General features: G+C 69.9%; 111 protein-coding genes (1 of these 111 only partly in view). 60 read left to right on the plus strand and 51 right to left on the minus strand.

All coding sequences use genetic code 11. The annotated features are described in order from the left end of the window. The 8 genes from ABVN73_RS12640 to ABVN73_RS12675 all read right to left on the minus strand — a co-directional run. Positions 1-178, minus strand: partial view of an esterase-like activity of phytase family protein gene (locus ABVN73_RS12640; RefSeq protein ID WP_353858288.1) — the start only. It extends 1,202 nt beyond the left edge of the window; 178 of the gene's 1,380 nt are visible here — the first part of the coding sequence; it begins with the start codon at positions 176-178; the stop codon falls past the left edge of the window. Between the two features lie 127 nt (positions 179-305). Next, positions 306-1,217, minus strand: a complete 912-nt coding sequence (locus tag ABVN73_RS12645; RefSeq protein WP_353858289.1) for a ParB/RepB/Spo0J family partition protein — start codon at positions 1,215-1,217, stop codon at positions 306-308. Further along, on the minus strand, positions 1,217-2,023 hold the full coding sequence (locus ABVN73_RS12650) for a ParA family protein (protein WP_353858290.1): 807 nt from the start codon (positions 2,021-2,023) through the stop codon (positions 1,217-1,219). Before ABVN73_RS12650 ends, ABVN73_RS12645 begins: the two co-directional genes overlap by 1 nt. Positions 2,024-2,072: 49 nt before the next feature. After that, a complete protein-coding gene (gene rsmG, locus ABVN73_RS12655; protein WP_353858291.1) occupies positions 2,073-2,687 on the minus strand; it encodes a 16S rRNA (guanine(527)-N(7))-methyltransferase RsmG in 615 nt (204 codons plus the stop codon). Continuing rightward, a complete protein-coding gene (gene mnmG, locus ABVN73_RS12660; protein WP_353858292.1) occupies positions 2,687-4,555 on the minus strand; it encodes a tRNA uridine-5-carboxymethylaminomethyl(34) synthesis enzyme MnmG in 1,869 nt (622 codons plus the stop codon). Before mnmG ends, rsmG begins: the two co-directional genes overlap by 1 nt. A 109-nt stretch (positions 4,556-4,664) precedes the next feature. Next, a complete protein-coding gene (mnmE, locus tag ABVN73_RS12665; RefSeq protein WP_353859482.1) occupies positions 4,665-5,996 on the minus strand; it encodes a tRNA uridine-5-carboxymethylaminomethyl(34) synthesis GTPase MnmE in 1,332 nt (443 codons plus the stop codon). Between the two features lie 34 nt (positions 5,997-6,030). Then, a complete protein-coding gene (locus ABVN73_RS12670; protein WP_353858293.1) occupies positions 6,031-6,390 on the minus strand; it encodes a (2Fe-2S) ferredoxin domain-containing protein in 360 nt (119 codons plus the stop codon). Continuing rightward, positions 6,387-6,638 carry a DUF6489 family protein gene (locus ABVN73_RS12675; RefSeq protein ID WP_014238933.1) on the minus strand — a complete coding sequence of 84 codons (252 nt, stop codon included), beginning with the start codon at positions 6,636-6,638 and terminating at the stop codon, positions 6,387-6,389. The genes ABVN73_RS12670 and ABVN73_RS12675 overlap by 4 nt, the downstream gene beginning before the upstream one ends. Positions 6,639-6,792: 154 nt before the next feature. Here ABVN73_RS12675 and ABVN73_RS12680 point away from each other — a divergent pair, with 154 nt between their 5' ends. From ABVN73_RS12680 to ABVN73_RS12690, 3 genes are read left to right on the plus strand one after another with little or no spacing between them, the layout of a single operon-like run. Further along, complete coding sequence (locus tag ABVN73_RS12680; protein WP_353858294.1) at positions 6,793-8,811, plus strand: thioredoxin domain-containing protein; 2,019 nt, start codon at positions 6,793-6,795, stop codon at positions 8,809-8,811. Positions 8,812-8,815: 4 nt separating this feature from the next. Beyond that, on the plus strand, positions 8,816-9,334 hold the full coding sequence (locus ABVN73_RS12685; protein WP_353858295.1) for a methylated-DNA--[protein]-cysteine S-methyltransferase: 519 nt from the start codon (positions 8,816-8,818) through the stop codon (positions 9,332-9,334). Positions 9,335-9,355: 21 nt separating this feature from the next. Continuing rightward, the gene (locus ABVN73_RS12690; RefSeq protein ID WP_353858296.1) at positions 9,356-10,330 is read left to right on the plus strand and encodes a quinone oxidoreductase; all 975 of its coding nucleotides are present in this window, start codon (positions 9,356-9,358) and stop codon (positions 10,328-10,330) included. Between the two features lie 39 nt (positions 10,331-10,369). On the opposite strand, the gene dnaQ is transcribed toward ABVN73_RS12690, so the two are convergent. The 5 genes from dnaQ to ABVN73_RS12715 are packed head-to-tail and all read right to left on the minus strand — an operon-like array spanning position 10,370 to position 13,983. Beyond that, positions 10,370-11,047 (minus strand): DNA polymerase III subunit epsilon, encoded by a 678-nt coding sequence (gene dnaQ, locus ABVN73_RS12695; protein ID WP_353858297.1) that lies wholly within the window; start codon positions 11,045-11,047, stop codon positions 10,370-10,372. Then, positions 11,040-11,684: a dephospho-CoA kinase gene (gene coaE, locus ABVN73_RS12700; protein WP_353858298.1), complete on the minus strand. Its 645-nt coding sequence runs from the start codon at positions 11,682-11,684 to the stop codon at positions 11,040-11,042. Before coaE ends, dnaQ begins: the two co-directional genes overlap by 8 nt. A gap of 9 nt (positions 11,685-11,693) precedes the next feature. Continuing rightward, complete coding sequence (locus ABVN73_RS12705) at positions 11,694-12,533, minus strand: shikimate dehydrogenase (RefSeq protein WP_353858299.1); 840 nt, start codon at positions 12,531-12,533, stop codon at positions 11,694-11,696. Further along, the gene (locus tag ABVN73_RS12710) at positions 12,530-13,138 is read right to left on the minus strand and encodes a nucleoside triphosphate pyrophosphatase (RefSeq protein WP_353858300.1); all 609 of its coding nucleotides are present in this window, start codon (positions 13,136-13,138) and stop codon (positions 12,530-12,532) included. The genes ABVN73_RS12705 and ABVN73_RS12710 overlap by 4 nt, the downstream gene beginning before the upstream one ends. Further along, complete coding sequence (locus ABVN73_RS12715; RefSeq protein WP_353858301.1) at positions 13,135-13,983, minus strand: pyruvate, water dikinase regulatory protein; 849 nt, start codon at positions 13,981-13,983, stop codon at positions 13,135-13,137. Before ABVN73_RS12715 ends, ABVN73_RS12710 begins: the two co-directional genes overlap by 4 nt. A 448-nt stretch (positions 13,984-14,431) precedes the next feature. Between ABVN73_RS12715 and hemE the strand changes: the two genes are divergently transcribed. Then, positions 14,432-15,457 (plus strand): uroporphyrinogen decarboxylase, encoded by a 1,026-nt coding sequence (gene hemE, locus ABVN73_RS12720; RefSeq protein WP_353859483.1) that lies wholly within the window; start codon positions 14,432-14,434, stop codon positions 15,455-15,457. A 52-nt stretch (positions 15,458-15,509) separates the two neighbouring features. Beyond that, positions 15,510-15,938: a protoporphyrinogen oxidase HemJ gene (hemJ, locus tag ABVN73_RS12725; protein ID WP_038530217.1), complete on the plus strand. Its 429-nt coding sequence runs from the start codon at positions 15,510-15,512 to the stop codon at positions 15,936-15,938. A gap of 16 nt (positions 15,939-15,954) precedes the next feature. Here hemJ and ABVN73_RS12730 read toward each other — a convergent pair whose 3' ends face one another. After that, complete coding sequence (locus ABVN73_RS12730) at positions 15,955-18,696, minus strand: cation-transporting P-type ATPase (RefSeq protein WP_353858302.1); 2,742 nt, start codon at positions 18,694-18,696, stop codon at positions 15,955-15,957. A 360-nt stretch (positions 18,697-19,056) separates the two neighbouring features. On the opposite strand from ABVN73_RS12730, the gene rho reads away from it, so the two are divergent. Next, complete coding sequence (gene rho / locus ABVN73_RS12735; RefSeq protein ID WP_094301393.1) at positions 19,057-20,313, plus strand: transcription termination factor Rho; 1,257 nt, start codon at positions 19,057-19,059, stop codon at positions 20,311-20,313. 152 nt (positions 20,314-20,465) lie between these two features. Here the strand turns inward: rho and secB are convergent, their stop codons facing one another. Both secB and ABVN73_RS12745 read right to left on the minus strand, forming a co-directional pair. Continuing rightward, complete coding sequence (secB, locus tag ABVN73_RS12740; RefSeq protein ID WP_035670309.1) at positions 20,466-20,963, minus strand: protein-export chaperone SecB; 498 nt, start codon at positions 20,961-20,963, stop codon at positions 20,466-20,468. A gap of 100 nt (positions 20,964-21,063) precedes the next feature. Next, positions 21,064-21,669, minus strand: a complete 606-nt coding sequence (locus ABVN73_RS12745; RefSeq protein WP_353858303.1) for an FxsA family protein — start codon at positions 21,667-21,669, stop codon at positions 21,064-21,066. Positions 21,670-21,911: 242 nt separating this feature from the next. Between ABVN73_RS12745 and ABVN73_RS12750 the strand changes: the two genes are divergently transcribed. From ABVN73_RS12750 to ABVN73_RS12760, 3 genes are all read left to right on the plus strand, one after another. After that, a complete protein-coding gene (locus tag ABVN73_RS12750) occupies positions 21,912-22,586 on the plus strand; it encodes a Tim44/TimA family putative adaptor protein (RefSeq protein WP_353859484.1) in 675 nt (224 codons plus the stop codon). A 13-nt stretch (positions 22,587-22,599) separates the two neighbouring features. Beyond that, positions 22,600-23,805: a murein transglycosylase A gene (locus ABVN73_RS12755; RefSeq protein WP_353858304.1), complete on the plus strand. Its 1,206-nt coding sequence runs from the start codon at positions 22,600-22,602 to the stop codon at positions 23,803-23,805. 104 nt (positions 23,806-23,909) lie between these two features. Then, complete coding sequence (locus ABVN73_RS12760; protein WP_353858305.1) at positions 23,910-24,752, plus strand: DUF1206 domain-containing protein; 843 nt, start codon at positions 23,910-23,912, stop codon at positions 24,750-24,752. Positions 24,753-24,857: 105 nt separating this feature from the next. Here ABVN73_RS12760 and ABVN73_RS12765 read toward each other — a convergent pair whose 3' ends face one another. Genes ABVN73_RS12765 through hisB form a run of 7 tightly spaced genes read right to left on the minus strand, consistent with a single transcriptional unit; the run spans position 24,858 to position 29,005 of the window. Then, positions 24,858-25,226 carry a histidine triad nucleotide-binding protein gene (locus ABVN73_RS12765; RefSeq protein ID WP_014238910.1) on the minus strand — a complete coding sequence of 123 codons (369 nt, stop codon included), beginning with the start codon at positions 25,224-25,226 and terminating at the stop codon, positions 24,858-24,860. A gap of 30 nt (positions 25,227-25,256) precedes the next feature. Next, positions 25,257-25,598, minus strand: coding sequence for a phosphoribosyl-ATP diphosphatase (locus ABVN73_RS12770; protein WP_353858306.1), 342 nt, complete (start codon positions 25,596-25,598; stop codon positions 25,257-25,259). Continuing rightward, positions 25,591-26,376: an imidazole glycerol phosphate synthase subunit HisF gene (gene hisF / locus ABVN73_RS12775; protein WP_353858307.1), complete on the minus strand. Its 786-nt coding sequence runs from the start codon at positions 26,374-26,376 to the stop codon at positions 25,591-25,593. Before hisF ends, ABVN73_RS12770 begins: the two co-directional genes overlap by 8 nt. After that, complete coding sequence (gene hisA, locus ABVN73_RS12780; RefSeq protein WP_353858308.1) at positions 26,376-27,125, minus strand: 1-(5-phosphoribosyl)-5-[(5-phosphoribosylamino)methylideneamino]imidazole-4-carboxamide isomerase; 750 nt, start codon at positions 27,123-27,125, stop codon at positions 26,376-26,378. Before hisA ends, hisF begins: the two co-directional genes overlap by 1 nt. A 14-nt stretch (positions 27,126-27,139) precedes the next feature. Continuing rightward, on the minus strand, positions 27,140-27,682 hold the full coding sequence (locus ABVN73_RS12785) for a GNAT family N-acetyltransferase (protein ID WP_353858309.1): 543 nt from the start codon (positions 27,680-27,682) through the stop codon (positions 27,140-27,142). A gap of 2 nt (positions 27,683-27,684) precedes the next feature. Continuing rightward, a complete protein-coding gene (gene hisH, locus ABVN73_RS12790) occupies positions 27,685-28,329 on the minus strand; it encodes an imidazole glycerol phosphate synthase subunit HisH (protein ID WP_353858310.1) in 645 nt (214 codons plus the stop codon). Between the two features lie 52 nt (positions 28,330-28,381). Next, positions 28,382-29,005, minus strand: a complete 624-nt coding sequence (gene hisB, locus ABVN73_RS12795) for an imidazoleglycerol-phosphate dehydratase HisB (RefSeq protein WP_035670281.1) — start codon at positions 29,003-29,005, stop codon at positions 28,382-28,384. Positions 29,006-29,153: 148 nt separating this feature from the next. Here hisB and ABVN73_RS12800 point away from each other — a divergent pair, with 148 nt between their 5' ends. The 4 genes from ABVN73_RS12800 (at position 29,154) to ABVN73_RS12815 (ending at position 34,539) form a co-directional block, all read left to right on the plus strand. Continuing rightward, positions 29,154-30,740, plus strand: coding sequence for a serine protease (locus ABVN73_RS12800; protein WP_353858311.1), 1,587 nt, complete (start codon positions 29,154-29,156; stop codon positions 30,738-30,740). Positions 30,741-30,824: 84 nt separating this feature from the next. Beyond that, positions 30,825-31,373: an ATP-dependent protease subunit HslV gene (gene hslV / locus ABVN73_RS12805; protein WP_014238902.1), complete on the plus strand. Its 549-nt coding sequence runs from the start codon at positions 30,825-30,827 to the stop codon at positions 31,371-31,373. Positions 31,374-31,395: 22 nt separating this feature from the next. After that, entirely contained in the window at positions 31,396-32,733 is a 1,338-nt protein-coding gene (gene hslU, locus ABVN73_RS12810; RefSeq protein WP_353858312.1) for an ATP-dependent protease ATPase subunit HslU, read from the plus strand. A 177-nt stretch (positions 32,734-32,910) separates the two neighbouring features. Next, positions 32,911-34,539, plus strand: coding sequence for an ABC-F family ATP-binding cassette domain-containing protein (locus ABVN73_RS12815; RefSeq protein ID WP_353858313.1), 1,629 nt, complete (start codon positions 32,911-32,913; stop codon positions 34,537-34,539). Here ABVN73_RS12815 and ABVN73_RS12820 read toward each other — a convergent pair. The 6 genes from ABVN73_RS12820 to ABVN73_RS12845 all read right to left on the minus strand — a co-directional run bounded on the left by ABVN73_RS12820 (position 34,499) and on the right by ABVN73_RS12845 (position 40,319). Next, on the minus strand, positions 34,499-36,016 hold the full coding sequence (locus tag ABVN73_RS12820; protein WP_353859485.1) for a PAS domain S-box protein: 1,518 nt from the start codon (positions 36,014-36,016) through the stop codon (positions 34,499-34,501). The two genes, ABVN73_RS12815 and ABVN73_RS12820, sit on opposite strands and share 41 nt — an antisense overlap. Positions 36,017-36,282: 266 nt before the next feature. Continuing rightward, positions 36,283-36,687, minus strand: a complete 405-nt coding sequence (locus tag ABVN73_RS12825; protein ID WP_137103761.1) for a helix-turn-helix transcriptional regulator — start codon at positions 36,685-36,687, stop codon at positions 36,283-36,285. Positions 36,688-36,699: 12 nt separating this feature from the next. Next, positions 36,700-37,281, minus strand: coding sequence for a Smr/MutS family protein (locus tag ABVN73_RS12830; protein WP_353858314.1), 582 nt, complete (start codon positions 37,279-37,281; stop codon positions 36,700-36,702). A gap of 122 nt (positions 37,282-37,403) precedes the next feature. Continuing rightward, positions 37,404-38,090 carry a lactate utilization protein C gene (locus ABVN73_RS12835; protein ID WP_353858315.1) on the minus strand — a complete coding sequence of 229 codons (687 nt, stop codon included), beginning with the start codon at positions 38,088-38,090 and terminating at the stop codon, positions 37,404-37,406. Positions 38,091-38,092: 2 nt separating this feature from the next. Further along, positions 38,093-39,529: a LutB/LldF family L-lactate oxidation iron-sulfur protein gene (locus tag ABVN73_RS12840; protein ID WP_353858316.1), complete on the minus strand. Its 1,437-nt coding sequence runs from the start codon at positions 39,527-39,529 to the stop codon at positions 38,093-38,095. A 4-nt stretch (positions 39,530-39,533) separates the two neighbouring features. Continuing rightward, positions 39,534-40,319: a (Fe-S)-binding protein gene (locus ABVN73_RS12845; RefSeq protein WP_353858317.1), complete on the minus strand. Its 786-nt coding sequence runs from the start codon at positions 40,317-40,319 to the stop codon at positions 39,534-39,536. A gap of 339 nt (positions 40,320-40,658) precedes the next feature. Between ABVN73_RS12845 and ABVN73_RS12850 the strand changes: the two genes are divergently transcribed. Then, entirely contained in the window at positions 40,659-41,972 is a 1,314-nt protein-coding gene (locus tag ABVN73_RS12850; protein WP_353858318.1) for a methyl-accepting chemotaxis protein, read from the plus strand. A 61-nt stretch (positions 41,973-42,033) separates the two neighbouring features. Here the strand turns inward: ABVN73_RS12850 and ABVN73_RS12855 are convergent, their stop codons facing one another. Then, a complete protein-coding gene (locus tag ABVN73_RS12855; RefSeq protein WP_353858319.1) occupies positions 42,034-42,633 on the minus strand; it encodes a LysE/ArgO family amino acid transporter in 600 nt (199 codons plus the stop codon). A gap of 96 nt (positions 42,634-42,729) precedes the next feature. On the opposite strand from ABVN73_RS12855, the gene ABVN73_RS12860 reads away from it, so the two are divergent. Then, complete coding sequence (locus ABVN73_RS12860; RefSeq protein ID WP_353858320.1) at positions 42,730-43,614, plus strand: LysR family transcriptional regulator ArgP; 885 nt, start codon at positions 42,730-42,732, stop codon at positions 43,612-43,614. A 3-nt stretch (positions 43,615-43,617) separates the two neighbouring features. Here the strand turns inward: ABVN73_RS12860 and znuB are convergent, their stop codons facing one another. Further along, on the minus strand, positions 43,618-44,406 hold the full coding sequence (gene znuB / locus ABVN73_RS12865) for a zinc ABC transporter permease subunit ZnuB (RefSeq protein WP_353858321.1): 789 nt from the start codon (positions 44,404-44,406) through the stop codon (positions 43,618-43,620). Then, on the minus strand, positions 44,399-45,196 hold the full coding sequence (znuC, locus tag ABVN73_RS12870; protein WP_353858322.1) for a zinc ABC transporter ATP-binding protein ZnuC: 798 nt from the start codon (positions 45,194-45,196) through the stop codon (positions 44,399-44,401). The genes znuB and znuC overlap by 8 nt, the downstream gene beginning before the upstream one ends. Positions 45,197-45,312: 116 nt before the next feature. Between znuC and znuA the strand changes: the two genes are divergently transcribed. Together znuA and dapB are read left to right on the plus strand one after the other, a co-directional pair. Beyond that, positions 45,313-46,290 carry a zinc ABC transporter substrate-binding protein ZnuA gene (gene znuA, locus ABVN73_RS12875; protein ID WP_353858323.1) on the plus strand — a complete coding sequence of 326 codons (978 nt, stop codon included), beginning with the start codon at positions 45,313-45,315 and terminating at the stop codon, positions 46,288-46,290. Positions 46,291-46,361: 71 nt separating this feature from the next. Continuing rightward, positions 46,362-47,159, plus strand: coding sequence for a 4-hydroxy-tetrahydrodipicolinate reductase (gene dapB, locus ABVN73_RS12880; RefSeq protein ID WP_353858324.1), 798 nt, complete (start codon positions 46,362-46,364; stop codon positions 47,157-47,159). Positions 47,160-47,179: 20 nt separating this feature from the next. On the opposite strand, the gene ABVN73_RS12885 is transcribed toward dapB, so the two are convergent. Further along, positions 47,180-48,082, minus strand: coding sequence for a methylated-DNA--[protein]-cysteine S-methyltransferase (locus ABVN73_RS12885; protein WP_353858325.1), 903 nt, complete (start codon positions 48,080-48,082; stop codon positions 47,180-47,182). 89 nt (positions 48,083-48,171) lie between these two features. Then, positions 48,172-48,696: a DUF2244 domain-containing protein gene (locus ABVN73_RS12890; RefSeq protein ID WP_353858326.1), complete on the minus strand. Its 525-nt coding sequence runs from the start codon at positions 48,694-48,696 to the stop codon at positions 48,172-48,174. Positions 48,697-48,801: 105 nt separating this feature from the next. Here ABVN73_RS12890 and nth point away from each other — a divergent pair, with 105 nt between their 5' ends. Continuing rightward, complete coding sequence (gene nth, locus ABVN73_RS12895) at positions 48,802-49,461, plus strand: endonuclease III (protein WP_353858327.1); 660 nt, start codon at positions 48,802-48,804, stop codon at positions 49,459-49,461. A gap of 111 nt (positions 49,462-49,572) precedes the next feature. Here nth and ABVN73_RS12900 read toward each other — a convergent pair whose 3' ends face one another. Continuing rightward, positions 49,573-50,175, minus strand: a complete 603-nt coding sequence (locus ABVN73_RS12900; protein ID WP_353858328.1) for a polymer-forming cytoskeletal protein — start codon at positions 50,173-50,175, stop codon at positions 49,573-49,575. Here ABVN73_RS12900 and ABVN73_RS12905 point away from each other — a divergent pair. Then, on the plus strand, positions 50,162-50,467 hold the full coding sequence (locus ABVN73_RS12905; protein WP_353858329.1) for a hypothetical protein: 306 nt from the start codon (positions 50,162-50,164) through the stop codon (positions 50,465-50,467). The two genes, ABVN73_RS12900 and ABVN73_RS12905, sit on opposite strands and share 14 nt — an antisense overlap. 119 nt (positions 50,468-50,586) lie before the next feature. Here ABVN73_RS12905 and ABVN73_RS12910 read toward each other — a convergent pair whose 3' ends face one another. Further along, the gene (locus ABVN73_RS12910) at positions 50,587-51,267 is read right to left on the minus strand and encodes an EI24 domain-containing protein (RefSeq protein ID WP_353858330.1); all 681 of its coding nucleotides are present in this window, start codon (positions 51,265-51,267) and stop codon (positions 50,587-50,589) included. Positions 51,268-51,460: 193 nt separating this feature from the next. On the opposite strand from ABVN73_RS12910, the gene ABVN73_RS12915 reads away from it, so the two are divergent. From ABVN73_RS12915 to ABVN73_RS12930, 4 genes are all read left to right on the plus strand, one after another. Beyond that, entirely contained in the window at positions 51,461-52,471 is a 1,011-nt protein-coding gene (locus ABVN73_RS12915; protein ID WP_353858331.1) for an adenosine kinase, read from the plus strand. A gap of 63 nt (positions 52,472-52,534) precedes the next feature. Next, entirely contained in the window at positions 52,535-53,452 is a 918-nt protein-coding gene (locus ABVN73_RS12920) for a sulfite exporter TauE/SafE family protein (protein ID WP_353858332.1), read from the plus strand. Next, positions 53,449-54,228: a TIGR02186 family protein gene (locus ABVN73_RS12925; protein ID WP_353858333.1), complete on the plus strand. Its 780-nt coding sequence runs from the start codon at positions 53,449-53,451 to the stop codon at positions 54,226-54,228. Before ABVN73_RS12920 ends, ABVN73_RS12925 begins: the two co-directional genes overlap by 4 nt. Before the next feature lie 3 nt (positions 54,229-54,231). After that, positions 54,232-54,783, plus strand: coding sequence for a universal stress protein (locus ABVN73_RS12930; RefSeq protein WP_353858334.1), 552 nt, complete (start codon positions 54,232-54,234; stop codon positions 54,781-54,783). A gap of 15 nt (positions 54,784-54,798) precedes the next feature. Here the strand turns inward: ABVN73_RS12930 and ABVN73_RS12935 are convergent, their stop codons facing one another. Beyond that, positions 54,799-56,265 (minus strand): fused MFS/spermidine synthase, encoded by a 1,467-nt coding sequence (locus ABVN73_RS12935; RefSeq protein ID WP_353858335.1) that lies wholly within the window; start codon positions 56,263-56,265, stop codon positions 54,799-54,801. A gap of 30 nt (positions 56,266-56,295) precedes the next feature. After that, a complete protein-coding gene (locus tag ABVN73_RS12940) occupies positions 56,296-57,576 on the minus strand; it encodes an adenylate/guanylate cyclase domain-containing protein (protein ID WP_353858336.1) in 1,281 nt (426 codons plus the stop codon). Between the two features lie 108 nt (positions 57,577-57,684). Between ABVN73_RS12940 and ABVN73_RS12945 the strand changes: the two genes are divergently transcribed. Then, on the plus strand, positions 57,685-58,236 hold the full coding sequence (locus ABVN73_RS12945) for a NifU family protein (protein ID WP_353858337.1): 552 nt from the start codon (positions 57,685-57,687) through the stop codon (positions 58,234-58,236). A gap of 70 nt (positions 58,237-58,306) precedes the next feature. On the opposite strand, the gene ABVN73_RS12950 is transcribed toward ABVN73_RS12945, so the two are convergent. Together ABVN73_RS12950 and ddpX are read right to left on the minus strand one after the other, a co-directional pair. Continuing rightward, positions 58,307-59,362 carry a polysaccharide deacetylase family protein gene (locus tag ABVN73_RS12950; protein ID WP_353858338.1) on the minus strand — a complete coding sequence of 352 codons (1,056 nt, stop codon included), beginning with the start codon at positions 59,360-59,362 and terminating at the stop codon, positions 58,307-58,309. 212 nt (positions 59,363-59,574) lie between these two features. Then, the gene (ddpX, locus tag ABVN73_RS12955; protein ID WP_353858339.1) at positions 59,575-60,141 is read right to left on the minus strand and encodes a D-alanyl-D-alanine dipeptidase; all 567 of its coding nucleotides are present in this window, start codon (positions 60,139-60,141) and stop codon (positions 59,575-59,577) included. Between the two features lie 101 nt (positions 60,142-60,242). On the opposite strand from ddpX, the gene tsaB reads away from it, so the two are divergent. Continuing rightward, on the plus strand, positions 60,243-60,929 hold the full coding sequence (gene tsaB / locus ABVN73_RS12960) for a tRNA (adenosine(37)-N6)-threonylcarbamoyltransferase complex dimerization subunit type 1 TsaB (protein WP_353858340.1): 687 nt from the start codon (positions 60,243-60,245) through the stop codon (positions 60,927-60,929). After that, positions 60,926-61,438 (plus strand): GNAT family N-acetyltransferase, encoded by a 513-nt coding sequence (locus ABVN73_RS12965; RefSeq protein WP_353858341.1) that lies wholly within the window; start codon positions 60,926-60,928, stop codon positions 61,436-61,438. Before tsaB ends, ABVN73_RS12965 begins: the two co-directional genes overlap by 4 nt. Before the next feature lie 3 nt (positions 61,439-61,441). Here ABVN73_RS12965 and ABVN73_RS12970 read toward each other — a convergent pair whose 3' ends face one another. Further along, positions 61,442-61,696 (minus strand): sulfurtransferase TusA family protein, encoded by a 255-nt coding sequence (locus tag ABVN73_RS12970; RefSeq protein WP_353858342.1) that lies wholly within the window; start codon positions 61,694-61,696, stop codon positions 61,442-61,444. A 91-nt stretch (positions 61,697-61,787) separates the two neighbouring features. Here ABVN73_RS12970 and ABVN73_RS12975 point away from each other — a divergent pair, with 91 nt between their 5' ends. The 11 genes from ABVN73_RS12975 (at position 61,788) to ABVN73_RS13025 (ending at position 73,033) form a co-directional block, all read left to right on the plus strand. Beyond that, positions 61,788-62,204, plus strand: coding sequence for a MucR family transcriptional regulator (locus tag ABVN73_RS12975; protein ID WP_014238866.1), 417 nt, complete (start codon positions 61,788-61,790; stop codon positions 62,202-62,204). Between the two features lie 312 nt (positions 62,205-62,516). Continuing rightward, positions 62,517-63,341 (plus strand): GNAT family N-acyltransferase, encoded by an 825-nt coding sequence (locus tag ABVN73_RS12980; RefSeq protein ID WP_353858343.1) that lies wholly within the window; start codon positions 62,517-62,519, stop codon positions 63,339-63,341. A gap of 28 nt (positions 63,342-63,369) precedes the next feature. After that, entirely contained in the window at positions 63,370-64,203 is an 834-nt protein-coding gene (locus ABVN73_RS12985; protein ID WP_353858344.1) for a lysophospholipid acyltransferase family protein, read from the plus strand. Between the two features lie 261 nt (positions 64,204-64,464). Next, the gene (gene miaB / locus ABVN73_RS12990; protein ID WP_353858345.1) at positions 64,465-65,853 is read left to right on the plus strand and encodes a tRNA (N6-isopentenyl adenosine(37)-C2)-methylthiotransferase MiaB; all 1,389 of its coding nucleotides are present in this window, start codon (positions 64,465-64,467) and stop codon (positions 65,851-65,853) included. Positions 65,854-65,945: 92 nt separating this feature from the next. Next, entirely contained in the window at positions 65,946-66,962 is a 1,017-nt protein-coding gene (locus tag ABVN73_RS12995) for a PhoH family protein (RefSeq protein WP_247888286.1), read from the plus strand. Further along, positions 66,962-67,492, plus strand: a complete 531-nt coding sequence (ybeY, locus tag ABVN73_RS13000) for an rRNA maturation RNase YbeY (RefSeq protein WP_145676368.1) — start codon at positions 66,962-66,964, stop codon at positions 67,490-67,492. The genes ABVN73_RS12995 and ybeY overlap by 1 nt, the downstream gene beginning before the upstream one ends. Further along, positions 67,489-68,406: a hemolysin family protein gene (locus tag ABVN73_RS13005; RefSeq protein WP_353858346.1), complete on the plus strand. Its 918-nt coding sequence runs from the start codon at positions 67,489-67,491 to the stop codon at positions 68,404-68,406. Before ybeY ends, ABVN73_RS13005 begins: the two co-directional genes overlap by 4 nt. A 197-nt stretch (positions 68,407-68,603) precedes the next feature. Further along, complete coding sequence (lnt, locus tag ABVN73_RS13010; protein ID WP_353858347.1) at positions 68,604-70,208, plus strand: apolipoprotein N-acyltransferase; 1,605 nt, start codon at positions 68,604-68,606, stop codon at positions 70,206-70,208. 113 nt (positions 70,209-70,321) lie between these two features. Beyond that, positions 70,322-70,810, plus strand: coding sequence for a helix-turn-helix transcriptional regulator (locus tag ABVN73_RS13015; RefSeq protein WP_353858348.1), 489 nt, complete (start codon positions 70,322-70,324; stop codon positions 70,808-70,810). A gap of 255 nt (positions 70,811-71,065) precedes the next feature. Next, entirely contained in the window at positions 71,066-72,235 is a 1,170-nt protein-coding gene (gene metK, locus ABVN73_RS13020) for a methionine adenosyltransferase (protein ID WP_353858349.1), read from the plus strand. Positions 72,236-72,322: 87 nt separating this feature from the next. Then, on the plus strand, positions 72,323-73,033 hold the full coding sequence (locus ABVN73_RS13025; protein ID WP_353858350.1) for a tRNA (guanine(46)-N(7))-methyltransferase TrmB: 711 nt from the start codon (positions 72,323-72,325) through the stop codon (positions 73,031-73,033). Here ABVN73_RS13025 and ABVN73_RS13030 read toward each other — a convergent pair. Then, positions 73,011-73,325: an antibiotic biosynthesis monooxygenase gene (locus tag ABVN73_RS13030; protein WP_353858351.1), complete on the minus strand. Its 315-nt coding sequence runs from the start codon at positions 73,323-73,325 to the stop codon at positions 73,011-73,013. The genes ABVN73_RS13025 and ABVN73_RS13030 overlap by 23 nt on opposite strands. Positions 73,326-73,629: 304 nt before the next feature. On the opposite strand from ABVN73_RS13030, the gene rimP reads away from it, so the two are divergent. The 8 genes from rimP (at position 73,630) to pnp (ending at position 83,532) form a co-directional block, all read left to right on the plus strand. Further along, complete coding sequence (rimP, locus tag ABVN73_RS13035) at positions 73,630-74,115, plus strand: ribosome maturation factor RimP (RefSeq protein ID WP_014238849.1); 486 nt, start codon at positions 73,630-73,632, stop codon at positions 74,113-74,115. Between the two features lie 54 nt (positions 74,116-74,169). After that, on the plus strand, positions 74,170-75,705 hold the full coding sequence (gene nusA / locus ABVN73_RS13040; RefSeq protein ID WP_353858352.1) for a transcription termination factor NusA: 1,536 nt from the start codon (positions 74,170-74,172) through the stop codon (positions 75,703-75,705). A gap of 30 nt (positions 75,706-75,735) precedes the next feature. Continuing rightward, a complete protein-coding gene (locus ABVN73_RS13045) occupies positions 75,736-76,455 on the plus strand; it encodes an RNA-binding protein (RefSeq protein ID WP_353858353.1) in 720 nt (239 codons plus the stop codon). Between the two features lie 14 nt (positions 76,456-76,469). Further along, positions 76,470-79,199 carry a translation initiation factor IF-2 gene (gene infB, locus ABVN73_RS13050; RefSeq protein ID WP_353858354.1) on the plus strand — a complete coding sequence of 910 codons (2,730 nt, stop codon included), beginning with the start codon at positions 76,470-76,472 and terminating at the stop codon, positions 79,197-79,199. Between the two features lie 129 nt (positions 79,200-79,328). Beyond that, positions 79,329-79,901, plus strand: coding sequence for a 30S ribosome-binding factor RbfA (rbfA, locus tag ABVN73_RS13055; RefSeq protein WP_353858355.1), 573 nt, complete (start codon positions 79,329-79,331; stop codon positions 79,899-79,901). Beyond that, positions 79,891-80,829 (plus strand): tRNA pseudouridine(55) synthase TruB, encoded by a 939-nt coding sequence (truB, locus tag ABVN73_RS13060; protein ID WP_353858356.1) that lies wholly within the window; start codon positions 79,891-79,893, stop codon positions 80,827-80,829. The genes rbfA and truB overlap by 11 nt, the downstream gene beginning before the upstream one ends. Positions 80,830-80,844: 15 nt before the next feature. Beyond that, entirely contained in the window at positions 80,845-81,114 is a 270-nt protein-coding gene (gene rpsO, locus ABVN73_RS13065) for a 30S ribosomal protein S15 (RefSeq protein WP_183177518.1), read from the plus strand. A 297-nt stretch (positions 81,115-81,411) separates the two neighbouring features. Beyond that, complete coding sequence (gene pnp / locus ABVN73_RS13070; RefSeq protein WP_353858357.1) at positions 81,412-83,532, plus strand: polyribonucleotide nucleotidyltransferase; 2,121 nt, start codon at positions 81,412-81,414, stop codon at positions 83,530-83,532. Between the two features lie 111 nt (positions 83,533-83,643). Here the strand turns inward: pnp and ABVN73_RS13075 are convergent, their stop codons facing one another. After that, complete coding sequence (locus ABVN73_RS13075) at positions 83,644-84,537, minus strand: neutral zinc metallopeptidase (RefSeq protein ID WP_353858358.1); 894 nt, start codon at positions 84,535-84,537, stop codon at positions 83,644-83,646. A gap of 124 nt (positions 84,538-84,661) precedes the next feature. Between ABVN73_RS13075 and ABVN73_RS13080 the strand changes: the two genes are divergently transcribed. Next, positions 84,662-85,216, plus strand: a complete 555-nt coding sequence (locus ABVN73_RS13080) for a tryptophan-rich sensory protein (protein WP_353858359.1) — start codon at positions 84,662-84,664, stop codon at positions 85,214-85,216. Here the strand turns inward: ABVN73_RS13080 and ABVN73_RS13085 are convergent, their stop codons facing one another. Then, positions 85,217-86,251 carry a lysine-2,3-aminomutase-like protein gene (locus ABVN73_RS13085; protein ID WP_353858360.1) on the minus strand — a complete coding sequence of 345 codons (1,035 nt, stop codon included), beginning with the start codon at positions 86,249-86,251 and terminating at the stop codon, positions 85,217-85,219. A 65-nt stretch (positions 86,252-86,316) separates the two neighbouring features. Between ABVN73_RS13085 and ABVN73_RS13090 the strand changes: the two genes are divergently transcribed. From ABVN73_RS13090 to ABVN73_RS13110, 5 genes are all read left to right on the plus strand, one after another. Continuing rightward, positions 86,317-87,066 (plus strand): glycerophosphoryl diester phosphodiesterase, encoded by a 750-nt coding sequence (locus ABVN73_RS13090; RefSeq protein WP_353858361.1) that lies wholly within the window; start codon positions 86,317-86,319, stop codon positions 87,064-87,066. A gap of 228 nt (positions 87,067-87,294) precedes the next feature. Continuing rightward, complete coding sequence (locus ABVN73_RS13095; RefSeq protein ID WP_247874294.1) at positions 87,295-88,692, plus strand: nitronate monooxygenase; 1,398 nt, start codon at positions 87,295-87,297, stop codon at positions 88,690-88,692. A 136-nt stretch (positions 88,693-88,828) separates the two neighbouring features. Further along, positions 88,829-89,260 (plus strand): iron response transcriptional regulator IrrA, encoded by a 432-nt coding sequence (irrA, locus tag ABVN73_RS13100; protein ID WP_114860375.1) that lies wholly within the window; start codon positions 88,829-88,831, stop codon positions 89,258-89,260. Positions 89,261-89,443: 183 nt separating this feature from the next. Beyond that, the gene (locus ABVN73_RS13105; protein ID WP_014238831.1) at positions 89,444-89,863 is read left to right on the plus strand and encodes a rubrerythrin family protein; all 420 of its coding nucleotides are present in this window, start codon (positions 89,444-89,446) and stop codon (positions 89,861-89,863) included. Beyond that, entirely contained in the window at positions 89,860-90,453 is a 594-nt protein-coding gene (locus ABVN73_RS13110; RefSeq protein WP_353858362.1) for a DUF3501 family protein, read from the plus strand. Before ABVN73_RS13105 ends, ABVN73_RS13110 begins: the two co-directional genes overlap by 4 nt. 38 nt (positions 90,454-90,491) lie before the next feature. Here ABVN73_RS13110 and ABVN73_RS13115 read toward each other — a convergent pair whose 3' ends face one another. Beyond that, on the minus strand, positions 90,492-91,046 hold the full coding sequence (locus ABVN73_RS13115; protein WP_353858363.1) for an SH3 domain-containing protein: 555 nt from the start codon (positions 91,044-91,046) through the stop codon (positions 90,492-90,494). Between the two features lie 229 nt (positions 91,047-91,275). Between ABVN73_RS13115 and ABVN73_RS13120 the strand changes: the two genes are divergently transcribed. Beyond that, positions 91,276-92,265: a D-glycerate dehydrogenase gene (locus ABVN73_RS13120; RefSeq protein ID WP_353858364.1), complete on the plus strand. Its 990-nt coding sequence runs from the start codon at positions 91,276-91,278 to the stop codon at positions 92,263-92,265. Positions 92,266-92,283: 18 nt separating this feature from the next. Here the strand turns inward: ABVN73_RS13120 and ABVN73_RS13125 are convergent, their stop codons facing one another. Next, positions 92,284-92,835 (minus strand): Uma2 family endonuclease, encoded by a 552-nt coding sequence (locus tag ABVN73_RS13125; protein ID WP_353858365.1) that lies wholly within the window; start codon positions 92,833-92,835, stop codon positions 92,284-92,286. Between the two features lie 64 nt (positions 92,836-92,899). Next, positions 92,900-95,584: a bifunctional acetate--CoA ligase family protein/GNAT family N-acetyltransferase gene (locus ABVN73_RS13130; protein WP_353858366.1), complete on the minus strand. Its 2,685-nt coding sequence runs from the start codon at positions 95,582-95,584 to the stop codon at positions 92,900-92,902. A gap of 298 nt (positions 95,585-95,882) precedes the next feature. Between ABVN73_RS13130 and ABVN73_RS13135 the strand changes: the two genes are divergently transcribed. After that, a complete protein-coding gene (locus ABVN73_RS13135; RefSeq protein WP_353858367.1) occupies positions 95,883-96,824 on the plus strand; it encodes an L-lactate dehydrogenase in 942 nt (313 codons plus the stop codon). A gap of 91 nt (positions 96,825-96,915) precedes the next feature. Here ABVN73_RS13135 and ppa read toward each other — a convergent pair whose 3' ends face one another. Beyond that, positions 96,916-97,473 carry an inorganic diphosphatase gene (gene ppa, locus ABVN73_RS13140; RefSeq protein WP_183177504.1) on the minus strand — a complete coding sequence of 186 codons (558 nt, stop codon included), beginning with the start codon at positions 97,471-97,473 and terminating at the stop codon, positions 96,916-96,918. 150 nt (positions 97,474-97,623) lie between these two features. On the opposite strand from ppa, the gene ABVN73_RS13145 reads away from it, so the two are divergent. Beyond that, positions 97,624-99,432, plus strand: a complete 1,809-nt coding sequence (locus ABVN73_RS13145) for an extracellular solute-binding protein (protein ID WP_353858368.1) — start codon at positions 97,624-97,626, stop codon at positions 99,430-99,432. Here ABVN73_RS13145 and ABVN73_RS13150 read toward each other — a convergent pair. From ABVN73_RS13150 to ABVN73_RS13160, 3 genes are all read right to left on the minus strand, one after another. Continuing rightward, positions 99,387-100,115, minus strand: a complete 729-nt coding sequence (locus ABVN73_RS13150) for a cytidylate kinase-like family protein (RefSeq protein ID WP_353858369.1) — start codon at positions 100,113-100,115, stop codon at positions 99,387-99,389. The two genes, ABVN73_RS13145 and ABVN73_RS13150, sit on opposite strands and share 46 nt — an antisense overlap. Before the next feature lie 121 nt (positions 100,116-100,236). Then, positions 100,237-101,778 (minus strand): 2-polyprenylphenol 6-hydroxylase, encoded by a 1,542-nt coding sequence (gene ubiB, locus ABVN73_RS13155; RefSeq protein WP_353858370.1) that lies wholly within the window; start codon positions 101,776-101,778, stop codon positions 100,237-100,239. Between the two features lie 4 nt (positions 101,779-101,782). Beyond that, positions 101,783-102,592: a class I SAM-dependent methyltransferase gene (locus tag ABVN73_RS13160; RefSeq protein WP_353858371.1), complete on the minus strand. Its 810-nt coding sequence runs from the start codon at positions 102,590-102,592 to the stop codon at positions 101,783-101,785. A 149-nt stretch (positions 102,593-102,741) separates the two neighbouring features. On the opposite strand from ABVN73_RS13160, the gene ABVN73_RS13165 reads away from it, so the two are divergent. From ABVN73_RS13165 to rpsT, 6 genes are all read left to right on the plus strand, one after another. Beyond that, entirely contained in the window at positions 102,742-104,634 is a 1,893-nt protein-coding gene (locus ABVN73_RS13165) for a tetratricopeptide repeat protein (RefSeq protein WP_353858372.1), read from the plus strand. A gap of 51 nt (positions 104,635-104,685) precedes the next feature. Beyond that, entirely contained in the window at positions 104,686-106,707 is a 2,022-nt protein-coding gene (locus ABVN73_RS13170; protein WP_353858373.1) for a tetratricopeptide repeat protein, read from the plus strand. Positions 106,708-106,806: 99 nt separating this feature from the next. Next, positions 106,807-107,649 carry a bifunctional DNA-formamidopyrimidine glycosylase/DNA-(apurinic or apyrimidinic site) lyase gene (mutM, locus tag ABVN73_RS13175; protein WP_353858374.1) on the plus strand — a complete coding sequence of 281 codons (843 nt, stop codon included), beginning with the start codon at positions 106,807-106,809 and terminating at the stop codon, positions 107,647-107,649. 14 nt (positions 107,650-107,663) lie between these two features. Continuing rightward, a complete protein-coding gene (locus ABVN73_RS13180) occupies positions 107,664-108,125 on the plus strand; it encodes a hypothetical protein (RefSeq protein ID WP_353858375.1) in 462 nt (153 codons plus the stop codon). Between the two features lie 77 nt (positions 108,126-108,202). Further along, entirely contained in the window at positions 108,203-108,979 is a 777-nt protein-coding gene (locus ABVN73_RS13185; RefSeq protein ID WP_114860347.1) for an enoyl-CoA hydratase, read from the plus strand. A 173-nt stretch (positions 108,980-109,152) separates the two neighbouring features. Next, a complete protein-coding gene (gene rpsT, locus ABVN73_RS13190) occupies positions 109,153-109,413 on the plus strand; it encodes a 30S ribosomal protein S20 (protein WP_014238814.1) in 261 nt (86 codons plus the stop codon). Positions 109,414-110,032: the final 619 nt, after the last annotated feature.

The raw sequence follows: 110,032 nt of genomic DNA on the forward strand, positions 1-110,032 counted from the left end.
TGAACTTGCCGGAGGTGCGGAACAGGTCCGGCGCGTCGGTGGGCGGGGCGACGAAGGTGGCGGCGTCGATGACGCCGTGACCGGCCAGTTCCGCCGGGAATTTCTGGTCCGCGAGCGCCGGACCGGCGAGCAGGGCCGCGGTGAGGCCGGCAAGGCACAGGCCGTGGATGGGCTTCATGAATCTCCCCCTCTGTGTCGGCTCCGGCCGCGTCGATGCGGCCGGACGACCCTGTTTAGGGGGAGTTCATGTTAGTGCCGTTTCACTAAAGTGACAGTTTGGTTCCGCGACATCACACTCGTCGCGCTCACTCTCCGCCAAGGCGCCGCAGCACGTCGTCGAGCTGGTCCAGCGTCTGGTAATGGATGGTGATCGAACCGCCCTTGCCCTGCGGCGTGATAGCGACCTTCAGCCCGATGCGGGCCGAGATCTCCTCCTCCAGGTTCACCAGATCGACGTCCTTGAGCGTCGGGTCGGTGGCGGCACCGCCACGGCCGCCGGCCTTCTTGGTTTTGACCGGCGCGCTGCCGCGCATCAGGTCTTCAGTCTGGCGGACGTTCAGGCCGCGCTTGACCACCTCGCGCGCCACCGACACCGGATCGGAGGAGGTGAGCAGGGCGCGGGCGTGACCGGCGCTGAGCGCCCCGTCCTGCACCATGCCCTTGACCGGGTCGGGCAGGGCGAGCAGGCGCATCATGTTGGCGACGTGGCTGCGGCTCTTGCCGACCGAGCGCGCCAGATCCTCCTGCGTGTGCTCGAACTCCTCCATCAGGCGCTTGTAGCCCTCCGCCTCTTCGAGCGGCGTCAGGTCCTGGCGCTGGATGTTCTCGATCAGCGCGATTTCCAGCGCTTCACGATCGGACAGCTCGCGGATGACGACCGGCACCTCGTGCAGGCCGGCGATCTGGGCGGCGCGCCAGCGGCGCTCGCCGGCGATCAGCTCATAGGAGTTGGTCGTCTCCGAATCCCGACGGACGAGCAGGGGCTGGAGGATGCCCTTGTCGCGGATCGACTCGACCAGCCCCTGCAGCGCCTCGTCGTCGAAGGTGCGGCGCGGCTGGTACTTGCCGGGATGAATGAACTCGATGGGCACCTGCTTGGACTGGCGCACCTTGTCGAGCGCGGAGTAGTCCTCCGCCGCCTCGCCGAATAGGGCGGACAGACCGCGGCCCAGGCTGGCGCGGCGGGCACCGCCGTCCGAACGTTTGGTATCCTCCATCACGCGCTCAGCCTCTTCTCACGGCGCAGCACCTCGCCCGCCAGATGGATGTATGCCTGCGACCCGGGGCAGCGCATGTCGTAGATCAGCACCGGCTTGCCGTGGGACGGCGCCTCCGAGACCTTCACGTTCCGCGGGATGACGGTGTCGTAGACCTTCTCCCCGAAGAAGCCGCGGACATCGGCGGCCACCATGTCGGACAGGTTGTTGCGCTTGTCGAACATGGTCAGCACGACGCCGTGAATGTCGAGGTCGGGGTTGAAGGCGCGCTTCACCCGCTCGATGGTGCGGACGAGGTGGCTGAGGCCCTCCAGCGCGTAGAACTCGCACTGCAGCGGCACCATCACCGCGTGGGAAGCGACCAGCGCGTTCAGCGTCAGCAGGCCGAGCGCCGGCGGGCAATCGATCAGCACGTAATCGTATTCCAACGCGCTCTTGTCCACCGCCTCGCGCAGCCGGAACTCGCGCCGGTCGGAGGTGACCAGTTCCACCTCGGCGCCAGACAGATCGACGGAGGAGGTGATGATCGACAGGTTCGGCACCGTCGACACCGTCGCGGCGTCCTCCAGCGGCATGCCGTCGAACAGCACGTCGTAGATGCCGACGCGACGCTCGGCGCGCGGGATGCCGAGGCCGGTGGAGGCGTTCCCCTGGGGATCGAGATCGATCACCAGGACGCGCTTGCCGATGGCGGCCAGAGCGGTTGCCAGATTGATGGTGGTCGTGGTCTTGCCCACGCCGCCTTTCTGGTTGGCAATCGAAATGACCCTGGCGGCCGGGGTGGCGGAGGGAAGGGCGGAGGGCATGTCAGCCTCTCGGGAAGCCTCGGAGCGGGAATGCATCAGGGGCGCGGTCTTAGACACGGGCGATACCACTCACACGCAGGATGGTTCCGGTGGGGTCGGTGCGGCTGTCGAAGCGCTCGGTCCGCATCTTCCAATATTTGGTGGTATCGGTCAATTCGTCCGCCACATTTTGCCCCTTGGGAAACAGTGCCGCACCCCGGTCCTGCAGGAAGGGATGGGCCCAGGTCAGAAGGTCGTTCAGCGGCGCCAGGGCGCGGGCCGTCACCACGTCGGCGGCGATCGGCGGCACCGCCTCGATCCGCTTGTTGTGCACCGTGACCGTGGCTCCGGCGACGCGGGCCGCCTCGCGCAGGAAGGCGCATTTGCGGGAGTCGCTCTCCACCAGATGGACCTCCGGCACGCCCAGGATAGCCAGGACAAGGCCGGGAAAGCCGGCGCCGCTGCCAAGATCGACCAGCACGCGGGCGCCCTCCGGCAGCAACGGATGGAGCTGCGCGGAGTCTAGGAAATGCCGGCGCCAGGCGTCGGGCAGGGTGGAGGGGCCGATAAGGTTGATCTTCGGCTGCCACTTGCGCAGCGTCGCCTCGTAAGCGGCGAGACGGTCCAGCGTTTCACGTGAAACACCGGTCTCCGCCTGGAAGGCCGCGGCATCGAACAGGCTCATCAGACCGCCACCTTCACGTCGCGCCGTTTCACGTGGCGGAGCAGGGCGACCAGCGCCGCCGGGGTCATGCCGGGGATGCGGGCCGCAGCGCCCAAGGTCGCCGGACGGGCCTGCCGCAATTTTTGACGGATTTCCGCCGACAGGCTGCCGATGCTGTCGGGGTCGAGGTCGTCGGGAAGCTCCAGCGCCTCGTCCTTGCGGAAGGCCCGGATGTCGGCTTCCTGCCGGTCGAGATAACCGGCGTATTTGCCGTCGATCTCCAACTGCTCGGCGACATCGGCGGGGATCGCCGCAAGCTCCGGCCACAGCCGGGAGAGGGTGGCAAGGTCGAGGTCGGGATAGCGCAGGAGATCGGCGGCGGTCCGCCGCACGCCGTCCTGGTTGACCGCGATGCCCTGCCGCTGCAACTCCGCCGGGGTGGCCTGAAGGGCGCGCACCAGCTTGCGGCCGGCCATGAGCGCCTCGGCCTTCCCGGTGAAGGCGTCGCGTCGCACCGACCCGACGCAGCCGATGGCCAGACCCTTCGGGGTCAGCCGCTGGTCGGCGTTGTCGGCGCGCAGGATCAACCGGTACTCGGCGCGCGACGTGAACATCCGGTAGGGCTCGTTGGTGCCCCGGGTGATCAGGTCGTCAACCAGCACCCCGATGTAGGCGTCGGCCCGGTCGAGCACGAAGCCCTCGGCCGAACCTCCCGCCAGCAGAGCGGCGTTGATGCCGGCCATCAGGCCCTGCGCCGCCGCTTCCTCGTAGCCGGTGGTGCCGTTGATCTGCCCGGCGAAGAACAGGCCGGGAGTCCGGCGGGTTTCCAGCGTCGGCTTCAGCTCCCGCGGGTCGACGAAATCGTATTCGATGGCGTAGCCGGGGCGGATCATCACCGCGCGCTCCAGCCCCGGCATCGTCTTCAGGAAGCCGAGCTGGACGTCACGGGGCAGGGAGGTGGAGATGCCGTTCGGGTAGACCGTGTCGTCGTCCAGCCCCTCCGGCTCCAGAAAGATCTGGTGACGCTCCTTGTCGGCAAAGCGGACCACCTTGTCCTCGATGGACGGGCAATAGCGGGGGCCGGTGCTCTGGATCTGGCCGGAATACATCGGCGCGCGATGGAGGTTGCCGCGGATCAGCGCGTGCATCTCCGGCGTCGTCCAGGTGATCGCGCAATCGATCTGGGGCGTGTCGATGCGGTCGGTCAGATAGGAGAAGGGCGGGGGCGGCGTGTCGCCCGGCTGCTTCTCCAGAGCGGCCCAGTCGATGGTCTTGCCGTCGAGCCGCGGCGGTGTGCCGGTCTTCAGGCGCCCCAGCGGAAAGCCCAGACGCGCCAATGTATCGGATAGGCCGATGGATGGCGCCTCGCCGACGCGACCCGCCGGGGTGGTTTCCTCGCCGATGTGGATCAGGCCGCGCAGGAAGGTGCCGGTGGTCAGCACCACGCATCCCGCAGCAAGCGTCTCGCCGACACCGGTGACCACGCCCGTCACCCGACCGTCGTCGCCAATCGTCAGATCCTCGGCGCCGCCGGCCTCGATGAACAGGTTCGGTTGTTCGGCGAGGATCGCCTGCACCGCCCGTCGGTAGAGCTTGCGGTCAGCCTGGGCGCGCGGGCCGCGGACGGCGGGTCCCTTGCTGCGGTTCAGGATGCGGAACTGGATACCGCCGCGGTCGATGGCGCGGGCCATGACACCGTCGAGGGCGTCGATCTCGCGCACCAGATGGCCTTTCGCCAACCCGCCGATGGCCGGGTTGCAGGACATCTCACCGATGGTGTCCAGCTTGTGGGTGAGCAGCAGGGTGCGCGCACCCATGCGCGCCGCGGCGGCGGCAGCCTCGCAACCGGCGTGGCCTCCGCCGACAACAATGACGTCGAACGTTCGCATGGCCGGACCATAGCCGAGTCAGCGCCGGAGGCCAAGGGCCGCGACGCCGCGCAACCCCTGTTTCACGTGAAACAGGGCGGCGCGGCGCCTTTGTCACGACAACGAAGCTTCACTTGCCGATGCAGAAATCCCGGAAGATCACGTCCAGCAGATCCTCCACATCGACCCGCCCGGTGATGCGGCCAAGGGCGCGGCTCGCCAAACGCACGTCCTCGGCCATCAGCTCCGGCAAAGGGGCGGTCAGGGCGCGGCGCAGGGCGTCCCGGCACTCCTCCAGGGCTGTGCGGTGCCGCGCGCGGGTCAGGGCGGGGGCGCCGCTGCCGGCCAAGCGGTCGGCGGTAAACGCCGTCAAACGCCGCTCCAGCTCCGGCAGGCCGGCACCGGTGCGGGCCGAGACCGCCACCGCCTCCCAGCCGCCGACCGTCGGCACCGCGGCGTCGACGACGTCCGTCTTATTGAGAACCACCACCGTGTCCTTGTCGAGCAGGGCGACGGTCGCCGGGTCGAGCGCGGGCAGGGCGGTGGCGTCGAACACGGCGACCTTCACGTCGGCACGCGCGGCCCGGTCGAGCGCGCGGCGGATGCCCTCCTCTTCCACCTCGTCGGCCGCCGCCTCGCGCAGGCCCGCCGTGTCGGCCAGAACCACCGGGTAACCGCCGAGGTCGAGATGGACCTCGATCACGTCGCGGGTGGTGCCGGCGCGGGCCGAGACGATGGCGGCCTCGCGGCGGGCGAGGGCGTTCAGCAAGCTCGACTTGCCGGCGTTGGGCGCGCCGACGATGGCGATGTGCAGTCCCTCGCGCAGCCGCTCCCCACGACCGCGGTCGTCGAGATGGGCGTCGATCTCGGCGGCCAGGGCGGCCAGCACCGGACGCGCGGCGTCGGACACGCCGGAGGGCAGATCCTCGTCGGGGAAGTCGATGTCGGCTTCGATGTGGGCCAGCGACCGCGTCAGACGCTCCCGCCAGCCGTCGTAGAGCGCGCCGAGCGCCCCCTCCATCTGGCGCAGGGCCTGGCGGCGCTGGGCCGAGGTTTCGGCGTCCACGAGGTCGGCGACCGCCTCGGCCTCGGTCAGGTCGAGCTTGCCGTTCTCGAAGGCGCGGCGGGTGAACTCGCCGGGCTCGGCGACGCGCAGACCGGGCCGGGCGGACAGCGCCTCGACGACGCCGGCCACCACGGCGCGCCCGCCATGCAGGTGCAGTTCGACCACGTCCTCGCCGGTGAAACTGCGGGGGGCGGTGAAGCGCAGGACCAGGGCGTCGTCGAGTGCCTCCCCGGTCCTGGGATCGCGCAGCCGGACGAGCGTGGCCATGCGGGGGTCGGGCAGGGGCTTGCCGGTCAGGGCGGCGAGGGCGTCGCCGGAGGCCGGGCCCGAAACGCGAACCACCGCCACACCGGCGCGGCCGGGGGCGGTGGCGAGGGCGAAGATCGTCGGGATCATCGTGCCGGATGTCATCGTGCCGGGTCCGGAACGATCAGCCAACCTGTTCCGGCAACAATTCCTTTTGTTCCGGCTTCAGTATGAGCCGCTCCACACGGCCGCCATTGATTAGATGCGTCTCCAGGATCGCGTCCACGTCGGCGAAGGAATGGTAGGTGTACCAGACGCCCTCGGGGTAGACGACCAGCACCGGCCCCAACTCGCAGCGGTCCAGGCAGCCGGCGGCGTTGATGCGCACCCGGCCGTCCAGACCCAGCTCGCGGGCGCGCGCCTTCATGTAGTCGCGGAGCTTCTCGGAGCCCCGGGCGGCGCAGGAGCCGCGCTTGTGTCCGTCGGGGCGGCGGTTGGTGCAGGAGAAAACATGGGCTTCGAAGTACGGCTTCGGATCGGTCACTTGCGTCCATCCTGTCCCATGGCGGCGGCCATCTGGGACCAAAACATTTTCTGAAGCTGCTCCATGCCCTGAATTCCCGCCGGCAGCCACGTCTTCATCATCGTCTCCGGGTCCATGGCGAGCAGGGAGGCCTGCATGCGATCCTGGATCTCCTGCATCATGGCGTCCTGCATGGGCTTCACGTCGGGAAGGCCCAGGAAATGGCGCGCCTCCTCGGGTGTGCAGTCGATGTCGATGGTGATCTTCATGGCCCCATTCCCTTGGAAGGCGCGCGGTGCGCAGGAAATTTAGGGTTGAGCGCCGCTTCGGCTCATGCCCCACTATACAGATAGGAAGCCCTGGCGCAACGGCACCGCCGCGCCAGTTTATTCCCAACCACGCCACAGACCGGAAACGCCTGCGATGCCCGCGAACCTGCTTGGCCGGGAGACCAGCCCCTACCTGCTTCAGCACAAGGACAACCCCGTCCATTGGATGGCCTGGGGTCGCGACGCCTTCGAACGGGCCAAGCGCGAGAACAAGCCGGTGCTGCTGTCGGTCGGCTACGCCGCCTGCCACTGGTGCCACGTGATGGCGCACGAGAGCTTCGAGAACCCGGAGATCGCCGCGCTGATGAACGAGTTGTACGTCAACATCAAGGTGGACCGGGAGGAGCGGCCGGACGTCGACCAGATCTACCAGTCGGCCCTGGCCATGCTGGGGCAACAGGGCGGCTGGCCGCTGACCATGTTCCTGACGCCGGAGGCCGAGCCCTTCTGGGGCGGCACCTATTTCCCGCCGGCCTCGCGCTACGGACGGCCCGGCTTCCCCGACGTGCTGCGCGGCGTGGCGGAGACCTACCGCAACAAGCCGGAGAACGTGACCCGCAACGTCAGCGCCCTGAAGGACGCGCTGGGCAAGCTGGCCGAGAACCGGGCGGCGGGGGAGGTCGACCTCGCCATGCTCGACCAGATCGCCGACCGGCTGGTCCGCGAGGTCGATCCCTTCCACGGCGGCATCGGCCACGCCCCGAAATTTCCCCAAGTGCCGATCTTCACGCTGCTGTGGCGCGCCTGGCTGCGCACCGGCAAGGAGCCGTACCGCGAGGCGGTCACCAACACGCTGGCCCATATGAGCCAGGGCGGCATCTACGACCATCTGGGCGGCGGCTTCGCCCGCTATTCGGTGGACGAGATGTGGCTGGTGCCGCATTTCGAGAAGATGCTCTACGACAACGCCCAGCTTCTCGACCTGATGACCCTGGTCTGGCAGGCGGAGCGGGAGCCTCTGTTCGAAGCGCGCATCCGTGAAACGGTGGGCTGGGTGCTGCGCGAGATGATCGCCGAGGGCGGCGGCTTCGCGGCGACCCAGGACGCCGACAGCGAAGGCGAGGAGGGCCTCTTCTACATCTGGAACGAGGAGGAGATCGACCGCCTGCTCGGCCCCGGCGCGGAGGTCTTCAAGCGCGCCTACGGCGTCACCCCGCAGGGCAACTGGGAGGGGGCGACGATCCTCAACCGGCTGCACCGCATCGAGGCGCTCGACGCCGAGACCGAGGCCACGCTGGCCGAACAGCGGGCGATCCTCTGGCGGGAGCGGGAGAAGCGGATCAAGCCGGGCTGGGACGACAAGGTCCTGGCCGACTGGAACGGCCTGATGATCGCGGCGCTCGCCCAGGCCGGCATGGTCTTCGACGAGCCGGAGTGGATCGCGGCGGCGCAACGGGCCTTCACCTTCGTCCGCGACCGCATGACCGAGGACGGGCGCCTTCTGCACAGCTGGCGCGCCGGGCAGCTCAAACACCGGGCGACGCTGGACGATTACGCCCACATGGCGCGCGCCGCGCTCGCCCTGCACGAGGCGACCGGCGACGCCGGCGCCCTGGAGCAGGCGCGGGCCTGGGTGCGGGTGCTCGACGCGCATTTCTGGGACGCCACGGCCGGCGGCTATTTCTACACGGCGGACGACGCCGACGATCTGATCGTCCGAACCAAGTCGGCCGGCGACGCCGCGACGCCCAGCGGCAACGGCACCATGCTGGCCGTGCTGGCGACGCTGCACCACCGTACCGGCGAGGACACCTATCGGGAGCGGGCGGACGCCTTGGCCGCCGCGTTCTCCGGCGAGCTGAGCCGCAATTTCTTCCCGCTGCCGACCTATCTGAACGCGGCGGAACTTCTCCAGAAGGCCCTTCAGATCGTCATCGTCGGCGACCCGCAGGCGCCGGACACGGCGGCGCTGCGTCGCGCGGTGCTCGACCGGCCGCTTCCCGACCGCATCCTCACCGTCCTGCCGCCGGGGACCGATCTGCCCGCCGAGCATCCGGCCCACGGCAAGGGCATGCAGGGCGGGGCGGCGACCGCCTATGTCTGCACCGGCATGACCTGCTCCCCGCCGGTGACCGCGCCCGACGCGCTGGCCGCTGCCCTGACCCGGAGATGACCCCATGGCGACGTCCAGCAATTCGGCCAGCGGCAGCCTGACCGTCGACAGCCCGCTGGGCCTGCTGACCCTGACCAGCGCCGCCGGCGCCGTCGTGGCGCTCGACTGGGGACGGCTGGGCGACGACCGGCCGGACCCCGTGCTGGAGGCGGCGGCGCGCCAGCTCCGCGACTATTTCGCCGGGACGCGGTTGGATTTCGACCTGCCGCTGTCCCCCCGTGGGACGGCCTTCCGGCAGAAGGTCTGGGCGGCGATGCAGGCCATTCCCTACGGCGGCGTCCTGACCTACGGCGACGTCGCGCGGATGCTGGAAACGGCGCCGCGCGCCGTCGGCGGGGCCTGCGGCGCCAACCCGATCCCGGTGATTATCCCGTGCCACCGCATCGTCGGGGGCGGCGGGGCGCCCGGCGGCTATTCCGGGCTGGGCGGCCTGCGGACCAAGGACTGGCTGCTCCGCCACGAGCGGCGGTACCGGGTGACAGCGGACCAGGCCGGCGATACGCTGGAGCTTCAGCTTCTATAAAAAGGGAAGGGACCAACCACCATGGTTCACGCAATCCGCATCCACGAGTACGGCGGACCCGAAGCGCTGCGCTGGGACGAGATCGAGGTGGGCGAGCCCGGCCCCGGCCATGTGCGCCTGCGCCAGACCGCCGTCGGGCTGAACTACATCGACACCTATCACCGCTCCGGCGCCTACAAGCTGCCGCAGCTTCCCGCGATCATCGGGACCGAGGGCGCCGGCGTGGTCGAGGCCGTGGGGCCGGACGTGACGACGCTGAAGCCCGGCGACCGGGTGGGCTACGCGCCGCTGATCGGCGCCTACGCCGAATCCCGCCTCGCCCCCGCCGACCGGCTGATCCCGCTGCCGAGTTGGATCGAGGACCGGCAGGCCGCCGCCATGCTGCTCCAGGGCATGACCGCGCAGTTCCTCCTGCGCTCCACCTACGCGGTGCAGCCGGGCGACACCATCCTCGTCCAGGCCGCCGCGGGCGGCGTCGGCCAGATCCTCTGCCAATGGGCGAAGCATCTGGGCGCCACCGTCATCGGCACGGTCAGCAGCGACGAGAAGGCGGAACTGGCCCGCGCCGCCGGCTGCGACCATCCCATCGTCTACACGCGCGAGAATTTCGTGAACCGCGTGAAGGACCTGACGGACGGGCAGGGCGTGCCGGTGGTCTATGACGGCGTCGGCAAGACGACCTTCATGGACAGCCTGGACTGCCTGCGGCCGCGCGGCTTCATGGTGCTGTTCGGCGCGGCGTCCGGCCCGGTCCCGCCGCTGGACCTCCAGGTCCTGGCGGCCAAGGGCTCGCTCTACGTCACGCGCCCAACCTTGTTCAGCTATGTCGCCAAGCGCGACGATCTGATGGCCAGCGCCGCCGACCTGTTCGAGGTGGTGCATTCCGGCGGGGTGACCATCAACGTCGGACAGACCTTCGCGCTGCGCGACGCGGCGGAGGCCCACCGGGCGCTGGAGTCCCGCGCCACGACCGGGTCGACGGTGCTGTTGCCGTAAGGTTCGAAACCCTCTCCCGACGGGAGAGGGAGTAACAATTTACTCGGCGGCCCAGAGCGGGTTCTTCAGCTTCTTGAGAAGCTCCGCATGGGCCGCCAGCTCCTCCTCGCTCGGCGCGTGGGCGCGCGGGGCGCGGTAGGGGCGGTCGATGCGGATCGCCGCGGGGCCACCCGTTGCCGGGCCGGAGGCCAGCGCCAGACCGGCCTGCCGCCCGCCGCGCAGCTCCAGATACACCTCGGCCAGAAGCTGGGCGTCGAGAAGCGCGCCGTGGTAGGTGCGGCTGGAATTGTCGACGCCGAAGCGCTTGCAGAGCGCGTCCAAGGTGGCCGGCGCGCCGGGAAACTTCTGCCGCGCCATCAGCAACGTGTCGATGGCCCGGTCCTTCGGCATCACCGGATAGCCGGCGATCCGCAGCTCCCAGTTCAGGAAGTGCATGTCGAAGGCGGCGTTGTGGATCACCAGCGGCGCGTCGCCGATGAAAGCCACGAAGTCCGCCACCACGTCGTTGAACAGCGGCTTGTCCGACAGGAACTCCGTCGTCAGCCCGTGCACCGCCACCGCGTCCGGCGGCACGTCGCGTTCCGGGTTGACGTAGCAGTGGAAGGTCTTGCCGGTGGCGACGTGGTTGTGCAGTTCGACGCAGCCGATTTCGATCAGCCGGTGCCCCTCCTCGGGCTTGAAGCCGGTCGTTTCCGTATCAAGGACGATCTCACGCATGAACCACCTGTCCGGGCTGGTATCCCCGCGGCGGCCATTGCCGTCCGCGGCGCCGCTTCACGTCGGCGAGGATGTTGCGCAGCGCCCGTCGGGTGGCCCGCCGTCCGTCGCCGGTGTTGACGATGTGGTCGGCGCGCCGCCGCTTCTCGGCGTCGGGCATCTGCCGGGCCAGAATAGCGGCGAACTTGTCCGGCGTCATGCCCGGCCGCGCCAGGACCCGTGACTTCTGCACCAGGAAGGGGGCGGTGACCACCACGGTGCGGTCCACCTTGCGTTCCCCGCCGGTCTCGAACAGCAGGGGGATGTCCAGAACCGCCACGCGGACGCGGCGGCGCGCCGCCTGCCTCAGGAAGCGCCGCTGCGCGGCCTGCACCGCCGGGTGGAGGATCGCCTCCAGCCGCTTCAGCGCCGCCGGGTTGCCGAAGACCGCGGCGCCCAGCGCCCGCCGGTCCACGGCGCCCTCCACCACGACGCCGGGGAATGCCGCGTCGATGGCCGGCACGGCGGCGCCGTGACGCGCCAGCAGCCCGTGCACGACCGCGTCGCTGTCGCAGACCGGCGCCCCCATGCGCTTCAGCATGCGTGCCGCCGTGCTCTTGCCCATGCCGATGGAGCCGGTGAGGCCCAAGACGATCATCGCGCGACCTCAGCCCTGGAGAACGGCCGCCTTCAGCCCGTCGGTCACCTCCGGCTCGCGGCCGAACCAGGCGGCGAAGCCGGGACGGGCCTGGTGGAGCAGCATGCCGACGCCATCCACCACGCGGTTGCCGCGGGCCTGCGCCGCGGTCAGCAGCGGGGTCAGCAGGGGCGTGTAGACGATGTCGGTGACGACGGCCGAACCGGGCAGGGCGCGCAGGTCCAGCTCCAGCGGCGGCTGGCCGGCCATGCCCTGGGTCGTCGTGTTCACCACCAGCGCCGCCCCTTCGAGGAGGGTTTCACGTGAAACCCAATCGGCGGTCTCGATGTTGCCTCCGATATCCGCCGCCAGTTCGTCGGCCCGCGCCCGCGTGCGGTTGACCAGCCAGACGCGCGGCGCGCCCTCGTCGAGGAGGGAGGCGACGACGGCGCGCGCCGCACCGCCGGCCCCGATGACCAGCGCCGGCCCGTCCGCGGCCTTCCAGCCCGGTGCGCCGCTCCGCAGGTTCTCGATGAAGCCGAAGCCGTCGGTGTTGCGGCCCTCCAGCGACCCGTCCTCTCCGACCACGATGGTGTTGACGGCGCCCATCCGCTTGGCCGTGGCGTCCAGCCGGTCGACCGCGCGGTAGGCGGCCTCCTTGTGCGGCACCGTCACGTTGCAGCCGCGGAAGCCCAGCGCAGGCAGGGCGCGGATGGCCTGCTCAATGCGGTCGGGAGGAACGGCCAGCGGCACATAGGCGCCGTCGATGCCGTACTGCTCCAGCCAATAGCCGTGCAGCCGGGGCGAGCGCGAATGACCGATCGGCCAGCCCATCACCCCGGCCAGCTTCGCCTTGCCGCTGATCGTCATTCCGCAATCACCCCATGCACGCGCAGGAACCCGAGCAGCGGCAGCAACGGCAGCCCGAGAATGGTGAAGAAATCGCCGTCCACCCGATGGAAGAGCTGGGCACCCAACCCTTCGAGGTGATAGGCGCCGACCGAGCCCAGCACGTCGTCGCCCGCCGCGTTCAGGTAGGACTCCAGAAAGGCGTCGCTGAACGGGCGCATGCTCAGGCGGGCGCGGTCCACATGGTGCCACAGCCGCTCGCCGTCACGGATCACCACGGCGCAACTCACCAGCCGGTGCGTCTTGCCGCGCAGGTCCTGAAGCTGTGCCCGCGCGGCGTCGCGGTCGGCCGGCTTGTCGAACCAGCGGCCCTCGCACTCCAGCATCTGGTCGGCGCCGATCACCAGGGCTCCAGGATGCTTGCGGGTGACGCGCTGCGCCTTCAGCTCGGCCAGAGCCTCGGCCACATCCTCGACCGGGGCGCCCTCGGCGCGGGCGGCCAGCTTGATCTCCTCCTCGTCCACCGCGGCGGGGGCGAGCGTGACGCGCACCCCGGCGCGCTCCAGCATCTCGGCCCGCGTGCGGGAGCCGGACGCGAGGACGACCGTGGGAACCGCTCCGCTCACGTCGCGGGACCTTCGGGAGCGACGCCGGGCAGGCCGCCGGTCTGGCGGCGGGCGAGCAGCATCATGATCTCCGCCGCCGTCTCCTCGATGGAACGGCGCGACACGTCGATCACCGGCCAGCCGCGCCGGGTGAACATGCGCCGGGCGTCGGTGACCTCGGCGCGCACCACCTCCGGGTCGACGTAGGTGGAGGACTCGTTCTGGTTCAGCAGCTTCAGCCGGTTGCGGCGGATCTGCACCAGACGGTCGGGGTCCTTGGTCAGGCCGACGACCAGCGGCCGGGTCAGCTTCTCGATCTCCGGCGGCATCGGGCATCCCGGGACGATCGGGATGTTCGCCGCCTTGATGCCGCGGTTCGCCAGATAGATGCAGGTCGGCGTCTTCGACGTGCGCGACACGCCCATCAGGATCACGTCGGCCTCGTGCAGATCCCAGCTCGACTGGCCGTCGTCGTGGGCCAGCGCGAAGTCCATCGCGTCCATGCGCCCGAAATACTCGGCGTCCAAGGCGTGCTGGCGGCCGGGCTGCCGCTGCGATTCCACGCCGAGGAAGGCGGCCAGCGCGTTGATCAGCGGATCGAGCACCGGGATGCAGGGAACCTGCACCTCGCGGCAGAAGTCCTGGAGACGGCGGCGCAGCTTCTCGTCGACCAGCGTGAACATGACGAGGCCGCGATTCTCCTGGACGCCCTCCAGGACCATGTCGAGCTGGCGCTCGGTCCGCACGAGATTCCAGAAATGCTCGACCGGGCGAACATCGTCGAACTGGATGACGCAGGCGCGGGCGACGCTGTTGATCGTCTCGCCGGTCGCGTCCGACACAAGATGCAGGTGGAACTGTCTCATCCGTCCCCAACGTGTTGTGGAGAACCCGCCCGAATCTGTGGACAACGGGGATCTCCTGGATTCTGTCCCTCCGGGCGGGACTCGTCGCCCCCGCTGGCGCCCCCTTCGGGACAATCCGCGCGCCCTCTCCGGAACATGGGTACAATGACTCCCGCGGACCATGTTATCCACGGGATTCCCATGCTTCCCGATATAGCATTTCCGCCATTTCCGGCGAAAGCGTCCGGAGTCGTCCACAGAATCCGGAATTCGTCCACAGCGCGCCGTCCCGCCTGTGGACGATTCCGCGCAAAGCGGGGATTCCCGTTTTCCACAGGCACCCACCACCCCTTCTTCCTTTCTCTCTTTAAAAAGAATACTGAGTAGAGGGGAGACAACCCGCAGACCCGATTCACTCATAGGGGAACGATCCGCCGTGTCCGAGGCCGTGTCCAAGATTGCCAAGCCGATGCTCGCCGCCCTCGCCGGCGAGGTGCGTCAGCGCCCGCCCTTCTGGCTCATGCGCCAGGCCGGCCGTTACCTGCCGGAATATCGGGAATTGCGCGCCAAGGCCGGCAGCTTTCTGGACATGTGCTACAACCCCGACCACGCGGTGGAGGTGACCCTGCAGCCGCTGCGCCGCTACGACATGGACGCGGCGATTCTGTTCTCCGACATCCTGGTGGTGCCGCACGCGCTGGGCCAGCCCTTGGCCTTCCTGGAAGGCGAGGGGCCGAAGCTGGACCCTGTGAGAAGCGTGGAAGACCTCAAGCGCCTGTCCCGCGACCGCTTCCACGAGCGGCTGGAGCCGGTCTACGAGACCGTACGCCGCCTCTCCAGCGCGATTCCGGCGCACACCACGCTGATCGGCTTTGCCGGGGCGCCCTGGACGATCGCCTGCTACATGGTCGAAGGGGCGGGGTCCAAGGAGTACGCGCACGTCAAGCGCTGGGCCTACGGCGATCCCGCCGGGTTCGGCGCGCTGATGGATCTGCTGGTCGAGGTGACCGCCGACTATCTGTGCACCCAGATCGAGGCGGGCGCCGAGGTCGTGCAGCTGTTCGACAGCTGGGCGGGCGTCCTGCCGGCCGGCGAGTTCCGCCGTTGGGTGATCGAGCCGACGCGGCGGATCGTCGATCTCATCAAGGCGCGCCACCCCGCGATTCCGGTCATCGGTTTCCCGCGCGGTGCGGGCCTCTCCTATGAGGAGTACGTGGTGGGCAGTGGGGTGGATGCGGTCGGGCTCGACACCACCGTCCCGGTGGCTTGGGCGGCCGGGAATCTGCAATCCAGATTGCCGGTGCAGGGCAACCTCGACCCGATCATGCTGGCCGCCGGCGGCGAGGCCCTGCGCAATGCCGCCTCGGAGATTCTGGAAACGCTCGCCGGCAAGCCCTTCGTCTTCAACCTGGGCCATGGCGTGATCCAGACCACGCCGCCGGAACACGTGGCCGAGCTGGCCCGTCTGATCAAGGACTGGCCGAACCGGGGCTGAGGCCCCGGCGAGTTCCGACGAAAGCGCGCAATGGGAAGGGAAGGGGATTCCAGTGCTTTATCTCTGGGTCAAGGCTCTGCACGTCATCAGCATCATCGCCTGGATGGCCGGGCTTCTCTATCTGCCGCGGCTGTTCGTCTACCATTGCGAGACGGCGCCGGGTTCCGAATCCTCGGAGCGGTTCAAGGTGATGGAGCGCCGCCTGCTGCGCGCCATCATGAATCCGGCGATGGGTGCGGCCTATCTGTTCGGAATCGCGATGATCGTGATGGAGCCGGCCTGGATGAAGCAGGGCTGGCTGCACGCCAAGCTGCTGTTCGTGCTGGCCCTGACCGGCACCCACATGATGATGGCGCGCTGGCGCAAGGACTTCGAGGCGGACCGCAACACCCGCCCGCAGCGTTTCTTCCGTATGTGGAACGAGGCGCCGACCCTGCTGATGATCGGCATCGTCATCTTCGTGATCGTGAAGCCGTTCTGACGGCGAGGGGCGGCGGTCAGCCCCGCCGCCCGATCATCCGGCGGGTGACCGCCTTTTCCGCCTCCACCGCCAGGAAGATGGCCAGACCGGCCGCCGTCATGGCCACCCACTGGGTCCAGTCCACCGCCGCCGTGCCGAACAGGCTCTGCAGGGGCGGGGCGTAGGTGAAGGCGAGCTGGAAGACCAGCATCAGCCCGATGGAGATCCACACCGGCCGGCTGCCGAACAGCCCCTGCCGGTTCAGCACCGAGGCGGTGACCGCCCGCGCGTTCAGCAGGAAGAAGATCTCCCCCATCACCAGCGCGTTGACCGCCATGGTGCGGGCGACCGGCGTCGGGTCGCCGTGGCCCTCGTGCAGCAGGAAGAATCCGAAGCTGGTGGCGACCAGGAGCGCCATCACCAGCACCATGCGCCCGATCAGGAAGCCGGGCAGGATCGGCTCGTCCTGCGGGCGGGGCGGGCGCGTCATCACCGCGGCCTCCGGCGGCTCGAAGGCGAGCGCGAGGCCCAGCGTGACCGCCGTCACCATGTTGACCCAGAGAATCTGGACCGGGGTGATCGGCAGCGTGTAGCCGGCCAGCACCGCGACCAGGATGACCAGCGCCTGGGCGCCGTTGGTCGGCAGCATGAACAGGATGGTCTTGCGCAGATTGTCGTAGACGGTCCGCCCTTCCTCCACGGCATGGGCGATGGAGGCGAAATTATCGTCGGCCAGCACCATGCTGGCGGCCTCCTTCGCGGCCTCCGTGCCCTTGCAGCCCATGGCGACGCCGACGTCGGCGCGCTTCAGGGCGGGGGCGTCGTTCACCCCGTCGCCGGTCATGGCGACCGTGTAGCCGGCCGTCTGGAGCGCGCGGACGAGGCGCAGCTTGTGCTCCGGCGTGGTGCGGGCGAAGACGTCGGAGTCACGCGCCACGGCGACCAGCGCCGCGTCGTCGAGGCGGTCCAGCTCGCTCCCCGACACGGCGTCGCCGGACAGGTTGAACTGCCGCCCGATGACCTGGGCGGTGCCGGCATGGTCGCCGGTGATCATCTTCACCCGGATTCCCGCCGCCTGGCACTGGGCCACCGCCGCCACCGCCTCCTCCCGCGCCGGGTCGATGAAGCCGCACAGGCCGAGCAGGGTCAGCCCCTCCCGCACGTCGTCCATGTCCAGCACGGTCTGGCCGGGCGAAGCGGGGCGGCCGGCGAGCGCCAGCACGCGCTGGCCGCGCGACGCCAGATCCTCGACCCGCGCCAGCCAGTGGCCCATGTCCAGCGGCGCGCTGCCGCCGTCCGCGGCCCGTACGTGCGCGCACATGGACAGAACGCGCTCCGGCGCGCCCTTGACGTACAGCAGCCCGTGCCCCTCATGGTCGTGGTGCAGGGTGGCCATGAACTTGTGCTCGGATTCGAAGGGGATGACGTCCGTACGCGGCCGCCTCGCGGCCTCCTCCCGCGCGTCCAGCCCGGCCTTGATGCCCAGCGCCAGAAGGGCGCCGTCGGTCGGGTCCCCGGCCACCGTCCAGCCCTCCTCGCCGCGCTGAAGCTCCGCGTCGTTGCACAGCAGGGCGGCGCGGGCCAGTTCGGTCAGCACGGGATCGGCGCCGGGGTCCAGGGCCTTGCCGTCGCGCCGGAACTCGCCCTCGGGACGGTAGCCGGTGCCGGTCACCGCGCAGTTGCCCGCCGCGGTCACCACGGTCTGCACGACCAGCTCGTTGCGGGTCAGCGTGCCGGTCTTGTCGGAGCAGATGATTCCGACCGAGCCCAGCGTCTCCACCGCCGGCAGGCGGCGGATGATGGCGTTGCGCCGGGCCATGCGGGTGACGCCGATGGCCAGCGTGATCGTCATCACCGCCGGCAGACCCTCCGGAATCGCCGCCACCGCCAGGCCGACGGCGGCCATCACCATGTCCGGCCAGGGCTCCCCCTGCACCAGCGAGCCGTAGAGGAAGGTCAGCGCGGTCAGCGCCAGGATGCCGACGGTCAGCCAGCGGCCGAACACGGCCATCTGGGCGAGCAGCGGCGTGGTTAGCTCCTCCACGCCCGCCAGGAGCGTGCCGATGCGGCCCAGCTCCGTCCGGTCCCCCGTGGCCACCACGACGCCCGTGGCCTGTCCCTGGGCCACCAGCGTGCCGGAATAGGCCATGCCGCCGCGCTCCGCCAGGGGAGCGTCCACGGCCACCGCGTCGGCGCTCTTGGCGACCGGCACGGATTCGCCGGTCAGCGCCGCCTCCTGCACGCGCAGCCCTTTGACGCGGACCAGCCGCAGGTCGGCGGGCACCTTGTCGCCCGAGGCCAGCAGGACGCGGTCGCCGGGCACCAGATCCTCCGCCGGGACGGTCACCTGATGGCCGCCGCGCAGGACCACCGCCTGGGGCGACAGCATGTTGCGGATGGCGTCCAGCGCCTGTTCCGCCTTGCCTTCCTGGACGTAGCCGATGGCGGCGTTGATCAGCACGACGCCGGCGATCACCGCGGCGTCGACGAACTCGCCGAGCAGGACCGTGACGACTCCCGCGCCGATCAGCACATAGATCAGCAGATTGTCGAACTGCGCCAGGAAGCGCATCACCGCCGACCGTCGGGGCGGCGGGGTCAGCCGGTTGGGCCCGTACCGGTGCCGGCGCTCCGCCGCCTCGTCGGGCGCCAGCCCGTCGTCGGGGCTGTCCAGCGCGGCCAAGGCCTGCTCCGGTCGCTGGGCGTGCCAGGGCAGGGGGTCGGTGGAGGCTTCGGGAGCAACGATGATTCCGGGTCCGGAACGGTCATGCGGGCTCATGATTTCAACCAAACCGTTTCTGTCCTAAACGCCCAGGTCGTGCCCCGGTGGCCTGGATAACAGGGGATGCGGCATCATGACCCGGACGAGGATGCGCAAGATTCCACCTCGTTTCCAAGAATTCGCTTTCATTTGACTTGCAGACGGCGTTCCGCTAACCATCTTTCCCACCACGGGGCGGCAAGCCTCGCGGGCACCCATCCCACATCCGCCGTTCCGTCCCTCCCCAACGATCTGGGCGCGACGTCCGACAGGCATTCCCCGCCTTCAGCGCCGTTCGACGCTCAACCGACGCACCCTGCGCCGGCCCGGGACCTCTGGCACTCCCCCTCGCATGACCGATTCCCTTAAGGCACCCCCATGCATCTCCAAGAGCTGAAGTGCAAGAGCCCCGCCGAACTGCTGGCGTTCGCGGAGGAACTGCAGATCGAGAACGCCAGCACGCTGCGCAAGCAGGACATGATGTTCGCCATCCTCAAGCAGCTGGCGGAGAACGATGTTCCGATCTACGGCGACGGCGTGCTCGAGGTTCTGCAGGACGGCTTCGGGTTCCTGCGCTCGCCGGAGGCCAATTACCTTCCCGGCCCCGACGACATCTACGTCAGCCCCAGCCAGGTGCGCCGCTTCGGCCTGCGCACCGGCGACACGGTCGAGGGGCAGATCCGCGCGCCCAAGGACGGCGAGCGCTACTTCGCCCTTCTCAAGGTCAACACGATCAACTTCGATGCGCCGGACAAGGTCCGCCACCGCATCAACTTCGACAACCTGACCCCGCTCTATCCGGAAGAGCGGCTGCGCATGGAAGTCGACGACCCGACCAAGAAGAACTTCACGGGCCGCATCATCGACCTCGTGGCGCCGCTGGGCAAGGGCCAGCGCGGGCTGATCGTCGCCCCGCCGCGCACGGGCAAGACCGTGATGCTGCAGAACATCGCCCATTCCATCGCGACCAACCACCCGGAAGCCTATCTGATCGTCCTTCTGATCGACGAGCGTCCGGAAGAGGTGACCGACATGGCCCGCTCCGTGCGGGGCGAGGTCATCAGCTCCACCTTCGACGAGCCGGCGACGCGCCACGTCCAGGTCGCTGAAATGGTCATCGAGAAGGCCAAGCGCCTGGTCGAACACAAGCGCGACGTGGTCATCCTGCTGGACTCCATCACCCGTCTGGCCCGCGCCTACAACACCGTCGTTCCCTCGTCGGGCAAGGTGCTGACCGGCGGCGTGGACGCCAACGCGCTGCAGCGCCCGAAGCGCTTCTTCGGCGCGGCCCGCAACATTGAGGAAGGCGGCTCGCTGACCATCATCGCGACCGCGCTGATCGACACCGGCAGCCGCATGGACGAGGTGATCTTCGAAGAGTTCAAGGGCACCGGCAACTCCGAGATCGTGCTGGACCGCAAGCTCTCCGACAAGCGCACCTTCCCGGCCATCGACATCTCCAAGTCGGGCACCCGCAAGGAGGAACTGCTGGTCGACAAGGGCACCATCTCCAAAATGTGGATCCTGCGCCGCATCCTGATGCCGATGGGCGTGACCGACGCGGTGGATTTCCTGGTCGACAAGCTGAAGCACACCAAGTCGAACTCGGAATTCTTCGAGTCCATGAACCAGTAGCGAACCAGTTGCCGGTGGTTTTCTCTCCCCCGTCATGTCGAAGGGCGGGGGAGGGCAAGAAAAAAGGCGGGAGGCCCCGGTGGAGCCTCCCGCCTTTTTGTTTGTCCGAAACCGATGGCCCGGATCAGGACGCTGCCGTCAGGACCGCGTCATCAGAACGGCGACTGCGGCGCCTCTTCGGCCTGGGCCTGCTGGCCGGCGGTCTGGCGGCGGTACAGGTCGACGAAGTCGATCGGGTTGATCATCAGCGGCGGGAAGCCGCCGTCCTGGGTGCAGCCGGCGACGATGGCGCGGGCGAAGGGGAACAGCATCCGCGGCGCCTCGATCAGCAGCACCGGGCGGTGATGCTCCTGCGGCAGGCCGGGCAGCTGGAACAGGCCGCCGTAGGCGACCTCGACCAGGAAGGCCGTCGCCTCGGCCTGCTTGGCCTCGCAATGCAGCTTCAGCACGACCTCGTAGACGTCCTCGCCCATCGGCTGGACCTGCACGTCCACGCCGATGTTGACCTGCGGCTGCGGCTGGCCGGGCAGCAGGCTCTGCGGGGCGTTGGGGTTCTCGAAGGACAGGTCCTTCACATACTGCGCCAGCACATGCATCGGCAGCGACGAGGCGGCTTCCTGATCTTGACCGTTGATCTGCTGATCGGACATGGACAACTCCTGGCCGCGGGGCGGCATCACGATGGAAAGGTCTTCAAGACCCGCTGGCTAGCACGGAACCGCCGGCTCCACAAAGTGAAACCGCCGCGTTTCACCCGCGGTCGTTGCGGTGGGGCGAACCGGGTGGCGCCCAGCGGGAGTCACCCAGCCTGGGCATGTCGTCCGACCCGTCGCGGTCCGCCGGACCGACGCCTCCCGGGCGGCCGCCGTCGGGGTCGACCTCCTGGTAGTCGACGTCGATCACACCCGGCGGCGGGCGGTGTGCCGGACCGCCTTGCGGCCCGGCGGGGCCGCCGCTGCTCCAGGTCCGGCCGCCCATCCGTCCGCCCATCTGGTAGGAGGCGACCCCCTTCATACGGTCGAACAGCCAGCGGCCCAAGGCGTTGCGGATCGGGCGCACGAACAGCAGGATTCCGACGATGTCGGTCAGGAAGCCCGGAATGATCAGGAGCAGGCCGGCGACGACGACGCAGAATCCCTCGAACACGGCGCCGACCGGGCTCTCTCCGCGCTCCGCCGCCGCCTGCGCGCGCTTCAGCACGGACAGGCCCTGCCAGCGGATCAGCACGGACCCGAGGATGGCGGACAGGATGACCAGCCCGACCGTCGGACCGGCACCGATCCAGTCGCCGACCTCGATGAAGGTCGCGATTTCCGCGATCGGCAGCAAAAGGAACAACAGCAACAGTGGATTCATGGCCGTCCTTGCTCTTTCAACCCCAAGGGCCTATCTACACCAGGGTACGCACCCGATCTTTGGTTGGAAGAACAGCTCCGGCACGGGTCATCGGGTGAAATCCTCGGCGGAGAGGGCGAGCTGGGAACTGGTCCCGGCACCGTTCCGGTACACTTAATGCTCACCCGCCGGAGGGTCCAGTAGTGGATCAAGCGGGGCCGGTGTTTTCGGGGCCGGCCTTCAGTCACCCGGAAGGATGGATGATGGGAGATGGGTTTGTGTTCGTCGAGATCCTGATCTTCGCGATGATCGCGGCGTTTCTCGTGTACCGGCTGCGCAGCGTGCTCGGCCGCCGCACCGGTGAGGAACGTCAGCGGCCGAACCCCTTCACGGCCCGCCCCAACAACCAGCCCGACAACGTGGTGGCGATGCCCAACCGCGAGCGGCCCCTGCCGAACGCCGCCCCGTCGCCGGACGAGCCCGTGTCGCTGGCCACCGCGCTGGAGCAGATCAAGGCCGCCGACCCCAGCTTCGACGAGAAGTATTTTCTTCAGGGCGCCCGCGGCGCCTTCCAGATGATCGTGGAGGCCTTTGCCAAGGGCGACACGGCCACCCTGCGCCCGCTGCTCTCGGACGAGGTCTACGACAACTTCGCCCGCGCGGTGCGCGAGCGCCAGGCGGCGGGCGAGACGCTGGAGACCCGCATCGAGACGATCACCGACGCCGACGTGGTGGAGGCCCGCATGGACGGCCGCACCGCCCTGGTCACGGTGAAGTTCGTGTCGGAGCAGATGAACGTCGTGCGCAACAGCGCCGGCGCGGTGGTGGACGGCGATCCCAACGCCGTGGTCGAGGCCGTGGACATCTGGACCTTCGCCCGCAACACCCGCGCCAGCGACCCGAACTGGGCGCTCGTCGAAACCCGCACCCCTCAATGACCGATCGGTTCTGATGCTCTCTCTTCCGGTTGTTCGTCTCAGCGCCGCGGCAGTCCTTGCCGCGGCGTTTCTCATTGGCTGCGAGCGGAAGGAGGAGGAGGCCAAGGCGCCGCCGCCTCCGCCGCCCGAGAAGCTGGTCCTCACCCCGGTCGCCTTCACGGCGCTGCCCGGCTGGAGCGCCGACCGCGTGGCGGAGGCCGTTCCGGCCTTCCAGCGGTCCTGCGCGAAGGTCAAGGCGCTGGCCGCCGACCGTTCCATCGGCCCGGACGGGGTCGGCGGCAAGGCGGCGGACTGGCAGGGCCCTTGCGCCGAGCTGGCCAGGCTGCCGCCCGGCGACGACGCGGCGGCGCGGGCTTATTTCGAGACGTGGTTCACCCCCTACGCCGCGGCCAACAACGCCGAGCGGCGGGGCCTCTTCACCGGCTATTACGAGGTCGAGCTGAAGGGCAGCCGGACGCCGGACCCGGCCTTTCCGGTGCCGCTCTACAAGCGCCCCGCCGATCTGGTGATGGTCGATCTCGGCGAGTTCGCCGACCGCTGGAAGGGCGAGCGCATCGCCGGGCGCGTCACCGCCGGCCGGCTGAAGCCCTTCGAGGACCGTGCGGCCATCGAGGCCGGGGCGTTGAGCGGGAAGGGGCTGGAGCTGGTCTGGCTGCAGGACCCCATCGCCACCTTCTTCCTGCACATCCAGGGGTCGGGCCGCGTCAGCTTCCCCGACGGGACCGAGACGCGCGTCGGCTACGCCGCCCAGAACGGCCACAAATACGTCGCCATCGGGCGGGAGCTGATCGACCGCGGCGCCCTGAAGCGCGAGGAGGTGTCGCTCCAGACCATCCGCGCCTGGCTGCAGGCCAACCCCGGCGAGGCGGCGGCGCTGATGAACAAGAACCCGTCCTACGTCTTCTTCCAGGAGCTGAAGGGGGAAGGGCCGAACGGCGCCCAGAACGTCGCCCTGACGCCGGGGCGCAGCCTCGCCATCGATTCCAAGTTCCTTCCCTACGGCGTGCCGGTCTGGCTGGACGCCGAGGACCCGCTGGACGCCCAGACGCGGCTGCGCCGCCTGCTGATCGCCCAGGACACCGGCGGGGCCATCCGCGGCCCGGTCCGCGGCGACGTCTTCTGGGGTCACGGTCCGGAGGCGGAGGCCAAGGCCGGCGTGATGAAGAGCGCCGGGGAGTATTACGTCCTGCTGCCCAAGACGGTCGCTCCGGCGAGCTGACCGCCGCCCGTTTCCCCCGCTGAGGAACCGAAGCGCAGCGGCTTCGGTTGTGTCAACCAGCGCCGCTCTCAGCGGTTCGGGTTGACACACGGGGGGAGGGGGCCATGACCCCGCTGCAACGGCAAATCGACAGGCTCAACGAAATCGAAGGGTTGGCGCGGCTCGGCTACGCCGCGCGCGGCCTCGTCTATCTGATCGTCGGCTGGTTCGCCGTCACGGCGGCCTACGGCAGCAACCGGCCGACCGACACCAAGGGCGCCTTGGTCGAGCTGTTCCAGAATCCCTTCGGCTCGGTCCTGCTGGCGCTCACGGCGCTCGGGCTCGCCGGCTACGCGCTGTGGCGGATCATGCAGGCGGTGCTCGACGTCGATCACGTCGGGACCTCGCCCAAGGGGATCGTGGTCCGCGCCGGCTTCGTCGTCGCCGGGGTGATCCACGCCGGTCTGGCGGTCTTCGCCATCAAGCTGCTGGCCGGGCAAGGCGGCGGACGCGGCGACGGCGAGGCCGCGGCGCATGACTGGACGGCGTGGCTGCTCGCCAAGCCGATGGGCCGCGTCCTGGTCGCCGCGGTTGGGGCCGCCATCATCGGCGCCGCCGTCGCCCACGCCGTCAAGGCCTACAAGGCCAGCTTCCGCCGCGAGCTGGACGCCGACCCGGACACCATGAAGGTGATCTGCCCGATCGGCCGCTTCGGCTTCGCCGCCAAGGGTCTGGTCTTCGCGGTGGTCGGCAGCTTCTTCCTGGTGGCGGCGTGGCAGTCGGACTCGTCGGAGTCCGGCGGGCTGCTGAAGGCTCTGCAGTTCCTTCAGCAGCAGCCCTACGGCCCCTGGCTGCTCGGGATCGTGGCGGCCGGGCTGTTCGCCTTCGGCGCCTTCAGCGTCGTCCAGGCCGTCTACTGCCGCATCGACGGCGAGGCGGCGGAGCGTCAGATCCGCGCCATAGTGTGAGCACGGCACCGGACCAAAGGAAAAGGGCGCCGAGGGTTTCCCCGGCGCCCTTCCGTTTCAGGCCGATGTTTCACGTGGATCGTCGCGTTACACCGGAGAAAGGGGTCACCCCTTGGTGATCATCGGACCCAGGCGGCGGCCGGCGAAGACGTGGATGTGCAGATGCGGGACCTCCTGGTTCGCGTCCTCGCCGCAGTTGGAGAGGATGCGGTAGCCGGGCTCGGCGGCGCCGGCGCCGCGCGCCACCTCGCCGACCGCGCGGAACAGGCCGGCGATCTCCGCCTCCGTCGCGCGCGCGCTGAAGTCGTCCATGTCGACGTAGGCGCCCTTCGGGATCACCAGGATGTGTGTCGGGGCCTGCGGGTTGATGTCGTGAAAGGCCAGCGCGTGCTCGGTCTCCAGGACCTTCTTGCACGGGATTTCGCCGCGCAGGATGCGGGCGAAGACGTTGTTCGGATCGTAGGTCTTGGCCATCGCGTCGTTTCCCCTTCCGCCTTGCTCTCGTTAAGCTTTGCGCGCGTTCTTTTCGGCGATGCCGCTGGTGCCCTCGCGCTGGGCCAGCTTCTCCCACACCGCGGCAGGCTCCAGACCGGCGTCGGCCCACAGCACCATCAGGTGGTAGAGCAGGTCCGCCGATTCCGAGGCCATGGCCGCCTTGTCGCCACGCACCGCCTCGATGACCGTCTCCACCGCCTCCTCGCCGACCTTCTGGGCGATCTTGGCGGTGCCGCGATGGAACAGCTTGGCGGTGTAGGAGGTTTCCGGATCGGCGCCCTTGCGCGCCTGGACGGTGGCGTAGAGCCGGTCCAGAACCGCGGCCGTGGCGGCCGCCTTGTCGTCAGGCATGAGCGGCCTCCACCATACGGGCCGGGCGCACCGGGATGCCGGCGTCGGCGAGCGCCGCCTTGGCCTGCCCAATGGTGTAGGTGCCGAAATGGAAGATGGAGGCCGCCAGCACCGCCGTGGCGTGGCCCTCGCGGATGCCCTCGACCAGATGGTCCAACGTGCCGACGCCGCCCGAGGCGATCACCGGGATGCGCAGCCCGTCGGCCACCTTGCGGGTCAGGGCGAGGTCGAAGCCGCTCTTGGTGCCGTCGCGGTCCATCGAGGTCAGCAGGATCTCGCCGGCGCCGTAGGACTCCATGCGCTTCGCCCACTCGATGGCGTCGATGCCCGTGGCCTTGCGCCCGCCGTGGGTGAAGATCTCCCAGCGGCCCGGCTCGACCTGCTTGGCGTCGATGGCGACGACGATGCACTGGGCACCGAACTTCTCCGCCGCCTCCTGCACGAATTCCGGACGGTGGATGGCCGCGGTGTTGATCGACACCTTGTCGGCGCCGGCCAGCAGCAGCTTGCGGATGTCCTCGACCGTGCGCACGCCGCCGCCGACGGTCAACGGCATGAACACCTGCTCGGCGGTGCGGCGCACCACGTCGTAGATGGTGTCGCGGTTCTCGTGGCTGGCCGTGATGTCGAGGAAGGTCAGCTCGTCCGCCCCCTCCCGGTCGTAGACGCGGGCCTGCTCCACAGGGTCGCCGGCGTCGATCAGATCGACGAAGTTGACCCCCTTGACGACCCGCCCGTCCTTGACGTCCAGGCAGGGGATGACGCGCATCTTGAGCATCAGCCGGCCTTTCCGGTGACGGGGGTGGCGGACAGGAGATCCAGTGCGGTCTTCGGATCGATGCGCCCGTCGTAGAGCGCGCGGCCGCAGATGACGCCCTGGATGCCGGTGCCCTCCTCCTTCTTCAGCGCGATCAGGTCGTCGATGGAGGAGACGCCGCCCGACGCGATCACCGGGGTGGTCAGGTGGAAGGCGAGGTCGGAGGTCGCCTCGACGTTCACGCCGCCCATGGCGCCGTCGCGGTTGATGTCGGTGTAGATGATGGCGGCCACACCGCTGTCCTCGAACTTCAGAGCCAGATCCAGCGCCTTGATGGTTGAGGTCTCGGCCCAGCCGGCGACGGCCACGTAACCCTCGCGCGCGTCGATGCCCACCGCCACCTTGCCGGGGAATTCGCGGCAGGCCTCGCGGACCAGCTCCGGCTCGCGCAGGGCGACGGTGCCGAGGATGACGCGGCTGACGCCCTTCTCCAGCCACAGGGCGATGGTCTTCAGGTCGCGGATGCCGCCGCCCAGCTGCACCGGGATGGTCACGGCGCCCAGGATGCTCTCGACCGCCTTGCCGTTGACCGGCTTGCCCTCGAAGGCGCCGTTCAGATCGACCAGATGCAGCCATTCGAAGCCCTGGCTTTCGAACAGGCGGGCCTGGTCGGCGGGTTCGGTGTTGAAGACGGTCGCCTGGCTCATCTCGCCGCGCAGCAGCCGAACGCAGGCACCGTCTTTGAGGTCGATGGCGGGATAGATGATCATCGCGGTGTCTCGTCCTATGGCGTGTCGTGAAGCGTGTCGGGGGTGAGGTCTTTCACATAAAAATGGCCGGCCAGCCTTTTGCCGTCCACCAGCGCATAGAAGGGATGCGTGCCCCAGCGTTTGAAGCCGAGGTCCTCGTACAGCGCGATGGCCGCGCTCTGGGTCTCGCGCACGTCGAGGTTCAGCACGCGGAAACCGGACGCCCGCGCCTCCTCCTCCACCGCCACGGTCAGGCGGCGGGCCAGCCCGTGGCCGCGCGCCCAGGGGGCGACGAAGCTGGTGGTCAGGGTGGCGGCGTGGGCCTGCGCCTCGTTGTTGCGGGCTGGCTTGACGAGCTGGGCGGAGCCGGCGATGACGCCGTCCAGACGGCCGACGAAGAGGATGCGTTCCGGCACCACCAGAACGCCCTTCCAATAGCGCTCCATGATCTCGCGGGCGGGCGGGGCCACCCAGCCGAAGCCGCCGCCCGCCTTGATGGCGTCGTCGGCGGCGTCGCACAGGTCGTGCAGGTCGCCGGTCTTCAGCGTGTCGATGCGTTCGACCGTGACGTCGGTCATGGTCAGACCCGCCAGGTCAGGAAGTTGGCGACCAGGGCGAGGCCGGTCTCCTGGCTCTTTTCCGGATGGAACTGGGTGCCGACCAGATTGTCGCGCCCGACCACCGCGGCGAAGGGCCCGCCGTAATCGGCGCTGGCGATCACGTCTTCGGGCCGCTCCACGGCGAAGCGGTAGGAGTGGACGAAATAGGCGTGCGCGCGCTCCGGCAGGCCGGCCAGAACCGGGTGCTCCCGGCGCACGTCCAGCTCGTTCCAGCCCATGTGCGGAATCTTCAGGCTGGGGTCGGCGGGCTCCAGCTTCGCCACCTCGCCCTTGATCCAGCCCAGCCCCTCGGTGACGCCGTATTCGCGCCCGCGCTCCGCCATCAGCTGCATGCCGACGCAGATGCCCAGGAAGGGACGGCCCTTGCCGTGCACCACCTCCTCCAGCGCGTCGAGCATGCCGGGGACCTCCGACAGGCCGCGCTTGCAGTCGGCGAAGGCGCCGACGCCCGGCAGGACGACGCGGTCGGCCTTGCGCACGGCGTCGGCGTCGGAGGTCACCAGGACCTGGAAGGAGGCGTGGGACTCCGCCGCCGCGCGCTCCAGAGCCTTGGCGGCGGAGCGCAGGTTGCCGGAGCCGTAATCGATCAGCGCAACGGTTTCCATGAAACGAGGACCTTGTGACAGAGCGCCGGCCTTGTCGGAGCCGCCGGTTTTTTTAGAGGGAGCCGCCCAGCGTCCCCTTGGTGGAGGGCACGGCGTCGCGCTTGCGCGGGTCGATTTCGATCCCGGCCCGCAGCGCGCGGGCAAGCGCCTTGTAGCAGCTTTCCACGATGTGGTGGTTGTTCTCGCCATAGAGGCATTCGACGTGCAGCGTCACGCCCGCGGCCATGGCGAAGGCCTGGAACCACTCGCGGAACAGCTCGGTGTCCATGTCGCCGATCTTGTCGCGGCTGAAGGACACCTTCCAGATCAGGTAGGGCCGGTTGGAGAAGTCGAGCGCGACGCGGGTCAGCGTCTCGTCCATCGGGACGTAGGCGTGGCCGTAGCGTTGGATGCCCTTGCGGTCGCCCAGCGCCTTCGCCACGGCCTGACCGATGGCGATGCCGCTGTCCTCGGTCGTGTGGTGGGCGTCGATGTGCAGATCGCCCTCCGCCGCCACCGACAGGTCCATCAGGCTGTGGCGCGACAGCTGCTCCAGCATGTGGTCGAGGAAGCCGACGCCGGTCTTCACGTCATAGACGCCGGTGCCGTCCAGATTCACGGCGACCCGGATCCGGGTTTCGGTGGTGTTCCGCTCGATCGAGGCGCGGCGGACGCCATTGGCAAGGCTCTGGTCCATGAGTCCGGGTTTTATCAGGAAGCGCGCGGGCGCGCCAGAGGCGCAGCCTCCGAAAACGCCTATGACCGTCGGTCGCGATGCCGCATAATGCGTGTGTGTTCATCGTCGTGTGCACGCGCAACGCGCATAATGGGATATGCCACCGGACATGCCGACGCCCGGACGTCTTTTCCCGACCCTCGCCGCCCTGCTGGCGCTGGCCGCCTGCATGGGCGGGGAGCTGCCGCAGACCCGCAAATCGCCGCCCGTCGCCCGCGGGTCGACGGAGCCGGTGCGCTTCGACGGCCTGTCGCTCGGCTCGATGCGGCGAGGCATGGTGACGGGGCGTTACGTCTGGGCGCTGGAATGCTGGCCGCCCTATGAGGACGTCTATTGGACCAGCGGGCGCAGCCTGCACGAGAACTCCACCTTCCAGGAGCGCTTCGCCGAGGTTCTGGCCGACGCCGGCTACGACGTGGCGGGTGTGCAGGGCAGCGACTACGAGGCGGAGTTCGACCGCAAGCGCGCCCGCTTCATCCTGCGCGGCGACCTGCGGGCGGTGAACAGCGACCTGTGCCGCCGCCGGAGCTGGCTGACCGGCCGCAGCGAGGGGGTATCGGGCGTCGGCAGCCTGCGGGTCGACTGGGCGGTCTACGACGCCGTGACGGGCCGGCTCGTCCACCGCGTCACCACCACGGGGGTGGCCCGCAAGGACAGCGGCGTGCCGCAGGGCGACGTTCTGCTGATCGAGGAGGCCTTCGGCACGGCGGTGGAGGCGCTGGGCGCCGACCCCGGCTTCCGCGCCGCGGTGTCGCGGGGCGGGGCGGTAGTGTCAAGTGGCCCCGCCATAGTGTCAAGTGGCCGGGGAGGAGCGTCAACCGTTCCCCCGAGAGCGTCAAGTGGGGCCCCGCTAGTGTCAAGTGGGGCGGCAGGAGTGTCAAGTGCCGCCCCGGATGTGTCAACCGGGCCGGCTGTGGCGTCAACCGCGGCGGTCGAAACCGCAACGGTCGAAACCGCAACGGTCGATCCCGGCGGCGCCTCCGGCGGGCCGGCGCCTGTCCTGGAGGACACCCGCCCCCCGACCCTGATTCTGCGCATCACCGACCCGCTCCGGGGCTACGCCGACGATCCCGCCGCCCGCGTGTCCGCCGCCACGGTCCGTGTCGGACCCGAAGAGCGCAAGGGCCGGGGGATCGTGCTGGGGGAGCTGGACGGCCAGTCCCTCGTGCTGACGCTGGACGCCGGGATGGACGCGACCGTCACGGTCGCGCCGTCCCGCGCGGTGTCGCTGGACGGCATGGTGATGGCGCGGGACCGCCCCGGCGGGATCGCCCTGGTCCGCGTGCCGGCCCGGCTGCGCGCGGCGCCGCTGCGTCTGGACGCCCCGGCGGTCAGCGAGCCGGTGACGGCGGTCCTGGAGCGGGGCGACGACACGGCATCCGGCCTCCTGGCGGCCCGGCGCGCCGATCCGCAGGCGCCGCCGGGGGTGGAGGCGACTCTGCTCCAGGCCGATCTGACCGGGCCGGAGCCGGCGCCGGGCGACCCGCTGGTGGACGATGCGGGCAACCTGCTGGGCGTCGCCCGTCCGGGTCCGCCGCCCGGTGGCGCGCACGGCCTGTCCGCCTTCGTTCCGGTGACGGAGGCGCTGGCCCGCCTGGGGGTGGAGGTGACGCAGGCCGCTCCCCGGTCAATTCCGTCCCGCGGGACAGCGCCCCGTGACGCCAGACTTGACGGGACCCGCCGTCCCCCCACATAGACCCGTGTTCCGATGTGCCTATGTCGGCCGGCGTCGCGCCGGGTCGTTCGGGCACGGGCGCCTCTTCCTTAGACCACGGTCCCGATGACTTCCCACGATCCCATCCAGTGGCACGGCACCACCATCCTCTCGGTCCGCAAGAACGGGCAGGTGGTCATTGCCGGCGACGGCCAGGTGTCCGTCGGCCAGACGGTCATGAAATCGAACGCCCGCAAGGTGCGCTGGCTCGCCGGCGGCACGGTGATGGGCGGCTTTGCCGGCGCCACCGCCGACGCGCTGACCCTGTTCGAGCGGCTGGAGACCAAGCTGGAGAAGCACCCCGGCCAGCTCCTGCGCGCCTGCGTGGAGATGGCCAAGGACTGGCGCACCGACCGCTACCTGCGCCGGCTGGAGGCCATGATGGCCGTGGCCGACCGCAACGTCAGCCTGATCCTGACCGGCAACGGCGACGTGCTGGAGCCGGAGGACGGGCTGATCGGCATCGGCTCCGGCGGCGCCTACGCCCTGTCGGCGGCGCGCGCGCTGGTCGACGTCGATGGTCTGGACGCGGAGGCCGTGGCCCGCAAGGCGATGAAGATCGCCGCCGGCATCTGCGTCTACACCAACGAGAACGTCACGCTTGAAAAGCTCTAACCCTCAGACCGGGTCCCACGCCATGTCCGCCCCCAGCATCGCCGCCGCCACCGCCGCTTTCAGCCCGCGCGAGATCGTCTCCGAACTCGACCGCTACATCGTCGGCCAGCACGAGGCCAAGCGCGCGGTCGCCATCGCGCTGCGCAACCGCTGGCGCCGCCAGCAGCTCCCCGAGGGGCTGCGCGAGGAGGTTCTGCCCAAGAACATCCTGATGATCGGCCCGACCGGCGTCGGCAAGACGGAGATCGCCCGCCGTCTGGCGAAGCTGGCCCAGGCGCCCTTCCTGAAGGTCGAGGCGACCAAGTTCACCGAGGTCGGCTATGTCGGCCGCGATGTCGAGCAGATCGTCCGCGATCTGGTCGAGGCCGCCATCGGCCTGACCAAGGAGCGGCTGCGCAAGGAGGTCGCCGCCAAGGCCGAGCTGCGCGCCGAGGAGCGCGTGGTCGACGCCCTGTGCGGCGAGAACGCCAGCCCGGAGACGCGGCAGAAGTTCCGCAAGATGCTGCGCGAAGGCACGCTGAACGACCGCGAGATCGAGATCCAGGTGGCCGACACCGCCGGCGGCCTGCCGACCTTCGACATCCCCGGCATGCCGGGCGCCCAGATGGGCATGCTGAACCTGAACGACATCTTCGGCAAGGCGATGGGCGGGCGCACCAAGTCCCGGCGCATGACCGTCGCCGAGAGCTACACCGTTCTGATGGCGGAAGAGTCGGACAAGCTGCTGGACCAGGAAAAGGTCGTTTCGGAAGCGATCCAGGCGGTCGAGCAGAACGGCATCGTCTTCCTCGACGAGATCGACAAGATCTCCGCGCGCTCCGACTACAAGGGCGGCGCCGACGTCAGCCGCGAGGGCGTGCAGCGCGACCTGCTGCCGCTGATCGAGGGCACGACCGTCAGCACCAAGCATGGCGCGGTCAAGACCGACCACATCCTGTTCATCGCGTCGGGCGCCTTCCACCTGTCCAAGCCGTCGGACCTGCTGCCGGAGCTGCAGGGCCGCCTGCCGATCCGCGTCGAGCTGAAGGCGCTGGAGCGGGAGGATTTCCGCCGCATCCTGACCGAGCCGGAAGCCAGCCTGATCAAGCAGTACAAGGCGCTGCTGAAGACCGAGGAGGTCGATCTCGTCTTCACCGACGACGCCATCGACGAGCTGGCCCGCCTCGCCACCGAGATCAACGCGACGGTGGAGAACATCGGGGCGCGGCGCCTGCACACCGTGCTGGAGCGGCTGCTGGAGGACATCAGCTTCACCGCCAGCGACAAGGCCGGCCAGACCGTCACCATCGACGCGGAGACCGTCCGTGCCCAGGTGGGCGGCCTCGCCAAGAACGCCGACCTGTCCAAGTTCATTCTGTAAACCGCCATACGGCGTCGCGGGGTGGTCCGCCCCGCGGCGCCTTTCCTCAGCCGCCTTGATCGGCGGCCCGGCCTGCCTTAGGATGGCCGGCATCCCACCACGGCAGGATGCGCAGACCAATGGATTTCAACCCGACCGCAACGTCCGTTCGTTTCGTCTTCGGGGAAATCCGCGTCCATGCCTGCTTCCACCACGCCGCCCGCCATCGCGCTGGCGAACCTCTCCTGGTCCACGCCTGACGGGCGTACCGTCCTATCCGACATCAGCCTGGGGTTCGGTCTTGAACGGACCGGGCTCGTCGGACGCAACGGCACCGGGAAATCGACCCTTCTCAAGCTGATGACGGGCGCGCTGCGCCCGCAATCCGGGACGGTGTCCGTCCGCGGCAGCCTGGGAATCCTGAATCAAGGCCTGTCGGTGAAGCCGGACGACACGGTCGCCGGGCTGTTCGGCGCGACGGCCATGCTGGAGCTGCTGCGCCGCGCCGAGCGGGGTGACGCCGACGCCGACGCGCTGGCCGAGGTGGATTGGACGCTGGAAGGGCGCATCCGCTCCGCGCTCGGCCGGGTGGGCCTGGAGGCGGAGCCCGAGACGCCGCTGACGCGCCTGTCCGGCGGGCAGCGCACGCGCGCCGCCCTGGCCGCGGCGATCTTTCCGGAGCCCGACGTCCTGCTGCTGGACGAGCCGACCAACGATCTCGACCGCGAGGGGCGGGAGGCGGTCGTCGGGCTGCTGGCCTCCTGGCGGTCCGCGGCGGTGGTGGTCAGCCACGACCGCGACCTGCTCGACCGCATGGACGCCATCGTCGAACTGACCTCCCTCGGCGCCACCCGCTATGGCGGGAACTGGAGCCATTACCGCGCCGTCCGGGCGCTGGCCCTCGACGCTGCCCGCCACGATCTGGCGGACGCCGAGAAACGCGTGGCAGAGGCGGCCCGGACGGCGCAGGCCACCGCCGAACGGAAGGCGCGCAAGGACCGGGCGGGGCAGCGGAAGGCGGCGAAGGGCGATTTGCCGCGCATCCTGCTCGGCGGCCGGAAGGAGCGCAGCGAGGCCACCGGCGGCGACAACGCCCGCCGCGCCGCCCAGCAGAAGGCCGACGCGCTCGACGCCGTGGCCGGTGCCCGTGCGCGCATCGAGGTCCTTCAACCGCTGTCGGTCGTTCTGCCGCCCACCGGCCTCCCGCCCGGCCGGGCCGTGCTGACGCTCGACGGCGTCACCGGCGGCCATGACCCGGGAAGCCCGGTCGTCCGCGACCTGTCCTTCACCATCACCGGGCCGGAGCGCGTCGCCGTCACCGGACCCAACGGGTCGGGCAAGACGACCCTGCTCGGGCTCGTCGCCGGCCATCGCGCCCCCTGGTCCGGGACGGTGCGCGTCGTTGCCGGCGCGGTCATGCTCGACCAGCGGGTGAGCCTTCTCGATCCGTCGGAAACGATCCTGGACAATTTCCGGCGCCTCAACCCGCAGGAAGGGGAGAACGCCTGCCGGGCGTCGCTGGCCCGCTTCATGTTCCGCGCCGACGCGGCGCTGCAGCGCGTGTCGACCCTCAGCGGCGGCCAGACGTTGCGCGCCGGCCTCGCCTGCGTCCTCGGCGGTGCCGTCCCGCCGCCCCTGCTGATCCTGGACGAGCCGACCAACCATCTGGACATCGACTCCATCGAGGCCGTGGAAGCCGGGCTGCGCGCCTATGACGGGGCGCTGCTGGTGGTCAGCCACGACGAGGCCTTCCTCGACGCCATCGGCATCACGCGCCGGCTGGACCTCACCAGTCGGTCAGGAAGCGGTCCTTCGGCAGGTGGATGACGACCGACGTGCCGGTGCCCTCGCGTGAGCGGATCTCCAGCCGGCCGCCATGGCGTTCCACCAGCGACTTGGCGATGGACAGGCCGAGCCCGATGCCGTCGAACCGGCGGGCCAGCGAGGAATCCCCCTGGAAGAAGGGCTGGAAGACCGTTTCCAGACGGTCGTCCGGGATGCCGACGCCGCTGTCGAACACCTCGGCCACCAGGGCGCCCGCGGAGTCCACGCGGGCCGACACGCCGATGCGCCCGCCTTCCGGCGTGAACTTGATGGCGTTGGACAGGAGATGCAGCAGCACCTGCTTCAGCGCCCGCGGGTCGGCCATCAGGGGCGGCAGCTCGCTGGCGATGTCGGCCTCGACCTGCAGCTTGCCGCGCTCCGCCCGCTTGGCGACCAGACGGACGCAGGACACCACCACGTCGCGGAAATCGCAGAGCGCCTCCTCCAGCCCGACCTGACCGGCCTCGATGGTGGCCATCTCCAGCAGGTCGTTGATGTTGGCCAGCAACAGCTCGCCCGACCGTTTGATCTCCGCCGCGAAGTTGACGTACATGGGGTTTTCCAGCGATCCCAGCATCTGCTGGTGGATCACGTCGGCGAAGCCCAGGATGCCGTTCAGCGGCGTGCGCAGCTCGTGGCTCATGTTGGCGAGGAAGGCGGTCTTGGCGCGGTTGGCCAGCTCCGCCGCCTCCTTGGCCTCGATCAGCGCCTGCTCGGCGGCCTTGAAGGCGCTGAGGTCGCGCAGCATCGCGACGAATACGTGGAAGCCCGGCAGGTCGATCTCCGACAGGGACAGCCAGGCGACCATGGTGGTGCCGTCCCGCCGGAGGACGGTCACCTCCCGCCCGACGCCGATGACCTGTCGCACCCCCGTGTCCCTGTAGCGGCGCATGTGGGTGCCGTGCTGCGCGGCCTCCTCCGGCGGCATCAGGACGGAAATGTGCCGGCCGGTCAGCTCGTCCGGGCTGTAGCCGAGGAGCAGCTCCGCCGCCTGGTTGGCGGCCTGGATGACGCCGCGGGCGTCCACGGTCAGGATGGTCTCGACCGCCTGTTCCACGATGGCGCGGTTGCGCGCCTCGCTGCGCTGGAGTTCCTCGTCGGCGGCGCGGGCGGTCGTCACGTCCTCGATCACCGCGGCCAGCGCCCGCACCCGCCCGTCGGGGCCGTGCAGGCAGGACGGGCGCATGGCCGCGCGCATCACCCCGCCGTCGGCGCGCAGGAACCGCTTCTCGAAAGGGGCCGGTGCCGCTTCGCCCCGCATCACCCGGCCGAAGCGCAGGCTTTCCCAGGCCCAGTCCTCCGGGTGGGTGACGTCGGCCAGATGCCGTCCGGCCATGTCCCGCGGGCTGTATCCCAGGCTGCGGGCAAAGGCGGGATTGGCGGCCATGATGCGCCCGTCCGGCGCGGCCACGACCATGCCGACCGACGCGCTGTCGAAGACGGTGCGGAACAGGGCGTCCGTCACGCCATCCAGGGGCATCACGGACCCGACCTCGGCGGTCATACGATAATCCCGTCTGGTCAAGCCTGGCTTCGGGGCAACCCGGACCGGATGGTAAGGGATTCGGCGCGGCGAAAGCGAACGCGAAACGTCCGGTTGCCTCGGCCGAAGGTGCGACCGATTAACCCACAAGGCAAATCAGGACGTTGCGCCGTTCCCGCGGGCCGTTCCAAAGCGAACGGGCATTCGCTTTGGTTTCACATCGCCCCTCGGCCGTCGCGGTCCGAAGCGGATTGCACCCCGCTTCAGCGCCGCCGGGGAGCCGCCCGTCGCCGCACCGCCGCACCGCCGCGGGCCGGTGCCTCGTCCAGCAGCAGCAGCAGCCGGTCCAGCGTGCCGTCGTCCAGGTCGTGGATGCGCTCGGCCAGCCGGTTCGCCAGCTCGGTCGCCTTCGGGTTGAGTCCGGCGGTGTCCACCGTCACGCGCGGGTGCGACAGGTCGGCCAGCCGTTCCAGCTCCTCCGCCTCGTCCCAGATGATGCCGAAATAGGCGCAGATCTGCCGGACGAGCTGGGCGGAGGGCTGGCCGCGCTTGCCGTGCTCCAGCGCCGACAGATAGGCCGAGGAGATGTGCAGGTCGGCGGCCATCTGCTTGAGCGTCACGCTCTTGCCCTCGCGCAGCGCGCGGACCCGTTCGCCGAAGGGTGTCATCGCGGCCCCGTCCTACCGGTGCCCGCCCGGGTGATGATCGCGCCGCCGCTTCACGAGGACGTACAGCGCCCCCTCGCCGCCGTGCCGGGGCTGCGCCGGGCGCACCGCCAGCACCATCGGGCGCAGGGCGGCGTCGGCCAGCCAGCGCGGCACCGACTGGCGCAGCACGCCGGCCCCGCCGGTGTAGGTGCCCTTGCCGGTGATGACCAGCACGCAGCGCCGCCCCTCGTGCCAAGCGCGGTGGACGAAGCCGGACAGGGCGCCGTGGGCCTGGGCCTGGCTCATTCCGTGCAGATCGATGCGGCCGTCGATCTCCATCTCGCCGCGCGCGAAGCGGTCGGCGGTGCGTCGGTCGATGTTGTCGAGGTTGCCGACCTTCAGCGGCGGTTGCGACGGGCGTCCGCCCTTCGGCACGCCGCCGCGCGGCGGCAGGGTGGGGGGCGGGGAGGCGGTGGTGGCGACCGGTTCCGGCTCGCCCGTGGGGGCGGGAGGATCGGGGTCCTCGATGGTCCGGCCCGGCATCGGCTCCGCGTCGCGCATGGCGATCCGCCACAGCCGCCGCTCCTCGGTGGAGACCGAGCGGCGGCGGTTCATGACGGGGACCTCGGCGCGGCCCGTCCGGGCGCGCGGGTCGAAGGGCGGAGACGATCAGACACGGTTGAACACGGGTTCCGGCACGGACAACGCTCCGATAAACCCTTGAACACTCAGCCGTGTCAATCCTCCACCAGAAGAATGTGAAGGCGCCGCGGCCCGTGGGCGCCCAGCTCGATCCGCATCTCGATGTCGCCGGTGCGCGACGGCCCGGTGATGAAGTTGACGGTGCGGGGCAGGGCGCCTTTTCCGCCATCCTCGCCCCCGGCGGCGCGCAGCCGGTCCCAGGCGTCCTCCATGGTGCCGACGATCTGGCCGCGCCGCAGCACGACGATGTGGGTGTCGGGCAGGAAGTTCAGCGTGGTCGGCCGTTCCGCTCCCGAAAGGAGCATCAGCGTCCCGGTCTCCGCCACCCCGGCGAAGGCGCCGGTCAGCGACGCGCCGTCGCTGTCGCGGGCGCGGCCCCTGGTCACGGTCAGGGTCCGGCGCTGGTCCCAGGGGATGGAATCCAGGGCGGCGTCCGGAGCGACGCGCAGCTCGGCGGGCAGGTTCAGCCCGGCCAGATAGTCGGCCACCGCCCCCGGCACCTCGGCCATTCCGCCCAGAAGTTCGACGGTCGCCGAGACCTCCGTCGCCATGGCGGCGAACAGCTCGACCTGCTCGTCGTGGGGGCGCTGGGCGCGGGCCGGGATCAGGTTGCGCGGGTGGGTGGCGAGCCTCCGGCGCGCCTCCTCGGACCCCTCGGCGGAGTTCAGCGCCTTACGGATGCCGCCCAGGATCTGGGCGCGGGCGGAACCGGTGTCGGCCATAGTCAGCGCGTTCCCTTCTTTTCGGCAGCCTTCTTCTCGGCCCACATCTGCTGGAAGGTCCTGCCCTCCGGCGCCGGCATGTCGCGGTGCCGGGTCCAGCCCTGGGCCAGCGGCAGGCGGGCGAAGCGTCCCTTGCCGCGGCCCAGCATCCCCAGCGCCCGCACCGCCATGCGGGTGGCGGCGTGGTACAGCGCCGGGCGCCGGGCGAACCAGCCCCACAGGGCCAGCCCCCGGCGCATCGCGGCGGGCTGGAGATTCTGCTCGAACTCCTTCTCCCGCCAGTGGCGCATCATCTTGGGCAGGGGGATGCGCATCGGGCAGACCGCCTCGCACCGCCCGCAGAAGGTGGAGGCGTTGGGCAGATGCCCGGCCTCCTTCACGCCCAGCAGCGCCGGCTGCATCACCGACCCGATCGGCCCCGGATAGACCCAGCCGTAGGCGTGCCCGCCGACCGAGCCGTAGACCGGGCAATGGTTCATGCAGGCGCCGCAGCGGATGCAGCGCAGCACGTCCTGGAACTCCGTGCCGAGCAGCGCCGACCGCCCGTTGTCGAGCAGCACGACGTGGAACTCCTCCGGCCCGTCGAGGTCGCCGGGGCGGCGCGGCCCGGTGGAGAAGGTGGTGTAGGCCGACGCCTCCTGGCCGGTGGCGGAGCGCGCCAGCAGGCGCAGCACAAGCGCCGCGTCCTCCAGCGTCGGCACCACCTTGTCGATGGTGGCGATCACCACATGGACGCGCGGCAGGATCTGGGTCAGGTCGCCGTTGCCCTCGTTGGTGACGATGACGGTGGAGCCGGTCTCCGCCACCATGATGTTGGCGCCGGTGATGCCGACGTCGGCCTGCTGGAACTTGCGGCGCAGAACCTGCCGCGCCTCGGCGATCAGCACCTTGGGCTCGTCCAGCACGCGGTCCTCGGGCAGGTCGGTGTGGGCCTGGCGGAAGGTGCCCTCCACGTCCGCCTTGGACAGGTGGAAGGCCGGGGCGATGATGTGGCTGGGCGGTTCGCGGCGGAGCTGGATGATGTATTCGCCCAGATCCGTCTCGATGGGGGTCAGGCCGTTGGCTTCGAGGTAGTCGTTGATCCCGATCTCCTCGGAGATCATCGACTTGCCCTTGGTGACGGTCTTCGCCCCGACCTTGCGGCAGATGCCCAGGATGGCGTCGCGCGCCTCCTGGTCGGTGCGGCACCAGTGCACATGGCCGCCCTGCTCGGTGACCTTGCCCTCGAAGGCCTCCAGATAGGTGTCGAGGTTGGCCAGGACGTGGTTCTTCAGGTCGCGGCCCTGGTCGCGCAGAGCCTCGAACTCCGGCAGCCGGTCGGCGGCCTGTTTGCGACGGTTGACGAAGCCGGCGGGCGCGATGGCCAGGACCTTCTGAAGCCGCTCGTCGCTCAGCGCCTTGCGGGCGTTCTCGGGAAAGGCGTGGGTGGTCGGCTGCATAGCGTTATGCCCTCCCGCTTTTCATGGGCTCGCCGATGGGAGGGGTGTCGGTGACGCCGGCCAGCACCTCCGCGACGTGGCGCACGCGGACGGCGGAACCCTCGCGCTTCAGCTTGCCCGCCATGTTCAGCAGGCAACCCATGTCGCCGGCCAGCAGCGTGTCGGCCTTCGTCCCCTCGATGTCCGCGGTCTTGGCCTCGACCATGCGGTTGGAGATGTCCGGGTACTTGACGCAGAAGGTGCCGCCGAAGCCGCAGCAGACCTCCGCCCCCGGAAGCTCGTTCAGGGTCAGCCCCTCGACCTTGGCCAGCAGGCGGCGCGGCTGCTCCTTGACGCCCAGCTCGCGCAGGCCGGAGCAGCTGTCGTGGTAGGTGATCGTGCCGTCGTAGCGCGCGCCGGTGTCCGTCACCCCCAGCACGTCGGTCAGGAAGGACACCAGCTCGTGCGTGCGCGCCGACAGGTGCCGGGCGCGGGCCGCCCAGGCCGGATCGTCGGCCAGAAGCTCCGGGTAATGCTTGCGGATCTGCCCGGCGCAGGAGCCGGAGGGGACGACCACATGGTCGAACCCCTCGAAGGCGGCGATGGTGGCGCGGGCGAGATCCCGCGCGGTGGCGCGGTCGCCGGCGTTGAAGGCGGGCTGGCCGCAGCAGGTCTGGGACGCCGGCACCTCGACCGTGCAGCCGGCGTCCTCCAGCAGCTTCACCGCGGCGAAGCCGACCGTCGGGCGGTAGACATCGACGAGGCAGGTGACGAACAGCCCCACTCGGGGGGCGGGGCGGGTGTCGGCCATGATGTCCTGGTCTTCTCGTGTGCTTGTGCCCTCACGGAGGCGACTGTAGGTCGTCCCGCCGGGGATGGCAACGGGCGGGGCCGGCGGCGCCCCATCGCGGCGCCCCGGCTGGGCAAGGGGTTCTGCACAACCAAAAGTAAAAGGTCAAACATACAAAAAGCGAAACAAACAATGGGTCGGGCGCGCTTTCTGTTTCAAAAATATGGAAAAGGCTTTTACCAAAATGAAATCTAAATTCACATATCGTCCGTATACGAAGACAGGCCGACCGATCAGTTCGGTCATGAGGGTCATCTGGAAGTTGTAGCGATCGTCGCGTGAGGGGAGGGGGGCAAGTCCATGAGTCTGATGGGATTTTTCCGGGGTGGGTCCAAGGCTGGCAACGGGCGCGGCGCTGAACTGGCCGAGCTGACCGAGGCGCTCGACCTCTACGGCAACCACGCCGGCGTCGGCCTGTGGGACGCGGTGTTCCACAACGGCGACCCGGCGCATCCGCAGAGCCGCTGGACCTGGTCCGGCCAGTTCCGCCGTCTGCTTGGCTTCGAGGGCGAGCAGGATTTCCCGAACCTGATGACCTCCTGGTCGGATCGCCTGCACCCCGACGACAGCGGCCCGACCTTCGCCGCCTTCGGCGCCTTCCTGGCCGACGCCAGCGGCCGCACGCCCTTCAACGTGCGCTACCGCGTGAAGATGCGCGACGGTTCCTACCGCTGGTTCCGCGCCATCGGCGGCTGCCGGCGCAACGCGGCCGGCGTGGCGCTGCGCGCCTGCGGCTCGCTGATCGATGTCCAGGAGGAGGAGGAGATGCGCCAGCGCGCCGGCTCCCTCGCCGCCGACTTCGACGCCAAGGTCAAGAGCGTGGTGCAGGCGGTGTCCGGCAGCTCGGCCGACATGCAGGGCGTGTCGCGCCAGCTCGGCGCCCTGTCGGAGCGGTCGACCCGCCAGAGCGCGGAGGCGGCCAGCGCCACGGCCCAGGCGGCGTCCAACGTGCAGGCGGTCGCCGCGGCGGCGGAGCAGCTCTCCGCCTCCATCGGGGAGATCGGCCAGCAGGTCGAGCGGTCGGTCGCCATCGCCCGCGAGGCGGTGTCGCGCACCGAGCAGATCGGCGGCACCGCCGACAGCCTCGCCCAGTCGGCGCAGCTCATCGGCGACGTGGTGAAGCTGATCCAGGGCATCGCCGGCCAGACCAACCTGCTGGCGCTCAACGCCACCATCGAGGCGGCGCGGGCCGGCGAGGCCGGCAAGGGCTTCGCCGTGGTGGCGAGCGAGGTGAAGAGCCTCGCCAACCAGACGGCCAAGGCGACCGAGGACATCTCCGCCCAGATCGCCGGCATCCAGGCGGCGACCAACCAGACGATCGGCGCCATCCAGGGCATCGGCGAGACGATCCGGTCGATCAACGAGATCTCCACCACCATCGCCTCGGCCGTGCAGGAGCAGGCGGCGGCGACCCAGGAGATTTCCAACAACGTCGCCCAGGCCGCCCGCGGCACCGACGAGATCGCCCGCAGCATCGAGGCGGTCAGCGTGGCGGCGAACGAGACGGCGCAGGCCTCCAGCCTCGTCATCCGCTCCTCGTCCGACCTGTCCGGCCAGTCCGACAGCCTGAAGCATCAGGTCGAGACTTTCCTGCAGGCGCTGAAGGCGTCCTGACGGACCGCCGGCGCGGGGAAGGGGGTTCCCCGCGCCGGCCCCGAGGGAAGGGGGTCGCGGTTCAGGCGATCAGGCTGGCCGCGATCACGCACATGACGACGCCGATGCCGGTGTCGAGCGCCCGCCACGCGCCGGGCCGGGCGAAGACGGGCCGCAGCAGGCGCGCACCAAAACCCAGCGCGAAGAAGAACAGGACGGACGCGGTCATCGCCCCCAGCGCGAAGGCGTGCTTGCCCTCGGCGAACTGGGTGGACACCGACCCGACCAGCACCACCGTGTCGAGATAGACGTGCGGGTTCAGCCAGGTCAGCGCTAGGCAGGTCGCCAGCGTCGCGCCGAGCCCCGCCGGGACCGCCGCCGCCGGGTCCAGCGCGCCGCCCGCCCGCCAGGCCGAGCGGAAGCTGCGCAGCCCGTAGACCAGCAGGAAGGCCGCCCCGGCGTAGCGGGTCGCCGTCTCCAGCCAGGGCAGCCATTGGGCGGCCCGGGCGAAGCCGCCGACGCCGGCCAGGATCAGCAGGGCGTCCGACACCGCGCAGGTCGCGCAGACGGCCAGCACATGCTCCCCGCGCAGGCCCTGGCGCAGCACGAAGGCGTTCTGCGCGCCGATGGCGACGATCAGGCTGAGACCCAGCAGAAGGCCGGGAAGAAAGGCGGAGAGCATAGCGGCCTCACGGGATGAAACGAGGGCGTTCCCCTACCATCGCCGGCGGGATTAGAGTAACTAAAGTCCCTTATCCTGATTAAGGAACGCTAATCCATGCTCGACTATGCCCTGCTCGCCGCGCTGGCCGCGGTCGTCCGCACCGGCAGCTTCGAGCGGGCGGCGTCGCAGCTCCACGTCACCCCCTCCGCCGTGTCCCAGCGGGTGAAGCTGCTGGAGGAGCGGATGGGGACGATCTTGGTGGTGCGCGGATCGCCTTGCACCGGCACCCCCGCCGGCCTGCGGCTGAGCCAGCACGCGGAGCGGGTGGCCCTGCTGGAAAGCGAGCTGCGCGACGGGCTTCCCGGCCTGCCGCAGGACGGGCCGGCGGTGACGGTGCGCATGGCGGTCAACGCCGACAGCCTCGCCACCTGGTTCGTCGCCGCCATGGCCGGGACGCCGGACGTGCTGTTCGATCTCGTCCTCGACGACCAGGAGCACAGCGCCGACTGGCTGCGCCGGGGCGAGGTGCTGGCGGCGGTGACGTCCGGCGCCCAGCCGGTGCAGGGCTGCGACAGCACCCCGCTGGGTGCGCTGCGCTATGTGGCGACGGCCAGCCCGGACTTCCTGCGCCGGCATTTTCCCAGCGGGGTGGAGGCGGCGGCTTTGGCCCGCGCGCCGCGCCTGACCTACAACAGCAAGGACCGGCTGCAGACGCAGTGGACCCGGCAGGCCTTCGGGGTGGAGATCGCCTCGCCGACCCACTGGATGCCCTCCACCCACGCCTTCGTGGACGCGGCGCTGGCCGGGCTGGGCTGGGGCATGAATCCGGAGCCGCTGGTCGCCGGGGCCCTGCGCGACGGGCGGCTGGTGGCGCTGGTGCCGGACCAGCCGCTGGACGTGCCGCTGTTCTGGCAGCGCAGCCGCATCGCCAGCCGCACCCTGGCCGACATCACGCGCTCGGTGTTGACGACGGCGCGCGCCCGCTTGACGCAAGTCTGACGCTCACCGGTTCACCGTCGGCACCATCAGGCTCGCCAGGAAGAGGGCGGCGGCGGCGACCACGATGCTCGGCCCGCCCGGCAGGTCCCAGTTCAGCGAGGAGAGCAGGCCGCCGAGAACCGCGGCGATCCCGAAGACCGAGGCCAGGGCGGCCATCGCCTCCGGCGTGCGGGAGAAGCGGCGGGCCGCCGCCGCCGGGATGATGAGCAGCGAGGTGATCAGCAGGATGCCGACGATCTTCATCGCCGCCGCGATCACCAGCGCGATCAGCAGCATGAAGGCGAGCCGCAGCGCCTCGACCGGCATGCCCTCCACCCGCGCCAGATCCTCGTCCACCGTCACCGCCAGCAGCCGGCGCCACAGCAGCAGCAGACCGCCCAGCGCCGCCGCCCCGCCGGTGTAGATCCAGGCGAGATCGCCCGTGGTGACGCTGAGGATGTCGCCGAACAGGTAGGCGACCAGATCGACGCGCAGCGTCTCCAGGAAGGCGATGGCGACGAGGCCCAGCGACAGCGACGAATGCGACAGGATGCCCAGCACGGTGTCCGTGGCCAGCGCGCGCCGGCGCTGCAGCCCGACCAGCGCCAGCGCCAGGGCGACGCAGACGCCGACCACGCCGATCAGCGGGTTGACGCCCAGCAGGAAGCCCAGCGCGACCCCCAGCAGGGCGGAATGGGCCAGCGTGTCGCCGAAATAGGCCATGCGCCGCCACACCACGAAGGAGCCCAGCGGGCCGGCGACCAGCGCGATGCCGCAGCCGGCGGCCAGCGCGCGCAGAACGAAGTCATCCATGGCAGCAGTCCCCGTCATGGCCGGGCACCACGGCGCCGTCGGTGGCGTGCGCGTGGTCGTGGTGGTGGACATAGACGGCCAGCGCGTCGGCGTGGCCGCCGAACAGGGCGCGGTATTCCGGGTGGCGCCGCACGTCCTCCGGCGCGCCCTGGCAGCAGACATGGCCGTTGAGGCAGAGCACGCGGTCGGTGCGGGCCATCACCGTGTGCAGGTCGTGGCTGACCAGCAGCACACCGCAGCCGCGGGTGCGGCGCAGCGTCTCGATGCGCCCGAACAGCTCCGCTTGCCCGTGGACGTCCACCGCCTGGTCGGGCTCGTCGAGGACGAGAAGCTCGGGATCGCCGAGCAGGGCGCGGGCCAGCAGCACCCGCTGCATCTCGCCGCCGGACACCGTCTGGACCGGGCTGGCGGCGAGGTGGGAGACGCCGGCCTCCTCCAGCGCGGCGGTGATGCGCGCCTCGGTCACCGGACGCCACAGCGCCAGGAAGCGGCGGACCGTCAGGGGTAGGGTCGCGTCGACGGTCAGGCGCTGCGGCATGTAGCCGATGCGCAGACCCCGGCGGCGCTCCACCACCCCGGACGAGGCGCGGACGAGGCCCAGGACGGCGCGCACCAGCGTCGTCTTGCCCGCACCGTTGGGGCCGATCAGCGTGACGATCTCGCCGGGCCGCACCTCCAGGTCCACGCGGTCGAGGATCGTCCGCCCGCCCAGCCGCACCGTCAGCCCCTTGGTGTCGATCAGGGGAGGGGCCAGGGACGGAATCGGCGATCGCGCCGCGCGGGGGGCCATGTGATGGTCCCCGTGATGGGTTGACATGTTATGTTATAACGTGACATTGCTGAAAACGAAGACAGCTATGCGCCGGAAAGGCCCGGCTGTCCAGTCAGACGATGAGGAACCCACCCATGCGCGCCGCGATGCGTCCCCTGCCGCTCCTTGCCCTTGTTGCCACCCTGGGCGCTGTGTTCCCGGCGCTGGCCGAGGCGCCGAAGGTCGTCGCCTCGATCAAGCCGGTCCACTCCCTGGTCGCCGCGGTGATGGAGGGGGTGGCGGAGCCGACGCTGATCGTGCGCGGTGCGGCGTCCCCCCACACCTACGCCATGAAGCCGTCGGACGCGAAGGCGCTGGCGACCGCCGACCTCGTCTTCTGGATCGGGCCGGAGCTGGAGGGCTTCCTCGACAAGCCGGTCACGGCGAACGCCAAGAAGGCCACCTCCGTCACACTGCTGGAGGCGCCGGGCGTCACCCTGCTCGACGCCCGCGAGGGCGGCGCCTGGGAGGCCCACGACCACGGGCATGAACACAAGCACGATCACGATCATAAGCACGACGACAAGCACGCCCATGAGGACGATCACGGGCACGACGAGGTGAACACCCACATCTGGCTCTCCCCCGCCAACGCCCGCGCCATGGTGGCGGCGATCGCCGAGGCGCTGTCGGCCAAGGACCCGGCCAACGCCGCCGCCTACACCGCCAACGCCGAGCGCACCGCCCGCTCCATCGACGCGCTGGACGCCGAGCTGAAGACGATGCTGGCCCCGGTGGCCGGCAAGCCCTTCGTCGTCTTCCACGACGCCTACCAGTATTTCGAGGCGCAGTACGGCCTGAACGGCGTCGGCGCCATCACCGTCAACCCGGAACGCCGCCCCTCCGCCAAGCGGCTGTCGGAGATCCGCGCCAAGATCGGCGGCCTCGGCGCCGCCTGCGTCTTCGCCGAGCCGCAGTTCGAGCCGGCGCTGGTGAACACCATCGTCGAGGGCACCCCGGCGAGGAAGGGCGTGCTCGACCCCGAAGGGGCGGACCTGAAGGACGGTCCCGGCCTCTACCCCGCGCTGATGCGCAACATCGCCGCCTCGCTCAAGGATTGCCTGGGGTCCTGACCCTTCTCGGCGCTTAAGCCCCGCCCCCGGCTGTGCTAGACCCGTGTCGGAATTCTCCCAGGGAGGCAGGCATGAAGATCGGGGTCGTCGGGTGCGCGGGGCGCATGGGGCAGATGCTGGTGCGCGAGATCGCCGCCACGCCGGGCTGCACGCTGGCCGGCGGCACGGAGCGGGTGGGCGGCCCGGCGCTCGGCAAGGACATCGGCGTCCTCGCCGGCCTTGAGCCGCTGGGAGTCGTCGCCATCGACGATGCGGCGGCGCTGTTCGCCGAGGCCGACGCGGTGATCGATTTCACCAGCCCGGACGCCAGCGTCCGCCACGCCGCGCTGGCCGCCCAGTCGGAAACGGTGCTGGTCATCGGCACGACCGGCATCGGCCCGGCCCAGCAGGAGGCCATCGCCCAGGCCGCCACCCACACCCCGATTGTCCAGTCGCCGAACATGTCGCTGGGCGTCAACCTGTTGCTGGCTCTGGTCGAGCAGGTCGGCCGCGCGCTGGGCGACGACTACGACATCGACATCCTGGAGATGCACCACCGCAACAAGGTGGACGCCCCCTCGGGCACCGCGCTCGGCCTCGGCCGGGCGGCGGCGGCGGGGCGCGGGGTGGCGTTGGAGGATGTCTGGCAGAAGGTCCGCGACGGCCACACCGGCGTCCGTCCGCGCGGCGAGATCGGCTTCGCCACGCTGCGCGGCGGCGACGTGATCGGCGACCACACGGTGGTCTTCGCCGCCGAAGGCGAGCGGGTCGAGCTGACCCACAAGGCGTCGGGCCGCCAGATCTACGCCAAGGGCGCGGTCCGCGCGGCGCTGTGGGCCAACGACAAGCAGCCGGGCCTCTACAGCATGAAGGACGTGCTGGGCCTCTGACCGCGGTCAGGCCGCGGCCGCTAAGCCGCCGCCTCGTCCTCCAGCATGGCGTGCCCCTGCTCCCAGGCGAGCAGGGCGCGCTTGCGGGGGACGCCGTAGCGGTAGTTGTGGATGATCCCCGACTTCTGGATCACCCGGTGGCAGGGGATCAGAACGCAGACCGGGTTGCGCCCCACCGCCGCCCCCACCGCCCGCATGGCGGTCGGCTGGCCGATGGCGCGGGCCACGTCCTCGTAGGACACGACGGCGCCCGACGGGATGCGCAGCAGCGCCTCCCACACCTTGATCTGGAAATTGGTGCCTTTCATCAGCAGGCGCAGCGGTTCACCGCCTGTGGAACCGTCCTTGGCGGAACCGTCCCAGCGGAAGGCGCGGGCGGCGACCGGGCGGGTGGCGTCGGCGTCCTCCACCAGACGGGCGGCCGGCCAGGCGGCGGCCATCTCGGCCAGCGCGTCGCGCCCGTCCTCCTCCTCGGCGAAGCTCAGCCAGCAGACGCCGCGCTCGGTGGCGGCGACCAGCGACGGGCCGAAGGGGGTCGGGTGCAGGCCCCAGCGGATGGTCAGCCCGCCGCCCAGCGCCTTGTACTCGCCCGGCGTCATCGCCTCGCAGGCGACGAACAGGTCGTGCAGACGCGACGGGCCGGACAGCCCGACGTCCAGCGCCACGTCCAGCACGCTCTGGTTCGCGGCGAGCAGCCGCTTGGCGTTGTCCAGCGTCAGGAACTGCAGGAAGCGCTTCGGGCTGATCCCCGCCCATTGGGTGAACAGCCGCTGGAAATGGAAGGGGCTCATGCCGGCGACGGCGGCCAGCTCGTCCAGTCCCGGCTGGTCCTGCCAGTGGTCCACGAGATGGCGGATGGCGGCGGCGATGGCGCGGTGGCGCCGCGCATCGACTGGATCTTCGGCGGGATTCAGGCACGGCATGGCGGTTCTCTCCCAGGCTCCATGACCGGCGCAGGATGCGCCGCCGGAGCGGGCCGACCAACCCGTTTCTTGCGCAATCCCACCGGCGGTCAGGGCACCGCTTCGGGGTGGCAGGGGGCCCGGCGCCACAGGGCCAGCGCGCCGCGCAGCGCCTTGGCGAAGTCCGCCCGCTCGTCCGGCGTCAGGAAGGCGCCGACGGTCACCGACTGCCCGTGCGAGGTGAGGGTCACCCGGCCGCCGTGCCGGGGCGGGCCGTCCAGGGTGACGCGCAGCCAGTTGGGGTGAAAGCTCCAGCGCCGCTCCGGCTTGTTCCGGGCGACGCGCTGGACGGTCAGGTCGGTGTCGGTCAGGCGCACCCGCTCGTACAGCTGGGCGGCGCGGTTGTTGACGCGGAAGGCCAGCCAGAGGATCAACACGTCCAGCCCGCAGAAGGGCACCACCGGCCACGCCCCGTTGGCGGCGAAAATCCCGGCGATCAGCAGATTGACGAGGATCACCACCCCCATCAGGACGCGGAATCCGTGCCGCCCCAGGCTGCGGTGCGGGTGCAGGATCGCGTCGAAGAAGACGCGGGGAGCCGGGGCCAGGGACGGGGCCGGGGTATGACGGGCCATGGTCATGCACACAAACTAGTGCGGCCCGGGCGCGCGTTCCACCCGGCCTGTTGGCCCCTTCGCCATGTTTGCATGCACGTTTGCATGCACGGCCAGGGTCCCGCTATGCTGCGCGCCATGAAGCCCGCCGCCGTCCAGGAATTCTTCCGCCGCCTCAGCGCCGCCAACCCGGAGCCGAAGAGCGAGCTGGAATACGTCAATCCCTACACCCTGCTGGTCGCCGTCGTGCTGTCGGCCCAGGCCACCGATGTGGGGGTCAACAAGGCCACCGGCCCGCTGTTCCGGATCGTCACCACGCCGCAGCAGATGGTTGAGCTGGGGGAGGAGCGGCTGCGCGGCTACATCAAGACGATCGGCCTGTTCAACACCAAGGCCAAGAACGTCATCCGGCTGTCGGAAATTTTGGTCGCCCAATATGGCGGCGAGGTGCCGCGCGACCGCGAGGCGCTGGAAACCTTGCCCGGCGTCGGGCGCAAGACCGCCAACGTGGTGCTGAACGTCGCCTTCGGCGAGGAAACCATCGCGGTGGATACCCACATCTTCCGCGTCGGCAACCGCACCGGCCTCGCCCCCGGCAAGACACCCGACGCGGTGGAGGCGAAGCTGCTGAAGGTGGTCCCCAAGGCCTACCGCCGGCACGCCCACCACTGGCTGATCCTGCACGGCCGCTACGTCTGCAAGGCCCGCAAGCCGGATTGCCTCGTCTGCCCGGTCAGCGACCTGTGCGGCTTCAAGGACAAGGTCCTGCCGGCCGCCGTGGTGTGAGCGGCAAGCCGTGATGTTTCCCGTGAAACGCCCGCGATAACTGGAAAAGAAAAAGCCCGGCGAGGGGTCGGTCCCCGCCGGGCTTGCTCGCGAAACCGCGTTTGACGGCGTTCAGCCGTCGACCACGATGGGGTCCAGCGCGGCCGGCGCCGGGGCCGATTCCGCCGGGGCGGCGGGGGCCGCGGCCGGCTTGGCCGCCGGGGTGTATTTGCCGATCTCGCCGTTCAGCAGGGCGCCGGCCTCGACCGCCAGCTCGCCGTACTTGATCGAGCCGTTGATCTTGCCGGTGGAGCGCACGGTCAGGCGGCCGCGCACGATGATGTCACCCTCGAAGCGGCCGCCGATGTCGGCCTCGTCGATCTCCACGGCGCCCTTGAACAGGCCGGTCTCGGCGATCTCGATGGACCGGCCGTCGCGCAGCTTGGCCTCAACCGTGCCTTCGACGACCAGCACGTCGCAGGACCCGATCTCGCCGTTCAGCGAGATGTCGCGGCCGACGATCAGGCGGCGCTGGTCGCTGGCCAGCGGAGCGGCGGGCGCCGGGGCAACCGGGGCGGGGGCCGCGACGGGCGCGGCGGCCGGAGCGCCATACCCCTCGGGACGGCGCGGCGCGGCACCCGGCAGATCGACGGTGCGGCGCGGAATGTCCGTCGGCTTGTAGCTCGAACCGGGGATCGGGGCGCCGGCCGGCGGCTTCGGGGTGCTCGTGTTCATCTCGGGTCCCTTGGAGGAAATCGGCTCGGGTTGCGGCGTGCGGGCGGCCGGGGCGGGGCCGGCCGGCGCGCTCGTCGCGGACGGGTTGCTCAGGGAGGCGAGCGGCGACACCGCCGCCGCGGGTTCGGCGGCGCCCGCCTGCGGTGCGGCCGGGATGGCCGGATCGGTGCTTTGGGTCTTCGGCGCACCGACGGGCGGATTCTTTCGTCCGAACAGCATGAACGTTGATCCCCAGGTCAGTCAGGTCGTGAAGGTTGGCGGGTCGTGGACGTCGGGTCATCGGATGCGGTGACGCATGACCGGCCCCGATCGACGGCAGCCAAAAGACCACCCCGCCGGGGTAACACGGTCATCCGGCCGGCCGCAAGTGGGCTTTGGTGCACGGTCGGGGCCGCGCCTCAAGACGGTCCGTCACGGCCCTTCCCGGCGGGGAAGGCCCGTCATGGAATGGTAGATGTGGACCATGAAGGCGCTCGCGATCACCGGCACCAGCAGGTTGACGAAAGGAATTGTCGAAAGAAAGGCAATTACCGCGCCAGCCAAAAATGGTTTCAACGGGCTGGAGCGCCGCAGAAACCCCGCCTCCTTCCGTCCCATCCGCCGGATCGCCACCATCTCGAAATATTCGCGGCCGAGAAGATAGCCGTTGGCGGTGTAAAAGATCAGCAGGTTCAACCCCGGCACCATCAGATACAGGGGCAGGGCGAACAGATTGACCAACAGGACGATGGCGAAAAAGCGCAGCGCGGTCAGAAGTTCTTCCCCAAGGCCGGTCTGGCGGGGCGGCGGCAACTGGGGGTAGTGGCGCCGCTCCACCGCCTGCACCACCTCGTCGAGGAAGAAGCTGGACACCATGCCGACCGTGGCGGGAAACAGCACCCAGGCCAGCAGCAGGACGGCCAGCCCGCCCAGCACGTCCAGCACCCCGTCCACCCAGGCGTAGCCGGTCAGCGCGGTGTGGAACAGCGCCCACCACACGGCTCCCGCCAGCAGGGCGAAGGCCGCGATGGCGGACAGCACGCCGATCCACACGACGCGGCGGGACGCCGGGTCGGAGAGCTGTCCGATGGCGAGAAGCAGCGCGCGGATCATCCGGACTCCCGTTCGATAAGGCCAGTTCGTCTCGGCCGATGCGGCCGGGCGACGCTTATCTACGACGGCGGGCCGCTCCGTTCCAGGGGCCCTTGCGCCGCGCTTGAGATGTGAAGGCGGGCCGCTATACTCGCGCCCGGATTTCTTCCGCGGTCCAGACACCGCATTTCCCCAGCATTTCCAAGGAGCGCCCATGGCCACGGCCGAATTCGACGTCACCGGCATCGGCAACGCCATCGTCGACGTGATCGCCCATGCCGACGACGCCTTTCTCACGGCCAACGGGATCGAGAAGGGGGCGATGACGCTGATCGACGCCGCCCGCGCCGAGGAGCTGTACGGCCGCATGGGTCCGGGCATCGAGGTGTCGGGCGGTTCCGCCGGCAACACCATGGCCGGCATCGCGTCGCTGGGCGGCCGGGGGGCCTACATCGGCAAGGTCCACGGCGACCAGCTCGGCCAGGTCTTCCGCCACGACATCCGCGCCGCCGGCGTGCATTTCGAGACGGCGGCCGGACACGGCGGCGCCCCGACGGCGCGCTGCCTGATCCTGGTGACGCCGGACGCCCAGCGCTCCATGAACACCTTCCTCGGCGCCTGCGTGGAGCTGGGTCCGGAGGACATCGACGAGGCGCTGATCGCCAACTCGCAGGTCACCTACCTGGAAGGCTATCTGTGGGACCCGCCCCGCGCCAAGGAGGCGTTCCGCAAGGCGGCGTCCACCGCCCACGGCGCCGGGCGCAAGGTCTCGCTCTCGCTGTCCGACAGCTTCTGCGTCCACCGCCACCACGCGGAGTTCCTGGAGCTGGTCGAGGGCCACGTCGACATCCTGTTCGCCAACGAGCATGAGATCACCGCCCTCTACAAGACCGACCGCTTCGAGGACGCGCTGGAGGCGGTGAAGCGTCTCGGCAAGACCGCCGCCCTGACGCGCAGCGAAAAGGGCGCCGTCATCGTCTCCGGCGGCGCCGTCGTCGAGGTCCCGGCGGCCCCGGTGGCCCGCGTGGTCGACACCACGGGCGCCGGCGACCTCTACGCCGCCGGCTTCCTCTACGGCTACACCCGCGGCATGGCCCCGGCGGTGTGCGGCCGCATCGGCGCGCTGGCCGCGGCGGAGATCATCAGCCACGTCGGCGCCCGTCCGGACGTCGCGCTGGCCGATCTGCTGCCGGATCTGCTGAAGGATGCAGGCGTTCCGGCCTGATTGCCGCAAGAGGGCCTGTAGGGTATAAGCTGGCGGACCTTCCCGTCCGCCGGCTTTGCCCCCATGCAAGTGTATCTGCCGATCGCCGAGATGTCGGTCAACGCCCTGCTCGTGCTCGGCATGGGGGGGCTCGTCGGCTTCCTGTCCGGCATGTTCGGGGTGGGCGGCGGCTTCCTGATGACGCCGCTGCTGATCTTCATCGGCGTCCCGCCCGCCATCGCGGTGGGCACCCAGGCCAACCAGCTCGTCGCCGCCAGCGTGTCGGGCGTGCTCGCCCACTGGCGCCGCGGCAACGTGGACGTCAAGCTGGGCGTCGTCATGCTGCTGGGCGGCATGGTCGGCACGGTGGTCGGCGTCTGGATCTTCTCCCTGCTGCAGCGGATCGGCCAGATCGACGCGGCGATCACGCTGTCCTACGTCTTCTTCCTCGGCACCATCGGCACGATGATGATGGTGGAGGCCAGCCGCGCGCTGATCCGCCGCCGCGCCCCCACCGCCAAGCGGGGCAAGCTGCACCGCCACATGTGGCTGCACGGCCTGCCGCTGAAGATGCGCTTCCAGCGTTCCAAGCTCTACATCTCCGCCCTGCTGCCGGCCGGGATCGGGGCGGTCGGCGGGATGCTGGTGGCGATCATGGGCATCGGCGGCGGCTTCATGCTGGTGCCGGCGATGATCTACCTGCTGAACATGCCGACCGGTCTGGTGGCCGGCACCTCGCTGTTCCAGATCATCTTCACCACGGCCATGGCGACGCTGCTGCAGGCGGCGACCAACCAGACGGTGGACGTGATGCTGGCGCTCCTGCTGCTGATCGGCGGGGTGATCGGCGCGCAGTTCGGCACCAAGGCCGGCGGCCGGCTGCGCGGCGAGCAGGCCCGCCTTCTGCTGGCCTCGCTGGTCGTCGCGGTGGCGCTGAAGCTCGCCTTCGATCTGGTGGTCGAGCCGAACGACGTCTTCACCATCTCGACGAGGATGTCGTGAGGGCTGGCGGCAAGGGCGCCGGGCGGCTGTGGTCCGTCCGGGTCGCCGGCGGGCTGGCGGGGCTTCTGGCGGGGGTGTTCCTGGCCGCCACGGTGTGGGCGCAGCAGCTCGTCGCCGACCTGTCGAGCCACCTGATCGCCATCACCACCGGCTTCACCGGGACGGAGGTCGTGCTGTTCGGCACCACCGACGGGGCGGGGGACGTCGCCATCGTGGTGACCGGCCCGCGCACCCCGGTCACCGTGCGCCGCAAGGAGCGCATCGCCGGCATCTGGATCAACGCGCGCAGCGTGCGGTTCGAGCAGGTGCCCGGCTACTACATGGTCGCGACCAACCGCCCGCTGGACCAGTTCGTCGGCCGTCCGGTGCTGGAGCGCCACCAGATCGGCCTGCCGAACCTCCAGCTCGGCCCGCGCGAGCAGCTGGCCCCGGACCAGCTCGCCCTGTTCCGCTCCGCCCTGATCCGCAACAAGCAGCGGGCCGGGCTCTACGGCATCACGCTGGGGCAGGTGTCCTTCCTGGGCGAGCGGCTGTTCCGGACGAACATCTATTTTCCGGCCAACGTGCCGACGGGGCTGTACAATGTCGAGGCGCTGCTGATCCGCGACGGCGAGGTGGTCAGCGCCCAGACCACGCCGCTGGTGGTGTCCAAGGTCGGCTTCAGCGCGGAAATCTACGACTTTGCGCGCAACCAGCCGATGATTTACGGTGTTGCCGCGGTGATTGGCGCCATCGCCGCCGGCTGGCTGGCCGGCGCCATCTTCCGGAGGGTGTGACCGATGTCCGATCCGATTGCGACCGATCCGATTGCGACCGCTTCCACGGCGGCCGGCCCGGCCGCGGCCGAACCGGAGGCCGCGGCCAAGCCGCCGGTCCGCATCTTCCTGGTCGTGGTGGACGAGAGCCCGGAGCTTCAGCTCGCCCTGCGCTACGCCTGCCTGCGCGCCCGCAAGTCCGGGGGCAAGGTGGCGTTGCTCTACGTCATCGAGCCGGGCGAGGCGCAGCAGTGGCTGGCCCTGGAGAACCTGATGCGCGAGGAACAGCGCGCGGAGGCGGAGCAGAAGCTGCAGAAGCTCGCCCGCGACGTGAACCGGCTGACCGGCACGCTGCCGGCCCTGTACGTGCGCGAGGGCAACCGCCGCGACGAGGTGCTGGCCCTGATCGACGAGGAGCCGAGCATCTCCATCCTCGTTCTGGCCGCCGGCGTCGAGCCGGAAGGGCCGGGGCCGCTGATCTCCTACTTCACCAACCGCGGCCTCGCCAAGATGCGCATTCCGTTGACCATCGTGCCGGGCGGCATCGGCGTCGACGCGCTGGACGCCATCACTTAAGGCGTCGGCTGCGCTTTAGCGGCCATAAAGCGCGGTGAGGCTGCGCTGGTCGATGTCGGACCGGTCGTCGGTCAGCACCGGGTGCCCGGCCAGTTCCGCGGGGGCCAGCGTCTCCAGGATGCGCGAGGCCGCGTACGCCGCACCCGGCGGAACGGCGCGCAGGCGTACGCTCAGCTCGTTAAGCGTACGCGCCTCCTTCGTGGCGATCAGCAGATAGTTCCCGCGTCCGGCGTCGGCGACGTACACCGACGGGAAGACCGCCCCCTGCGTTGCCGCCAGCGGCCCGACCAGGGCGTCGCGGTCCATGGGGGAGGCGACGTTCATGACCAGCACCCCGCCCGGCGCCACCCGCCGTTCCACCGCCGCGAAGAACTCCCTCGTCGCCGTGAAGAAGGGGATCAGCGCCGTCGAGTAGAGATCGACGATCACCACGTCGTGCTGCTCCGGCGACCGCTCGACATGGCGGCGGGCGTCCTCCACGGCGACGCGCACCTCGGGCCGCAGGCCGAATTTTTCGCGCGCCACCTCGACCACCGCGGGGTCCAGCTCCACCCCCAGGATGTCGGCGCCGGGCCAGACGTCGAGGATTTCCTTGGCGGCGGCCCCGCCGGCCAGACCCAGCACCAGGACGCGCGTGCCGTTGCCCAAGGCGGGGACGGTGGCGAACAGGTCGTAATAGAGGCCGGTCGGCCCGCCGTCCTTGCGCAGACGCGACTGGGTGGCCCAGGCCACGTTCAGATGCAGGCGGATCTGCTCGGCGTCCTCCTGCACCATGATCGTGTTGTGCGGCGTCTCGCGGTAGAGGGCGAAGCCCTGGCCCTCGCCATGGCCGGCGGCCCAGGCCAGCGGCACCGCCAGGGCCGCGGCGGCGGCCACCCGTTTCCCACCCGGAACGAACAGGCAGGCGAGCGCCGGCAGGACCGCCGCCAACGCGTAGCCCGCCGACACCCCGACCTGCGGGATGGCGTAGAAGGAGGCGAAGAAGGTGCCGCCGATGCTGCCCAGCGTGCCGACCGCGTAGATCCGCCCCGCCGCCGCCGCACCGGTCAGGCTGCTCAGGCCCGCGCAGATCGGCGACACCATGGCCAGCGCGAAGGACGGCAGCCCAAGGATCAGCGCCGCCCCGACGACCGACCCCTCGACCGCGTTGAAGCGGCCCGCGGCATCGGCCAGCATCGGCTTGCCCAGCCAGGGCGTCAGCGCCGCGGCGGCGACCCCGGCCAGCAGGGCGGCGCGCAGCGCCGGCACCGCCTTCGGCCCGTCGCCGAGCTGCCCGCCGGTCCAGTAGCCGGCGGCCATGAAGGTCATCACCACGCCGATGACGGCGCCCCACTGATAGACCGAATAGCCAAAATGCGGCGCCATCAGCCGCCCGCCGAGGATTTCCATCATCATCAGCGACCAGCCCGCCGAGAAGGCGGCGGCGGCCAGCGCGAAGGAGCGGAGGGACGGGCGGGCGGGGGAGGGGGAGGGACCGCTCAAGGCCGGCAGCCGGGGTGTCGTTGCATCGCCCTAATCATCGGTCCCTTCATCGGTCTCTTCATTGGTCCTTGCCTGCTCCTTCAGCCCATACACCTCGATCGGGTCGTTCAGCCCCTTCACCGGGTGCCAGCCGACCGAGACGAGGCGGCTGGCGCAGGCCTCCGCCACCTCGGCGGAGGTCAGAACGTTGCGCTCCAGCCGGCTGCACAGCCCCTCGATCCGGCTGACCAGATTGACCGCCGGGCCGATGACGGTGAAGTCCAGCCGGTTGGCGGAGCCGATGTTGCCGTACATGACCTCGCCCATGTGCAGCGCGATGCCGCAGCGCAGGGTGGGCTGGCCCCAGGCGGCGCGTTCGGCGTTGCGGGCGGCCATGTCGGTCAGGGCCTCCTGCGCGGCGTCCAGCGCCTTGGTGCAGGCGGCCGCCCCGGTCGGGTCGCTCTCCTCCAGCGGGAAGATGGCCAGCATGGCGTCGCCGATGAACTTCATGATCTCGCCGCCGCGGCTTTCCACGGCGCCGCCCATGATCTCGAAATAGCCGTTCAGCAGGGCGATCAGCTCCTCGCGCGGCAGCCGGTCGGCCAGCGAGGTGAAGCCGCGCAGGTCGCAGTACCACAGCACGGCGCGGACGTTGGCGCCGGTGCCGCGGCGGATGTCGCCGGACAGGATGCGCGCGCCGGTGCGGTGGCCGACATAGGTGTCCAGGACCGTCGTCGCCAGCCGCCGCAGCGCCAGCGTCTCCAGCACCGCGCCCAGCGCCGGCAGCACCGCGTCGACCAGCGCCAGATCGGCGGTGGAGAAGCCGCCGGGCCGGTCGGTGGTGAAGCTCAGCACGTTGCGCCGCCCCCCGGCGAACAGCACCGTCATGGCGACATAGTCCGTCGCCCCCTGCGCCTTCAGCTCGGCGAAGACCGGGTATGGGTAGGGTGGCTCCATCTGCTCCAGCCGATAGCGCAGGCCGTCGGCGCCGTCCTCGATCAGGGTGGCGAAGGGGCTGGTCAGGTATTCGTTGCTGGTCTCGGTTCCGTGGGCGCGGGTGGCGATCTCCACCTGCTCGGCGTTGCGGCGCCAGAAGAAGGCGATGGTGCGGATCTGCGGGTGCAGCAGGGGCAGGGCGCAGACGACGCGCAGCAACGGGACGCCGGACGCCATCAGGCGCCGGCAGAAGCGGTCCATCATCGTCTCGAAGCCGGGGGCGTGCCGGCCTTCCAGCAACAGCCATTCGACGACCTCCCGCGCGGCGGCGTCGATGGATGGGGCCGCAGGGGTGGCCGCAGGGATGGACGGTGCGGCGGCCGCGGGCGGTGCCATGCTCACGGATCGATAACCATAAAGATGCGATGCTTGATCTGTCGGCGGATTCTGCCCAAGTTTCGCCTACGCCGCCAGTGTTGTTCGGCGCCGATGGAGGATATCACCATGTTCATTCAGACCGAGCAGACGCCCAACCCGGCGACTCTCAAGTTCCTGCCGGGGCGTGACGTGCTCGGACGCGGCACCGCGGACTTCCCGTCCCGCGATGTTGCCGCCGCTTCGCCGCTGGCCCAGCGGCTGTTCGAGATCGACGGGGTCCAGGGCGTGTTCCTGGGCGCCGATTTCGTGACCATCACCAAGGCCGGCGACAAGGAGTGGTTCCTGCTGAAGCCGTCGATCCTCGGCGTCATCATGGAGCATTTCACCGCCAACCGGCCGGTGCTGCTGGAAGAGACCGGCGACGGCCACGCCGCCAGCGCGGACGACGACGAGATCGTCACCCAGATCAAGGAGCTGCTGGACACCCGCGTGCGCCCGGCGGTGGCCCAGGACGGCGGCGACATCACCTTCTACGGCTTCGAGGAGGGCGTGGTGTACCTGGAGATGAAGGGAGCCTGCTCCGGCTGCCCCAGCTCCACCGCCACGCTGAAGGCCGGCATCGAGAACATGCTGCGCCACTACATTCCCGAGGTGGTCGAGGTCCGCGCCGTCCGCTGACCGCTTTCACCGGACGGGCGCGGCCTGTGCCGGCCGTGCCCGCCGGTGTCTCTCCGCCTGATCCGGCCAACTATTCCGGAACCACGAACTGCATGCCCAGCCAGCGCCAGCGTCCCTCGGGGGCGGGCAGAGTGCAGTTCACGCGCGTGCGGCCCGGCGGGAAGGGGGCGCGGATGCGCACCTCCACCCGGTCCTCCGTCACGCGCTCCAGCGCGGTGCGGCCCTGGCCGGCGGCGAAGCAGGCCAGACGCGCGATGTCGCCGATCTCGTCCGACACGGTGAAGCCGATCGACGGCGGGTTGACGGTCAGAAGCGGATCGTCGGGCGTCAGGTCGGTCACCGGCAGCGGCAGCGCGCTGGCGGCCAGCCGGAAGCGGTCCACGCTGCCGAAGCTCTCGTTCATCACGAAACGCGGCAGGGTCGCCCGGTCGGCCTGCGGGTGCAGGACGCCCGACTGCTGGCCGAAGGCGGCGGCGAAGCCCTGCTCCGTCACGATGGTCCGCACCGCCGACGACACCTCGCCCTGCGGGTAGGCGAACAGCGCGGGGCGCTGGCCGGTCTCCGCCTGCAGCCGGTCGGCCATGCGGCGCAGCTCCGCCCTCACCTCCTCGGCGGGGCGGGACACCAGCGACTGGGTGGAAGCGCCGAGCCCGCCGAGCGTGACCCCGGCGGCGGCGAGCTGCCGCACCTCCGCCCAGGTCATGTGGGCGGGCGACCCGCGGTCGACGGCATCGGTCGCCACGAACAGGGTGAAGGGCAGGCCCGCCGCCTTCAGCCGGGGCCACGCCTCGCGGAAGGCGGAGCGGCTGGCCTCGTCGATGGTGATCGCCACCGTGCGGTCGGGCAGCGGCGCGCCGCTGCGCAGCGCCTCCAGGATGCGGGGCAGGGGCAGGACCTGATAGTCGCCGTCCTTGAGCTCGTCCAGATGGGCTTCGAACTGGTCGATGCGGATGCTGATGGACGGGGTCTGGTCCTCGCCGAAGCGATCGTAGGCGAAGACGACGGCGGTGCTCGCCGTCCCATCCACCCCGACGCCGGGCGCCGCAACGCCGGGGCTTCCCGCCAGGGCCTGGAAGGTCCAGGCGGCGGCCACGGCGAAGAGTGCGGCGGCGCGGCGGAACGGCATGGCGGCCTGTCGTGGGTGCGGAACGGTCGCGCGGCCGGACCGGGGCCCGGCTGCGCAAGGGCTGGTGTGGCACAGGCATGGCGCCGCGAACAAGTCCGCAACACGCACGATGCGCTTCGGGCGCTTTCGTGATGCAGCCTTGCAACAACCCCAGTGACATTAGGCCCTATGGTGTCCGGCCGGGGCCGGACTGACGGGGGTTCAGCCCGTCCTCATCCCGTCCTCAGCCCGCCCATCATCAGGCCACCGAGCGCGGCGTCGGTCAGCAGCGGGTAGCGCTGCTCGTCCGGCAGCTGGTAGTGCCACCACTCGCAGCTGTAATGCCGCCAGCCCGCCGCCGTCATGACGCCGAGGAGGGCGGCGCGGTTGCGCTGCTGCTCGGTGGTCAGGTCGGTGCGGCCATGGTGGGACTGTTCGGTCATGTCGTCGAAGCCGGTGCCCATGTCCAGCGGGCGCCCGTTGCCGTCGGCCAGAGTCAGGTCCACCGCGACGCCGCGGGAATGGGTGGAGCCGGCCGACGGGTCGGCGATGTAGGAGGGATCGGGCAGCGCCCGCCACAAGGCCCATTGCGCCTCGACCGGGCGGAAGGCATCGTACAGCCGCAACCGGCAGCCGATGCCGCGCGCCAGCCGGATCGCCGCGCGCAGCGCCACCGCCGCGTCGGGGTGCAGCAGGCAATGCGGGTGCCGGTAGATGGGCACCCCGGTCAGGTTGTCCGGCGTGGCGTACAGCAGCTCGATGTCGACGTCGAAGTCCGGTGGTGCGATGGGTGTGAGCATGATCCATGCCGTCAGGGAAGGTCGGGGCTGTCTATCACGCTCTTGACCCAGGCTTGAAGTGGGGCTTTGAAGATGGCGGACCTGACGACGCGTGTGAGGCGATGAGAGTTCTGGGACTGGACACGGCGACCTCCGGCTGCTCGGCGGCGCTGTGGGACGACGGCGCCGTCACGGCGCGGCGGCGCGAGCCGATGGCCCGCGGGCAGGCGGAGGCTCTGGTGCCGCTGGCGCAGGCCGCTCTGGCGGACGCCGGCTGCGCCTTCGACGCGCTCGACCGCATCGCCGTGACCGTCGGGCCGGGCGCCTTCACCGGTCTGCGCATCGCGCTGGCCGCGGCGCGCGGCTTCGCCGTCGCCGCCGGGCTGCCGGTGGTCGGGGTCACCAGCTTCGATGCGATCGCCCACGGCCTGCCGGAGGCGGAGCGGGACGGCCGGACCGTTCTGGTCGCCGTGGATTCCCGCCGCGCCGAGCCGTTCCTGCAACTTTTCCACCCGGACCTGACGCCGTTCGGCGAACCGGCCATGCTGGAGCCCGCCGCGGTGCCGGGCTGGCTCGACCGGCTGCTCTCCGGCGGGGACGGAACCCGGCCGCTGCTGGTCGCCGGGGACGGGGCGGCGGCGTTGCGCCCGCTCCTGGAGGGGCGTGCCGACACCGCCTTCGCCGCCGGGCCGGGAACGCCCGACGCCGCCGTGGTCGCCACCCTGGGCGCGCGGCGGGAGGCCGGGTTGCCGGCCCAGCCCTTCTACCTGCGTCCGCCCGACGTCTCGCTGCCGCGGAAGACGGCATGACGGCGGCCCCGCCCGGGACGTCCGGTTACGGGATGTCCCATCCGGTCCGACTTCAAACGGCCGGCCTCGCCGACGCCGCGGTGATCGCGGCCCTGCAGCAGGGGTGCTTTCCCGACGATCCCTGGGGCAGCGAGGCGGTCGCCAGCCTGATCGGCCAGCCCGGCTTCTTCGCCGCGCTGGCCTTGCGGGAGGGCGCGGAGGGCGACGATCCGGTCGGCTTCCTGCTCGCGCGGGTTGCCGCCGAGGACGGCGAGATCATCGCCGTCGGCGTTCGCGCCGACGCGCGGGGGCAGGGGACCGGGCGGCGTCTGGTCGCGGCGGCGCTGGACGGCGCGCGGGCGCTGGGCGCCACGGCGCTGTTCCTTGAAGTCGCCGAAGACAATGGCGCGGCGCAATTCCTGTATCAATCATGTGGTTTCTTTGCCGTGGGCCGTCGTCCCGGCTATTACCGCAGGGCGGACGGAAGGGTTGCCGCCCTGGTGTTGCGGTATTCGTACACCGACAAATAAACCTTAACCTTTCTGAACCCACAGGCGGTGCACTCCGTCCGGCTCATCCGGATTTTCGGGCGTCACGGCGAGAATGGAGTGGCCCAGTTCGGCTAAGGATCGGGGTACATTCTCCAAGGGTTCGCCAGCGTTCAGCCGGACTTCAAGCGTCTGCCCGGCCGCCATGCGCTCCACCGACAACTTGGTCTTGACGAAGGTTAACGGGCACACCTCGTTGGTGATGTCCAAAAACAAATCCGGAGAATTTTTTTCGTACACTGCTTCCTCTTTAAGAGCAAAGGATGGATATTGCGCGCGGCCACAAACCTCTTTATATGGAGAGGAACGCCAAGCTGCGGAGCAAGCTTACATGAGCAATGGTAACCCTTCCAACGCGCTGTTGTCTCTGACCACGGAGATCGTGGCGGCGCATGTCTCGAACAATACAGTCGCTCTCGGCGATCTTCCGACGCTGATTGAGCAGGTGTACAAGTCACTCGCGAATGTCGGGACCGAGCCAGTTGCGACTGAGGAGCGTCCGCAGCCCGCGGTGCCCATCAAGAAGTCCGTCACTCCCGACTACATTGTATGCCTGGAGGATGGCAAGAAGCTGAAGATGCTGAAGCGGCATCTGAAGACGGCCTACGACATGTCGCCGGAGGAATACCGCGACCGCTGGGGCCTGCCGGCCGACTATCCGATGGTCGCCCCGAACTACGCCCGCCAGCGCAGCTCGCTGGCCAAGCAGATCGGTCTCGGCACCCGCGCCCGCCGCGGCGCGGCCTGAGGTCCAGGTCCATCAAGCTTGTGCGTTGGTGTCCGGCGGACCGCCGCTGTTCGGTCCGGTCCGCCCCGGAACCCCATCGCCCGGATGTGACCGCTTCTTCCTTCCCGCGTGATCATTGCCGCGCCGCCGTCCCCGTTCGCCGGGGCCGGACCCTGTGGCTTGCCCGGAGTCCGGGCTTGCCGGGGCGGGATCGTCACGTCGCGGTTGACCGGCAACCGGCCATTCGTGTTATCCCTGTTCCGTGCCCGACCGGGCTCCGGATGGAGAACCGGCGGTTGCCGCGACCCGAACAACGCCAGCAAAGCGTCGAGTATGGCTGATACAGGCACGGACCAGGGCAGCTCTTCGGATCTGCGCATGGGCTCCCTCGAAGTTCGGCTGGCCGAAAGCGCCGCCGAGATCGATTGGGCGCAGGCGTTGCGCTACCGCGTCTTCTACGAAGAGATGTCGGCGGTGCCGTCGCCGGACATGGCCGCGCGCCATCGCGACTTCGACGATTTCGACACCATCTGCGACCATCTGCTGGTCATCGACCACGCCCGCGGCGACGGCCCGGAATCCGTGGTCGGCACCTACCGGTTGATCCGCCGCCCGGCGGCGGCCAAGGCCGGGCGCTTCTATTCCAGCGACGAATACGACATCGGGCGGCTGGTCAGCTATCCGGGGGAAATCCTGGAGCTGGGGCGGTCCTGCGTCGATGCGGCCTACCGCACGCGCGGCAGCAGCATGCAGCTGCTGTGGCGGGGCATCGCGGCCTATGTCTTCCACCACGACATCGCGGTGATGTTCGGCTGCGCCAGCCTGCCGGGCACCGACCCGGTGGCGATGGCCGAGCCGCTCGCCTACCTGCACCACTTCCATCTGGCCCCGGAGGAGCTGCGCCCGGTGGCGCTGCCGGAACGCTATGTCGGCATGGACCTGATGCCCCGCGACCGGATCGACCCCAAGCGCGCGCTGTCCGTTCTGCCGCCGCTGATCAAGGGCTATCTGCGGCTGGGCGGCTTCATCGGCGACGGCGCGGTGATCGATCACCAGTTCAACACCACCGATGTGTCGATCGTGGTGAAGACCGACCTGATCACCAACAAGTACTCCAAGCATTACGAGCGGCGCAGCCGCGACGCCCAGATCGCGTGATTTGCGACGGCATCAGGAGACGGGTGGCATGACGGCGGTGGATGCAACCGGTGCGCGCGCCCTGGGATCGCCGGTGCGCGGCGGCCTGCGCCTGGCGGTATATCTGCTGTGGACGCTGCTGCTGATCCCGGCGCAGGCGCTGGCCGTCGCGTTGCGCTCGCCGCTGCGCCACCGCATCCCGCAATTCTACCACCGGGTCTGCGCCGCCATCCTGGGCATCGGCGTCGTGGTGCGCGGCGAACGCGCCACGGACGGGCCGGTGCTGTTCGTTTCCAACCATTCCTCCTACCTCGACATCACGGTGCTGGGGTCGGTCATTCCGGGCTCCTTCGTGGCGAAGAGCGAGGTTGCCGGCTGGCCCTTCTTCGGGGTGCTGGCGAAGCTCCAGCAGACCGTCTTCGTCGAGCGCAAGGCCCGCTCCGGGGTGGAGAAGCAGCGCGACGAGCTGGGCGCCCGGCTGGACGCCGGCGACAGCCTGATCCTGTTCCCCGAAGGCACCTCCAGCGACGGCAACCGCACGCTCCCCTTCAAGACGGCGCTGTTCGCGGTGGCCGCCCGCCGCATCGGGGACCGGCCGCTGACCGTCCAGCCGGTCAGCATCGCGCCGACGCGGCTGGACGGCATCCCGATGGGGATCGCCTTCCGTCCCTGTTACGCGTGGTACGGCGACATGGATCTCGCCCCCCATCTGTGGACCGTCTTCACGCTGGGCCGCATGACGGTGGAGGTGGAGTTCCATCCCCCCGTGACCATCGATGGCTTCTCCAGCCGCAAGGCCCTCGCCGACCATTGCCAGCGCGCCGTGGCGCGGGGCGTGGAGCGCGCGGTGTCCGGAAAGCCGTTGCCCGCCGCAACAGCGTGACGGAAACTTTCCACACCGCGAAATAAACGGGCCGCGAAATGATTGGTCGGCGCGCGGGCACGATTGACTCGTTTTCCCGCACTCGTGCTACCATATCGGCAGGGTGCGATGCCGCGACGCGGCGGGTCGCGCGCCGGATTGCGCCGCCTGGCCGGTGCCGTCCAGGCGCGCGTTTTTGCATTTGTCGAGATCACGGTCGGCCAAGATACGGTCGGCCAGGATCGCGGCTGGTCGGATCGTTCAGCGCTGTGGAAGGGATCGTTGAGTAAGAAGCTCTTCATCAAGACCTGGGGTTGCCAGATGAACGTCTACGACTCCGCCCGCATGGCGGATGTCCTGGCACCTCTGGGCTACCGGCCGGTGGACGAGCCGGACGGCGCCGACATGGTGATCCTCAACACCTGCCACATCCGCGAAAAGGCCTCCGAGAAGGTGTTCTCGGAGCTGGGCCGCCTGCGCCAGCTCAAGGACGTCAAGGCGGAGGCCGGCGACGGCCGCATGATCGTCGCGGTGGCCGGCTGCGTCGCCCAGGCCGAGGGCGAGGAGATCGTCGCCCGCGCCCCCTTCGTGGACATGGTCTTCGGGCCGCAGACCTACCACACCCTGCCGGAGATGGTGGCCAAGGCCAGCCGCAAGGCGGGCAGCGTCCTGAACACGGACTTCCCCGTGGAGTCCAAGTTCGACTTCCTGCCGGACGAGAGCGCCGGGCAGGGGGTCTCCGCCTTCCTGGCGGTGCAGGAGGGCTGCGACAAGTTCTGCACCTTCTGCGTGGTGCCCTACACCCGCGGCGCCGAGTTCTCCCGTCCCGGCGCCCAGATCGTGGCGGAGGCCCGGCGCCTCGTCGCCGGCGGCACGCGTGAGATCAACCTGCTCGGCCAGAACGTCAACGCCTGGCACGGGGATGGGCCGGACGGCACCACCTGGGGCCTCGGGCGCCTGATCCGCGAACTGGCGGAGATCGACGGGCTGGAGCGCATCCGCTACACCACCTCGCACCCGCGCGACATGGAGGACGACCTCATCCGCGCCCACGCCGAGGTGCCGCAGCTCATGCCCTACCTGCATCTTCCGGTGCAGGCCGGGTCGGACCGCGTGCTGGCGGCGATGAACCGCAAGCACACGGCGGACGACTACCGCCGCATCGTCGACCGGCTGCGCGCCGCCAAGCCGGACCTGGCGCTGTCGGGCGACTTCATCGTCGGCTTCCCCGGCGAGAGCGACGCCGATTTCGCGGCGACGCTGCGCCTCGTCACCGACGTCGGCTACGCCCAGGCCTATTCCTTCAAGTACAGCCCGCGCCCCGGCACCCCGGCGGCGCTGGAGCACGCCCAGGTGCCCGAGGATGTCAAGGAGGCCCGTCTGGCCGCGCTCCAGCAGTTGCTGAACGCGCAGCAGCAGGCCTTCAACGAGAGCTTCGTCGGGCGCACCGTGCCGGTCCTGTTCGACCGCGTCGGCAAGCGCACCGGCCAGCTCCTGGGCAAGAGCCCCTTTCTGCAGTCGGTGCACGCCGAGGCCAACGAGCGGCTGCTCGGCCGCATCGTCGCGGTGCGCATCGACGCGGCCCATCCGAACAGCCTTGCCGGCAGCGTGGCGACCGGTGAATACCGCAGCTCCGCCACCGGCACGCAACCCGTGGAGGCGACCGTTTGAACGGCTTGCCCGATCAGCGCCCTGACCAGCGCTCCGATCAACGCCCAGATCAACGGATTGATCTGAACTTCGACGACAACCGGCTGTTGCCGATGCTGTACGGGGAGCATGACCGCCACCTCGCCCGCATTGAGAACCAGCTGGGCGTTTCCCTGATCTCCCGCGGCAACACGCTGACCATCGCCGGCCCGGCGGAATCGTCGGAAGCCGCCCGTTCGGCCATCGACGCCCTCTACGAGCGCCTGAAGCGCGGCATGACCGTCGGCACCGGCGAGGTGGACGCCGCCGTCCGCATGGCGACCGGCGTCGGCGGCGCGGTGCGCGACCAGAATCTGGCGACGCTCAGCCGGGGCGAGGTTGCGGTGCGCACCCGCCGCAAGGGCGCCATCACCCCGCGCTCCCCCATGCAGGCGGCCTATCTGCAGGCGCTGGCGGAAAGCGAGATGGTCTTCGGCCTCGGCCCCGCCGGCACCGGCAAGACCTACCTCGCCGTGGCCCAGGCGGTGGCGCTGCTGACCACCGGCCAGGTGGACCGCATCATCCTGTCGCGCCCCGCCGTCGAGGCGGGGGAGCGGCTGGGCTTCCTGCCCGGCGACCTCAAGGAGAAGGTGGATCCTTATCTGCGCCCGCTCTACGACGCGCTGCACGACATGCTGCCGGCGGAGCAGGTGAAGAAGCGGCTGGAGTCCGGCGAGATCGAGATCGCGCCGCTCGCCTTCATGCGCGGCCGCACGCTCGCCAACGCCTTCGTCATCCTGGACGAGGCGCAGAACACCACGCCGATGCAGATGAAGATGTTCCTCACCCGCCTGGGCGAGGGGGGCCGCATGGCGGTCACCGGCGACATCTCCCAGACCGACCTGCCGGCCGGCGCCAAGTCCGGCCTGCGCGAGGCGCTGGACATCCTGGAAGGGGTGGAGGGCATCCGCTTCGTCCAATTCACCGCCGCCGACGTGGTGCGCCACCCGCTGGTCGCCCGCATCATCCGCGCCTATGACCGTGCCGAGGGCGCCCGCGCCGAGAACGACCGGGCCGCGGAGGACCGTGCCCGGGGCACCCGCGCCGACGGCCGGCGCCGGCCGGCCCCGGACGGGGAGGGAACACCGTGATGGCCGTCGACGTCGTCGTTTCACGTGAAGCGGGCGAGTGGGCGGACAACGCCGAATGGCTGTGCGAACAGGCGGCGCTGGCTGCGCTCTCCGTCACCTACGACGAGGATGAGGGGCCGGCGGAGCTGTCCGTCGTGCTGGCCGACGACGCGCTGGTGCACCGCCTGAACCGCGAATACCGTGGCAAGGACAAGCCGACCAACGTCCTGTCCTTCGCCCTGACCGAGGCGGAGGAGCCCGAACTGGGCGAGGACGCGCCGGTCATGCTGGGCGACGTGATCCTGGCCTGGGAGACCGTCGCCCGTGAAGCCGCCGAGCAGGGTAAAACCCCTTCGGACCATATGACCCACCTTGTGGTGCATGGCGTTCTTCATTTGCTCGGGTATGATCACGAGACGGATGACGAGGCCGAGGAGATGGAGCAGCTCGAAACCGATGTGCTCGCGACCCTCGGAATCGCCGATCCGTACGCCGCCACGCGCTCTCCGCCCGGAGAGCCGAACCTGGACGAACAACCACCGGACCGATGAGCGAGATTTCCGACAGTCGAACGCCCCGTGAAGACGGGGCCGACGATCAACAATCCTTGGGCCACCTGTTTCGCGGGTGGATGAGGACCGTTCTGGGGGGGCGCGACGATGCCACCCTGCGCGCCACGATCGAGGACCTGATCGAGGATCAGGACAGCGGTGAGGGATCGCTGGGGGCGGGCGAGCGTGCCCTGCTCGCCAACATCCTGAAGCTGCGGGACCGCACCGTCGACGACGTGATGGTGCCCCGCGCGGACATCGTGGCGGTGGAGGTGGACACGCCGTTCCCCGCCCTCGTCCAGCGCATGGCGGAGGAAGCGCATTCCCGCCTGCCGGTGTTCCGTGAAACGCTCGACGACGTCGTCGGCATGGTCCACATCAAGGACGTGCTCGTGGCGATGGCCAGCCGGACGCCGGTCGAACTCAAGGACATCGTGCGCGATCTCAGCATCGTCGCGCCCAGCATGCCGGTGGTCGACCTTCTGGTCCAGATGCGCCAGAAGCGCCAGCACATGGCGCTGGTGGTCGACGAGTTCGGCGGCATCGACGGACTCGTCACCATCGAGGATCTGGTCGAGGAGATCGTCGGCGAGATCGAGGACGAGCACGACGAGGAAGCGACTCCCCATTTCGTGGAACGTCCCGACGGCTCGATCATCGCCGACGCCCGCGTCTCCATCGAGGATTTCGAGGACCGCGTCGGCGCCTTCCTGACCGAGGAGGAGCGCGAGGACATCGACACGCTCGGCGGTCTCGTCGTGTCGCTGGCCGGGCGGGTGCCGGGCAAGGGGGAGATGCTGGTCCATCCCTCCGGGCTGGAGTTCGAGATCGTCGAGGCCGATCCACGCCGCATCAAGCGGCTGCGCGTCCGCACCGCCCCCGCCGAGAATTCGGCCCTGGCCGAGGTCGGGTAAGCCTCCCGGGGTCTTTCACCACGAAGGCACGAAGGACACAAAGACGGCGCAAAGAGGCTCTATCGCATCACCGGCATCACGGCTGGTGCGGGGGCGTCTTTGCGACCCTCTTGGTGTTTTCGTGCCTTTTTCGTGATTCCGTTTCCAGACCGGCCCGTTTCGCCGCACCGGCCCACCCGCTTCCGGAGTTCCTTCCCTTGACCGCCACCGACATGACGACCACCCCGGCCCGGCTGGGCCGCCTGTCCGCGGGCCTGGCCGGGCTGACCGGCTGGCGCCGGCTGCTGGCGGCGGCGGGGTTCGGCGGGCTGGCGACGCTGGCGCTGCCGCCGGCCGACGCGGTGCCGCTGCTTCTGATCGCCTTTCCGGGGCTGCTCTGGCTGCTCGACGGGGCGCGGACCAAGCGGCAGGCCTTCGCGGTCGGCTGGTTCTTCGGCTTCGGCCATCACCTGCTCGGCCTCTACTGGATCAGCGCGGCTCTGTTCACCGACATCGACCGCTTCTGGTGGGCGCTGCCGCTGTCGGCGGCCGGGCTGCCGATCCTGCTGGCGATGTTCACCGGCTTCGCCACGCTGCTGGCCTGGACGCTGAAGGGACGGGGGCTGGGGCGGGTGTTCCTGTTCGCCGCCTCCTGGGCGCTGTTCGAATGGCTGCGCGGCCATGTCTTCACCGGCTTCCCGTGGAACCTGATCGGCTATGGCTGGACGGGCGTCCTGCCGGTTCTGCAGGGCGTCTCGCTGATCGGTGTCTATGGCCTCAGCCTGCTGACCGTGCTGGTGGCGTCGCTGCCGGTGGCGCTTTCCGACCCGGCGGTGCCGCGCCGCCGCGCCTGGGGGACGTTGGCCGCCGGGCTGGCGCTGTTCGCGGCGCTGGGCGCCTGGGGCGGGCTGCGGCTGGCCGGGGCGTCGGACGCGACGGTTCCGGACGTGCGACTGCGGCTCGTCCAGCCGGCCATCGACCAGCGGTTGAAATGGGCGGCGGGCGAGCGGGTGCGCAACGTCCAGCAGCAGATGGAACTCTCCGTCGCTCCCGCCGCGGATCCCGCAACCGCCGGACCCATCACCCATGTGATCTGGGCGGAGACCGCGGTGCCCCTGTTCCTCGACCAGGACGCCAGCCTGCGCCAAGCGCTGGGGTCGGTCACCCCGCCGGGCGGGCTGCTCATCACCGGGGTGCCGCGGATGGAGGCCGGGCCGGAAGGCGAGCCGCTCTATTACAACAGCCTGGCGGCGGTGGACGGCAGTGGGGCGGTGACGGGGCGCTTCGACAAGTTCCACCTCGTGCCCTTCGGCGAGTACATGCCGTTGCGCCGCTGGCTGCCGGTCGGGGCGATCGCCGGCAACGGGGCGGAGTTCTCCGCCGGGCCGGGACCGGTGTCGCTGGACCTCAAGGGCCTGCCGCCGGTCAGCCCGCTGATCTGCTACGAGGTCATCTTCCCCGGCGCGGTGCTGCCCGCGTCGCGGGACGGTGCCACCCGGCCGCGCTGGATGCTGAACCTGACCAACGACGCCTGGTACGGCAACACCGCCGGCCCTCACCAGCACTTCGCCATCGCCCGGACCCGCGCGGTCGAGGAGGGGATGCCGCTGGTCCGCGTCGCCAACACCGGCATCTCCGGCGTCGTGGACTCCCACGGCCGCATCACGGCCATGCTTCCGCTTGGTCACAGGGGTGTGGTCGATGCGGCCTTGCCGGAGGCGCTGCCCACCCCCACTCTCTACGGACGTGTGGGCGACGGCGCGTTTGGGTTGCTTCTTTTGACCTGTTTCGCGGTGGGCCTGCGCGCACGACATCGCGGTTAGCGCAACCGAGACTCTTTTTTCAATCACGCGCATCGGGAGCGCTCGGGTGCCCTTGACTGCATACATGGATATGTCGTATCAAGGTTGCACAACTGTTTCAGGGAATTAGAGCAATGCCAGCAACAGAAACGCGGGGCCGCCGGGCCGCTGCCGGTCGCCCCAAGACGGGCAAGCCGAACCCGATCGACGTTCACGTCGGCTCCCGCGTCCGGTTGCGCCGGACCCTTCTGGGAATGAGCCAGGAGAAGCTGGGGGAGGCCATCGGCCTGACCTTCCAGCAAGTGCAGAAGTACGAACGCGGCGCCAACCGCATCGGCGCCTCGCGCCTGTTCGACCTCAGCCGCGTCCTGGACGTGCCGGTGTCCTTCTTCTTCGACGACATGCCGGCGGAAGCCGCCGCGGCCCCGGTTGACGACGACGAGGCCGGCGGCGCCGGTTTCGAGGAGCGTTCGGGCGGCTACGAGCCGGACCCGATGGCCAAGCGCGAGACGCTGGAGCTGGTGCGCGCCTACTACCGCATCAACGACCCGTCGGTGCGCAAGCGCCTGTTCGAGCTGACCAAGGCCGTCGCCAATTCCGGCATGGTCGAAGCGGCCGAATAAAGGGTTCGAAAGCCCGAGCCGAACAACCGGAAGCAATCCGGACGGCAGGACGATTGGGGAACGCGGCCCTCCGGCCCGTTCCCCGATGTCATTTTTAAGGGGAATTTCTACCCGCCTCCTCCAACCGCGGGGAGATCGCTTGACCTGGAACGCAAACCTTGTCACATACGGCAAACGACTGGCTTTCCGTGGGTGCTGCGCCGGTCTCCCAAAAATCTTCTGTTGAATAGCACCCGCCCATTGCCGAGGTTCGTCGTGGCCAAGCTCAACTACGTGTTCACCAGCGAGTCCGTGTCCGAAGGCCATCCGGACAAGGTGTGCGACCGCATCTCCGACGCGATCGTCGATCTGTACCTGTCGCACGACCCCTACGCCCGTGTGGCGGTGGAGACGCTGGCGACCACCAACCAGATCGTTCTGGCCGGTGAGGTGCGCGGGCCCGAGAGCATCACCCCCGACATGCTGGTGCAGGTCGCCCGCGCCGCGGTTAAGGACATCGGCTACGAGCAGGACGGCTTCCATTGGGAGAAGATGGACGTTAAGTGCTTCGTCCACTCCCAGTCCGCCGACATCGCCGTGGGCGTCGACGCCGCCGGTGAGAAGGACGAAGGCGCCGGCGACCAGGGCATCATGTTCGGCTACGCCTGCAACGAGACCCCGGCCCTGATGCCGGCGCCGATCTACTACAGCCACGCCATCCTGAAGTCGCTGGCCGAGGCGCGCCACTCCGGCGCCGCCCCGCAGCTCGGCCCCGACGCCAAGAGCCAGGTGACGCTGCAGTATGAGAACGGCAAGCCGGTGCGCGCCACCGCGGTGGTCGTCTCCACCCAGCACGCCGAGGGCCTGACCCAGGAGGAGGTGCGCGAGATCGTCCGTCCGCACGTCCTCAACTGCCTGCCGGCGGGCTGGATGTGCGACGAGGCGAACTTCTACGTCAACCCGACCGGCCGCTTCGTCATCGGCGGCCCGGACGGCGACGCCGGCCTGACCGGCCGCAAGATCATCGTGGACACCTACGGCGGTGCCGCCCCGCACGGCGGCGGCGCCTTCTCCGGCAAGGACCCGACGAAGGTCGACCGCTCGGCCGCCTACGCCGCGCGCTACCTCGCCAAGAACGTGGTCGCCGCCGGCCTGGCCGAGCGCTGCACGATCCAGCTCTCCTACGCCATCGGCGTGTCGAAGCCGCTGTCGGTCTATGTCGACACCCACGGCACCGGCACGGTGGACGAGGACCGGCTGTCGGAGGTCCTGCAGAAGCTGGTGGACCTCTCCCCGCGCGGCATCCGCACGCATCTGGGCCTGAACCGTCCGGTCTATGCGCGCACCGCCGCCTACGGTCATTTCGGCCGCGAGGCGGAGGCCGACGGCGGCTTCTCCTGGGAGAAGACCGACCTCGTCAACGATCTGCGCACCGCTTTCTTCTAAGAGCGGCTTCTTCCAAGACCGGACCCGTTCGTCCGGGACGCAGGGGCCGTACGGCCCCTGCGTTCGTTTTGGGACCATGCTGTCACGATGACCGACTCCTTCCTGGACTCGTCCAAGAGGCTCTATGGGCGGCGCAAGGGGCGCCCGCTCCGCAAGCGCAAGACCGAGCTGCTCGATGGGCTCCTGCCGTCGCTGGAAATCCCGGTGCCGCAGCCGGGCGACCGCGTCGATCCCCACGCCCTGTTCGCCGCCCCCATGCGCGACATCTGGCTGGAGGTCGGCTTCGGCAGCGGCCACCATATGGCGTGGCAGGCGGCGAACAACCGCGACGTGGGCGTGATCGGCGCCGAACCCTTCATCAACGGCGTCGCCGGCCTGCTCAAGCTCGTCGACGACGAGAAGGTCCAGGACAACGTCCGGATCCTGCCGGACGACGCCCGCCCGCTGCTCGACGCGCTGCCGGACGCCTCCATCGGGCGCGCCTTCGTGCTGTTCGCCGATCCCTGGCCGAAGAAACGCCATTGGGAACGCCGCTTCATCGGCCCGGACAATCTGCCGCGCCTCGCCCGCGTTCTGAAGGACGGGGCGGAACTGCGTCTGGCCAGCGACGACATGGGGCTGGTGCGCTGGATGCTGGAGCACACGGTCCGCCACCCCGACTTCGAATGGACCGCCCGCGGCCCGTCCGACTGGCGCCGCCGCACGGCGGACTGGCCGCCCACCCGCTACGAGGAGAAGGCCATCGAGGCCGGGCGCAAGCCGGTCTTCATGCGCTTCATCCGCAAGGCGCGGGGGTAGACGCCACCGGCTCGCCGTAATGCTCCACCACCGGGAACGGGTCGTAGAAACGGTGGAGCAGTGCCTTCCAGCGGGCGTAGCGGTCGGATCCCCGGAAGCCTTCGGTGTGGTCCTCCAGCCGCTCCCAGCGGACGAGCAGAAGGTAGCGGTCCGGCGCCTCCAGGCAGGGCCGCACCTCCAGCCCGAGGAAGCCCGGAGTCGCGACGATCAGGGGCTGCGCCTCAACCATCGCCCGTTCGAAGGCCGTGCCCAGGCCGGGCCTGACGGTCAGGAGAGCGGTTTCAAGGATCACGGCGGCCTCCGTTCCGAGGGTGTTTTCCGGGAGGCACGGCGGCCGCCGAGGGCTTGACGATACCCCGGCCAAAGCCCTCCACCAAGGCCTGGGCATAGGACTTTGCGGAAAAGCGCTTGCGGCCTGCTCCGGAATGTCTATATTCACCGCATGAACCCATACGGATCGGCGGCTCGGGAAACCGGGCCGGCGGGACGCTTTGCGGGTGGGCCTTGGCCCACTTATTTTTTTATCAGCGTATGGAATCCCCGTGTTGGTCCCAGGGCGCTGTGCCAGGGGAGACCGCGGGGGCGGGTCAGGTGGAATGGAAGCAACCGGTCGTATCGAGCAGATCATCACGCCGTCGGTCGAGGCCATGGGCTACGAACTCGTGCGTGTGCAGTTGACCGGTGGGCAGCGCATGGTTCTGCAGGTCATGGCGGAACGCGCCGACGGCGCGCCCATGACGGTCGAAGACTGCGCCGACATCAGCCGCGCGATCTCCGCGGTGCTCGACGTTGAAGATCCGATCAAGAGCGCCTACACGCTGGAGGTCAGCTCGCCCGGCATCGACCGGCCGCTGACCCGTCTGAAGGATTTCGAGCGTTTCGCCGGTTTCGAGGCCAAGCTGGAGACCCGGCTCGCCGTCGATGGCCGCAAGCGCTTCAAGGGCATGCTGAAGGGCGTCGACGACGGCCTCGTGTGCATCGAATCGGAACAGGGAGCCGCCCGGCTGGAGTTCGACAACATCCTGCGCGCCAAGCTGGTCTTGACGGATGAATTGATCCGCGCCAGCCAGGGCCAGGGTTGACGGCCGCTCCGGGCTTCACTCGAAGAACAAACGCCAGTCCAGGAAGTGTGACGGATGGAACTGCTGCAAGTCGCTGACGCGGTTGCCCGCGAAAAGAACATCGACCGGGACGAGGTCCTGGAGGCGATGGAGCAGGCGATTCAGAAGGCCGGGCGCTCCAAGTACGGCCACGAGCACGACATCCGCGCCCGCATCGACCGCAAGACGGGCGACATCCACCTGACCCGCCACCTGGAGGTGGTCGAGGCGGTGGAGAACGAGGCGACCCAGGTGACCCTCGCCTACGCCCAGCGCCGCAAGCCCGGCGCCCAGGTCGGCGATTTCCTGGTCGATCCGCTGCCGCCCATCGACTTCGGCCGCATCGCCGCCCAGACGGCCAAGCAGGTCATCGTCCAGAAGGTCCGCGACGCGGAGCGCAAGCGCCAGTTCAACGAATACAAGGACCGCACCGGCGAGATCGTCAACGGTCTGGTCAAGCGCGTCGAATACGGCAACGTCACCGTCGACCTGGGCCGCGCCGAAGCGATCCTGCGCCGCGACGAGTTGCTGCCGCGCGAGCATTTCAAGAACGGCGACCGCGTGCGCGCCTACATCTACGACGTCCGCGAGGAAGCGCGCGGCCCGCAGATCTTCCTGTCGCGCACGCATCCGATGTTCATGGCGAAGCTGTTCGCCCAGGAAGTGCCGGAGATCTACGACGGCATCATCGAGATCAAGGCGGTCGCCCGCGACCCGGGCTCGCGCGCCAAGATCGCGGTGATCAGCCACGACAGCTCCATCGACCCGGTCGGCGCCTGCGTCGGCATGCGCGGCAGCCGCGTCCAGGCGGTCGTCGGCGAGCTGCAGGGCGAGAAGATCGACATCATCCAGTGGAACCAGGAGCCGGCGACCTTCATCGTCAACGCCCTGGCCCCGGCCGAGGTCGCCAAGGTCGTGATGGACGAGGACAACAGCCGCATCGAGGTGGTGGTGCCCGACGACCAGCTGTCGCTGGCCATCGGCCGCCGCGGCCAGAACGTGCGGCTCGCCACCCAGCTCACCGGCTGGGACATCGACATCCTGACCGAGCAGGAGGAGTCGGAGCGCCGGTCGGAGGAATTCCGCAGCCGCTCGCAGCTCTTCATGGAAGCGCTGGACGTGGACGACGTGATCGCCCATCTCCTGGTCGCCGAGGGCTTCACCTCCGTGGAGGAGATCGCCTACGTCGAGACCGAGGAGCTGGCCGAGATCGAGGGTTTCGACGAGGACGTGGCGGAGGAGCTGAAGCAGCGCGCCCTGAACTTCCTCGACGAGCAGGACGTCCGCATGACCGAGAAGCGCCAGGCGCTCGGCGTCGAGGACGCGGTGGCGGAAATCACCGGCTTCAGCCCCACCCTGCTGGTCAAGCTGGGTGAGAACGGGGTGAAGACGATGGACGACCTCGCCGATCTCGCCGCGGACGAGCTGCGGGACATTCTCGGCAAGGAGGCCCCGACGGAAGACGAGGCCAACGAGATCATCATGGCCGCCCGTGCCCACTGGTTCGATGGCGAGGAGGGCGCGCCCGCCGAGGCGCAACCCTCCGCCGACGACCAGGCGGCGCAGAGCTGAGCCGGGATACAGGACGCACAAACGGTACGGATGGTTGGGCTGAGCGACAGGAACGAACAGACTCCGGCGGACGGTGAACCGGACGGCCTCGCGGCCGAAGAGGAGACGCTGCTGCCGGCGGACCTGGAAAAGGGCCCGCTGCGCCGCTGCATCGCCACCGGAACCGTGCAGCCGAAAGACGGCATGATCCGCTTCGTGGTATCACCCGACGGCGAGATCGTGCCCGATCTGGAGGAACGGCTTCCGGGCCGCGGCCTCTGGTTGTCAGGGGACAAGGCGGCCTTTACGAAGGCCATCGCCAAGAACATGTTCGCCAAGGCGGCGCGGCGCGCGGTGCGCGTCCCGCCCGATCTGGCGGAACGGCTGGAGCGGTTGTTGGAACGGCGGTGCCTGGATGCCTTCGGGCTGGCGCGCCGGGCCGGGCAGGCTCTGGCCGGATACGAAAAGGTGCGCGAGGCGCTGAAGACCAACCAGGTCGGACGCGCCGGACCGCCCTATCTGCTGGTCGAGGCCAGCGACGGTTCGCCCGACCAGCGGGGCAAGATCACAGCGCTGGCGCCGGATATGCCGGTCGTGGACCTCTTCGACGCCGCGGCGATGGCCGCGGCCCTGGGGCGGGAAAACGCCGTGCATGCGGTGGTGGCGCGCGGGAAGCTGGCCAAGGGATTGGCACGCGACTCCGCGCGTCTCAAGGGTATCAAGGGCTTTGTCGCCGGCTCTCCGCCGGCCGGCCACGTAAGCAACGTCTGACCATTCGGGAACCGATGACCGACAGCAACGACCAGGACCAAAAGAAAGTCTTGCACCTCTCCGGCTCCGGCAAAGGGAAGCTGGAGCTGAAGAAGCCGGTCGAGACCCAGGTCCGGCAGAGCTTCTCCCATGGCCGGTCGAAGCCCGTGACCGTGGAGGTCAAGCGTAAGCGGGCCGTGGAGAAGGGCGCCCTGCCGGGCGTGGCCGACGGCGGCGCCGCCGCGCGTCAGGCCGCCCAGGGCATTCCCGTCCGCGGCGTGCCGGGCCAGCGCCAGCGCGGCGGCGGCGGTGCCGTCCGTCAACTGACCAACCAGGAACGCGAAGCGCGCATCCGTGCTCTGCAGGGGGCGGCCGAAGACAACCGCCGCCGCGCCGAGGAGGAGGCCGAGGCCGCCGTCCTGGCCGCCGAAGCCGCTGCCCGCGCCGCCGAGGAGGCGGCCTCCCAGCCGGCCCCGGTGGTCGAGGAGGAGCCGGAGATCCTCGACGCCGAGACGCTGCGCCAGCGCGAGCTGGCCGAGTTGCGCGGCATCGAGGAGGCGGAGCGCGCCAAGGCCCAGGAGGCCGAGCGCCGCCGCCAGGAAGAGGAAGCCAAGCGCAAGGAGGCCGAGGAGGCCAAGCGCAAGGACACCGAGCAGACGCGTCCGCAGGGCGCGGGCGCCCGTCCCGCCGCCGGCGGGGCCGGTGCGCGCACCGCCGCCACCACGGAGGCTCCGGCCGCCCGTGGTCCGGGGGCTCCGGCCGCTCCCCGCTTCGGCGAGGAAGAGGACGACCGCCGCGGCAAGCCCGGGAACAAGAAGGCCCCGGCGCCGGCGCCGGTCCGCAAGGCCGCTCCGGGCGCCGATCGCCGCAAGGGCTCCAAGATGACCGTCTCGCAGGCGCTGAGCGACGAGGGTGGTGAGCGCACGCGCTCGCTGGCCGCCGTCCGCCGTGCCCGTGAGCGCGAGCGGCTCCGTCAGATGAGCCGTCAGGAGACGCAGAAAGTGACCCGCGACGTCGTGCTGCCCGAGGTCATCACCGTCCAGGAGCTGGCGAACCGCATGGCGGAACGCGGCGCCGACGTGATCAAGCAGCTCATGCGCATGGGCGTGATGGCCACCATCAACCAGACGATCGACGCCGACACGGCGGAGCTGATCATCTCCGAGTTCGGCCACCGCGTCCGCCGCGTGTCCGAGGCGGACGTCGAGGTCGGCCTGCGCCTCAACGACGATGCGGAAACGGCGCTGATGCCGCGTCCGCCGGTCGTCACGATCATGGGCCACGTCGACCACGGCAAGACCTCGCTGCTCGACGCCCTGCGCCAGACCGACGTGGTCAGCCGCGAGGCCGGCGGCATCACCCAGCACATCGGCGCCTATCAGGTGCAGCTGGAGTCGGGTGCGAAGATCACCTTCATCGACACGCCGGGCCACGCCGCCTTCACCGAGATGCGCGCCCGCGGCGCCAACGTCACGGACGTGGTGGTGCTGGTCGTCGCCGCGAACGACGGCGTCATGCCGCAGACGATCGAGGCGATCCATCACGCCAAGGCCGCGAAGGTTCCGATCATCGTCGCCATCAACAAGATCGACCTGCCCGACGCCAAGCCGGAGCGTGTCCGCCAGGAACTGCTCCAGCACGAGCTGGTCGTGGAAGAGCTGGGCGGCGACATCCAGACCGTGGAAGTCTCGGCCAAGGCCAAGCGCAACCTGGACAAGCTGGAGGAGGCCATCCTCCTGCAGGCGGAAATCCTGGAGCTGAAGGCCAACCCGGAGCGCACCGCCGAGGGCGTCGTGGTCGAGGCCAAGCTGGAGCGCGGCCGCGGCTCGGTCGCCACCGTGCTGGTCCAGCGCGGCACGCTGAAGGTCGGCGACGTGTTCGTCACCGGGTCGGAGTGGGGCCGCGTCCGCGCCCTGGTCAACGACCGCGGCCAGAGCGTCGAGCAGGCCGCTCCGGCCAGCCCGGTCGAGGTGCTCGGCCTCAACGGCACGCCGCTCGCCGGCGACGACTTCACCGTCGTCGAGTCGGAAGCCCGCGCCCGTGAGATCGCCGAGTTCCGCCAGCGCAAGAAGCGCGAAGCCGCCAACGCGGCGTCGGCCCGCGGCTCGCTGCAGGACATGTTCAGCCGCATCCAGGCCGGCGAGGCCAAGGAACTGCCGGTCGTCATCAAGGGCGACGTGCAGGGCTCCATCGAAGCGATCTCCAACGCCCTGGAGAAGCTCACGGCGGAGAACACCGAGGTCAAGGTCCGCGTGCTGCACGCCTCGGTGGGTGCGATCAACGAGTCCGACATCACGCTGGCGAACGCCTCCAACGCGATGGTCATCGGCTTCAACGTCCGCGCCAACCCGCAGGCCCGCGACATGGCCAAGCGCGACAGCGTCGAGATCCGCTACTACTCGATCATCTACAACGTGATCGACGACGTGAAGGCGGCCCTCACCGGCATGCTGTCGCCGACCCTGCGCGAGCGCTTCATCGGCTACGCCGAGATCCGCGAGGTGTTCAACATCACCAAGGTCGGCAAGGTCGCCGGCTGCATGGTCACGCAGGGCACCGTCAAGCGCGGCGCCGGCTGCCGCCTGCTGCGCGACAACGTCGTCATTCACGAGGGCACGCTCAAGACGCTCAAGCGCTTCAAGGACGAGGTCAAGGAAGTGCGCGAGGGTTACGAGTGCGGCATGGCCTTCGAGAACTACGACAACATCCTGGCCGGCGACATCATCGAGGCCTTCGAGATCGAGGAGGTGGCGCGCGAGCTGTAAGCCCGCCGCCGCACCCCGGCTCTCGGACCGGTCGCAGACGACGTTACAGATGACAAGGGCGCCCGTGCGCCCTTGTCGCGTTTTCGCGGAGGGACGACTCCCTTCCGCACCGCATTCGGGATCGACAGCATGAGAAAGAAACACGATCTGGCCGGAAAGCCGCCGTCCCAGCGCCAGCTCCGCGTCGGCGAGGAAATCCGCCACGCCCTGGCCGACCTGTTCCGGCGCGGCGACTTCCACGACCCCGAACTGGCGGACCTGAACGTCACGGTGACCGAGGTGCGGATCAGCCCGGACCTGCGCAACGCCACCGCCTTCGTCACCCCGCTGGGCGGCGGTGCGATGGACGAGACGCTGACCGCGCTGCGCCGCGCGGCCCCGTTCCTGCGCGGCCAGATCGCCCGCGCCATCAACCTGCGCCACGCCCCGACGCTGAGCTTCGAGGCCGACACCTCCTTCGACTATGCCGGACGCATCGACGCCATCCTGCACAGCCCGGCGGTCGCCCGCGACGTCGGCTACCGCTCGCTCGCCGACCGCGTGAACGGCGACGACGACCATGACGACGAGGACGACGGCTGGGACGAGGAGGAGGACGCGATCGAGGCGGACGACCTCGACGACGATGACGACCTCGACGACGAGGACGACGACGAGGATGAGGGCAACGGCGGTGGGAACGAGGGGCGCCGTGGCTCGTAAGCGCAAGGGCGAGGCGATCCACGGCTGGATCGTGCTCGACAAGCCGGCGGGGATGACCTCGACGCAGGCTCTGTCCAAGGTGCGCCGCCATCTCAACGCCGAGAAGGCGGGGCACGGCGGCACGCTGGACCCCATCGCCACCGGCATCCTGCCCATCGCGCTGGGCGAGGCGACCAAGACCGTCTCCTACGCCATGGACGGCGAGAAGACCTACCGCTTCACCGTGGCCTGGGGCACCCGCACCACCACCGACGACCGCGAGGGGACGGCGGTGGAGACCGCCGCGGCGCGTCCCGACGCCGAGGCGATCCGCGCCGCTCTGCCCGGCTTCCTGGGCTTCGTCGAGCAGATTCCGCCGCAGTACTGCGCGCTGAAGATCAACGGCGAGCGCGCCTACGACATCGCCCGCGAGGGCGAGGTGGTGGACATCGCCCCGCGCACCGTGCGTATCGACCGGCTGGAACTGATCGAGACGCCGGACGCCGACCACGCCGTGCTGGAGGTGGATTGCGGCAAGGGCACCTACGTCCGCTCCATCGCCCGCGACCTCGCCGAACGGTTGGGGACGGTGGGGCACATCCGCGATCTGCGACGCCTGCGCGTCGGGTCTTTCACGCTGGACGGGGCGATTTCCCTGGACGATCTGACCGCGATGGAGCAAGGTGCCGCGGTCGAAAGACTTCTGCTGCCGATCGAGACCGCGCTGGACGACATCCCGGCGCTGGCCCTGACGGACGCGGAAGCGCACCGACTGAAGCACGGCCAGACGGTGGCACTCCTCACCCGGCAGGACCGCGAACGCCTCACGGCGCTGCGCGGCGATGTTGGTGGGGATGGCACCGTCATTGCGCTTTTCGGTGGCAAGCCGGTGGCGCTGGCGCGCGTGGAGGGGGCGGAGGTCCGTCCGGTGCGCGTTCTCAACCTATGAACGATGGAGACCCCGATGTCGATCACGCCCGATCGCAAGCAGGAACTCATTAAGGAATATTCCCGCGGCACCAACGACACCGGCTCGCCCGAGGTCCAGGTCGCGATCCTGTCCGAGCGCATCCGGAACCTGACCGAGCACCTGCAGGGCCACAAGAAGGACTTCCACTCCCGCCGTGGTCTGCTGGTGATGGTCGGCCAGCGCCGCCGTCTTCTCGACTATCTCAAGAAGAAGGACAACGGCCGCTACGCCACGCTCATCGAGCGTCTGGGCCTGCGTCGCTGATTTCAAAAAGGCGTCCGTCCTGGTGACCGAACATTCGTCCCGATCCGCGCTCGATCCGCCGCACCGCGTTCCGGTGCACCGGGGAGCGTCGCGCCGGTCGGGACCTTCGGTTGTTCGCGAAGGCATGTTCTAGTCAGACGGCCGGCCCGGATCCTCCGGGACCGGCCGTTTTGATTTTTTTGGCCCTTTTCGGGTTTTGCCCTTTGTTGGGTTTTCACATGCGGGGTCCGACGACCGATGACCCCGGCTTAGGCCAGCAATCCGGCGGGCCTAGGCGTCGGATGGAAGGAAGAATCCATGTTCAAAGTTTTCCGCAAAGAGATCGAATGGGGTGGACGCAAGCTGACGTTCGAGACGGGCAAGATCGCCCGTCAGGCCGACGGCGCGGTGCTGGTCACCTATGGTGAGACCACGGTCCTCTGCACGGTCGTCGGCGCCAAGTCGCCGAAGCCGGGCGTCGATTTCTTCCCGCTGACGGTCAATTACCAGGAAAAATCCTTCGCAGCCGGCAAGATTCCCGGCGGCTTCTTCAAGCGTGAAGGCCGCCCGACGGAGAAGGAGACGCTGGTCAGCCGCCTGATCGACCGTCCCATCCGTCCGCTGTTCGCCGATGGCTTCCGCAACGAGACGCAGGTCATCTGCACCGTGCTGAGCCACGATCTGGAGAACGATCCGGACATCGTCGCGATGGTCGGCACCTCGGCCGCGCTGACGATCTCCGGCATCCCGTTCCTGGGTCCGATCGGCGCCGCCCGCGTCGGCTACATCGACGGCCAGTATGTGCTGAACCCGACCATGGACGCCATTGACGGTTCCGCGCTCGACCTCGTGGTCGCCGGCACCCGCGACGGCGTGCTGATGGTCGAGTCGGAAGCCCAGGAGCTGACCGAGGAGGTCATGCTGGGCGCCGTCGTGTTCGGCCACACCGGCTTCCAGCCGATCATCGACGCCATCATCGACCTCGCCGAAGAGTGCGCGAAGGAGCCGTGGGACCTGCCGGCCCCGGCCTACGACCGCCCGGCCCTGAAGGCGAAGCTGCGCGACACCGTGGGCGCCGACGTCGAGGCCGCCTACACCGAGACGGTCAAGCAGGTCCGCTACGAGAAGATCGGCGCCGCCAAGGCGAAGGCTCTGGAGGCCCTGGCCGAGTCCTTCGAGACCCAGGCCATCGCCACCGAATTCAAGGAGCTGGAGGCCGACATCCTGCGCGGCGCCGTCCTGAAGACCGGCCGCCGCATCGACGGCCGCGACACCAAGACGGTCCGCCCGATCGTGTCGGAGGTCGGCGTGCTGCCGCGCGCCCACGGTTCGGCGCTGTTCACCCGCGGCGAGACGCAGGCCCTGGTCGTCACCACGCTGGGCACCAGCCAGGACGAGCAGATCATCGACGCGCTGGAAGGCGAGTACCGCGAGCATTTCATGCTCCACTACAACTTCCCTCCGTACTCGGTGGGCGAGGCCGGCCGCATGGGCTCGCCGGGCCGCCGCGAGATCGGCCACGGCAAGCTGGCGTGGCGCGCCATCCACCCGCTGCTGCCGAAGAAGGAAGACTTCCCCTACACGCTGCGCGTGGTGTCGGAAGTGACCGAGTCCAACGGCTCGTCGTCGATGGCGACGGTCTGCGGCACCTCGCTGTCGCTGATGGACGCCGGCGCGCCGCTGCCGCGCCCGGTGGCCGGCATCGCCATGGGCCTGATCAAGGAAGACGATGGCTTCGCGGTCCTGTCGGACATCCTGGGTGACGAGGATCACCTGGGCGACATGGACTTCAAGGTCGCCGGCACCGAGAAGGGCATCACCGCCCTGCAGATGGACATCAAGATCACCTCGATCACCGAGGAGATCATGAAGATCGCCCTGGGCCAGGCCAAGGACGGCCGCCTGCACATCCTGGGCGAGATGGCCAAGGCGCTGACCGGCGCCCGCGAGGCGGTGAACGAGAACGCCCCGCGCATCACCGTGATCAACATCCCGAAGGAGAAGATCCGCGACGTGATCGGCTCCGGCGGCAAGGTGATCCGCGAGATCGTGGAGCAGACCGGCGCCAAGATCGACATCGAGGACGACGGCACGGTCAAGGTCGCCGCGGTGGACACCAAGGCCGCCCAGGCCGCCATCGACTGGATCAAGGGCATCGTCGCCGAGCCGGAAATGAACGTGATCTACACCGGCAAGGTCGTAAAGGTCGTCGATTTCGGCGCCTTCGTGAACTTCCTGGGCTCCCGCGACGGCCTCGTCCACATCTCCGAACTGGCGCAGCAGCGCGTCGGCAAGGTGTCGGACGTGGTGTCGCAGGGTGACTCGGTGAAGGTGAAGGTCATCGGCTTCGACGACCGCGGCAAAGTGAAGCTGTCGATGAAGCAGGTCGACCAGGCCACCGGCGAAGACCTGACCAAGAAGGACGGCCCCGCCGCCTGATAGGCGGGGTCCTTTTCTCCCTCCCTCGCACCAGCGGGGGAGGGTCGGGGAGGGGGAAAAGGCGCCGCAAGGCGCCTTTTTCTTTGTCTGGACCCCGCAGGGTCTGCACCCCTACAGCCGCTCCGTCCCGAACGTGTCGCAGGCGTTCAAGTCACCCCGCTCCAGACCGGTGCGGAACCATTGCACCCGTTGGGCGGAACTGCCGTGGGTGAAGCTGTCGGGGGTCACGGTGCCGCGCGACTGGCGCTGCAGCCGGTCGTCGCCGATGGCGCTGGCCGCCGTCAGGGCCTCCTCGACGTCGCCGGGCTCGATGATCTGGCGCTCGCGGTTGGCGTGGTTGGCCCACAGGCCGGCGAAGCAGTCGGCCTGAAGCTCCAGCCGCACCGACAGCCCGTTCGCCTCGGCCTGGGAGCCGGCCCGCCGCTGGGCCTGCTGCACCCGGTCGGAGATGCCCAGCAGGTTCTGCACATGGTGGCCGACCTCGTGGGCGATCACATAGGCCTGGGCGAAATCGCCCGGCGCGCGGAAGCGGTCGCGCAGGTCGCGATAGAAGCTGAGGTCGATGTACACCTTGCGGTCCTGCGGGCAGTAGAAGGGCCCCATCGCCGCCTGGGCGAAGCCGCAGCCCGAATCCACCGTGCCGGAGAACAGCACCAGCGCCGGGTCCTGGTAGGTCCGGCCGATCTGCTGGAACTGGGCGGCCCAGGTGTCCTCGGTGTCGGCGAGGACGACCGAGACGAAGCGCTTCAGCTCGTCGTCGCCACCGCCGCGCGGGGCGTCGGATTGCTCGTAACGGGCCTGATCCTGCGGCGCCGTGCCCTGCAGCAGGTCCAGCGGGTTGATGCCGAGCAGGAGCGACACCACAACGATCACCGCCAGTCCGCCGATGCCGATGCCGCCGCGCCCGATGGGGATGCCGATCCCGCCGGTGCGGAAGCCGCCGCTTCCGGGCGCGCCGCGCCGGTCCTCGACATTCTCGCTCTCGCGACCGTCCTGCCACCGCATCGCCCGATCCTCCCCGACGCATTGCGAGAGGAAAACCGGCGAGAGGGCGCGGCTGTTCCGGCGCTCCGCCGGATGCGTCAAACACGCGCTTGACCGCAAGCGGGGCCGTGCCATTTCCTAAGGCATGAACCACCGCTCCTTCGTCCCGACGGAACCCGCAACCGACACCGGCCCGCTGCCCTTCCGCGTGCACTGGTGGCAGGCTCTGATCTTCTGGCTGCTCAGCAACACCTACGGCGTGTTCGAGCGGGGCGGGGAGCCGTTTCCCGGCTATCAGCCCTCGCCGCTGCAGCCGCCGGGCTGGGCCTTTCCCGTCGTCTGGTTCAGCATCAGCCTGATCCAGCTCTGGGGCTGCGTGCGGCTGCTGAACGCCCCCTGGACGATCCGCTGGCGTCCGGCGCTGATCGGCATGCAGGGGGCGCTGTGGCTGCTCTACGCCAGTTTCGGATTCGCCTATTTCACGATGGGCAGCCCGATCCTGGCCGCCGCCTGGACCATCGCCTATTTCATCATCGCCTCGACCTGCGTGCTGCTGGTCTGGCCGGACGACCGCGCCATCGCGGCGAGCTGGCTGCCGCTGGTGTTGTGGACCGGCTTCGCCTCCATCGTCGCCATTCATGGCGTCGTCCTGAACCCGGACCCGCTGTTCGGGTTGGGGCCGGGTCTGGGGACGCGCTGATCAGCCGCGGTAGCGGTGGGTCGCCCCGGTGAAGTCCTCCGCCACATAACCGCCTTCTCCGTCGGGCCGCACCCAGCCCGGCGCGGCGGGGGCCTTGCCGTGCCCGCCGGGGATGTCCAGCACATAGGTCGGCTGGCAGAGGCCGGAGACGCGACCGCGCAGCCCCTTCACCAGCGCCTGCCCCTCGGCCAGGGTGGGGCGGAAATGGCTGGTGCCGGCGGCGAGGTCGGGGTGGTGCAGGTAATAGGGTTTGATCCGGTTGCGCACCAACCCCCGGAACAGCGCCTCCAGCGACGCCGCGTCGTCGTTGACGCCCTTCAGCAGCACCGTCTGGCCGAGCAGCGGGATGCCGGCGTCGGCCAGCCGAGCGATCGCGCCGCGCGCCGGCTCCGTCAACTCGCTGGCGTGGTTGACGTGGATGGCCATCCAGGTCGCCAGCTCCGGCGCCTTCAGCGCCTCGACCAGCTCCGCCGTCACGCGCGCCGGGTCGGCGACGGGGATGCGGGTGTGCAGCCGGACCACCCCGACATGCGGGATGTCCGACAGGCTGCGGACGATGTGGGAGAGGCGCCGCGGCGACAGCAGAAGGGGATCGCCGCCGGTCACCACCACCTCCCACACCTCGGGATGCGTACGCACGTACGCCAGGGCGGCGTCCAGCTCCTCGCGCGACAGGGCCTCGCCGCCCGGGCCGACCATTTCCCGCCGGAAGCAGAAACGGCAATAGACCGCGCAGGCGTGCAGCGGCTTCAGCAGGACCCGGTCGGGATAGCGGTGGACGATGCCCTTCACCGGGCTGCGCGCCACGTCGCCGATGGGGTCCTCGCGCTCCTCCGGCGCGGTGTACGCCTCCTCGGGAGAGGGAACGTACTGCGCGTACAGGGGATCGCCGGGCGCGGCGCCCGCCAGCGTTTCCAGCAGGTACGGCGTCAGGGCGATGGCGTAGCGGTCGGCCACGGCGGCCACGGCCTCGCCCGCCGCGGGCGTCATCAGCCCGGCGGCCACCAGATCGGTCACGCTGTGGGCTGCCTTCATCGCTCGTTCCCGATCCACCGCTTTGCGCCTAATATCAGAGGCCCGCTCTTACTCCCGCAGGACCCATGCTGTCGACTCTTCCCCGCCTGATCGGCCACCGCGGCGCCAAGGAAAACGCGCCCGAAAACACGCTCGCCAGCCTGCGCGAGGCCGCCCGCCAGGGCGCCGCCTGGGTCGAGGTGGACGTGATGCTCACCCGCGACCGCGTGCCGGTGCTGATCCACGACGACACGCTGGAGCGCACCACCAGTGGCGCCGGGCCGGTGCCCGACCTGACCCTGGCGGAGCTGAAGGCGCTGGACGCCGGCTCCTGGTTCGACGCCCGTTTCGCCGGCGAAACGGTGCCGACGCTGGAGGAGGCGCTGGGCGTGATCCGCAAGTTGGGCCTGGGCCTGAATCTGGAGATCAAACCCTATCCCGGCCAGGAGGTGCCGACGGCCGAAGCCGCGCTGGACCTGCTGGCGCGGCTGTGGCCGAGCGGCCTGCCCCTGCTGGTCTCCAGCTTCGAGGTGCCTTGCCTGGAGGTGGCGCGCGACCGGGCGCCCGGGATTCCGCGCGGCTACCTGTTGTGGGACCCGCCGGCCGACTGGGCGGCCATCGCCCACCGCATCGGCGCCGCCACGCTGAACGTCCACCAGAACCGCCAGACCGCGGAGAGCGTTGCCGCCTACCGCGCCACCGGGCGCCCGGTGCTGGCCTACACGGTCAACGACGCGGCGCGGGCGCGGACGCTGTTCGACTGGGGCGTGGCCGGCGTCTTCACCGACGCGCCGGGCCGTCTGGCGGCGGAGCTGACCGCCGGGACCACCCCGTGAGACGGTTCTCCCAAGGACCGCGGATTGACGTTTGGGGATATGCCGCCGTGACAGATTTTTTTCTAACACCGCGAATCCGCTCGTCCGCACGGAAATTTCCTCATATATAGATCGCTCATGGCGGCTAGGCCGTCGGGGGCACGACTCCCGGCGGCGTTTTTCGTCGTCTTTCGGGTCGCGCTGTCCGGGCGCCCGTGCGCGGGCGCTCTCATGGTCTTGGAGGTTTCGTTGAAGGCGCTTAAGCCGTTGCTGATGTCTGGCCGGGAGGTTCTGCCGCTCGTCGAGGGTGGCAAGGGAATTGCCGTCTCCAACGGGGAAAGCTCGGGCGCCTGGGCGGCGGCCGGGGGTATCGGCACATTCTCGGGCGTGAACGCCGACAGCTACGACGAGAACGGCAATCTCCTGCCGCAGGTCTACCACGGCAAAACCCGCCGCGAGCGCCATGACGAGCTGATCAAGTTCGGCATCCAGGGCGGCATCGCGCAGGCCCGCATCGCGCACGAGACGTCGAACGGCCAGGGCCGCATCCACATGAACGTCCTGTGGGAGATGGGCGGCGCCGAGCACATCCTGCACGGCGTGCTGGAAGGCTCCCAGGGCCTGATCCACGGCGTCACCTGCGGCGCCGGCATGCCCTACCGCGTGGCGGAGATCGCCGTGCACTACGGCGTGCACTACTACCCCATCGTCTCCTCGGCCCGCGCCTTCCGCGCCCTGTGGCTGCGCGCCTACCACAAGTTCCGCGAGAACCTGGGCGGCGTGGTCTACGAGGACCCGTGGCTGGCCGGCGGCCACAACGGCCTGTCCAACTCCGAGGACCCGCTGAAGCCGGAGGATCCGTTCCCCCGCGTCCTGGCGCTGCGCCAGATGATGAACAGCTTCGGCCTGAACGACACCCCCATCGTCATGGCGGGCGGCGTCTGGTGGCTGTCGGATTGGGAAGACTGGATCGACAACCCCGACCTCGGTCCGGTGGCCTTCCAGTTCGGCACGCGCCCGCTTCTGACCCAGGAAAGCCCGATCTCCAACGCGTGGAAGCAGCGTCTGCTGACGCTGAAGGAAGGCGACGTCTTCCTGAACCGCTTCTCGCCGACGGGCTTCTACTCCTCCGCCGTCAAGAACCCGTTCCTGATGGACCTGATGGCCCGCTCGGAGCGTCAGGTGGCCTATCTGCCCAAGCCGGTTGGCGAGCATTCCGCCGAACTGCCGCTGGGGCCGCGCGGCCGCCCGGTTTATGTGACCGAGACGGACAAGGCCCGCGCCGAGGGCTGGCTGTCCCAGGGCTTCACCAGCGGCCTGAAGACGCCGGACAGCACGGTCATCTTCGTCACGCCGGAGCAGGCGGAGCGCATCCACCGCGACCAGGTGGACTGCATGGGCTGCCTGTCGGCCTGCAACTTCTCCAACTGGGCGCAGAACGAGGAAGGCACGAACGGCAAGCGCGCCGATCCGCGGTCCTACTGCATCCAGAAGACCCTGCAGGCGGTCAGCCACACCGACGACTGCGAAAACCAGCTGATGTTCGCCGGTCACAACGCCTTCCGCTTCGCGTCGGACCCCTACTACAAGGACGGGTTCATCCCGACCGTGAAGCAGCTGGTCGAGCGGATCGCCACCGGCTACTGACGCCGGCGGCCCGCGGGTTTGCGGGGGCGCTTGCCCCCCGACCTGAAATCGTTCTAAAGTGAACGGACTGCGGCGGATCGCCGCGGTCCGTTTCGCGTTTCGACTTTGTGACCTGAACCAGGGCGAACAGACGACGATGACCGGCACCCGACCCTTCAAGCGCGCCCTCGACCGCCTGCAGACGGCCGGCTTCCGTCCGACGCGCCAGCGTCTGGGTCTGGCCCGTCTTCTGTTCGAAGGGGAACACCGCCACGTCACCGCAGAGCAGCTCCACACCGAGGCGATGGGGGCGGACCTGCGCGTGTCGTTGGCCACGGTCTACAACACGCTGAACCAGTTCACGGCCGCCGGCCTGCTGCGCGAGGTGGTGGTGGAGGCGGGCAAGTCCTACTTCGACACCAACACCAGCGACCATCACCATTTCTTCCTGGAAGGGACCGGCCGGCTGGAGGACATTCCCGGCGACGACGTGGTGGTCCAGCATCTGCCGCCGGCCCCGCCGGGCACGCGCATCGCGCGGGTGGACGTGATCGTCCGGCTGAGCGCGGAGCAGGGCGAGGAGCGCTGAGGGACTCGCGGTCCACGGCCGCCGCTGGAAAAAAACCGTCTCCCGACCGGGTCTTCGGGGAATTTCCGGAACATTGACGCGTTTTGGGAGCAATGGCATAAGCCGTAGCCGAGGCTCGGCCGCCGGAGGCCCCACGCCCGCGCGCGGCCGGGCCGGACAGAACCCCGTCTGGAGAACGCCGCCATGTCGCTGAAGGGCACGAAGACCGAGCAGAACCTCAAGGCGGCCTTCGCGGGGGAGAGCCAGGCGAACCGCCGCTATCTCTATTTCGCCCAGAAGGCCGATGTGGAAGGCCACAACGAGGTCGCCGCCGTCTTCCGCTCCACGGCGGAGGGCGAGACCGGCCACGCCCACGGCCATCTGGAATTCCTGGAAGAGGCCGGCGACCCGATCACCGGCCTGCCCATCGGCGACACGGTGAGCAACCTGAAGGCCGCCATCGCCGGCGAGACCCACGAATACACCGACATGTATCCGGGCATGGCCCGCACCGCCCGTGAGGAAGGCTTCGAGGAGGTCGCGGACTGGTTCGAGACGCTGGCCAAGGCCGAGCGGAGCCATGCCGGGCGGTTCCAGAGGATGCTGGACCAGCTGTCGTCATGACGGCGCGCCGGACCGCGATCACCCGCGCCGACATTCTTCCCCTGGACCGCTACGCCCAGGAACGCGCCGCCCGCCGCAGCGCGCTGGTCGCCGTGAAGAAGAGACGCCGCGTCGCGGTCGGTCCCTACGCCCTCGTCCATTTCGAGAATTACGAGACGATGTGGCAGCAGGTCCACGAGATGCTGTTCATCGAGCGGGGTGGCGAAGACCAGATCGACGGCGAGCTGCGCGCCTACAACGGCCTGATCCCGCAAGGGACGGAACTGGTCGCCACGGTGATGTTCGAGATCGCCGACCCGGCGCGCCGCGCCGCCGAGCTTGCCCGGCTGGGCGGGGTGGAGCGGACGGTGACGCTGCGCTTCGCCGGCCACACGGTGACCGGCCGGCCGGAGGAGGACGTGGCGCGCACGAACGAGGCCGGCAAGGCGTCCGCCGTGCATTTCCTGCATTTCGATTTCACGCCGGAACAGATCGCCGCCTTCCGCACCCCCGGGACGGAGGTGATCCTCGGCATCGGCCATCCCCGGTACGGCCACATGGCGGTGGTGCCGGAGGCGGTGCGGGCGGAGCTTGCGGGGGATCTCGGGTAGGGTGGGGCCAAACGAAGGGTGGGGGCAAGCCGCCCCCGTTACTCGAACGTCTCGTCCTTGTAAGCGCCCCAGAACTCGCCACGGCTCATCCAGCCGCGATAGCCCTTCAGGTCCACCTCGCACCACTCGCCCTTGCACTTGCGCAGCCAGCCGATCACCCCCGGCTGGGCGCGGGCCACGACGGCGGCGTCGCTGCGCGGCTCCTTGCGGACCGTGCGGATGTCGCCGGTGATGACGACGCTGCGCTTGCCCGACAGCATGCTCTGGTGCACCCAACCCTCGCTGCCTTCCCAGTCGCGGATGCGGCGCCAGGTGTCGAACTCCTGGGTGATCTCCACCGGCATTTCCTTGCGGGTGAACACCCATTCGATGGGGTAGCGCACGTTGGGACCGGTGCGCGCGTTCACCTCGCCCGAGCGCAGCGAGACGAAGCGGGGAATCGGCAGGCCCGACGCGTGGGTCGGGTCTTTCTCGCGCCGCGCGCCCTCCGACGCGTCGGCGGTGGACGGCGTGACCGGCGCCAAGGCTGCGATGGCCAGCGCCAGAACGGCGAGAGCGCGGCGGATGGCAGACGTCGTCGGCAACGGCAACACCGGCAGCCCCGTGCTGTGAGATCGGATGGATTTGAGTCGGAGGCACTATAATTAGGGGTAGCCGCCGGGGGCAAGCGCAAGGCGCGGGCGCACGCCCGACATCGGTTCTTGTCACATGGCGGGACCGCTCATGAGGCCGGCCGCCGCGCCGAATCGTCACTGCCATCTGGACAGCTTCCCAACCGCTTGATAGGACAAGCGTCGGCCCGGAATGGGGGAGGCACCGTCTATGACCGAAAAGAAGAAGCCGCTCGTCGTCGTCACCCGGAAACTGCCCGACGTCATCGAGACGCGGATGATGGAGCTGTTCGACGCACGGCTGAACTCCGACGACGAACCCCTGACCCACGCGCAGCTCATCGACGTGGTGCAGACGGCCGACGTGCTGGTCCCCACCGTCACCGACCGGATCGACCGCGATGTGATCGAGAAGGCCGGGCCGCAGCTTCGCCTGATCGCCTCCTTCGGGACGGGCGTCGACCACATCGACCTGAAGGCGGCGCGGGAGCGCGGCATCAGCGTCACCAACACGCCGGGCGTCCTGACCGAGGACACGGCGGACATGACCATGGCCCTGCTGCTGGCGGTCGGCCGCCGGGTGGCGGAAGGCGAGCGGCTGGTCCGCTCCGGCCAGTGGAAGGGCTGGGGGCCGACGACGATGCTCGGCCACCGCATCCAGGGCAAGCGTCTGGGCATCCTCGGCATGGGCCGCATCGGGCAGGCGCTGGCGCGCCGGGCGCGGGCCTTCGGCATGTCGATCCACTACCACAACCGCCGCCGCGTCTATCCGGACGTCGAGCAGGAGCTTGAGGCGACCTACTGGGAGAGCTTGGACCAGATGCTGGCGCGCATGGACGTGGTGTCCATCAACTGCCCGCACACCCCGGCCACCTACCACCTGCTGTCGGAGCGCCGGCTGAAGCTGCTGCGCCCGCACTGCTTCATCGTCAACACCTCGCGCGGCGAGGTCATCGACGAGACGGCGCTGACCCGCATGCTGTCGAAGGGCGAGATCGCCGGCGCCGGCCTGGACGTGTTCGAGCATGAGCCGGCGGTGAATCCGAAGCTGCTGCGGCTCGACAACGTGGTCCTGCTGCCGCACATGGGCTCCGCCACCATCGAGGGCCGCATCGACATGGGCGAGAAGGTCATCATCAACATCAAGACCTTCGCGGACGGTCACGCCCCGCCCGACCGCGTCCTGGAAACGCTGCTGTAAGGCGGTGGGAGAGGGCGTCTAGAGGACGCCCTCATACAGGGCGGCCATCGGGATCTCGATCCCGACCGAGGGGAAGCGCAGCGTCCCGCCCCCGATGACGTCACGGACCACCCAGCTCCGCTCGTCCTCGCGCTGCCACAGCTCGGCATAGCGCTTCGTCGAGTCGAGCAGCAGGATTTCTTGCACCGACGGGATTTCCCGGTAGATCGCCAGCTTCCGGCCACGGTCGAACTGGGCGGTGGACGGCGACAGGATCTCGACAATGATCGTCGGGTCCGGCACCGGAACCATGCCGGGCTTCAAGGGCTGGCAGGTCACGGCAACATCCGCCTGGAAATAGATGTCTTCGTGGTCGGACAGGCGGATGCCCGCTTCGGAAATTGTCCGGCACGGAGGACGGAGCCGCGTTCCGAGCTGAATCATGACCGCCGATGCCAAGGCGCCATGAGCTGCGGCGGGAGGCGCCATGGCAACGGGTTGACCGCCGACCAGCTCATAGCGGGTGTCGGTTCCGTCGTCCCAGACGAGGAATTCCTCCACGGTCATCGGGCGGGGTGCCGGATCGCTCATGCCGATGAGTATGGCCCTCTCCCTCATCGCTTCCAAGGGGGCACCGCTCAAGGGGCCGCCGCGGTTATTTCACGGCCAGACCGCCACCCAGCTCGATCCGCACCTCGACCACGCCGGGCTCGTCCAGGTTCTCCTTGCGGATGAAGCCGAGCGCGCGGCACATGCCCAACATGCTGGTGTTCTCGCGCAGCACCTCGCCGTAGACCTCCTTGATCCCGCGGGAGCGGGCGTAGTCCAGGATCTTGTTCATCAGCTGGTAGCCCAGCCCCTGGCCCTTCATGTCCGAGCGCACCATCACGGCGTATTCGGCGCGCAGGTTGTCGGGGTCGGCGGTGATGCGCACCACGCCGTACATGATGATCTCGCCGGTTTCCGGGTCCGGCCCGACGGCGACCAGACCCATCTCGCGGTCGTAGTCGATCTGGGTCAGGCGGGCGGCGGCCTGGTGCGACAGACGCTTCAGCGGCGCGAAGAAGCGCAGCCGCAGGTCCTCTTGCGTCTGGTTGGCCACCATGTGGTGCACCAACGGCTCGTCCTCCGGCAGGATGGGGCGGACGAGGAACTGGCGGCCGTCCTTGATAGTGATGCGGTCCTCCAGCCCCTTGGGGTAGGGGCGGATGGCCAGACGCTTGGCGCCGGGCAGGGCCGGAACGCCGACCTTGATGCGGGCGTCGAGCGCCAGCACGCCTTCGGCGTCGGCGAGCAGCGGGTTGACGTCCAGCTCGGCGATTTCCGGGAAATCGACGATGAGCTGGGAAATCTTGTTCAGCGTCAGCGCCACCGCCTCCAGATCGACCGCGGCGCGCGAGCGGTAGCCCTGCAGCTGCCGCCAGATGCGGGTGCGGCCCATCAGCTCGGTCGCCAGCTTCATGTTCAGCGGCGGCAGCGCCAGCGCATAGTCCTCCACCACCTCCACCCCGATGCCGCCCTCGCCGAACAGCAGGACGGGGCCGAACAGCTCGTTCTCGGTCATGCCGACGATCAGCTCGTAGGCGTCGGCGCGCACCGCCATCTCCTGGACAGTGAATCCCTCGATGCGGGCGTCGGGCACCGCCTCGCGCACGCGGGCCAGCATGGCCTCAGCCTCGGCCCTGACCTCCGCCGGCTCGGTCAGGTGCAGGGCGACTCCGCCGACATCCGACTTGTGGGTGATGTCCGGCGACAGGATCTTCAGCGCCAGCGGCCCGCCGATCATCTCGGCGCAGTGGGCGGCCTCCTCCGGCGTGTCGGCGCGGCGGGTGTCCACCACCGGGACGCCATAGGCGGCGAGCACGCGCTTGGCCTCGTATTCGCTCAGCCAGTCGCGCTTCTCGGCGATGGCGCGGGAGATGATCTTGCGCACCGTGATGCCGTCGGGCTGGAAATCCTCCGGCACCGACGGCGGCGTCTCCATCAGCAGCTCCTGGTTCCGGCGGTATTCCACCAGATGCAGGAAGGCGCGCACCGCGTGGCTCGGCGTGTCGTAGGTCGGGACGCGGTTGGCGGCGAACAGCTTGCGCGCCTCCGCCGCCGTGTTGTCGCCCAGCCAGCTCGTCAGCACCGGGTGCTTGCGCGTCTTGTTGGCGATCATGGTGTCGACCACCGCCTGCGCGGCGGCCAGACCGTCGGTCACCGCGGTCGGGCAGTTCAGCACCAGAACGGCGTCGTTGTTGGGGTCGGCCATCAGCGCGTTCAGCGCGTCGGCGTAGCGCTTGGGCGGGGCGTCGCCGCCGATGCGCAGCGGGTTGCGGGCGCTGCCGGCGCCCAGCGCCTTCTCCAGCGCGTCCATCGTCTCCGGCGCGAACTGGGCGAGGCGTCCGCCGGACAGGATCAGGCTGTCGGTCGCCATCACCCCCATGCCGCCGCCGTTGGTCAGGATGGCCAGCCGGTCGCCGGTGATCGGCGCGCCGGTGCCCAGCGTGCCCACCGCGTCGAACAGCTCGTCCAGCCCGGTGACGCGCAGGATGCCGGCGCGGCGGAAGGCGGCGTCGTAGACGGCGTCGGACACCGCCAGCGCCCCGGTGTGGGAGGTCGAGGCCTCCAGCGCCTCGTCGGTGCGGCCGGACTTGATGACGATCACCGGCTTCTGGCGGGCGGCGGAGCGCGCCGCCGACATGAATTTCCGCGCGTCGCTGATACTCTCGATGTAGAGCAGGATGGCGCGCACGGTGGCGTCGCCGGCCAGATAGTCGAGCAGGTCGCCGAAATCGACGTCCGCCTTGTCGCCCATCGAGATCAGGTGCGAGAAGCCGATCCCCCGCGCCGTCGCCCAGTCGGCGATGGAGGTCACCACCATGGAGGACTGCGCGACCAGGGCCACGTCGCCCTTCTTCGGCGTGACGTGGCCGAAGCTGGCGTTGACCCCGCGGCCCGGCACCATGATGCCCAGGCTGTTGGGACCCAGGACGCGCATCAGGTGGGGCTTCGCCGCCTCGCGCAGGGTCTGGATCTGCTCCTTGGAGAAGCCGCTGGAGATGACGATGGCCGCCTTGGTGCCGCGCTTGCCCAGGGCCTCGATGGTGGCGGGGACCGTGGCGGCGGGGGTGCAGATCACCGCCAGGTCCGGCGTGACCGGCAGGTCGTCCACCGTCTTGTAGGTCAGAACCCCCTCGACCGCGCGCTCGCCGGTCACCGGCATGATCGGGCCGTCGAACCCGGCGTTGAACAGGTTGCGGGCCACCACGGCGCCGATGGTGTTCGGCTTTCGGGTCGCCCCGATCAACGCGATGGAGGCGGGCTTGAACAGGCGATCGAGGTTGCGAACGGTCATGGCCGGGTTCCGGAGGTTCGTCTCACACAGCAAGGCTCGAACAGCCGCCATTCCGCTAAAGATCGGACCGGGGCTGTCGAGTTGCAATCAGCGGTAAGGAGGCAATCGCAGGACGGGAACGCGACCGATCGCCGCTCATGTTGCGGTGCAACATACACATTGGTCATACCTTTGTACAGGCGCCCTTTGTCGCGCCCCCCGCGGAACGGATATCCCCGCTGCGCTTCGGGGCTTGAGCGTGCGGGCGCGATGCTCCACCCTGTTGCCCCTCAACGGAAAAGAACAGGGAGCGGAAGCCATGAAGGTCGGGATCGTCGGGGCCGGCGCGGTGGGCGCCACCGCCGGATTCGCCATGGTGATGAGCGGGGCGGCCAGCGAGGTCGTGCTGGTCGACATGAACGAGAAGCTGGCCGCGGCCCAGGCGCAGGACATCGCCCACGCCGTGCCCTTTGCCCGGGCCGCCCAGGTGCGCCAGGGCGGCTACGCGGCGCTGGCCGGGGCCGGGGTCGTCGTGCTGGCGGCCGGCGTGGCGCAGCGGCCCGGCGAGACGCGCCTGCAGCTTCTGGAGCGCAACGCGGCGGTGTTCGGGGCGATCATCCCGCAGGTGCTGGCGGCAGCGCCCGACGCCATCCTGCTGGTGGCGACCAACCCGCTGGACGTGATGACGCAGATCGCCACCCGCATCTCCGGCCTGCCGCCGTCACGGGTGATCGGCTCCGGCACGATCCTCGACACCGCGCGGTTCCGCGCGCTGCTGGCCGACCGGCTGGGAGTGACGCCGAAGTCGGTGCACGCCCATGTGGTGGGCGAGCATGGCGATTCGGAAGTCCTGCTGTGGTCCGGCGCCACCGTGGCCTGTCTGCCGGTGGACCGCGGCGCCGAGCGGCTGAAGCGTCCCCTGACCGCGGAAGACCGCGCCGCCATCGACGAGGGCGTGCGCCGCGCCGCCTACCGCATCATCGACGGCAAGGGCCACACCGCCTTCGGCATCGCCGGCGGCCTGTCGCGCATCGTGGCGGCCATCGCCGGGGACGAGCGGGCGGTGCTGACCTGCTCCATCCTCAACGACGAGGTGCTGGGCGTGCCGGACGTGGCGCTGTCGCTGCCGCGGGTGATCGGCGCCGGCGGCGTCCTGGAAACGGTGATGCCCGACCTGTCGGAGGCGGAGGCCGCGGCGCTGAAGCGCAGCGCGGACATCCTGAAGGAGGCGGTGACCTCGGTGGAAAAGTCGCTGCCCTGACGGGAAGACGAGGAGCGGGACCGGTCCGCGTTGCAGGACCGGCCCCGCGCTGCGGAGCCGGCCCTTGCAACCCGTCCAGTCGAGAGGCGCGTCAGACCACCGGGCCGGGCTGGCCCTTGGTGGCGGCGGCGGCGCGCTCCATGCCTTCCTGGATCTTCCTGGCGGCTTCCTGCTCGTCGCCCCAGCGCAGGATCTTCACCCACTTGCCCTTTTCCAGATCCTTGTAGTGCTGGAAGAAGTGGGCGATCTGCTCGGTGGTGATCTCCGGCAGGTCCTTGTAGGACTTCACGTTGCTGTAGAACGGGTGCAGCTTGTCGACCGGAACGGCCAGCAACTTCTCGTCCTCGCCGCCCTCGTCCTCCATGAACAGCACGCCGATCGGGCGCGAGCGCAGGACGGCGCCCGGGATGACCGAATGACGGCCGACCACGCAGACGTCCACCGGATCGCCGTCACCCGACAGGGTGTGCGGGATGAAGCCGTAGTTGCAGGGGTAGTACATGGCGGTGTGCAGGAAGCGGTCGACGAACATCGCGCCCGACTCCTTGTCGATCTCGTACTTCACCGGCTCGCCGCGCAACGGGATCTCGATGACCACGTTCACGTCCCACGGGGCGTTCTTGCCGACCGGAACCTTGCTGAGATCCATGGAAAACCATCCTTCGACTGCAAAAGCGGGTTGCGCTTGGTTGTGGACGCGGGCCAAAGCTCCCGGCGCCGCGCGCGCGGAGTTTTAGGCAGATGCGGCCATAAGTCAAAGCGCTCTTGCGCAGGTGCGGCAAAGGGACGAGCCTTCGCCATGCTCCTCATCCGTCTTGCGCTGCTCTGTCTCGCCTTTTTTTCCCTTGCGGCGCGGGCCGAACCGCCGCCAGGGCCTTCCCACGCCATCGCCATGCATGGGGAGCCCGCCTATCCGCCGGATTTCGCGCATTTCGCCTACGTCAACCCCGACGCGCCGAAGGGCGGCGCGCTGCGCCAGGCGGTGACCGGCGGCTTCGACACGCTGAACCCCCATGTGGTCAAGGGGGTGCCCGCCCTGGGGCTTGGTTTCGTCTTCGAAACGATGATGACCCGCTCGTGGGACGAGCCGTTCTCGCTCTACGGCCTGCTGGCCGAGGGCCTGGAGGTGCCGGAGGACCGGAGCACCGCCACCTTCCACCTGAACCCCGCCGCGCGCTGGCACGACGGGACACCGGTGACCGCCGCCGACGTGCTGTTCTCGCTGGAGGTCCAGCGCGCCCATGGCACGCCGAACCGCCGCCAATATTACGCCAAGGTGGCGGGGGCCGAGGCGCCGGACGCGCGCACCATCCGCTTCGCCTTCGCCCCCGGCCCGGACGGGCGGTTCGACCGCGAGATGCCGCTGCTGATGGGGCTGATGCCGATCCACGCCAAGGCGTGGTGGGCGGGCCGGGACTTCGCCGCGACGACGCTCGACCCGCCGCTGGGCAGCGGCCCCTACCGGGTCAAACAGGCGGAGGCCGGGCGGCGCATCGTCTACGAGCGGGTGGTCGACTATTGGGGGCGGGACCTGCCGTCGCGGCGCGGGCTGTTCAACGCCGACACGCTGGATTTCACCTATTACCGCGACGACTCGGTGGCTTTGGAGGCCTTTTTGGCCGGGCAGGGCGACGTGCGGCGCGAATCCGATCCCGCCAAATGGGCCACCGGCTATGACGGCCCGGCGCTGCGCGCGGGGCGGATCGTGCTGGAGGAGTTGCCGCACCGCCGTCCGGAGTTCGCCCGCGGCCTGATCTTCAACACGCGGCGTCCCCCGTTCCAGGACATCCGGGTGCGGCGGGCGCTCGGCCTCGCCACCGATTTCGCCTGGATCGGCAAGACCCTGTTCCATGGCGCCCTGGTCCGCACCGCCAGCTACTACCCGAACTCCGAACTGGCGGCGGAGGGCCTGCCGGGGCCGGAGGAGATGGCGGTGCTGGAGCCCTTCCGCGACCGCCTGCCGCCGGGGCTGTTCACCGAGCCCTTCACGCTGCCGCGCACCGACGGCAGCGGCCCGGCAGGGGCGCGGGACAATCGGCGCGAGGCGCTGCGCCTGCTGGCGGAGGCCGGCTGGCGGGTGAGCGGCGGGCGGCTGACCGACGGGGCGGGGCGTCCTTTTGCCTTCGAGATCCTGCTGGGCAACCCGGCGGACGAGCGGGTGGCGCTGGAATACGCGCGCTCGCTGGAGCGGCTGGGCATCGCCGCCACGGTGCGCACGGTGGACAACGCCCAGTATCAGGCGCGGCTGGACCGTTTCGATTTCGACATGACCCTGCGCTGGTGGATTTCCACCCTCTCGCCGGGCAACGAGCAGCTCTACTATTACGGCTCCGAGGCGGCGGACCAGCCGGGCAGCCGCAATTACCCCGGAATCCGCGACCCGGTGGTGGACGCCATCGCCGGCTCCATCGCCGAGGCGCGGACGCGCGCCGACCTCGTGGCCCGCGTCCGCGCGCTCGACCGGGTGCTGCTGTGGGGCCACTACATGGTGCCGCTGTTCCACAGCCCGGCCGACCGCATGGCCCGCTGGTCGCGGCTGAAGCGCCCGGAGGCGACGCCCCTCTACGGCCCGCTGGTCGAGTCCTGGTGGATCGGGGAGGGCGGATGAGTCTCGGCGTGCCCGCCATGGATCCGGTAGGCGTGCAGGATCAGGTCCGTGACGGCATCCAGATCGGTGAAGCGGTCGGTGTTGACGATCAGGTCGTACTGCAGCGGATCGCCGTTGGAAATCTTGAAGAACTCCTTGAAATACTTAGCGCGGGCGGCGTTGACCCGCTGCACCTCGTGCAGGGCGTCGGCGACCTTGGCGGGATCGCCGCCGGCCAGCCGCGCGGCGCAGACCTCGTCCGAGCCGACGATGCGGACGCGGAAGCGCGGCGCCCCGCGCAGCAGATGCGCCCCGCGCCCGACGATCACCCCGCCGCGGAAGGCGATGCCGTTGACCACGCGGGTCAGCAGCCGCTGATACTCGGTCAGCGGGTCGTGCAGCCCCATCAGGCTGGCGTAGAGGAACATCCCGGCCCGGCCCGGCAGCTTCTCGTCGAGCTGGCGCATCAGCGCGGGATCGGAGGTGGCCGTGGCCACCACCGCGTCGAGGATTTCCTTGTCGAAGCAGGGCACCCCCAGCGACCCGGCGAGCTTCGCCGCGATCGCCTCACCGCCGGTGCCGTGTTCGCGGGCGATGGTGACGACGGGGGGCGGGGACTCCAGCGGGCCGGAGCGCGGCCGGTGCGGCTGGAGCTGGTCGGTTCGGACGTAGGTCAGAAGCGCCTGGAAGTCGTCGCGGGCCATGGCGTCCCTCCGCAAGCGGTTGCGACGGTTCCAGTGTCCGGCCGGGCGGCGGCGGGGTCAACAACGCCCAAGGGGGAGGGGCACGCCGCCGCACCCCTTCCGCGCGCCGCCGAAATGGGCCCTACAGCACCCGGACCGCGATGACCGCCAGCAGGGCGACGATGATCCACAGGGCGATGCGCTCGCTGATCCGGCGTTCCACCCAGCGGTCGAGCATGTGCTTGATCGAATGGGGATGCAGGCGCAGGCCGCCGTCGGCCAGTTCGGCGGCGGCGCGTTCGGCCTGGTTCACCAGACGGGGCAGGCGGCGGATCGTCGACACCGTGGCTTCCAGATCGTCGAGGATCTGGGCCTCCGGCCCGCGGTTCTCGCGCATCCAGTCCTCGATCAGCGGGCGCGCCAGCTCCCACATGTTGATGTTCGGGTTCAGGATGCGGCCCACCCCCTCCGCCGTCAGCATGCTCTTCTGGAGCAGAAGGAGCTGCGGCTGGGTTTCCATCTCGAACTGCTCGGTCACCGCGAAGAGCTGGGCGAGCAGGCGGCCGACGGAAATCTCGCTCAGCGGCTTGTTCTGCAGCGGCTCGCCGATGGCGCGGCAGGCCTGGGTGAAGACTTCGATCGACTGGTGGCGGGGGACGTAGCCCGCCTCGAAATGCACCACGGCGACGCGGCGGTAATCGCCGGTCAGGAAGCCGATGAGCATGTCGGCGAGGTAGGTCCGCGTCGCCCGGTCCAGCCGGCCCATGATGCCGAAATCGACGGCGGTGATGTTGCCGTCCTGGGTCACGAACAGGTTGCCGGGATGCAGGTCGGCGTGGAAGAAGCCGTCGCGGAACACCTGGTTGAAGAAGCTGGCCGACGCCTTGGCCAGGATCTCGTCGCGGTCGTAGCCGGCGGCGTCGAGCTTTTCCGACTCGTCCACCTTGAAGCCGCGGATGCGCTCCAGCGTCAGGACGCGGCGCGCCGTGCGGTCCCAGTCGATGGCCGGCACGTTGAAGGTGGGGTCGTCCTTGAAGTTGTCGCCCAGCTCCGACGCCGCCGCGGCTTCCATCCGCAGCTCCATCTCCAGGCGGGAGGTGCGGGCGAAGGTGTCCACCACCTCGCGCGGGCGCAGCCGCTTCAGCTTGGGCATGACCACGACGGCCAGCTCGGCCAGCCAGTAGAACAGGTCGATGTCCCGCTCGAAGGCGTTCTCGATGCCCGGCCGCAGCACCTTCACCGCGACCTCCCGCCCGTCGGCGGTGACGGCGAAATGCACCTGCGCGATGGAGGCGGCGGCGACCGGCGTCTCGTCGAAGCTGCGGAACAGCTTGCCGATGGGCGCGCCCAGCTCCTCCTCGACAATGGCGCGGGCCTGCGATCCCGGGAAGGGCGGCAGCTTGTCCTGAAGCTCGGCCAGGTCCAGCGCCATCCGCTCGCCGACGAGGTCGGAGCGGGTGGACAGCAGCTGCCCCAGCTTGATGTAGGTCGGCCCCAGGTCGGCCAGCGCGCGGGCCAGCCGCTGGCCGACGCGGCCCGGCTCCTTGGCGTTGCCGACCCAGCGCCAGAACAGCGCGAAGCCGGGGGCGGTCTGCGGCAGCGTTTCCGGCAGCGCGTTGTAACGCGCCAGCGTGCGGCCGATCACGAAGAGGCGGCCGATGTTTCGGGCGGTCCGGAACAGCATCCGGTCAGATCCGCCAGCCGGAATGGATGGCGGCGATGCCGCCCGTCAGGTTGCGCACGCGCACCGCGCCGAACCCCGCCGCCTCGATGCGCTTGACCAGCGCCTGCTGCTCGGGGAAGCGGCGGATGCTCTCCGCCAGATAGCGGTAGCTGTCCTCGTCCCCGGCCACCATGCGGCCGAGCCGCGGCAGGACCTGGAAAGAATAGACGTCGTAGATCTCGCGCAGGACCGGAAGGACCACGTGGCTGAACTCCAGGCAGAAGAACTTACCGCTGGGCTTCAACACGCGGCGCGCCTCGGAAAGCGCGGCGTCGATGCGCGTGACGTTGCGCAGGCCGAACGCAATCGTATAGGCGTCCACCGAACGGGAGGCGATGGGCAGCCTTTCGGCGTCGCCGACGGTCCAGTTCACGCCGGTCAGCAGGTTCCGGTCGTAGGAGCGGTCGCGCCCGACGCGGACCATCGACTCGGTGATGTCGCACACCACGGCCCGCCCGCCGCCGCGCTCCAGGAAGCGGAAGGCGATGTCGCCGGTGCCGCCCGCCACGTCGAGCAGCGTCATGTCGGCGCGCGGGGCGACCATCTCCATCAGCGTGTCCTTCCACAGCCGGTGGATGCCGCCCGACATCAGGTCGTTCATCAGGTCGTAGCGCCCGGCCACGCTGTCGAAGACGGCGCGGACGAGGCCGGACTTGGCGTCGGGGTCGACGGGGCGGTAGCCGAACCAGTTCCCTTCGGCCCCGGCGGACACGCCGGTGGCCTGGGCCGGAGCTGCGGGCTGGGACGGGGCGGAGGGGGTGCGCGGATCGGTCATGGCGCGCAACATAGCGCGCGACCTGGGCTTGCGCCAGCCGGGGCGTTGCCGTGACGCACCCCCGGCGCGCGGTTTTTGCGGGCTTGACCCCGCGCCCCGCCTTCGCCACCGTGCCGCTGGGCGGACGATGGGCGAGTGACGGGGGGACCATGGCCACGCTGCAGGAAGCCCTGCTGATCGCCTTCGACCTCCAGCGGGAAGGGCGCTTCGCCGAGGCCGACTCGGTCTACGGGCAAATCCTCGACGCCGTTCCCGGCCATCCGCCGGCCCTGCATCTGCGCGGCCTTCTCCTCGCCCAGCGCGGGCGGCTGGAGGAGGGCTGCGCCCTGGTCGAACAGGCCATAGCCGGGGAGGGAGGCCAGCCCGACCTGCACGCCAACCACGCCGGCTTGCTGGAGGCTCTGGGCCGCTTCGGCGCGGCGGCGGAGGCGCTGGCCCGCGCCGCCGCCCTCGATGCGGAACGGGTGGCCCTTCTCAACAACTTCGCGCTGCGCCGGCTGGCCGCCGGCGATCCGGCCCCGGCGGAACAGGCCCTGCGCGCGGCCGTCGTCCTCCGGCCGGAACTGGCCGATCCGCGCATCAACCACGCCGAGGCGCTGGACGCGCTGGGCCGGCCGGAGGAGGCGCTGGCGCAGCGGCGGATCGCCGCGCTGCTGGCGCCGGACGACGCCGCCCTGCTCGGGGCGCTGGCCCTGCGGCCCGACGCCGCGGAGTCCGATCTGCGCCGCGCCCTGCGGCTCGACCCGGAACGGGCGGTGCTGTGGAACCGGCTGGGCGCGCGGCGAAAGGACCGCGGCGCGCTGCCCGCCGCCCGCCACGCCTACGAGCGCGGTCTGGCGCTGAACCCCGCCGACGCCGCCCTGTGGAACAACCGGGCCAACGTGCGCAAGGGGCAGGGCGATGCGGAGGAGGCCCGGAGCATCCTGCGGCGGGCGGCGGCGCTTCAGCCGGACTCGGCGGCCATCCGCAACAACCTCGCCGACGCCCACGCGCTCTGCGGCGACCCGGCGGCGGCTCTGGCCGAGGCGGAGGCGGCGCTCGCCCGCGATCCCGCCCTGGCCGACGCGCGGCTGGCGCGGGCCGCGGCGCTGCTGGCGCTCGGGCGCTTCGCGGCGGGCTGGGACGCCTGGGAGGACCGCTGGACCGCCGAGCCCTGGTGCCGCACCGCCGGGCGCTTCCCGCAGCCGCTGTGGAGCGGGCAGCCGCTGGCCGGCGGGCGGCTGCTCGTCTGGGGCGAGCAGGGGGTGGGCGACGAGCTGATGTTCGCCACGCTGCTTCCTTTGTTGACGCAATCGTCAATGAATGAGACGCAATCATCAAACGGGGGTTCGGCCGGCTGTCTGCTGGAGTGCGACGCCCGGCTGGCGCCGCTGTTCGCCCGCGCGCTGCCGGGGGTGGAGGTGGTTGCGCGCGGTGTGGTGCCCGACCCGCGCCTGTCGGCTCCGGACATCGCCGCGCAGATCCCGTCGGGCAGCCTGCCGCGCCTTCTTCTGCGCGCCCTGGAGGATTTCCGCCGGCTCCGTCCGGTCCTGAGCGCCGATCCGGCGCGGGCGCCGGCGCTTCGACGGACCGGCCGGCGTCCCCTGGTCGGCATCGCCTGGCACACCACCAACCCGAAATGGGGGCGCCTGCGCAACGTGCCGCTGGCCGAACTGGCGCGCCGGCTCGACGCGGCGGGCGCCGACATGGTCGTCCTGCAGTACGGCGACTGGACGGCGGAGGTGGCCGCGCTGGCGGCCGACGGCGTCGCCATCGCGCTGCCGCCCGGGCTGGACCGCAAGGACGACCTGGAGGGGTTGGCCGCGCAGATCGCCGCCACCGACCTCGTCGTCACCATCGACAACGCGACCGCCCACCTCGCCGGCGCGCTGGGGCATCCGGTCTGGGTGCTGCTCGCGCACGCGGCGGACTGGCGCTGGCTGGTCGGCCGGGACGACTCGCCCTGGTACCCAACGGCCCGGCTGTTCCGCCAGACGGCGGCGGGGGACTGGCGGGCGCCGCTGGACGCCGTGGCCGAGCGGCTGCGCGCGCTTTTTCCGTAGGTCTGCTACCCTTCGCACCCTTCATCATCCAGCGCGGACACACGCGGACTCATGGCGACAATCGCGGAAGCCCTGGCCATCGCCTTCGAGCATCACGAGTCCGGCCGTCTGGCCGAGGCCGAGATCCTCTATGGCCGCATCCTCGACGCCGATCCCCATCAGGCGACCGCGCTGCATCTGCTGGGCGTGCTCTACGGCCAGACGGACCGGCCGAAGCTGGCGGCGGCGCTGTTCGTCGGGGCCATCGGGCTGGTTCCCGACAGCCCGGCCCTGCGCTACGACCTCGCCCGCGTCCGGCTGATCCTGGAGGACGGGGAGGGCGCGGTGGCCGCCCTGCGGATGACGCTGGCGCTCCAGCCCGACCACGCGGCGGGGCTGTTCCAACTCGCCCTGGCCTGCCGCAGCGTCGGGCGGCACGCCGAGTCGCTGCGGGTGCTGGAACGCCTCCTGGCGCTCCAGCCCGACAGCCTGGAGGCGCGCTACCTCGCCGATCGCGCGGTGGAGCGGGAGGGGCGGGCGCTTCTGGAGCGCGGGGAGATCGGGCGGGCGGTGGCGCGGCTCACCCGCCCGGTGGCCGAGGCGTTCGGCGTGCCGATCCTCTTCGCCCACGCCGCCGCCCTCCACCGCGACGGGCGTTCGGAGGAGGCCACCCGGCTGCTGCGCGGGATTCTCGCCGTCCTGCCGGCGGAGGCCCTGGCGCTGTGGAACCTGTCGCTGGGCCGGCTCGACGGGGGTGACGCGGCGGCGGCGGAACGGCTGGCCCGCCGGGCGCGCGCCCTGGCCCCGCAGGAGGCGGAGGCCCACGCCAAGCTGGGGCTGGCGCTGGCCGCCCAGGGACGGCGGGCGGCGGCGCGGGCGGCGGCCCGCGCGGCGCTGGCCTGCGATCCGGCGCACGCGCCCTCCCTGTCCAACCTCGGCGCGCTGACCATCCAGAGCAAGGACTACGGGCAGGCGCTGCGGCTGGCCGACCGGGCGCTGCGGCTGGCCCCGGAGCTGGGCGAGGCCTGGGTCGTCCGCGGCGATGCCCTGGTGCATCTCGACCGCCCGCGGGAGGCGGAGGAGGCCTTCCGCGGCGCGCTCCGCGCGGCGCCGCGGCTGGTCGTCGCCCATTGGAATCTGGCGCATCTGCTGCTGCGGCTGGGCGATTACGCGGCCGGCTGGGCGGAATACGAGTGGCGCTGGCGGAGCGAGGCCCTGGCCGGGCAGCGCCGCCCTTTCCGCCAGCCGCTGTGGGACGGCTCGGACCTGGCGGGGCGGACCATCCTGGTCCATGCCGAACAGGGTTTGGGCGACACCATCCAGTTCGTCCGCTTCCTCGACGCGGTTCTGCGGGCCGGACCGGCGCGCGTCTATCTGGAGGCGCACGGACCGCTGCTGTCCCTGCTGGAGCGCAACACCGACCCGGCGCGGGTGACGGTGATCCCGCGGGCGCGCGATTTTCCGGGGGTGGGCGGCCTGCCCGACGCCGACGTCCAGATCCCGCTGATGAGCCTGGCCGGCCTGTTCTGCCCGAGCCTGGAGGCGATCCCCGCCCGCGTGCCCTATCTGCGCCCCGATCCGCGCCGCGCCGCCGCCTGGAGCGAGCGGCTGGCGGAGGGGCCGGGGCTGCGGGTCGGGCTGGTCTGGGCGGGCAACCCGTCCTTCCACGGCGACGCCCAGCGCTCGCCCCGGCTGGCCGGGCTGCGGCCGGTGCTGGAGGTGCCGGGCGTGCGTTTCTTCGCGCTGCAGAAGGGGCCTGGGCGGGAGGATCTGGAGGGGATGGACCTGCCGTCCTCCTTCACCGACCTGGGGCCGGACATCGCCGACGTCGCCGACACCGCGGCGATCATGGCCAACCTCGACCTCGTGATCTCCTCCTGCACCGGTCCGGCCCATCTGGCCGGGGCGCTGGGAGTGCCGGTCTGGGTGGTGCTTCCGGACCCGCCGGACTGGCGCTGGCTGATGGGGCGGGACGACAGCCCCTGGTACCCCACCGCCCGCCTGTTCCGCCAGACCCGGAGCGGCGACTGGTCCGGCCCGGCGGAGGCGGTGGCGCGGGCCTTGCGGAGGCTGGTGGACGGTTCGCCGGGCTGAGGGCGCCGTCCCCATCCGCCGCGACGGGGCCGCTCCCCGATGAGCGTCAACAGGTGCCCCTTGCGTCAACCGGCGCTTCCCACCATCCTCCTTGCCATCATGCCCGAACTTCCCGAAGTCGAAACCGTCTGCCGCGGCCTCGCCCCGCATCTGGAGGGGCGGACCCTGGTCCAGGTGCTCCAGCGCCGCGCCAACCTGCGCGTTCCCTTTCCGGCCGGCTTCTGCGAGCGGCTGACCGGGCGCCGCGTCGAGTCGGTGCGCCGCCGCGCCAAATACATCCTGATCCAACTCGACGACGGGACGGTGCTGATCGCCCATCTCGGCATGTCGGGCCGCATGATCATCACGCCGGAGCGCCCCGACGCCTGGGGCACCCACGACCATGTCGTGCTGGAGACCGACGCCGGGACGGTGGTGACCTTCAACGACGCCCGCCGCTTCGGCCTGATGGACCTCGCCATGGCGGAGACCCTCGCCGAGCACCCGCTGCTGCGCGCGCTGGGGCCGGAGCCGCTGGGCAACGAATTCTCCGGACCGGTGCTGGCCGCGCGGCTGGCCGGGCGGATGACCAGCATCAAGGCCGCCCTGCTGGATCAGAGCGTGGTCGCCGGGCTCGGCAACATCTACGTGTCGGAGGCGCTATTCCTCGCCCGCCTCAGCCCCACGCGCATCGCCGCCACGGTGACCGGCGCCAAGGCCGAGCGGCTGGCCACGGCCATCCGCGCGGTGCTGGAGCGGGCCATCGCCGCGGGGGGATCGTCCTTGCGCGACTACCGGCAGGCGTCGGGGGAACTCGGCTATTTCCAGCACCAGTTCTCGGTCTACGACCGCGAGGGCGCGCCCTGCCCGGGCTGCAGCTGCGACGTCGCGAAGACCGGGGGGATCCGCCGGATCGTCCAGGCCGGCCGTTCGACTTTCTATTGTCCGCAACGCCAGCGTTGATATAGGTGGAAGGTATGACGGCTCCATCGGCCACCGCGAGGGCGACGCTCGCCGCCCTCCTCCTCGCCGGCCCCGCCCTTGCGGGTCTGGCCGGGGTTCCCTTGTCCGCAACCTCGTCCGCCCGGGCGGCCGACTCCGCCCGTTACGTCGAAGGCATGGGGGACGTGCCGGTCATGCCGGGCCTCGCCCCCGCCGAGGAGGCGCCGCTGGTCTTCGACAAGCCCGCCGGACGCATCGCGCAGTCCGTCATGGCGGGCGCCATGGACCGCAACGCGGTCCTGTCCTTCTACAACCAGACCATGCCGCAGCTCGGCTGGAGCCGCGCCCCGCAACGGGCGGGCGGCAGCGCCAGCTTCCTGCGGGAGGGCGAGGAGCTGCGCCTGGAATTCGTCGAGCCGGCCCCCGCCACCGACGTGAGGGCCACCGTCCAGAAGGCGGCGGCCACGGTGGTCCGCTTCTCGCTGATTCCGCGCTGATCCTCCAAAGAGACCAACAGCAAACCAGAAGCCCTCCGCCCCGAGCGAGGGGGCAAACCACGGGAGCCTGCTGCATCATGCCGTACGAAACCATTCTCGTCGAAACCCGCGGACCGGTCGGGCTCGTCACGCTGAACCGGCCCAAGGCGCTGAACGCGCTGTCCGACCTTCTGGTGACCGAGCTGGGCCAGGCGCTGGACGCGCTGGAGGCCGACGACTCCGTCGGCGCCATCGTGGTCACGGGTTCGGAGAAGGCCTTCGCCGCCGGCGCCGACATCAAGGAGATGCAGAACTTCTCCTACATGGACGTCTACAAGGCCAACTTCATCACCGCCAAGTGGGAGCGGCTGGCCAAGTGCCGCAAGCCGACCATCGCCGCGGTCGCCGGCTACGCGCTGGGCGGCGGCTGCGAGCTGGCGATGATGGCCGACTTCATCCTGGCCGCCGACACCGCCAAGTTCGGCCAGCCGGAGATCACCATCGGCACCATCCCCGGCGCCGGCGGCACGCAGCGCCTGACCCGCTTCGTCGGCAAGTCCAAGGCCATGGAGATGTGCCTGACCGGCCGCCTGATGGACGCCGCCGAGGCCGAGCGCGCCGGCCTCGTCAGCCGCGTCGTGCCGGCGGCGGAGCTGGTGGACGAGGCGGTGAAGGTCGCCGAGAAGATCGCCAAGCTCTCGCGCCCGGTCGTCATGATGGCCAAGGACGCCGTCAACGCCGCCTACGAGACGACCATGTCGGAAGGCATCCGGGTGGAGCGCCGAATCTTCCACTCCACTTTCGCCACCGAAGACCAGAAGGAAGGCATGGCCGCCTTCGCCGAAAAGCGTCAGCCCGATTGGAAGCATCGCTGACATCCCCCGACACCTCCCCCGTATCTAGCGGGGGAGGGTCAGGAATCCGTCAAGATCTCGTAATCTTTCCTTTGCCGAAAAACAGTGTTGGACGGCGCCTTGACTCCCATTCGGCTGGAGCGTATAAGGCCCCCTCGCACTGGGACAGGCGTGTCGTCCGGAGTAGGGTTTTCATGGCCAATCATAAGTCTGCTGAAAAGCGCATTCGTCAAACCGCGCGTCGTACGGAGATCAACCGTAACCGCGTCAGCCGTATCCGCACCTTCGTGAAGAAGGTCGAGACGGCGATCTCGTCCGGCAACAAGGCTGAAGCCGCTGAGGCTTTCAAGGCCGCGCAGCCGGAAATGATGCGTGGGGCCTCCAAGGGCGTTCTCCACAAGAACACCGTGTCGCGCAAGCTGTCGCGCCTGTCGGCCCGCATCAAGGCTCTCTGAGTTTACTCGGCGTTATAAAGCCGCGCACCAGGTATGGGCGCGGCTTTTTGCGTTTTTGATAAGTACAGTCTCCGTTCTTTCCGAATCCTCCGGCAGTAGTCCGGTGGGGCAGGGGATCGCGGCTGTAGGACGGCGAGTCGCCTCCGGTGGTCCTGGTCTTTGGCGAAGACAGGGGCGGGTTTCGGAAACGCTGCGTGATTTTTGCCGCAGTCCGGACCGTTCGCTTTCTGTCCTATTGCCACGGCGAGGGCGGCTGATTAGACTTTCCTTCCGTTGGGAATGACGCAGCGGTGTCGTCTTTGACGTCACGCGCCATTCGCTGAGGGACGGAGACGTTCAAAGCCGCGGGCAAGGTTGCGGGACGCTCAAGAAGCTCGACTCGACCCGTTGCTCCTGGAGCGATGCTTTTCTTAAAACTCGACGTGGCAAAGGCGGAGTCCAACTTCGCCGAAGGGATAGTGCTGCCGTCCAGTTGGGAGGCATCCACCGTTGGAGTCTTCAGGAGAGGAACGTTTTGACGGCGCGGGGCCTAAGTTAAGGGGTCTGGGTTCGGTCGGGCGGGATGGTGCCCTCTGCGGCGCGGGGCCGTCCGGGGGGAAAGGAGCGGGGTAGGGGAAGC

This window comes from Azospirillum formosense (assembly GCF_040500525.1).
GTDB classification, from domain to species: domain Bacteria; phylum Pseudomonadota; class Alphaproteobacteria; order Azospirillales; family Azospirillaceae; genus Azospirillum; species Azospirillum formosense_A.

Bases quoted from the DNA above. Each gene is read 5' to 3' on its own strand.
- ABVN73_RS12845 (WP_353858317.1), bottom strand. From the start codon at position 40,319: ATGGCCGACACCCGCCCCGCCCCCCGAGTGGGGCTGTTCGTCACCTGC.
- hisH (WP_353858310.1), bottom strand. From the start codon at position 28,329: ATGGAAACCGTTGCGCTGATCGATTACGGCTCCGGCAACCTGCGCTCC.
- ABVN73_RS13130 (WP_353858366.1), bottom strand. From the start codon at position 95,584: ATGACCGTTCGCAACCTCGATCGCCTGTTCAAGCCCGCCTCCATCGCG.
- ABVN73_RS13120 (WP_353858364.1), top strand. From the start codon at position 91,276: ATGACCGAAAAGAAGAAGCCGCTCGTCGTCGTCACCCGGAAACTGCCC.
- ABVN73_RS12690 (WP_353858296.1), top strand. From the start codon at position 9,356: ATGGTTCACGCAATCCGCATCCACGAGTACGGCGGACCCGAAGCGCTG.
- znuC (WP_353858322.1), bottom strand. From the start codon at position 45,196: ATGGCCCCCCGCGCGGCGCGATCGCCGATTCCGTCCCTGGCCCCTCCC.
- ABVN73_RS12950 (WP_353858338.1), bottom strand. From the start codon at position 59,362: ATGCCGTTCCGCCGCGCCGCCGCACTCTTCGCCGTGGCCGCCGCCTGG.
- nth (WP_353858327.1), top strand. From the start codon at position 48,802: ATGCTGCGCGCCATGAAGCCCGCCGCCGTCCAGGAATTCTTCCGCCGC.
- ABVN73_RS12730 (WP_353858302.1), bottom strand. From the start codon at position 18,696: ATGAGCCCGCATGACCGTTCCGGACCCGGAATCATCGTTGCTCCCGAA.
- rsmG (WP_353858291.1), bottom strand. From the start codon at position 2,687: ATGAGCCTGTTCGATGCCGCGGCCTTCCAGGCGGAGACCGGTGTTTCA.
- ubiB (WP_353858370.1), bottom strand. From the start codon at position 101,778: ATGCTGTTCCGGACCGCCCGAAACATCGGCCGCCTCTTCGTGATCGGC.
- hslV (WP_014238902.1), top strand. From the start codon at position 30,825: ATGACTTCCCACGATCCCATCCAGTGGCACGGCACCACCATCCTCTCG.
- ABVN73_RS12715 (WP_353858301.1), bottom strand. From the start codon at position 13,983: ATGAGACAGTTCCACCTGCATCTTGTGTCGGACGCGACCGGCGAGACG.
- ABVN73_RS12820 (WP_353859485.1), bottom strand. From the start codon at position 36,016: ATGCCCCTGGATGGCGTGACGGACGCCCTGTTCCGCACCGTCTTCGAC.
- ABVN73_RS12685 (WP_353858295.1), top strand. From the start codon at position 8,816: ATGGCGACGTCCAGCAATTCGGCCAGCGGCAGCCTGACCGTCGACAGC.
- ABVN73_RS12705 (WP_353858299.1), bottom strand. From the start codon at position 12,533: ATGACGATCAGCGGCAAGGCGAAGCTGGCCGGGGTGATGGGCTGGCCG.
- ABVN73_RS13165 (WP_353858372.1), top strand. From the start codon at position 102,742: ATGGCCACGCTGCAGGAAGCCCTGCTGATCGCCTTCGACCTCCAGCGG.
- irrA (WP_114860375.1), top strand. From the start codon at position 88,829: ATGACCGGCACCCGACCCTTCAAGCGCGCCCTCGACCGCCTGCAGACG.
- ABVN73_RS13160 (WP_353858371.1), bottom strand. From the start codon at position 102,592: ATGACCGATCCGCGCACCCCCTCCGCCCCGTCCCAGCCCGCAGCTCCG.
- ABVN73_RS13145 (WP_353858368.1), top strand. From the start codon at position 97,624: ATGCTCCTCATCCGTCTTGCGCTGCTCTGTCTCGCCTTTTTTTCCCTT.
- ABVN73_RS12770 (WP_353858306.1), bottom strand. From the start codon at position 25,598: ATGCCTGACGACAAGGCGGCCGCCACGGCCGCGGTTCTGGACCGGCTC.
- secB (WP_035670309.1), bottom strand. From the start codon at position 20,963: ATGTCCGATCAGCAGATCAACGGTCAAGATCAGGAAGCCGCCTCGTCG.
- ABVN73_RS13025 (WP_353858350.1), top strand. From the start codon at position 72,323: ATGACCGACTCCTTCCTGGACTCGTCCAAGAGGCTCTATGGGCGGCGC.
- mutM (WP_353858374.1), top strand. From the start codon at position 106,807: ATGCCCGAACTTCCCGAAGTCGAAACCGTCTGCCGCGGCCTCGCCCCG.
- dnaQ (WP_353858297.1), bottom strand. From the start codon at position 11,047: ATGCGTGAGATCGTCCTTGATACGGAAACGACCGGCTTCAAGCCCGAG.
- ABVN73_RS13150 (WP_353858369.1), bottom strand. From the start codon at position 100,115: ATGGCCCGCGACGACTTCCAGGCGCTTCTGACCTACGTCCGAACCGAC.
- ABVN73_RS13085 (WP_353858360.1), bottom strand. From the start codon at position 86,251: ATGAAGGCAGCCCACAGCGTGACCGATCTGGTGGCCGCCGGGCTGATG.
- ABVN73_RS12835 (WP_353858315.1), bottom strand. From the start codon at position 38,090: ATGGCCGACACCGGTTCCGCCCGCGCCCAGATCCTGGGCGGCATCCGT.
- mnmE (WP_353859482.1), bottom strand. From the start codon at position 5,996: ATGATCCCGACGATCTTCGCCCTCGCCACCGCCCCCGGCCGCGCCGGT.
- ABVN73_RS12825 (WP_137103761.1), bottom strand. From the start codon at position 36,687: ATGACACCCTTCGGCGAACGGGTCCGCGCGCTGCGCGAGGGCAAGAGC.
- ABVN73_RS13015 (WP_353858348.1), top strand. From the start codon at position 70,322: ATGCCAGCAACAGAAACGCGGGGCCGCCGGGCCGCTGCCGGTCGCCCC.
- ABVN73_RS13075 (WP_353858358.1), bottom strand. From the start codon at position 84,537: ATGCGGTGGCAGGACGGTCGCGAGAGCGAGAATGTCGAGGACCGGCGC.
- ddpX (WP_353858339.1), bottom strand. From the start codon at position 60,141: ATGCTCACACCCATCGCACCACCGGACTTCGACGTCGACATCGAGCTG.
- rimP (WP_014238849.1), top strand. From the start codon at position 73,630: ATGGAAGCAACCGGTCGTATCGAGCAGATCATCACGCCGTCGGTCGAG.
- ABVN73_RS12920 (WP_353858332.1), top strand. From the start codon at position 52,535: ATGCAAGTGTATCTGCCGATCGCCGAGATGTCGGTCAACGCCCTGCTC.
- ABVN73_RS12855 (WP_353858319.1), bottom strand. From the start codon at position 42,633: ATGCTCTCCGCCTTTCTTCCCGGCCTTCTGCTGGGTCTCAGCCTGATC.
- hisB (WP_035670281.1), bottom strand. From the start codon at position 29,005: ATGGACCAGAGCCTTGCCAATGGCGTCCGCCGCGCCTCGATCGAGCGG.
- znuB (WP_353858321.1), bottom strand. From the start codon at position 44,406: ATGGATGACTTCGTTCTGCGCGCGCTGGCCGCCGGCTGCGGCATCGCG.
- ABVN73_RS12900 (WP_353858328.1), bottom strand. From the start codon at position 50,175: ATGAACACGAGCACCCCGAAGCCGCCGGCCGGCGCCCCGATCCCCGGT.
- ABVN73_RS12945 (WP_353858337.1), top strand. From the start codon at position 57,685: ATGTTCATTCAGACCGAGCAGACGCCCAACCCGGCGACTCTCAAGTTC.
- ppa (WP_183177504.1), bottom strand. From the start codon at position 97,473: ATGGATCTCAGCAAGGTTCCGGTCGGCAAGAACGCCCCGTGGGACGTG.
- rho (WP_094301393.1), top strand. From the start codon at position 19,057: ATGCATCTCCAAGAGCTGAAGTGCAAGAGCCCCGCCGAACTGCTGGCG.
- ABVN73_RS13090 (WP_353858361.1), top strand. From the start codon at position 86,317: ATGCTGTCGACTCTTCCCCGCCTGATCGGCCACCGCGGCGCCAAGGAA.
- hisA (WP_353858308.1), bottom strand. From the start codon at position 27,125: ATGATCATCTATCCCGCCATCGACCTCAAAGACGGTGCCTGCGTTCGG.
- ABVN73_RS12975 (WP_014238866.1), top strand. From the start codon at position 61,788: ATGAGCAATGGTAACCCTTCCAACGCGCTGTTGTCTCTGACCACGGAG.
- ABVN73_RS12650 (WP_353858290.1), bottom strand. From the start codon at position 2,023: ATGCCCTCCGCCCTTCCCTCCGCCACCCCGGCCGCCAGGGTCATTTCG.
- ABVN73_RS12910 (WP_353858330.1), bottom strand. From the start codon at position 51,267: ATGATCCGCGCGCTGCTTCTCGCCATCGGACAGCTCTCCGACCCGGCG.
- ABVN73_RS13045 (WP_353858353.1), top strand. From the start codon at position 75,736: ATGGTTGGGCTGAGCGACAGGAACGAACAGACTCCGGCGGACGGTGAA.
- ABVN73_RS12985 (WP_353858344.1), top strand. From the start codon at position 63,370: ATGACGGCGGTGGATGCAACCGGTGCGCGCGCCCTGGGATCGCCGGTG.
- ABVN73_RS12755 (WP_353858304.1), top strand. From the start codon at position 22,600: ATGCTCTCTCTTCCGGTTGTTCGTCTCAGCGCCGCGGCAGTCCTTGCC.
- ABVN73_RS12815 (WP_353858313.1), top strand. From the start codon at position 32,911: ATGCCTGCTTCCACCACGCCGCCCGCCATCGCGCTGGCGAACCTCTCC.
- ABVN73_RS12860 (WP_353858320.1), top strand. From the start codon at position 42,730: ATGCTCGACTATGCCCTGCTCGCCGCGCTGGCCGCGGTCGTCCGCACC.
- ABVN73_RS12850 (WP_353858318.1), top strand. From the start codon at position 40,659: ATGAGTCTGATGGGATTTTTCCGGGGTGGGTCCAAGGCTGGCAACGGG.
- rpsT (WP_014238814.1), top strand. From the start codon at position 109,153: ATGGCCAATCATAAGTCTGCTGAAAAGCGCATTCGTCAAACCGCGCGT.
- pnp (WP_353858357.1), top strand. From the start codon at position 81,412: ATGTTCAAAGTTTTCCGCAAAGAGATCGAATGGGGTGGACGCAAGCTG.
- ABVN73_RS12750 (WP_353859484.1), top strand. From the start codon at position 21,912: ATGGGAGATGGGTTTGTGTTCGTCGAGATCCTGATCTTCGCGATGATC.
- ABVN73_RS12680 (WP_353858294.1), top strand. From the start codon at position 6,793: ATGCCCGCGAACCTGCTTGGCCGGGAGACCAGCCCCTACCTGCTTCAG.
- ABVN73_RS12965 (WP_353858341.1), top strand. From the start codon at position 60,926: ATGACGGCGGCCCCGCCCGGGACGTCCGGTTACGGGATGTCCCATCCG.
- ABVN73_RS13185 (WP_114860347.1), top strand. From the start codon at position 108,203: ATGCCGTACGAAACCATTCTCGTCGAAACCCGCGGACCGGTCGGGCTC.
- ABVN73_RS12840 (WP_353858316.1), bottom strand. From the start codon at position 39,529: ATGCAGCCGACCACCCACGCCTTTCCCGAGAACGCCCGCAAGGCGCTG.
- ABVN73_RS13105 (WP_014238831.1), top strand. From the start codon at position 89,444: ATGTCGCTGAAGGGCACGAAGACCGAGCAGAACCTCAAGGCGGCCTTC.
- nusA (WP_353858352.1), top strand. From the start codon at position 74,170: ATGGAACTGCTGCAAGTCGCTGACGCGGTTGCCCGCGAAAAGAACATC.
- ABVN73_RS13110 (WP_353858362.1), top strand. From the start codon at position 89,860: ATGACGGCGCGCCGGACCGCGATCACCCGCGCCGACATTCTTCCCCTG.
- hisF (WP_353858307.1), bottom strand. From the start codon at position 26,376: ATGCTCAAGATGCGCGTCATCCCCTGCCTGGACGTCAAGGACGGGCGG.
- coaE (WP_353858298.1), bottom strand. From the start codon at position 11,684: ATGATCGTCTTGGGCCTCACCGGCTCCATCGGCATGGGCAAGAGCACG.
- ABVN73_RS13170 (WP_353858373.1), top strand. From the start codon at position 104,686: ATGGCGACAATCGCGGAAGCCCTGGCCATCGCCTTCGAGCATCACGAG.
- infB (WP_353858354.1), top strand. From the start codon at position 76,470: ATGACCGACAGCAACGACCAGGACCAAAAGAAAGTCTTGCACCTCTCC.
- ABVN73_RS13005 (WP_353858346.1), top strand. From the start codon at position 67,489: ATGAGCGAGATTTCCGACAGTCGAACGCCCCGTGAAGACGGGGCCGAC.
- rpsO (WP_183177518.1), top strand. From the start codon at position 80,845: ATGTCGATCACGCCCGATCGCAAGCAGGAACTCATTAAGGAATATTCC.
- ybeY (WP_145676368.1), top strand. From the start codon at position 66,962: ATGGCCGTCGACGTCGTCGTTTCACGTGAAGCGGGCGAGTGGGCGGAC.
- ABVN73_RS12915 (WP_353858331.1), top strand. From the start codon at position 51,461: ATGGCCACGGCCGAATTCGACGTCACCGGCATCGGCAACGCCATCGTC.
- rbfA (WP_353858355.1), top strand. From the start codon at position 79,329: ATGAGAAAGAAACACGATCTGGCCGGAAAGCCGCCGTCCCAGCGCCAG.
- dapB (WP_353858324.1), top strand. From the start codon at position 46,362: ATGAAGATCGGGGTCGTCGGGTGCGCGGGGCGCATGGGGCAGATGCTG.
- ABVN73_RS13135 (WP_353858367.1), top strand. From the start codon at position 95,883: ATGAAGGTCGGGATCGTCGGGGCCGGCGCGGTGGGCGCCACCGCCGGA.
- ABVN73_RS12785 (WP_353858309.1), bottom strand. From the start codon at position 27,682: ATGACCGACGTCACGGTCGAACGCATCGACACGCTGAAGACCGGCGAC.
- znuA (WP_353858323.1), top strand. From the start codon at position 45,313: ATGCGCGCCGCGATGCGTCCCCTGCCGCTCCTTGCCCTTGTTGCCACC.
- ABVN73_RS12890 (WP_353858326.1), bottom strand. From the start codon at position 48,696: ATGGCCCGTCATACCCCGGCCCCGTCCCTGGCCCCGGCTCCCCGCGTC.
- hslU (WP_353858312.1), top strand. From the start codon at position 31,396: ATGTCCGCCCCCAGCATCGCCGCCGCCACCGCCGCTTTCAGCCCGCGC.
- ABVN73_RS12830 (WP_353858314.1), bottom strand. From the start codon at position 37,281: ATGAACCGCCGCCGCTCGGTCTCCACCGAGGAGCGGCGGCTGTGGCGG.
- ABVN73_RS13080 (WP_353858359.1), top strand. From the start codon at position 84,662: ATGAACCACCGCTCCTTCGTCCCGACGGAACCCGCAACCGACACCGGC.
- ABVN73_RS12675 (WP_014238933.1), bottom strand. From the start codon at position 6,638: ATGAAGATCACCATCGACATCGACTGCACACCCGAGGAGGCGCGCCAT.
- ABVN73_RS12760 (WP_353858305.1), top strand. From the start codon at position 23,910: ATGACCCCGCTGCAACGGCAAATCGACAGGCTCAACGAAATCGAAGGG.
- ABVN73_RS13125 (WP_353858365.1), bottom strand. From the start codon at position 92,835: ATGAGCGATCCGGCACCCCGCCCGATGACCGTGGAGGAATTCCTCGTC.
- tsaB (WP_353858340.1), top strand. From the start codon at position 60,243: ATGAGAGTTCTGGGACTGGACACGGCGACCTCCGGCTGCTCGGCGGCG.
- ABVN73_RS12995 (WP_247888286.1), top strand. From the start codon at position 65,946: ATGCTGTACGGGGAGCATGACCGCCACCTCGCCCGCATTGAGAACCAG.
- hemE (WP_353859483.1), top strand. From the start codon at position 14,432: ATGCTCGCCGCCCTCGCCGGCGAGGTGCGTCAGCGCCCGCCCTTCTGG.
- ABVN73_RS12930 (WP_353858334.1), top strand. From the start codon at position 54,232: ATGTCCGATCCGATTGCGACCGATCCGATTGCGACCGCTTCCACGGCG.
- ABVN73_RS12980 (WP_353858343.1), top strand. From the start codon at position 62,517: ATGGCTGATACAGGCACGGACCAGGGCAGCTCTTCGGATCTGCGCATG.
- mnmG (WP_353858292.1), bottom strand. From the start codon at position 4,555: ATGCGAACGTTCGACGTCATTGTTGTCGGCGGAGGCCACGCCGGTTGC.
- ABVN73_RS12800 (WP_353858311.1), top strand. From the start codon at position 29,154: ATGCCGACGCCCGGACGTCTTTTCCCGACCCTCGCCGCCCTGCTGGCG.
- ABVN73_RS13180 (WP_353858375.1), top strand. From the start codon at position 107,664: ATGACGGCTCCATCGGCCACCGCGAGGGCGACGCTCGCCGCCCTCCTC.
- ABVN73_RS12745 (WP_353858303.1), bottom strand. From the start codon at position 21,669: ATGAATCCACTGTTGCTGTTGTTCCTTTTGCTGCCGATCGCGGAAATC.
- ABVN73_RS12885 (WP_353858325.1), bottom strand. From the start codon at position 48,082: ATGCCGTGCCTGAATCCCGCCGAAGATCCAGTCGATGCGCGGCGCCAC.
- ABVN73_RS12645 (WP_353858289.1), bottom strand. From the start codon at position 1,217: ATGGAGGATACCAAACGTTCGGACGGCGGTGCCCGCCGCGCCAGCCTG.
- ABVN73_RS12765 (WP_014238910.1), bottom strand. From the start codon at position 25,226: ATGGCCAAGACCTACGATCCGAACAACGTCTTCGCCCGCATCCTGCGC.
- ABVN73_RS12940 (WP_353858336.1), bottom strand. From the start codon at position 57,576: ATGGCACCGCCCGCGGCCGCCGCACCGTCCATCCCTGCGGCCACCCCT.